This is a genomic window from Pseudovibrio sp. W64 (genome assembly GCF_001623145.1).
Classification (GTDB): Bacteria; Pseudomonadota; Alphaproteobacteria; order Rhizobiales; family Stappiaceae; genus Pseudovibrio.
This window is the reverse complement of record NZ_LMCI01000014.1, coordinates 1-115,343: the sequence shown is the minus strand read 5'-3', so window position 1 is coordinate 115,343 and position 115,343 is coordinate 1. Positions and strand designations below refer to the sequence as shown.

The 115,343-nt window shown below is 51.6% G+C and carries 100 protein-coding genes and 1 tRNA gene (1 of these 101 running past the window's edge); 66 read left to right on the top strand and 35 right to left on the bottom strand.

Annotated elements, in window-relative coordinates:
• Window positions 1-748, bottom strand: the 5' end (the start) of a protein-coding gene (locus PsW64_RS08500) for a bifunctional DedA family/phosphatase PAP2 family protein (protein ID WP_063303333.1). 1,256 nt of this gene lie to the left of the window's left edge; only the first 748 of its 2,004 coding nucleotides appear in the window; it begins with the start codon at window positions 746-748; its stop codon lies beyond the left edge, outside the window.
• A gap of 324 nt (window positions 749-1,072) precedes the next feature.
• Between PsW64_RS08500 and pap the strand changes: the two genes are divergently transcribed.
• Window positions 1,073-2,566 (top strand): polyphosphate:AMP phosphotransferase, encoded by a 1,494-nt coding sequence (pap, locus tag PsW64_RS08495; protein WP_057463258.1) that lies wholly within the window; start codon window positions 1,073-1,075, stop codon window positions 2,564-2,566.
• 40 nt (window positions 2,567-2,606) lie between these two features.
• Here the strand turns inward: pap and PsW64_RS08490 are convergent, their stop codons facing one another.
• Complete coding sequence (locus PsW64_RS08490; RefSeq protein ID WP_063303332.1) at window positions 2,607-3,455, bottom strand: hypothetical protein; 849 nt, start codon at window positions 3,453-3,455, stop codon at window positions 2,607-2,609.
• Between the two features lie 665 nt (window positions 3,456-4,120).
• Window positions 4,121-5,104: an aldo/keto reductase gene (locus PsW64_RS08485; protein ID WP_063303331.1), complete on the bottom strand. Its 984-nt coding sequence runs from the start codon at window positions 5,102-5,104 to the stop codon at window positions 4,121-4,123.
• Window positions 5,105-5,150: 46 nt separating this feature from the next.
• Here PsW64_RS08485 and PsW64_RS08480 point away from each other — a divergent pair, with 46 nt between their 5' ends.
• Entirely contained in the window at window positions 5,151-6,101 is a 951-nt protein-coding gene (locus PsW64_RS08480; protein ID WP_063303371.1) for a LysR family transcriptional regulator, read from the top strand.
• Window positions 6,102-6,111: 10 nt separating this feature from the next.
• On the opposite strand, the gene PsW64_RS08475 is transcribed toward PsW64_RS08480, so the two are convergent.
• The 3 genes from PsW64_RS08475 to amaB all read right to left on the bottom strand — a co-directional run bounded on the left by PsW64_RS08475 (window position 6,112) and on the right by amaB (window position 10,221).
• Window positions 6,112-7,296, bottom strand: coding sequence for an NAD(P)/FAD-dependent oxidoreductase (locus PsW64_RS08475; protein WP_063303330.1), 1,185 nt, complete (start codon window positions 7,294-7,296; stop codon window positions 6,112-6,114).
• A gap of 174 nt (window positions 7,297-7,470) precedes the next feature.
• The gene (locus tag PsW64_RS08470; RefSeq protein ID WP_057463143.1) at window positions 7,471-8,670 is read right to left on the bottom strand and encodes an acyl-CoA dehydrogenase; all 1,200 of its coding nucleotides are present in this window, start codon (window positions 8,668-8,670) and stop codon (window positions 7,471-7,473) included.
• Window positions 8,671-8,682: 12 nt separating this feature from the next.
• The gene (amaB, locus tag PsW64_RS08465) at window positions 8,683-10,221 is read right to left on the bottom strand and encodes an L-piperidine-6-carboxylate dehydrogenase (protein WP_063303329.1); all 1,539 of its coding nucleotides are present in this window, start codon (window positions 10,219-10,221) and stop codon (window positions 8,683-8,685) included.
• 310 nt (window positions 10,222-10,531) lie between these two features.
• Between amaB and PsW64_RS08460 the strand changes: the two genes are divergently transcribed.
• On the top strand, window positions 10,532-11,455 hold the full coding sequence (locus PsW64_RS08460) for a LysR substrate-binding domain-containing protein (RefSeq protein ID WP_063303328.1): 924 nt from the start codon (window positions 10,532-10,534) through the stop codon (window positions 11,453-11,455).
• A gap of 58 nt (window positions 11,456-11,513) precedes the next feature.
• On the opposite strand, the gene PsW64_RS08455 is transcribed toward PsW64_RS08460, so the two are convergent.
• The 3 genes from PsW64_RS08455 to PsW64_RS08445 all read right to left on the bottom strand — a co-directional run bounded on the left by PsW64_RS08455 (window position 11,514) and on the right by PsW64_RS08445 (window position 14,247).
• Window positions 11,514-12,347 (bottom strand): hypothetical protein, encoded by an 834-nt coding sequence (locus tag PsW64_RS08455; protein ID WP_063303327.1) that lies wholly within the window; start codon window positions 12,345-12,347, stop codon window positions 11,514-11,516.
• A gap of 6 nt (window positions 12,348-12,353) precedes the next feature.
• Complete coding sequence (locus PsW64_RS08450) at window positions 12,354-13,223, bottom strand: RDD family protein (RefSeq protein ID WP_063294347.1); 870 nt, start codon at window positions 13,221-13,223, stop codon at window positions 12,354-12,356.
• A gap of 169 nt (window positions 13,224-13,392) precedes the next feature.
• Entirely contained in the window at window positions 13,393-14,247 is an 855-nt protein-coding gene (locus PsW64_RS08445; protein WP_063294346.1) for a GNAT family N-acetyltransferase, read from the bottom strand.
• 238 nt (window positions 14,248-14,485) lie between these two features.
• Between PsW64_RS08445 and mtnA the strand changes: the two genes are divergently transcribed.
• The 11 genes from mtnA (at window position 14,486) to gyrB (ending at window position 27,220) form a co-directional block, all read left to right on the top strand.
• Entirely contained in the window at window positions 14,486-15,592 is a 1,107-nt protein-coding gene (gene mtnA / locus PsW64_RS08440; RefSeq protein ID WP_063303326.1) for an S-methyl-5-thioribose-1-phosphate isomerase, read from the top strand.
• Window positions 15,593-15,682: 90 nt separating this feature from the next.
• Window positions 15,683-16,456: an enoyl-CoA hydratase gene (locus PsW64_RS08435; protein WP_063303325.1), complete on the top strand. Its 774-nt coding sequence runs from the start codon at window positions 15,683-15,685 to the stop codon at window positions 16,454-16,456.
• Window positions 16,457-16,634: 178 nt separating this feature from the next.
• Window positions 16,635-16,901, top strand: coding sequence for a 30S ribosomal protein S20 (rpsT, locus tag PsW64_RS08430; RefSeq protein ID WP_057463136.1), 267 nt, complete (start codon window positions 16,635-16,637; stop codon window positions 16,899-16,901).
• Window positions 16,902-17,580: 679 nt separating this feature from the next.
• On the top strand, window positions 17,581-18,015 hold the full coding sequence (locus PsW64_RS08425) for a rhodanese-like domain-containing protein (protein ID WP_063303324.1): 435 nt from the start codon (window positions 17,581-17,583) through the stop codon (window positions 18,013-18,015).
• A 176-nt stretch (window positions 18,016-18,191) separates the two neighbouring features.
• A complete protein-coding gene (gene dnaA, locus PsW64_RS08420; protein ID WP_057463134.1) occupies window positions 18,192-19,658 on the top strand; it encodes a chromosomal replication initiator protein DnaA in 1,467 nt (488 codons plus the stop codon).
• Window positions 19,659-20,005: 347 nt separating this feature from the next.
• On the top strand, window positions 20,006-21,124 hold the full coding sequence (dnaN, locus tag PsW64_RS08415; protein ID WP_063286480.1) for a DNA polymerase III subunit beta: 1,119 nt from the start codon (window positions 20,006-20,008) through the stop codon (window positions 21,122-21,124).
• Between the two features lie 120 nt (window positions 21,125-21,244).
• Window positions 21,245-22,375, top strand: a complete 1,131-nt coding sequence (gene recF, locus PsW64_RS08410; protein ID WP_063303323.1) for a DNA replication/repair protein RecF — start codon at window positions 21,245-21,247, stop codon at window positions 22,373-22,375.
• A 167-nt stretch (window positions 22,376-22,542) separates the two neighbouring features.
• Window positions 22,543-23,175, top strand: coding sequence for a LysE family translocator (locus tag PsW64_RS08405; RefSeq protein WP_063300364.1), 633 nt, complete (start codon window positions 22,543-22,545; stop codon window positions 23,173-23,175).
• A 13-nt stretch (window positions 23,176-23,188) separates the two neighbouring features.
• Window positions 23,189-23,809, top strand: coding sequence for a LysE family translocator (locus PsW64_RS08400; RefSeq protein WP_063303322.1), 621 nt, complete (start codon window positions 23,189-23,191; stop codon window positions 23,807-23,809).
• A gap of 89 nt (window positions 23,810-23,898) precedes the next feature.
• Entirely contained in the window at window positions 23,899-24,522 is a 624-nt protein-coding gene (locus PsW64_RS08395) for a LysE family translocator (protein ID WP_063303321.1), read from the top strand.
• Window positions 24,523-24,766: 244 nt separating this feature from the next.
• Window positions 24,767-27,220: a DNA topoisomerase (ATP-hydrolyzing) subunit B gene (gene gyrB / locus PsW64_RS08390; RefSeq protein ID WP_063303320.1), complete on the top strand. Its 2,454-nt coding sequence runs from the start codon at window positions 24,767-24,769 to the stop codon at window positions 27,218-27,220.
• A gap of 91 nt (window positions 27,221-27,311) precedes the next feature.
• Here gyrB and PsW64_RS08385 read toward each other — a convergent pair whose 3' ends face one another.
• The 4 genes from PsW64_RS08385 to PsW64_RS08370 form a co-directional block, all read right to left on the bottom strand.
• Window positions 27,312-28,028 carry a GntR family transcriptional regulator gene (locus PsW64_RS08385; protein ID WP_057463128.1) on the bottom strand — a complete coding sequence of 239 codons (717 nt, stop codon included), beginning with the start codon at window positions 28,026-28,028 and terminating at the stop codon, window positions 27,312-27,314.
• Between the two features lie 365 nt (window positions 28,029-28,393).
• Complete coding sequence (locus PsW64_RS08380; RefSeq protein WP_063303319.1) at window positions 28,394-28,831, bottom strand: PaaI family thioesterase; 438 nt, start codon at window positions 28,829-28,831, stop codon at window positions 28,394-28,396.
• Between the two features lie 118 nt (window positions 28,832-28,949).
• Window positions 28,950-29,354 carry a MarR family winged helix-turn-helix transcriptional regulator gene (locus tag PsW64_RS08375; protein WP_057463126.1) on the bottom strand — a complete coding sequence of 135 codons (405 nt, stop codon included), beginning with the start codon at window positions 29,352-29,354 and terminating at the stop codon, window positions 28,950-28,952.
• Between the two features lie 121 nt (window positions 29,355-29,475).
• Entirely contained in the window at window positions 29,476-29,799 is a 324-nt protein-coding gene (locus PsW64_RS08370) for an antibiotic biosynthesis monooxygenase family protein (protein WP_063303318.1), read from the bottom strand.
• A gap of 412 nt (window positions 29,800-30,211) precedes the next feature.
• Here PsW64_RS08370 and PsW64_RS08365 point away from each other — a divergent pair, with 412 nt between their 5' ends.
• The 3 genes from PsW64_RS08365 to PsW64_RS08355 are packed head-to-tail and all read left to right on the top strand — an operon-like array spanning window position 30,212 to window position 33,064.
• Complete coding sequence (locus PsW64_RS08365; protein WP_244277257.1) at window positions 30,212-31,126, top strand: heme/hemin ABC transporter substrate-binding protein; 915 nt, start codon at window positions 30,212-30,214, stop codon at window positions 31,124-31,126.
• A gap of 12 nt (window positions 31,127-31,138) precedes the next feature.
• The gene (locus tag PsW64_RS08360; protein ID WP_063303317.1) at window positions 31,139-32,242 is read left to right on the top strand and encodes a FecCD family ABC transporter permease; all 1,104 of its coding nucleotides are present in this window, start codon (window positions 31,139-31,141) and stop codon (window positions 32,240-32,242) included.
• Between the two features lie 9 nt (window positions 32,243-32,251).
• Window positions 32,252-33,064, top strand: a complete 813-nt coding sequence (locus PsW64_RS08355) for a heme ABC transporter ATP-binding protein (RefSeq protein ID WP_063303316.1) — start codon at window positions 32,252-32,254, stop codon at window positions 33,062-33,064.
• A 92-nt stretch (window positions 33,065-33,156) separates the two neighbouring features.
• Here the strand turns inward: PsW64_RS08355 and PsW64_RS08350 are convergent, their stop codons facing one another.
• On the bottom strand, window positions 33,157-33,372 hold the full coding sequence (locus tag PsW64_RS08350) for a hypothetical protein (RefSeq protein WP_063286297.1): 216 nt from the start codon (window positions 33,370-33,372) through the stop codon (window positions 33,157-33,159).
• Between the two features lie 625 nt (window positions 33,373-33,997).
• Here PsW64_RS08350 and PsW64_RS08345 point away from each other — a divergent pair.
• From PsW64_RS08345 to PsW64_RS08335, 3 genes are all read left to right on the top strand, one after another.
• The gene (locus PsW64_RS08345) at window positions 33,998-37,564 is read left to right on the top strand and encodes a hypothetical protein (RefSeq protein ID WP_063303315.1); all 3,567 of its coding nucleotides are present in this window, start codon (window positions 33,998-34,000) and stop codon (window positions 37,562-37,564) included.
• A gap of 91 nt (window positions 37,565-37,655) precedes the next feature.
• Window positions 37,656-39,410 (top strand): type I secretion system permease/ATPase, encoded by a 1,755-nt coding sequence (locus PsW64_RS08340; RefSeq protein WP_063303314.1) that lies wholly within the window; start codon window positions 37,656-37,658, stop codon window positions 39,408-39,410.
• On the top strand, window positions 39,410-40,723 hold the full coding sequence (locus PsW64_RS08335; RefSeq protein ID WP_063303313.1) for an HlyD family type I secretion periplasmic adaptor subunit: 1,314 nt from the start codon (window positions 39,410-39,412) through the stop codon (window positions 40,721-40,723). Before PsW64_RS08340 ends, PsW64_RS08335 begins: the two co-directional genes overlap by 1 nt.
• Window positions 40,724-40,822: 99 nt before the next feature.
• On the opposite strand, the gene betB is transcribed toward PsW64_RS08335, so the two are convergent.
• The 3 genes from betB to betI are packed head-to-tail and all read right to left on the bottom strand — an operon-like array spanning window position 40,823 to window position 44,622.
• Window positions 40,823-42,286, bottom strand: coding sequence for a betaine-aldehyde dehydrogenase (betB, locus tag PsW64_RS08330; RefSeq protein WP_193757772.1), 1,464 nt, complete (start codon window positions 42,284-42,286; stop codon window positions 40,823-40,825).
• 48 nt (window positions 42,287-42,334) lie between these two features.
• On the bottom strand, window positions 42,335-43,984 hold the full coding sequence (gene betA, locus PsW64_RS08325; RefSeq protein WP_063303311.1) for a choline dehydrogenase: 1,650 nt from the start codon (window positions 43,982-43,984) through the stop codon (window positions 42,335-42,337).
• A 35-nt stretch (window positions 43,985-44,019) separates the two neighbouring features.
• Window positions 44,020-44,622: a transcriptional regulator BetI gene (gene betI / locus PsW64_RS08320; protein ID WP_063286301.1), complete on the bottom strand. Its 603-nt coding sequence runs from the start codon at window positions 44,620-44,622 to the stop codon at window positions 44,020-44,022.
• Window positions 44,623-44,894: 272 nt separating this feature from the next.
• Between betI and PsW64_RS08315 the strand changes: the two genes are divergently transcribed.
• The 5 genes from PsW64_RS08315 to PsW64_RS08295 all read left to right on the top strand — a co-directional run bounded on the left by PsW64_RS08315 (window position 44,895) and on the right by PsW64_RS08295 (window position 50,416).
• The gene (locus tag PsW64_RS08315) at window positions 44,895-45,851 is read left to right on the top strand and encodes a choline ABC transporter substrate-binding protein (RefSeq protein ID WP_063286302.1); all 957 of its coding nucleotides are present in this window, start codon (window positions 44,895-44,897) and stop codon (window positions 45,849-45,851) included.
• Between the two features lie 206 nt (window positions 45,852-46,057).
• A complete protein-coding gene (gene choW, locus PsW64_RS08310; protein WP_057463116.1) occupies window positions 46,058-46,906 on the top strand; it encodes a choline ABC transporter permease subunit in 849 nt (282 codons plus the stop codon).
• Window positions 46,903-47,946, top strand: coding sequence for a choline ABC transporter ATP-binding protein (choV, locus tag PsW64_RS08305; RefSeq protein ID WP_063286303.1), 1,044 nt, complete (start codon window positions 46,903-46,905; stop codon window positions 47,944-47,946). Before choW ends, choV begins: the two co-directional genes overlap by 4 nt.
• 200 nt (window positions 47,947-48,146) lie before the next feature.
• Window positions 48,147-49,295: a DUF898 family protein gene (locus tag PsW64_RS08300; protein WP_063303310.1), complete on the top strand. Its 1,149-nt coding sequence runs from the start codon at window positions 48,147-48,149 to the stop codon at window positions 49,293-49,295.
• A 2-nt stretch (window positions 49,296-49,297) separates the two neighbouring features.
• Complete coding sequence (locus PsW64_RS08295) at window positions 49,298-50,416, top strand: M48 family metallopeptidase (protein WP_063286305.1); 1,119 nt, start codon at window positions 49,298-49,300, stop codon at window positions 50,414-50,416.
• 41 nt (window positions 50,417-50,457) lie between these two features.
• Here PsW64_RS08295 and PsW64_RS08290 read toward each other — a convergent pair whose 3' ends face one another.
• Entirely contained in the window at window positions 50,458-51,420 is a 963-nt protein-coding gene (locus PsW64_RS08290) for a M14 family metallopeptidase (RefSeq protein ID WP_063286306.1), read from the bottom strand.
• A 48-nt stretch (window positions 51,421-51,468) separates the two neighbouring features.
• The gene (locus PsW64_RS08285; RefSeq protein ID WP_063286307.1) at window positions 51,469-52,395 is read right to left on the bottom strand and encodes a LysR family transcriptional regulator; all 927 of its coding nucleotides are present in this window, start codon (window positions 52,393-52,395) and stop codon (window positions 51,469-51,471) included.
• Between the two features lie 198 nt (window positions 52,396-52,593).
• On the opposite strand from PsW64_RS08285, the gene PsW64_RS08280 reads away from it, so the two are divergent.
• The 6 genes from PsW64_RS08280 to PsW64_RS08255 all read left to right on the top strand — a co-directional run bounded on the left by PsW64_RS08280 (window position 52,594) and on the right by PsW64_RS08255 (window position 59,095).
• Window positions 52,594-54,177 carry an ABC transporter substrate-binding protein gene (locus PsW64_RS08280; RefSeq protein WP_063303309.1) on the top strand — a complete coding sequence of 528 codons (1,584 nt, stop codon included), beginning with the start codon at window positions 52,594-52,596 and terminating at the stop codon, window positions 54,175-54,177.
• A 115-nt stretch (window positions 54,178-54,292) separates the two neighbouring features.
• The gene (locus PsW64_RS08275; protein WP_063303308.1) at window positions 54,293-55,270 is read left to right on the top strand and encodes an ABC transporter permease; all 978 of its coding nucleotides are present in this window, start codon (window positions 54,293-54,295) and stop codon (window positions 55,268-55,270) included.
• A 10-nt stretch (window positions 55,271-55,280) separates the two neighbouring features.
• Window positions 55,281-56,201, top strand: coding sequence for an ABC transporter permease (locus PsW64_RS08270; protein ID WP_063303307.1), 921 nt, complete (start codon window positions 55,281-55,283; stop codon window positions 56,199-56,201).
• A 7-nt stretch (window positions 56,202-56,208) separates the two neighbouring features.
• A complete protein-coding gene (locus PsW64_RS08265) occupies window positions 56,209-57,195 on the top strand; it encodes an ABC transporter ATP-binding protein (RefSeq protein ID WP_063303306.1) in 987 nt (328 codons plus the stop codon).
• Window positions 57,192-58,196: an ABC transporter ATP-binding protein gene (locus PsW64_RS08260; protein ID WP_063303305.1), complete on the top strand. Its 1,005-nt coding sequence runs from the start codon at window positions 57,192-57,194 to the stop codon at window positions 58,194-58,196. Before PsW64_RS08265 ends, PsW64_RS08260 begins: the two co-directional genes overlap by 4 nt.
• A gap of 29 nt (window positions 58,197-58,225) precedes the next feature.
• Window positions 58,226-59,095 carry an N-formylglutamate amidohydrolase gene (locus PsW64_RS08255; RefSeq protein ID WP_208980657.1) on the top strand — a complete coding sequence of 290 codons (870 nt, stop codon included), beginning with the start codon at window positions 58,226-58,228 and terminating at the stop codon, window positions 59,093-59,095.
• 65 nt (window positions 59,096-59,160) lie between these two features.
• Here PsW64_RS08255 and PsW64_RS08250 read toward each other — a convergent pair.
• From PsW64_RS08250 to PsW64_RS08230, 5 genes are all read right to left on the bottom strand, one after another.
• Window positions 59,161-59,237: transfer RNA gene (locus PsW64_RS08250), tRNA-Arg, on the bottom strand.
• A 113-nt stretch (window positions 59,238-59,350) separates the two neighbouring features.
• Complete coding sequence (locus PsW64_RS08245) at window positions 59,351-60,523, bottom strand: DUF1513 domain-containing protein (protein ID WP_208980656.1); 1,173 nt, start codon at window positions 60,521-60,523, stop codon at window positions 59,351-59,353.
• Window positions 60,504-61,601: an imelysin family protein gene (locus tag PsW64_RS08240; protein ID WP_063303304.1), complete on the bottom strand. Its 1,098-nt coding sequence runs from the start codon at window positions 61,599-61,601 to the stop codon at window positions 60,504-60,506. Before PsW64_RS08240 ends, PsW64_RS08245 begins: the two co-directional genes overlap by 20 nt.
• The gene (locus tag PsW64_RS08235) at window positions 61,601-63,145 is read right to left on the bottom strand and encodes a di-heme oxidoreductase family protein (RefSeq protein ID WP_082831054.1); all 1,545 of its coding nucleotides are present in this window, start codon (window positions 63,143-63,145) and stop codon (window positions 61,601-61,603) included. The genes PsW64_RS08240 and PsW64_RS08235 overlap by 1 nt, the downstream gene beginning before the upstream one ends.
• Window positions 63,146-63,274: 129 nt before the next feature.
• A complete protein-coding gene (locus PsW64_RS08230) occupies window positions 63,275-64,543 on the bottom strand; it encodes an imelysin family protein (protein ID WP_063294327.1) in 1,269 nt (422 codons plus the stop codon).
• 435 nt (window positions 64,544-64,978) lie between these two features.
• Between PsW64_RS08230 and PsW64_RS08225 the strand changes: the two genes are divergently transcribed.
• Complete coding sequence (locus PsW64_RS08225) at window positions 64,979-66,829, top strand: glycerophosphodiester phosphodiesterase (RefSeq protein ID WP_063303303.1); 1,851 nt, start codon at window positions 64,979-64,981, stop codon at window positions 66,827-66,829.
• 25 nt (window positions 66,830-66,854) lie between these two features.
• A complete protein-coding gene (locus PsW64_RS08220; protein WP_057463102.1) occupies window positions 66,855-67,253 on the top strand; it encodes a hypothetical protein in 399 nt (132 codons plus the stop codon).
• A gap of 38 nt (window positions 67,254-67,291) precedes the next feature.
• Here the strand turns inward: PsW64_RS08220 and PsW64_RS08215 are convergent, their stop codons facing one another.
• The 10 genes from PsW64_RS08215 to mutM all read right to left on the bottom strand — a co-directional run bounded on the left by PsW64_RS08215 (window position 67,292) and on the right by mutM (window position 77,210).
• Window positions 67,292-67,486 carry a hypothetical protein gene (locus PsW64_RS08215; protein ID WP_057463101.1) on the bottom strand — a complete coding sequence of 65 codons (195 nt, stop codon included), beginning with the start codon at window positions 67,484-67,486 and terminating at the stop codon, window positions 67,292-67,294.
• 83 nt (window positions 67,487-67,569) lie between these two features.
• On the bottom strand, window positions 67,570-68,427 hold the full coding sequence (locus PsW64_RS08210; protein ID WP_057463100.1) for a carbohydrate ABC transporter permease: 858 nt from the start codon (window positions 68,425-68,427) through the stop codon (window positions 67,570-67,572).
• Window positions 68,424-69,302 carry a carbohydrate ABC transporter permease gene (locus tag PsW64_RS08205; protein ID WP_063303302.1) on the bottom strand — a complete coding sequence of 293 codons (879 nt, stop codon included), beginning with the start codon at window positions 69,300-69,302 and terminating at the stop codon, window positions 68,424-68,426. The genes PsW64_RS08210 and PsW64_RS08205 overlap by 4 nt, the downstream gene beginning before the upstream one ends.
• A 77-nt stretch (window positions 69,303-69,379) precedes the next feature.
• A complete protein-coding gene (locus tag PsW64_RS08200; protein ID WP_063303301.1) occupies window positions 69,380-70,669 on the bottom strand; it encodes an ABC transporter substrate-binding protein in 1,290 nt (429 codons plus the stop codon).
• Window positions 70,670-70,730: 61 nt separating this feature from the next.
• Entirely contained in the window at window positions 70,731-71,822 is a 1,092-nt protein-coding gene (locus PsW64_RS08195) for an ABC transporter ATP-binding protein (RefSeq protein ID WP_063303300.1), read from the bottom strand.
• On the bottom strand, window positions 71,819-72,601 hold the full coding sequence (locus PsW64_RS08190; RefSeq protein WP_063286329.1) for a DeoR/GlpR family DNA-binding transcription regulator: 783 nt from the start codon (window positions 72,599-72,601) through the stop codon (window positions 71,819-71,821). Before PsW64_RS08190 ends, PsW64_RS08195 begins: the two co-directional genes overlap by 4 nt.
• Window positions 72,602-72,802: 201 nt before the next feature.
• Complete coding sequence (locus PsW64_RS08185; protein WP_057463095.1) at window positions 72,803-73,447, bottom strand: GntR family transcriptional regulator; 645 nt, start codon at window positions 73,445-73,447, stop codon at window positions 72,803-72,805.
• 163 nt (window positions 73,448-73,610) lie between these two features.
• The gene (gndA, locus tag PsW64_RS08180) at window positions 73,611-75,038 is read right to left on the bottom strand and encodes an NADP-dependent phosphogluconate dehydrogenase (protein ID WP_057463094.1); all 1,428 of its coding nucleotides are present in this window, start codon (window positions 75,036-75,038) and stop codon (window positions 73,611-73,613) included.
• A gap of 201 nt (window positions 75,039-75,239) precedes the next feature.
• Window positions 75,240-76,184, bottom strand: coding sequence for an L-lactate dehydrogenase (locus tag PsW64_RS08175; protein ID WP_063303299.1), 945 nt, complete (start codon window positions 76,182-76,184; stop codon window positions 75,240-75,242).
• 123 nt (window positions 76,185-76,307) lie between these two features.
• On the bottom strand, window positions 76,308-77,210 hold the full coding sequence (gene mutM / locus PsW64_RS08170; protein WP_063303298.1) for a bifunctional DNA-formamidopyrimidine glycosylase/DNA-(apurinic or apyrimidinic site) lyase: 903 nt from the start codon (window positions 77,208-77,210) through the stop codon (window positions 76,308-76,310).
• A 108-nt stretch (window positions 77,211-77,318) separates the two neighbouring features.
• Between mutM and ubiE the strand changes: the two genes are divergently transcribed.
• From ubiE to PsW64_RS08155, 3 genes are all read left to right on the top strand, one after another.
• The gene (ubiE, locus tag PsW64_RS08165; RefSeq protein WP_057463091.1) at window positions 77,319-78,122 is read left to right on the top strand and encodes a bifunctional demethylmenaquinone methyltransferase/2-methoxy-6-polyprenyl-1,4-benzoquinol methylase UbiE; all 804 of its coding nucleotides are present in this window, start codon (window positions 77,319-77,321) and stop codon (window positions 78,120-78,122) included.
• A gap of 6 nt (window positions 78,123-78,128) precedes the next feature.
• Window positions 78,129-79,712, top strand: coding sequence for a 2-polyprenylphenol 6-hydroxylase (gene ubiB / locus PsW64_RS08160; RefSeq protein ID WP_057463090.1), 1,584 nt, complete (start codon window positions 78,129-78,131; stop codon window positions 79,710-79,712).
• A 299-nt stretch (window positions 79,713-80,011) separates the two neighbouring features.
• On the top strand, window positions 80,012-80,674 hold the full coding sequence (locus tag PsW64_RS08155) for a TetR/AcrR family transcriptional regulator (protein WP_057463089.1): 663 nt from the start codon (window positions 80,012-80,014) through the stop codon (window positions 80,672-80,674).
• Window positions 80,675-80,682: 8 nt separating this feature from the next.
• Here PsW64_RS08155 and PsW64_RS08150 read toward each other — a convergent pair whose 3' ends face one another.
• Window positions 80,683-81,303: an alpha-ketoglutarate-dependent dioxygenase AlkB family protein gene (locus tag PsW64_RS08150; RefSeq protein WP_063303366.1), complete on the bottom strand. Its 621-nt coding sequence runs from the start codon at window positions 81,301-81,303 to the stop codon at window positions 80,683-80,685.
• 135 nt (window positions 81,304-81,438) lie between these two features.
• Here PsW64_RS08150 and PsW64_RS08145 point away from each other — a divergent pair, with 135 nt between their 5' ends.
• The 30 genes from PsW64_RS08145 to pnp all read left to right on the top strand — a co-directional run bounded on the left by PsW64_RS08145 (window position 81,439) and on the right by pnp (window position 115,191).
• The gene (locus PsW64_RS08145; protein WP_063303297.1) at window positions 81,439-82,932 is read left to right on the top strand and encodes an FMN-binding glutamate synthase family protein; all 1,494 of its coding nucleotides are present in this window, start codon (window positions 81,439-81,441) and stop codon (window positions 82,930-82,932) included.
• A 254-nt stretch (window positions 82,933-83,186) separates the two neighbouring features.
• Window positions 83,187-85,142 (top strand): molecular chaperone DnaK, encoded by a 1,956-nt coding sequence (dnaK, locus tag PsW64_RS08140; protein WP_275078085.1) that lies wholly within the window; start codon window positions 83,187-83,189, stop codon window positions 85,140-85,142.
• Window positions 85,143-85,495: 353 nt separating this feature from the next.
• Complete coding sequence (dnaJ, locus tag PsW64_RS08135) at window positions 85,496-86,623, top strand: molecular chaperone DnaJ (RefSeq protein ID WP_057463086.1); 1,128 nt, start codon at window positions 85,496-85,498, stop codon at window positions 86,621-86,623.
• 66 nt (window positions 86,624-86,689) lie between these two features.
• On the top strand, window positions 86,690-87,295 hold the full coding sequence (locus PsW64_RS08130) for a class I SAM-dependent methyltransferase (RefSeq protein ID WP_208980655.1): 606 nt from the start codon (window positions 86,690-86,692) through the stop codon (window positions 87,293-87,295).
• 159 nt (window positions 87,296-87,454) lie between these two features.
• The gene (locus tag PsW64_RS08125; protein ID WP_063294315.1) at window positions 87,455-88,045 is read left to right on the top strand and encodes an NADPH-dependent FMN reductase; all 591 of its coding nucleotides are present in this window, start codon (window positions 87,455-87,457) and stop codon (window positions 88,043-88,045) included.
• 124 nt (window positions 88,046-88,169) lie between these two features.
• Complete coding sequence (gene hslV, locus PsW64_RS08120) at window positions 88,170-88,718, top strand: ATP-dependent protease subunit HslV (RefSeq protein ID WP_057463084.1); 549 nt, start codon at window positions 88,170-88,172, stop codon at window positions 88,716-88,718.
• A gap of 140 nt (window positions 88,719-88,858) precedes the next feature.
• The gene (locus PsW64_RS08115) at window positions 88,859-89,920 is read left to right on the top strand and encodes a hypothetical protein (RefSeq protein WP_063303296.1); all 1,062 of its coding nucleotides are present in this window, start codon (window positions 88,859-88,861) and stop codon (window positions 89,918-89,920) included.
• Between the two features lie 11 nt (window positions 89,921-89,931).
• The gene (hslU, locus tag PsW64_RS08110) at window positions 89,932-91,236 is read left to right on the top strand and encodes an ATP-dependent protease ATPase subunit HslU (RefSeq protein WP_063286338.1); all 1,305 of its coding nucleotides are present in this window, start codon (window positions 89,932-89,934) and stop codon (window positions 91,234-91,236) included.
• 93 nt (window positions 91,237-91,329) lie between these two features.
• Window positions 91,330-91,824 carry a universal stress protein gene (locus PsW64_RS08105; RefSeq protein ID WP_057463249.1) on the top strand — a complete coding sequence of 165 codons (495 nt, stop codon included), beginning with the start codon at window positions 91,330-91,332 and terminating at the stop codon, window positions 91,822-91,824.
• Window positions 91,825-91,940: 116 nt separating this feature from the next.
• Window positions 91,941-92,501 (top strand): NifU family protein, encoded by a 561-nt coding sequence (locus PsW64_RS08100; protein WP_057463082.1) that lies wholly within the window; start codon window positions 91,941-91,943, stop codon window positions 92,499-92,501.
• A gap of 131 nt (window positions 92,502-92,632) precedes the next feature.
• Window positions 92,633-93,313, top strand: a complete 681-nt coding sequence (gene tsaB / locus PsW64_RS08095; protein WP_063303295.1) for a tRNA (adenosine(37)-N6)-threonylcarbamoyltransferase complex dimerization subunit type 1 TsaB — start codon at window positions 92,633-92,635, stop codon at window positions 93,311-93,313.
• The gene (gene rimI / locus PsW64_RS08090) at window positions 93,310-93,795 is read left to right on the top strand and encodes a ribosomal protein S18-alanine N-acetyltransferase (protein WP_063303294.1); all 486 of its coding nucleotides are present in this window, start codon (window positions 93,310-93,312) and stop codon (window positions 93,793-93,795) included. Before tsaB ends, rimI begins: the two co-directional genes overlap by 4 nt.
• 149 nt (window positions 93,796-93,944) lie before the next feature.
• Complete coding sequence (locus PsW64_RS08085) at window positions 93,945-94,370, top strand: Fur family transcriptional regulator (protein WP_057463079.1); 426 nt, start codon at window positions 93,945-93,947, stop codon at window positions 94,368-94,370.
• A gap of 9 nt (window positions 94,371-94,379) precedes the next feature.
• The gene (locus PsW64_RS08080) at window positions 94,380-95,195 is read left to right on the top strand and encodes a lysophospholipid acyltransferase family protein (RefSeq protein WP_063303293.1); all 816 of its coding nucleotides are present in this window, start codon (window positions 94,380-94,382) and stop codon (window positions 95,193-95,195) included.
• 157 nt (window positions 95,196-95,352) lie between these two features.
• Complete coding sequence (gene miaB / locus PsW64_RS08075) at window positions 95,353-96,765, top strand: tRNA (N6-isopentenyl adenosine(37)-C2)-methylthiotransferase MiaB (RefSeq protein ID WP_063294310.1); 1,413 nt, start codon at window positions 95,353-95,355, stop codon at window positions 96,763-96,765.
• 90 nt (window positions 96,766-96,855) lie between these two features.
• Window positions 96,856-97,920 carry a PhoH family protein gene (locus PsW64_RS08070; protein WP_161831288.1) on the top strand — a complete coding sequence of 355 codons (1,065 nt, stop codon included), beginning with the start codon at window positions 96,856-96,858 and terminating at the stop codon, window positions 97,918-97,920.
• Window positions 97,917-98,423: an rRNA maturation RNase YbeY gene (gene ybeY / locus PsW64_RS08065; RefSeq protein ID WP_057463076.1), complete on the top strand. Its 507-nt coding sequence runs from the start codon at window positions 97,917-97,919 to the stop codon at window positions 98,421-98,423. The genes PsW64_RS08070 and ybeY overlap by 4 nt, the downstream gene beginning before the upstream one ends.
• Before the next feature lie 42 nt (window positions 98,424-98,465).
• Entirely contained in the window at window positions 98,466-99,617 is a 1,152-nt protein-coding gene (locus PsW64_RS08060) for a hemolysin family protein (protein ID WP_082830462.1), read from the top strand.
• Window positions 99,618-99,662: 45 nt separating this feature from the next.
• Entirely contained in the window at window positions 99,663-101,273 is a 1,611-nt protein-coding gene (gene lnt / locus PsW64_RS08055; protein WP_063303292.1) for an apolipoprotein N-acyltransferase, read from the top strand.
• A gap of 240 nt (window positions 101,274-101,513) precedes the next feature.
• Window positions 101,514-101,921: a helix-turn-helix domain-containing protein gene (locus tag PsW64_RS08050; RefSeq protein ID WP_082596806.1), complete on the top strand. Its 408-nt coding sequence runs from the start codon at window positions 101,514-101,516 to the stop codon at window positions 101,919-101,921.
• 148 nt (window positions 101,922-102,069) lie between these two features.
• Window positions 102,070-103,254, top strand: coding sequence for a methionine adenosyltransferase (gene metK / locus PsW64_RS08045; protein ID WP_057463073.1), 1,185 nt, complete (start codon window positions 102,070-102,072; stop codon window positions 103,252-103,254).
• A gap of 66 nt (window positions 103,255-103,320) precedes the next feature.
• A complete protein-coding gene (gene trmB / locus PsW64_RS08040) occupies window positions 103,321-104,022 on the top strand; it encodes a tRNA (guanosine(46)-N7)-methyltransferase TrmB (protein WP_063303291.1) in 702 nt (233 codons plus the stop codon).
• Window positions 104,023-104,265: 243 nt separating this feature from the next.
• Complete coding sequence (rimP, locus tag PsW64_RS08035; protein ID WP_063294306.1) at window positions 104,266-104,856, top strand: ribosome maturation factor RimP; 591 nt, start codon at window positions 104,266-104,268, stop codon at window positions 104,854-104,856.
• 118 nt (window positions 104,857-104,974) lie between these two features.
• Window positions 104,975-106,672 (top strand): transcription termination factor NusA, encoded by a 1,698-nt coding sequence (gene nusA, locus PsW64_RS08030; RefSeq protein ID WP_057463071.1) that lies wholly within the window; start codon window positions 104,975-104,977, stop codon window positions 106,670-106,672.
• A gap of 130 nt (window positions 106,673-106,802) precedes the next feature.
• Window positions 106,803-107,450, top strand: coding sequence for an RNA-binding protein (locus PsW64_RS08025; protein WP_082596804.1), 648 nt, complete (start codon window positions 106,803-106,805; stop codon window positions 107,448-107,450).
• Between the two features lie 7 nt (window positions 107,451-107,457).
• Window positions 107,458-110,478: a translation initiation factor IF-2 gene (gene infB, locus PsW64_RS08020; protein WP_063303290.1), complete on the top strand. Its 3,021-nt coding sequence runs from the start codon at window positions 107,458-107,460 to the stop codon at window positions 110,476-110,478.
• Between the two features lie 107 nt (window positions 110,479-110,585).
• On the top strand, window positions 110,586-111,023 hold the full coding sequence (rbfA, locus tag PsW64_RS08015) for a 30S ribosome-binding factor RbfA (protein ID WP_057463069.1): 438 nt from the start codon (window positions 110,586-110,588) through the stop codon (window positions 111,021-111,023).
• Window positions 111,024-111,121: 98 nt separating this feature from the next.
• Window positions 111,122-112,099, top strand: coding sequence for a tRNA pseudouridine(55) synthase TruB (gene truB / locus PsW64_RS08010; RefSeq protein ID WP_063303289.1), 978 nt, complete (start codon window positions 111,122-111,124; stop codon window positions 112,097-112,099).
• A 309-nt stretch (window positions 112,100-112,408) separates the two neighbouring features.
• The gene (gene rpsO, locus PsW64_RS08005; RefSeq protein WP_057463067.1) at window positions 112,409-112,678 is read left to right on the top strand and encodes a 30S ribosomal protein S15; all 270 of its coding nucleotides are present in this window, start codon (window positions 112,409-112,411) and stop codon (window positions 112,676-112,678) included.
• A gap of 374 nt (window positions 112,679-113,052) precedes the next feature.
• Window positions 113,053-115,191 (top strand): polyribonucleotide nucleotidyltransferase, encoded by a 2,139-nt coding sequence (gene pnp, locus PsW64_RS08000; RefSeq protein WP_063294302.1) that lies wholly within the window; start codon window positions 113,053-113,055, stop codon window positions 115,189-115,191.
• Window positions 115,192-115,343: the final 152 nt, after the last annotated feature.

The following is a 115,343-nucleotide window of genomic DNA, read 5'->3' as shown; positions in this document are numbered from 1 at the left end:
GCATCCCCACACTACGTGGGTTTTCAGGGTCATACGTCCGTGCAACCCATTGGCTGAAGCGATCAGGACGGCGGGCAAACCAATTGACTGTTGCTTGATGAGAACCACCAACGATTGGCAGAATAAACATGATCAGCCAGCGGATCAGGGCCACGGCAATCAAAAGAACCAGCAGCAAGCCACCAAGAATAATCGCCAGACGCGTATTGAACTCGCCAATAGCAAACAGAGCTGATCCTGCCATCACACCCGGTATCAGATGGATCGCGGCCCATGCAAAGGCTGATGTCACGTTGAAGAACGTAAAGCGGCCAAAACTCATGTCCGCCATACCGGCAATTCCGGGTACCACGGACTTCACACCTGGCACAAAACGGCCAATGAAGATGCTCTTACCGCCATGTTTGGCAAAATAGTCTTCACCGCGCTGCAACCAATCAGGATACCTGCTTAATGGCCAGATGGTGCGCACTTTGTCTTTGTAAAAGTAGCCAAACCAGTAGGAAAACGCGTCGCCGGTTACAGCGCCTGCAGTTGTCCATAAAAAGATGCTCAGAAAGGGCAGCTCGCCAAGGCCAATTAGCGTTCCGGCGCCCACAAGAACAACCGTGCTTGGAAACACCAGTCCAATCAGAAAGAGCGCTTCGCCCATTGCGACGATAAAACAGATAAGGCCAGCGAACGCTGGGTTTGCTGCAATGAAATCAACAATGTGGTTGAGGAATGTGGTGACGAAATCGACGTTCACTGAAAAGTCTCTAGCTCTTTCATAAATGACTTAGATCGCTGGGTGACTGCTTGAAATGTATACATAGTGCCAAGGTGACCAAAATAAGGTCTGCATTCTGTTACATTTATATGCAGGCATCTGGCGCTTTGAAAGGGAAATAACAAGCCCTAATCCCTTCAAAAAGCATAATAGTCCCACTAATCAGACCCATACGTTAATTCTGGTGACGAAAAACATCGTTTAGCTCTTTAAGCAATAATACAGAATGGCTATTCTTGGCTGCAAAGCCGAATGAGCAAAAATAACATTTTACGCCATGCCCCAGATGCGAAGGTCACTTGCATGTTTCAGTCTGCAAACATTCCTCAGACAGTTAGCAAAGAGCTGCTTCAAAAAAGACTGCCTGAACTCCGTGAGGAATTGTTGGAAGTTCAGCACAAGCTGAGAGAGAACAAAGCTTTTGCAACGATCATTTTGCTCGCTGGCGTAGACGGCTCGGGTAAAGGCGCGGCGATCTCCCGTTTGTATGAGTGGATGGATACCCGTTATCTGTTCTGCAACGCCTACCATGAAGAGCGCAGCGAGTCTGAAAGCGCCCGGCCAAACTACTGGCGCTACTGGCGTGATCTGCCTGCACGGGGCGAAACCTCCATTGTGTTTGGCTCCTGGTATCAGGAACCACTGCGTGATGCGGTTATGGGTAAGATCGACGACGCAGAGCTGGAGCGCCAGCTGTCAGCCATAAACCGCTTTGAAAAAATGCTGGCTTACGAGAACATTCTCCTTCTCAAGTTCTGGTTCACTCTTCCAAAGGCAGAGCAGCAGGAACGTCTGCATGATATCGAAGCCAAAGGCAAAAAAGGCCGTAACTTCATTGAGGAATGGTCTGGCTCAGAGCACTATCGCGCCGCGCAGACGGCGGGCGAAAAGGCATCCCTGCAAACCAGCACCGGCTATGCCCCTTGGTTTGTAATCCCCTCTCAGGATCCGGATGTTCGCGATCTCGCGCTGGCCGAAACCATCGCGCAGTCCATGAAGAAGAAGCTGGAAAGCGGCAACGGCAATCCGGTTTCAGCTCCGGCTGTGGTCACGACCCTGTCGCAGGCCAACGCCGTGGATGCGATAGACCTGACAGCAACCATTTCCAAAGAAGACTACAAGGCAGAGCTTGAAGAGCTTCAGGACAAGATGGCGTACCTGACAGACCGCAAGCGTTTCAAAAAGTTCGGTCTAATCTCCGTCTTCCAGGGCAACGATGCAGCTGGCAAAGGTGGTTCAATCCGCCGCCTCACCCGCTCCATGGACCCGCGAAACTACAAGGTGCACCCAATTGCAGCCCCTTCCGTGGAAGAAAAGCTGCACCCGTATCTCTGGCGTTTCTGGCGCCGCCTGCCGAAAAAGGGCCACAGCGCCATCTTTGATCGCTCCTGGTACGAGCGGGTTCTTGTTGAGCGCGTCGAAGGCTTCTGTTCTGAGGCCGACTGGATGCGCGCCTACAACGAAATCAACGCCTTCGAAAAAGAGCTGACAGATTCCGGCTTCGTCCTCTGCAAGTTCTGGCTGGCGATCTCGGAAGAAGAGCAACTGCGCCGCTTCAAAGCCCGCGAAGAAACCGCCTACAAGAACTACAAAATCACCGAGGAAGACTGGCGCAATCGCCTCAAATGGAACGAATACGCCATCGCAGCGGGTGACATGGTGGACCGCACCTCCACCCGCTATGCGCCATGGACGCTCATTTCTTCCGAAGACAAGCGCTACGCCCGCATTCAGGTGCTTAGAACCACCGTCAACGCTCTCGAAAAGGCGATGAAGAAGAAGGACAAGGAGAGCTAACTCAGCGTCCTTCGTCTACAACACTCCGCAACAGCTCCTGTCACACTTCGTTTTGTGACAGGACTTCAGCAGAAACCAGATCAACCTCCTGGCCACCTCGCCAGACATTGATCACAGCTTCAATCTTCAACGATTTCTTCACGCCGTCATATTCAGCAACCTGCTGCTGTTGTTCCTCGAAGAATGGTCCATCGAAGTCCATGGAAATGTCCTTCTCCATGTAGGCCTCAATGCGCAGATCATCTGGCCCCGGCTTGCTGATATCAAACCGCATGTCCTGATTGTTGGACATACACATCACCGCATCAGAGAGCAGCGGAAACAGCCCTTGATGGCAAACTGCAAAGATGGTGGCACGTTCCTGTGGCGAGAACTGATCAAAGAAGCTCATGTCTTCAATCGGTTTTGAATCGAACGTAAAAGTGCGCTCCTGCCTGCGGTTAAAGTCCTTTTGAAACTGTATGCCCTGCTGCTCGGGGATCTTGATCCCCTCCATCATGATGTCGTTTTTCAGGTTAGCTTCCACGCGGTCTTCATTAGGACTGCGCACATCAAATTCCAGCTTGAAATCCAAAACGCTGTAGCTGCGATAATGGGAACTGTCATAGACTTTGAAATTGTCCTGATAGTTCGCACCAGCCAGTTCGCGCAGTTGCTCAAAGGCTTTGACCTTGTTTTGGTCCGTCACACTCGGAGAATACAGATCAAACGTCAGTTTCTTCGCTGTTACGCGGTCCGTCCCGCAAAACCAGTCAACAATCTTGTCCCAGAGCCGTGTTGCCGGATTCCCAACATGGTCTCTGTCCGAGGCTCCCTTGATGTTCTCAAGATCCCCCGCTGAGATGTGCGGATTAATTTGCGGTGTGCTCAAAGCAACTGAAGATGACATGTTCCACCCTCCTGAACGCGGTCAACTGGTCATGCAGGGCATTATAAGCCTGACACCAAGATTGTGCAGGAGGTTGCAGAGTTGCGCTGTTCTGAATGGCACTGGAACAACAAAAACATGCACTAAAAGCACCGCATGGCAGCCCATGCAGTGTTGAAGCTAAGGTTCCCAAACTTGGGATGAGCAAGGCGAGCAGGCAGTGCCTGCGCTACTTGTTTAAATATGAGTCTTCGGCAGTGGCTGCTCGCCTCGCCCGGGCTTTCTTGTAATGAACAACGTCGCCTCTTTGCCTGTAAGGCACGATAGCCGGTTTCCCGGAAAGACAATGGCTTATCCAATCAGGTTTCCCTAACCGAACAGTTCCTCCGTCTTTGACAAACGCATCTGCAAAAGCAGGTTTTACTGCCGGTACATTTGCACTTGTCGCCGCGTGATACCCTACAAACTTGGGCCCTTCCCCTCAAACCATGCGGTCACGTTTGAAGTTCGGTTCACCGGACCACCAGAAAGATGCGTTACCTCTTCTGATAGCCCCACCCAACCCACGCCTCACTGACGGACGGTCCGCCAGCAGCCCGTTGCGTGGGCATGTTTCTCAGAGTATGGGAGAAAACTGGGAGGGGAATAAGTTTTAGGGATCACTCGGTTTTGCTCAGAGAGACTGTTTAGGCATTAAGGCCTTTCATGCCCTCAGGCGTGTACCGCTCACCCACAACAGGTATGCGAGCAATCTCAGCGTCCAGCGCAAGCCCCTCTTCAGCGGTCAACTCAATCTCAGGTGCTGCAGCGTTCTCTTCCAGATACTTCAGTCTCTTCGTGCCCGGAATTGGCACGATATCGTTTCCCTTTGCCAGCAACCAGGCAAGGGAGAGCTGTGCAGGTGTGCATTTCTTCTGGTGTGCGGCCGCTGTAATCACTTTCGCGATACCCTCGTTGATGAGTAAGGCCTCTTTGGAAAATCTAGGCAGATTGGCGCGAAAATCGCCCTCTTCAAACTCCGTTTTCGAGTTGAAACTGCCCGTCAAAAAACCTCGTCCCAGCGGGGAATAAGGGACAAATCCAATACCAAGCTCACGACACGCAGGCAGGATTGCGCTTTCGACATCACGGGACCACAGCGAGTATTCTGTCTGTACAGCCGCAATTGGATGAACCGCATGCGCCCGGCGCAGTGTTGTCTCGTTGATCTCACAAAGCCCGATATTGCCGATCTTTCCTTCATCAACCAACCGCGAAAGTTCGCCCATGACATCCTCAACGGGTTGCTCCGGGTTAACACGATGAACGTAGTAAAGATCAATGTAATCAATGCCCAAGCGCTTCAGAGAGCCTTCACAGGCCTGCCGTGCGTATTGCCTGCTGTTATCGATGATCCGCTTGTATTCGCCGGGTTTCCGATTGATGCCGAATTTCGTTGCGATTTTGAGAGGTGCTTTTGTTTCCTTCAAAAAACGGCCAATCAGCTCCTCATTGTGATGAGGGCCATACATGTCTGCCGTGTCAAAGAAATCTATGCCCAGTTCAACGGCTCGCACCATCACACCCAAGGACACACTATCATCGTGTGAACCATAAAACTCACTCATCCCCATGCAGCCCAGACCAAGCGCTGAGACGTTAAGTTTAGATCCAAGTTGGCGAGTTTTCATCAGAAGCTTCCTTGTGTTGCTGCTGAATACTTGCCATGTTTCAAAAATGGAAAATACGAGTAGAAATGGAAAGCTGATTTCCGAATTTGGAAATGAAGTTCTGCGCGACCTTGTATGGGATGACACCAAAGCCTTTCTGGCTGTCGCCAGAACAGGAACACTCAGCGCGGCTGCTCAACACCTACAGATCGGTGTGGCGACGCTGTCGAGAAAGATTGATCGTCTCGAAGAAACGCTGAAAATCCCTTTGTTCGTCAGGCACCAGTCTGGCTATCAGCTCACAGAGGATGGCCGTGAGCTGCTGGCAAAAGCAGAAGCGCTGGAAGCCGCAGCCGCAGCATTTTCTTCCGGCGCAAAGGCTCAGGCAGGCATTTCCGGAAAATTGCGCCTCGCCACAGCAGAAAATCTCGCCACTCACCTGATTTTGCCTGCACTGCCCGAGTTGCGCACCAGCTATCCGGACCTGCACATCGAAATCCTGACCGACGTGAACTCAGTCAACCTGCATCGCCGTGATGCAGACCTCGCCATACGGATGGTGAAACCGGAAAGCGGCAACGTCACACTTCGCCGCTTGGGAACACTCGGCTTCGGCCTTTATGCAAGCAAAGAATATCTGCTCAAGCGGACCGAACTCGAAAAGCCTGAGAGCTATGAGGACGATGACTGCATATCCTGGAGTGAAGCGCAGGCTCACCTTGCCGCAGCACAATGGATTCGACGTGCTTTAAAAGGCCGTGAGCCTGCAGTTTTAACCTCATCACTCGCCACGCAAGTGGTCGCTGCCAAAGCCGGGCTTGGTCTGGCAGTCCTCCCTCACTTCCTTGCAGTAGAAGCTGGGCTTGTATGCGTGGAAGCCAACATCGGCGTTGATCAACAAATCTATCTGGTCATGCACTCTGACCTCGCCCACTCCCCCCGAATGCGCGTCATGGCAGACTTCCTCGCCGACCTGATCATCAAAAACCGAGCCAGATTAAGCGGCCCACCTCAGTAGACCGCTCTTCTTAAACCACATTCCGCTCAATCAGCGGATTGTTTGCGGTCAGGCGCTCAACACCAAGCTCGGAAAGGTCCAGCGTTTCATAGCGGCCTGTTACGATATGTTCAGCAAGACCGCGTCCCACCGCAGGGCTTTGCTGAAGGCCGTGACCGGAGAAGCCCAGCGCGATGTAAAAGTCTTCTATGCCGGGCACCGGACCGGTAAATGCGTTGTGATCAAACAGGTTCACATCATAATGTCCTGCCCACGCCGCACCGGGCTTGATGGCTTCAAATGCAGGAATACGGTTGGCGAGTGTTGGCCAAAGGTGTTCCTCAAAGAAGGAATAATCGACGTCATAGTCAAAGCAATCCGGGTCCTGCTCTTCATCCGGCGCGCTACCGCAGATAAAGCCTGCCCCTTCAGGGCGTACGTACGTGCCATTCGGGTCAATCAGCAACGGCAGACCCGGAACTTCTTCCCGGCATTCAAAGGTGAAGATCATCCGCTTTTTGGAGTGTACGGGCGCTTCAAAACCAGCTTCCATGCAAATCTGAGTACCACCTGACGCGCCTGCAGCATTCACCACAACACCAGCTTCCACCTGTTCTCCGTTGGAGAGCGTCAAAATCCAGCTGCCTCCCATGATCTTTTCAAGGTGAACCACTTGATACGGCTCATAAGGCACGTTCAGGGAGCGCGCTTTGCGGCGGAAAGCCTGCATCAGGCCATAGCCGTCAAACCAGCCTTCGCCGGACAGGCCATGACAGCCAGCAGAAAGATCAGAGACGTTGAGCCACGGAAATTTGGCTTTCAGCGCATCAGCATCCAAAAACCCAATATCGGCACCCATCTTTTGTTGAAGTGCGTGGTTCTCTTCCAAAATGCTGCGCTTGTCTGGCGTTGCGAGAAAAAGATAACCGCCCTCAACCAAGTCAATGCGTGGCTGCTCGCCGTCAACTTCCAGAAGATTGCCAATATCGCGCAGGAAATCGATGCCGTAGAGCGAAATGTCGATGTTCACGGCAGAGGAGAACTGTTGGCGAATAGAAGCGGCAGAAAGCGCCGAAGCGCAATGTTGGTAAGACGGGTCTTTCTCAAAGACCGCAATGCTACCCTTGAAGTCGTCGCGTTGTGCAAGATGGTACGCCACCGATGACCCGATGACAGCCCCCCCAATAATAGCAACATCCACTGAAGCTATCGCCATAGTCACACCTGAATACTGAGAAATGAAAAAGGTAAGAACCGACGCCCGAAACAATTAGGCGGGTATTTGCGAGCGCCGGTCTAAAAGGGAGACGAAACGCCTCCCAAGAGCATCATGCGTAATCTCAAAAAAGGCCTCCCAGCACTTTCACGAGATTACGATGCTGATCAGGGCTTAAAAGAAAGCCTGAAGGCCAGTCTGCGCACGACCCAGAATAAGGGCGTGAACGTCATGTGTACCTTCATAAGTGTTGACGGTCTCAAGGTTTTGAGCATGGCGCATCACCATGAATTCCTCAGAGATGCCGTTACCACCGTGCATGTCACGTGCCTGACGAGCGATGTCCAGCGCTTTGCCACAGTTGTTGCGCTTCACGATGGAAATCATCTCTGGAGCAACGCGGCCTTCGTCAAACAGACGACCAACACGCAGAGAGGCCTGAAGGCCGAGAGTAATCTCAGTCTGCATGTCTGCCAGCTTCTTCTGGAACAGCTGTGTCTGTGCCAGAGGACGGTTGAACTGCTTGCGGTCCATGCCATATTGGCGAGCACGCATCCAGCAATCTTCCGCAGCGCCCAGCGCACCCCAGGAGATGCCGTAGCGAGCGCGGTTCAGACAGCCAAACGGGCCTTTCAGGCCAGAAACGTTTGGCAGCAGAGCGTCTTCACCCACTTCCACGTTGTCCATCACAATTTCACCGGTGATGGAAGCACGCAGAGACAGTTTGCCTTCGATCTTAGGCGCGGAAAGACCTTCCATACCCTTTTCAAGAACGAAACCGCGGATCTGGTTGTCATGCGCTTCAGACTTCGCCCAAACCACAAACACGTCTGCGATTGGAGAGTTGGAAATCCACATCTTGGAACCAGTGATGCGGTATCCGCTCTCGGTCTTCACAGCGCGGGTGCGCATGCCAGCCGGGTCAGACCCTGCATCCGGCTCGGTCAGACCAAAACAGCCAACATATTCACCAGAGGCAAGCTTCGGCAGATACTTCATGCGCTGCTCTTCAGAGCCGTAGGCGTAGATTGGGTACATCACCAGCGAGGACTGCACACTCATCATGGAGCGGTAGCCACTGTCCACACGCTCAACTTCGCGGGCAACGAGGCCGTAAGCCACATAAGACGCACCTGAACCACCATATTGCTCTGGAAGTGTCACGCCAAGCAGGCCCTGCTCGCCCATCTCGTTAAAGATAGAGCGGTCAGTCTTCTCTTCGCGGTAGGCTTCCATCACACGTGGCAGAAGCTTTTCCTGAGCGTAGGCACGCGCGCTTTCCATGATGAGGACTTCGTCTTCATTCAACTGGTCGCGCATGAGGAACGGGTCTTCCCAATTGAAGACGCCTCCGCCGGTTGGATCACTACTCATGCTCAAAATTCCTTATTCAACGTCAAACTTCACACCCTGCGCCAATGGAAGAGCGCCAGAGTAGTTGATGGTATTGGTCGCGCGGCGCATGTATGCCTTCCAGGCATCAGAGCCAGCTTCACGGCCACCACCAGTTTCTTTTTCACCACCAAATGCGCCGCCAATTTCAGCACCGGATGGGCCAATATTGACGTTTGCAATGCCGCAATCAGAGCCAACGACAGAAACGAAGGTTTCAGCTTCACCCATGTCTTTGGTGAAGACGGAAGAAGACAGGCCAGCACCAACACCGTTCTGAATTTCAATCGCTTCATCAAAGTCGCTGTAGCGAACGACGTAGAGGATCGGAGCAAAAGTCTCTTCCAGTACAGGACCAACCTGACCTGGCATTTCAACAACAGCAGGCTGAACGTAATAGGCATCCGGATACTCATCCGCCATCACGCGCTGGCCACCATGCACGGTGCCGCCAGCAGCTTTTGCAGCTTCCAGAGACTTCTGCATGTTGTCATAAGCGTCTTTGTCGATGAGCGGACCGATCAGCGTGCCTTCTTCGGTCGGAATGCCGATCTTCACAGAGGCATATGCCTTGATAAGACGTGGGATCAGCGCATCATAAACGCTGTCATGCGTGATCAGACGGCGCAGAGTAGTACAACGCTGACCACAAGTACCCATTGCAGAGAAGGCCACGCCGCGCAGGGTCAGGTCCAGATCAGCAGATGGGGTCACGATCGCTGCGTTGTTGCCACCCAGCTCAAGAATGGGCTTGCCGAAGCGCTGCGCAACACGTGGACCAACCTGACGACCCATGCGAGTGGAACCGGTTGCGGAGATAACAGGAACGCGCTTGTCGTCGACTAGTGTCTCACCGATTTCACGGCCACCCACGATGACTTCTAGCAAGCCCTTCGGCGCATCATCACCAAACTTGGCAACCGCACGCTCAAACAGCGCAGCACATGCCATTGCTGTCAGAGGAGATTTCTCAGATGGCTTCCAAACAACGGAGTCACCACAAACAAAGGCCAGTGCTGCGTTCCAGGACCAGACCGCGACTGGGAAGTTGAACGCGGAGATCACACCAATAACACCGGATGAGTGCCAGGTTTCCATCATGCGGTGCCCCGGACGCTCGGTCGCGATGGTCAGGCCGTACAGCTGACGGGAAAGTCCAACTGCGAAATCGCAGATATCGATCATTTCCTGAACTTCACCCAGACCTTCAGAGGTGATCTTGCCTGCTTCAAGGCTCACCAGTTTGCCGAGATCATCTTTATAAGTGCGAAGCTCTTCACCCAGCAGGCGAACCAGTTCGCCACGACGAGGGGCTGGCAGCTTGCGCCACTCTTTGAAAGCATCGTGAGCACGACCAATCGCAGCGGAGGTTTCCGCGGCGCTGTCTTCTTTGATCATCGCCAGCGTTTCACCGGAGTTTGGAGAAGTTGCAGCAAGTGTGCCACCTTCCAAAGCAGCGCGGGCAACACCCATACGCTCCATGAGTTCAATTGTTTCTTTTGCGAATTGCGCGGTATCCAGACCTACGGTCATTGAAGCCCCCAAAGAGTGAGAAACAGTCAGTTCGAAATTTGAGCAGAGTTTCTCTTGTCCTGTTCACTGGTAAAAGCTACGTCTTTTCCATTATTCATTCGCATATGGAATGACTGATAATTTCGCTTGGATCTTGCACTAGTGAGAAAACTGCTTAAAATCAGTAGGATAATAATGGGTATCGGCCTATTTGAGATTCTGTTTTAAGAAGGAGATGATGCCAGATAGAACGAAATTTAATCGTGTTGGGTGTGCCTAACCTCGCGATTTCAGGAGTTTCGAGCTGTTCACGGCATCATGAGAGGTCAGGATGAAGCGTGGTTTTATCCCCCCGATAGACTGTTTGATCGCATTCGAAAGCGCAGCGCGGCACGGCAGTTTCACGCGTGCAGCTGAAGAATTGTTCCTGACGCAAGGCGCAGTCAGCAAACAAGTGCGCCTTTTGGAAGGTCGCTTGGGTGTTGAGCTGTTCAAACGGATTCGCCAGCGCATTGTTCTGACGGATGCCGGGCGTATCTACCTGCATGACATCCGTGGCACGCTGGAAAAGATGACCAGCGCGACCCGTCAGGTGATGTCCTTTGCGGGCAGTGAGGATGTGCTCAACGTCGCCGTCCTCCCAACCTTCGGCACCCGTTGGCTCGCCCGCCGCCTCCCCCATTTCCACGAGCGCTACCCGGAAGCCAGCTTCAACCTCTCCGTTCGTCTGCGCCCCTTCGATTTCTCGGTAGAACCGTTTGATGGAGCGATCCATTACGGAGAACCTGTCTGGGCAGGAGCCATCGCAGAGCCGCTGTTTCAGGAAGAAGTCATTCCAGTCGCCTCCAGAGCATTCCGCGACAGACACAGCCTGTGCACGCCGGAAGATCTGATCGACGTTATGCGCCTGCACCAGTCAACACGGCCAGATGCATGGCAAAAATGGTTCTCTCTGGCAGGTGTAGAAACAGATGGCGCCTTTCAGGGCCCGCGTTTCGATCAGTTCACCATGATCTCACAAGCCGCCGCCTCCGGTTTGGGCGTTGCGCTGGTGCCAAAGTTCTTTATTGAGGAAGAGCTCGCCGCAGGCACACTGGTCCGCCTGTTTGATATCAGCCTGAAACTCTCCTCCGCCTACCACTTCGTCTACCCCGAAAACCGCACCCTGCGCCCAGTCGTAAAATCCTTCAAAGCATGGCTCCAGGAAGAAGCCCACGAACAGCAACTGGATCGGGAGACCCTGCTGCCGCAGTAGGGAGTGGCCTAAACCGCCTTTAGATAGATTGTGAGCCGGTTTGTGAGTTATCAGTTTGCTACTGATGTGAAACAGATATGATCTCGGCCAATCCAAATTGAGATAGGTCTTCTCCAGAAATATAATACATCTGATTAGGAGGCGTTTTTCGAACCTGTTCTAAAAGGAAGCTGGGCGTACCCAGAATCTTTAGTTGTGAAATAAACTCTTCAGTTGCGATTTTTCCATAGAAGCTCCCCATTTGGCTATCTAGGCTTGCTGCTGTGCTAGCCTGATGAAAACCAAACCGGGCGTCAGGAGAAACATAGAGTTCTGAAGCTGACAATGCGATCAAAACACAAGCACTTGCGCAGTGAGATTTGACGAGCACTTCAATGCCCTTGTCGTTTATAAAGGCACCAATCCTTTCTGCGCTTGTGATGTCTCCTCCACCACTACGCAACTCTATTGAATGAATTGGGGCTTTTGAGTGGGCCATCTTGAGAGTATCAAATGTCTTAGAGCCAATTTCGCCATAAAGCACAGCACTGCCTTTGTTCTGAACAGAAACAACAACACCTTTCAACTGAGCAGACGCTTGGGCAATTTGTAATGAAGCTTCAAAATTGAAGATAGTGCCCAACGCTGCACCACCTTGTAGAATCAGTAGTATCAGGAGGAAGAGATCATTCAATGAATGAGGTGCTTTAAGATTACCTGATTGATTTATAGAACTGGCAATTACTATTGACGCAGTAATTAAGAAAAAGAAGCAACAGGCTGCGGTTAAGCCCACGTGGCCCCAAAAGACATCGTTAGCGAGATAGCTATAACCTTGTGTCATAAACCACGCTACTACGCCGCTAACAAAAGATGCTAATGCGAAGAGCGTTTTTAGTACTCTATATTTCATAAACGCTTATAGCTGCTCCATAGCGCGCACCATGGTCAAGATTAGGAAAAACAGGCCGATACCGATCACATTGAGAATGTATTGCCCAATTCCGCTGGGGCGATGCCAAGCAGTATATTTTTCTGTATCCCAACTTGTTGTTTTATTTGACTTTAGTCTTTGATAGGAGCCCCACATAGTAAACAGGGCGACTATTGGAATTCCGAGTCCCAACCCTCTGAGTAAAACGTTGAAGTCACGTTTTAAGCCATCCCAAAACCCAAGAAGTTGGCCATCGGTCCGAGTTATTTTTATCCCAAATATAAATTTTCCAAGAGTAGTGCCACTGACGCCGATTAAACTTCCACCCAATACAGAGGCAGCACTTGCGGTAAACATTAAATCTATCAGACGGCCTCCAGGACCATCAAACAATGAGAAGAACTCATCAGCTGCAGCAGGCGCAATAGCGTAAAAAACAAAAGCCAATAGCATGACTAAAACAACGCCGTTAAAGGTCGTGTCAAATAGCCGGGCTGCATATCTTCTCCAAGGTGTAGGCGGGTTCGCAAGCCATCCCTTGGGGGCAGTGCCTACTTCTGATTGTGATGATTCTTCATGAAGGGGTGCATGCAAAGTTGGAAACAGGTTTTCCGACGCTGGGCGAAGTTTTAGAATCTGGTCGGTATTTACTTCTGTATCATCTAAACTTAGGTTCTGCTCAATTGTTGCCGAAGTACCTTCATTATCGAGAATTTGACCAGCAGATGTCCAATCATCGCCATTGGTAGAGCGAACAAGCGTACTCTCCGTTATCAAACCGTTCTGCCGAAGTATGCGAAGATTACGGACATCAAACGGCCCTACTTCATGCTTGCCGTCATGATAATAATACACTGAACCTCTCCCGTGCTTCCTAGTGTAGACTATAGCTATCTGCTAGAAAGTTGGGAAGAACTGCTTGTGTTAAAGAGTGATATCTATTCTAGGTTGTGGATACGTATTTTGATGCAAAATGTGTCGTAAATCGCTTCGTAGTTGTCTTGCCGCTTCTGTCCATCCACTTCTACCCCAGCTCATAACTCGCAAAGCTATAAATCTTGTCGAGGGGGAGGTTGGGGTCCTGGCCCTTATACATTCTGGCGGTAGCGAACACGGGTGATAGGTCGTAGCGCTCTGCCAGTTCCACGGCTTGTTCATTAGGCAAAGGCAGGTCAATGTTGATCATCTGCCCTTTGGCACTGCCAGCAAGGGCGCGGAACAGCAGGTCAGCCCCTTCTGGAGTTTCAGCGGCCATTGGGCCAATGCGATACCCATCACGGGCCGCACGGATAACGCCGTAACCGCGAACAATACCCTCTTCAACCAGATAAAGGCCCCGGCGCATAGGGTTCATGGGCTCCATCCAGCGTTCCAGAAAAGCGGAGCGTTCTGCGGGAAAGTAGTTGCGGTCATATTCTATAATGCTTGGCAAAATGCCCTTGCCAATGATGGAAATCCGCTGATCCATAGGCATGGTGACATCAGACAGACCGCTGTAACGCATATTCTGATGAACGAGCCTGAAGCCGGACTTCGCGTAATTGTCTTGCTCTTCCACCACGCCATCAAGGCCAATCGTCCGCCCTTCCAGCCGTTTCATGGCGGCATTCCATATAACGGCCCCGAGGCCTTGCCTGCGAAACTCTGGATGACAGATGTAAAAGCCGAGAAAGCCATAGGCCTCACCGTATTGAACGGCAGACACCATAGAAACCAGCTGATTGTTTAGATAGCAGCCAAGAAAACCGCCGGGATCCGCCGCATAATAGGATGGTGCATCATCTTCACCCGGATTCCACCCCTCTTGGGCGGCCCAATCCAACATGGTCAGAATGCCATCTTCATCCATAACGCGAATTTCAGTATCCAGCGGAGCCATCGGAAGCCTCTTTCATCAACCCGGCAAAGTTATGTGTAAACTGACGTAAGAGAGTTCAGCGTAGCGCAGTATGGTTAAAGAGGAGATGAAAGGCTTTCATCTAATTGGACTATGCGGAAACTGCGGACTGCAGAACTTTATGAGGAAAAGAAACCGGACGCGATAAAATGCAGATGGAGCCACGGAAAAATCCGATAATCTGACGCACAAACCGCATACATGGGTAGGAGACGTCGCGATGAAGGTTCATGGTAAAGCATACCGTTCCATTTGGCCGCTGGAAGCTGGAAAATCTGTCGGGATCATCGACCAGACGTGCCTCCCTCATCGTTTTGTCGAGGTTGAACTGCGTAATCTGGAAGATGCAGCCGTTTCCATCAAGGATATGTGGGTTCGAGGCGCCCCACTGATTGGCGCAACAGCTGCCTTTGGTGTTGCACTGGAAATGGCGCGAGACCCAAGCGACGCAGCACTAAGCAATGCGTGGCAGGTGCTCCATGCAACCCGCCCGACAGCAATCAATCTGCGCTGGGCGTTGAATGACATGCAAAGCCTGCTCGCAGAGCTGCCATTGGAGCAAAGAGCGGCAGCTGCATGGAAGCGGGCCGTCGAGATTTCTGATGAAGACGTGGCCTGCAACGAATCCATCGGCAAGCACGGCCTTAAGCTGATTGAGGAGATCGCTGCGCAAAAGAGCCCGGGCGAGACCATCAACATTCTGACCCACTGCAATGCGGGCTGGCTGGCAACCGTGGACTGGGGGACAGCCACCTCTCCGATCTATCAGGCCCACAACAAAGGCATCAAGGTCCATGTCTGGGTTGATGAAACTCGCCCACGCAATCAGGGCGCAGGTCTGACCGCATGGGAGCTGGGAGAGCACGGCGTGCCTCATACGTTGCTTGTTGACAATGCAGGTGGCCACCTCATGCAACATGGCATGGTGGATCTTTGCATCGTGGGAACAGACAGAACAACTGCACACGGCGATGTCTGCAACAAAATCGGCACCTACCTCAAAGCGCTGGCAGCCCATGACAACGGCGTCCCATTCTACGTGGCTCTGCCTTCCTCAACCATCGACTGGACCGTCGCTGATGGCCTGAAGGAAATTCCAATTGAAGAGCGCGGCGGCGAAGAGGTCGCGTGGATCTCGGGTGAAAACGCGGAGGGCAAGGTCGAGAAGGTGCGCATTTGCCCACCAGAGACCCCTTTGTCCAACTTCGCGTTTGATGTGACGCCATCAAAGTACGTCACTGCCTTGATCACTGAGCGTGGTGCCTGTGCAGCTAGCAAAGAAGGGCTCGCAGCGCTGTTTCCAGAGCGGGCAAACACAGACGCCTGATAGAACTAAGACAAACGGATACCTTGCCGCTAAGCCATCACTCTTCAATGTTAGGGCAGAAATCCAAGTTGATTTTATTGGGAGGGACATATGTCCTACGAGAATATTCTGGTTGAGACACGCGGCAAGATTGGCCTGATTACGCTAAATCGCCCGAAAGTATTGAATGCATTGAACAGCGACCTGATCGCTGAGCTTGATGAAGCACTGAACGTATTTGATCGTGACCCTGAAATTGGCGCGACAGTCATCACCGGCTCCGAGAAAGCCTTCGCGGCGGGCGCTGACATTAAAGTGATGGCAGAATACGACTATCCGCAGACCTATTTGATGGACTTCATCACCAGCTGGGATCAGATCGCACAAAAGCGTAAACCAATCATCGCGGCGGTCGCAGGCTTCGCGCTGGGCGGCGGATGTGAGCTTGCCATGATGTGTGATTTCATTTTGGCAGCAGAATCTGCGCAATTCGGTCAGCCAGAGATCAAACTTGGCGTTATGCCAGGTGCAGGTGGTACACAGAGATTAACAAGACTTGTTGGCAAGTCAAAAGCAATGGAAATGTGCTTGACAGGCCGTATGATGGATGCATCAGAGGCTGAGCGCGCTGGTCTGGTTTCTCGTGTTATCGCAAATGAAGATTTGCTTGCTGAAGCAATCAAAGCTGCTGAAAAGATTGCAAGTTTCTCGACTCCAATTGTTATGATGACGAAGGAAAGTGTAAACCGTTCTTACGAAGTAACACTTGCTGAAGGCATTCGTTTTGAGCGTCGTTTGTTCCATTCTATGTTTGCAACCAGCGATCAAAAAGAAGGTATGAAGGCATTCATAGAAAAGAGAAAACCTGAATTCGAAGACGGATAAGCCGTTTTTAGGCAGGTCTACACCTTTTTTCGTTGACGAGGCTAAGACTCCCAACTATAAGCGCTCCACAACCAGAGGCGGATTTTGTTCGTCACTGAATTCGTTTGATCGGGGCGGCTTTGGGCGGTCTCGTTCGCGATTTGAAAACAGTTCTTACTGACAGATCAGGACAGAGCCCATGGCCAACACTCCTTCGGCCAAGAAGGCGGCACGTAAAATTGCTCGCCAGACGGCCACTAATAAGGCTCGCCGTAGCCGCGTACGTACATACGTTCGTAAAGTGGAAGAAGCAATTGTCGCGGGTGACCAGACAGCTGCTAACGAAGCATTCAAAGTTGCACAGCCTGAGATCATGCGTGCATCTACTAAAGGCGTTATGCATGCGAACACTGCGTCTCGCAAAGTATCCCGCATGAATGCCCGCATTAAGGCACTCGGCGCCTAATCCAATTTTTTTGGACTAAAAAAGCCCGGTCGTATGGCCGGGCTTTTTTGTTAGCTGGATAAGCTTACCCTAGGATAAAACTGGGGCATTTTCACGGCGGATAGCCTGTGGACTAGTCTCGGAGCCTGTCAAGGAAAATCCTTAAAAAACAATGGATTGGCTCTAGGTTAAAATTGTCACAGTTGAAATGAGCAGATTCTTGGTGAGTCAAGAGATGGCCGGATAAATTTTTTTTATTCGCTTCCCGGGCCCACCATTAACCAAGCGCATATCGAGAAAGTTGTTGAGTTCACTGCTTTTTGCCGAACTTAGCCGTTGACGACATATGAGCTTGACCTTGCGTCACAGAAAGGGCATTTGCGTTTTGTAAACTTTCCGCTATTGCGGGACCAAAATCGGCTGTGTATGGTCAAGAAGAAGTCGGGTTGCTACCCGATCCCAGCATACAAGTTAGAAGAATCGAACCAGGGTCGGGCAAAGCTGGTTAGATGGCGTAAAGTCTAGGCGTTGCATTTTATAGTAATTGCAATTTAGACTACTAGAGTTGTTGCGTCATTTTGCTGCTATTGTTGCTTTTCCTTCTGATTTTTCTTGAATTTCGATTTTGAGTCTTTTTATAGTGGCTTACTCATTTGGGTGAGCAAACGTAATGCGTCTAGGTTAGTAAATGGAAGTATCTATGCATGAGTCCTATGCAGGTGATCGAAGCGTAACGGAAGTTTTCGAGAGCCTTAAAGCTGATGGTTCTGCAATTCTTGTAGATGTAAGAACCAACGCTGAATGGACCTTCGTAGGCATTCCGGATCTTTCCAAATTGGAGAAGGAAGTCATCCTTGCTGAATGGCAGGGTTTCCCATCCAATGGCCCTCATGAGGGCTTTGCGAGTCAACTTTCTGACGCATTGACGCAAAAAGGACTTGACCAAAACGCTGCAATCTTCTTTTTGTGCCGCTCTGGAGTTCGGAGTAAGGCAGCAGCGATCGAGATGACAGCCCTTGGCTATAAAAACTGCTACAACGTGGCAGACGGCTTTGAAGGCGGTCATGATGCTGAAGGTCATCGAGGCTCGGTTTCTGGGTGGAAGGCTCAAGGTCTTCCGTGGAGCCAAGGATAGCTCCCAAGAAATATTAGAATTTAGCAACGGTGTGTGGGCGCCACACCGATGTGATGTTTTTGTCTAATGGCAACGAAATAAAAAAGCGTCTGGTTCAACAAAGCTCGAAATGAGCGCAATAGATTTGATGGTTGAGTATCTGTGGCGGAATACTCAACGGCTGCAAGGAGGCGAGCATGCACGTTCAGGAAGCTCCAGGGCCGGAGCAATGGGATCGCGTTAAGAAACGTCTACGTGTTGAGTTGGGTGAAGATGTATTCTCCAGCTGGTTTGCACGTGTAGACATGGAAGGGCACACCAACGGCACCGTTCGTTTGTCTGTTCCTACGCGGTTTTTGAAGCAATGGATTCAGTCTCATTATTCAGAGCGTCTGATGGGACTTTGGAAAAATGAATGTGATGACATTCATAAGATCGAGCTCACCGTTCGCGGTGCCGTTCGTCCCCGTCCTGCAGCGGCTAAGCCAGCTGCACGCCCAGCACTGGGTGGTAAGACTGATATGCGCCCAATTCAGGTAAATGATCCTGTTGGTCTGCGCGCAACGTCCCCAATGCCATCTATGATGGGCGGTCGAGGTGGTCGTTCCGACCTTTCCTCTAAAGACGTACTCGAAGGGGCATCCCTCGATCCGAAATACGTCTTCGAAAGTTTTGTTGAAGGTGAATCCAACGTTCTGGCTCTTGCAGCAGCAAAGCAAGTTGCAGGCGGCGGTGTCGTAACCTTTAACCCGCTTTACCTCCATGCTTCTGTAGGTCTTGGTAAGACCCACTTGATGCAGGCGATTGCAAATCAGGCCCGTATGGCTGGTCGCCGCGTTCTGTACCTCACTGCAGAGCATTTCATGTACCGCTTCGTTGCCGCGCTTCAGGCGCAATCTGCAATGTCCTTCAAGGAAACTCTACGTTCTATCGATCTTCTTCTGATCGATGACATGCAGTTCCTTCACGGCAAGCAGGTGCAGCAGGAGTTCTGCCACACTCTTAATGCATTGATTGATGGTGCTCGTCAGGTTGTTGTTGCAGCTGACCGCGCTCCGGCTGAATTGGAAAGCCTGGATGATCGCGTTCGCTCCCGCTTGGCAGGTGGTCTGGTCGTAAATATCTCCGAACCAGATTTCCAGCTTCGTCGCGCTATCATTGAAGATCGTATGCGTGCTCAGCAGCGCTCATACCCGAACTTCACTGTGCCGGAGGCCGTTCTGGACTACGTTGCTCGTAACGTAACCTCTTCAGGTCGTGACCTGGAAGGTGCTCTGAACCGTCTCGTTGCGCATAATCAGCTGACAAACTCTCCGGTAACTCTGGAAATGGCTGAAATCACTCTGCGTGATCTCATCCGTGCAGCTGAACCGCGCCGCGTTAAAATCGAAGACATTCAGCGCGTTGTGTCAAAACATTATAACGTCACAAAAGCAGATCTGCTTTCTGCACGCCGGACACGCACCATCGTGCGTCCTCGTCAAATCGCTATGTATCTCGCTAAGATGATGACCCCACGTTCTCTGCCAGAGATCGGTCGTCGCTTCGGCAATCGTGACCACACAACAGTACTTCATGCAGTTCGTAAAATCGAAGAGCTCTCCAAGGCAGATAACGGTCTTGCGCAGGAGCTGGAGCTGCTGAAGCGTATGCTGGACGCCTAGAGTGCATTCCATTTGATTGGCTTCAATCAAATGATCTGAATGAGCTCAAGGAAAGAACTTAGAGCACGATGCGTGAATGCAACGTGCTCTGATAAGCGTCCTCTACACGGAGCCATCTGGACTCCATGCAGGAATTTGGTGATTATTGGGGCGCTGCTTGCAGCGCCCCTCTTGCATTTTGCGAGCTAAACGTGCAGTTTGAACGACCCTGCACGAGGTTAAACTCGGCATAGTGGGCAAGTGCAGACCAAGTGGGCCTCTGTACTGAAACTGGGCAATTTGTATTAGTAATTCGCGGAGTTCGCTGCACCGGCGCGATGCTCCGCCCAGAAGAATGGACGTTTCGCATGAAAGTGACACTTGAGCGGACCGAGCTTTTGAAGTCTCTGACCCACGTACACCGTGTGGTGGAACGGCGGAACACCATTCCGATCCTCTCCAACGTGATGCTGCAGGCTGAAGGTGGCAACCTCAAGCTCAAGGCAACAGATTTGGATCTTGAGGTCGTGGAAAGCATCGCGGCAATGGTCGAAACGCCAGGTGGAACCACAGTGCCAGCTCACATGATCTACGAGATCGTGCGTAAGCTGCCAGATGGTTCTCAGGTTGTTTTGGAAACGTCTGGTGATGACAGCACTATGGAAATTCGCGCCGGGCGCTCCCGCTTCGCGCTGCAAATCCTGCCAGTCACCGACTTCCCTGATCTGACTGCTGGTGAGTTCACTCACAGCTTCACCATGACCGCCGGTGGCATCCGCAAGTTGATCAACAGCACTCAGTTTGCGATCTCTACGGAAGAAACCCGCTACTACCTCAATGGTATCTACATGCACTCTCTGGATATCGGAGAAGGCCTGCGTTTCCGTGCTGTCGCAACGGACGGACACCGCCTCGCTCAGGCTGAGCTTGAGGCGCCGGAAGGCTCCGAGGGTATGCCTGGTATCATCGTACCGCGTAAAACCGTTGGAGAAATTCAGAAGCTGTTGGATGATCCGGAAGTTGAGATCAAAGTTGAGATCTCTGAAACCAAGATCCGTTTCACTATTGGTGATATCATCCTGACCTCAAAACTCATCGACGGCACCTTCCCGGATTATGAGCGCGTCATTCCAAAAGGAAACGACAAGGAACTGCGCGTTGATCGTGATGCCTTCAAGGAGGCAGTTGATCGCGTATCCACCATCGCATCTGATCGTGGCCGGGCAGTCAAAATGTCCCTGAGCGAAGGCAAGATCGTTCTGACGGTCACCAACCCGGACTCTGGTTCTGCGACTGAAGAAGTTGCAGTTGAGTATGACAACGAAGAATTCGAGATCGGCTTCAACTCCAAGTACCTGTTGGATATCGCAGCTCAGTTGGAAGCTGATTCCGCTCTCTTTACGCTTGCAGATTCCGGTTCTCCGACCCTCGTTCGCGATGAAGGTAGTGATGAAGCGCTTTATGTGCTGATGCCAATGCGCGTATAAATGTTTTGCCCTCGGTCCTAAGCCGGGGGCATTTTTTCTTCTGCTACATATTCCCGAAAAATGGCGGCCAATTTTCGGATGAGAATATGCTCAAAATTCATGTAACCAAAGAGAGCCTGAATGCCGGATCCAGTGCCTGTGGCGCTTACTCGCCTCGCGCTAACGGATTTTCGAAACTACAACGCAACAAGCGTTGAGTTGAACAGCCGGATGGTCGCTTTTGTCGGCGATAACGGCGCAGGCAAAACCAATATTCTCGAAGCAATCTCCTTTCTCTCCGCTGGCCGTGGTCTCCGCCGCGCAACCCTTAGCGATATTGCCCGCGCCGATGGATCTGGCGGCTGGGCTGTCAGCGCGATCTTGGATGGAGAATTTGGTGAGACCCGCATCGGTACAGGTTTAACTGCCGGAGAACCGGGACGCCGCGTCCGCATTGACAGCGAAGAAGCTCGTTCTTCCGAAGCTCTCCTGGAATACCTTCGTGTGTTGTGGTTGGTCCCGTCCATGGATGGCCTGTTTACGGGCTCAGCCTCTGATCGACGCAAATTTCTCGATCGTCTGGTCCTCTCCCTCAATCCGTCTCATGGCAGAATGGTCGCAAGCTTTGAAAAAGCATTGCGCCAGCGAAACCGCCTGTTGTCTGAGGGCGGAACGCCCGAATATCTCGATGCCATCGAAGCGCAGGTTGCTGAACTGGGCACCGCTGTCGCTCTGGCTCGTAGTGAAACCGTGAGTTTGCTGGCCAAAACACTGGAAGCACAAAAGCAGCTCGGCCTCCCCTTCCCGTCCGCAGAAATCCACCTGCAAGGCGCGTTTGAAACCGCAACCATCGGCATGAGCGCATCAGATCGGGAAGATTGCTATCGGGATTTGCTGGTGGAAGGCCGCTTTCGCGACCGTGCCGCAGGGCGTACTCTGGATGGTCCGCACCGCTCTGACCTCTACGTGGTCCATAGCGAAAAGCAAATGCCCGCCGCGCAAGCTTCAACTGGAGAGCAAAAAGCGCTGTTGATTGGCTTGGTTCTGGCACATGCAGACCTCACCTCATCGATTTCCGGCATGACCCCGATCCTGCTGCTGGATGAAGTCGCCGCCCATCTGGATCCTGGCCGCCGCGAAGCTCTCTTTACACGGCTGGAAGTTCTGGGTGGTCAGGTTTTCATGACTGGCACCGACGAAAACCTCTTCAAAGACCTGCCAAGTGCCGCACAGATTTTCGAGGTTGCAAACGGCGGTATTACGCTAAGCTAAAAGCGTCATGATTGAGCTGGCTTGAAGGCAAGTCGCTTTTATCTCGCTTGTCAGAGAAATATCCTTGTGATTAGTCTTGGGCGGTATTCTGGAAAAGCAGAGGCAAGCCTTCCGATGAGAATACGCAAACCGCGTTAAGCGCCCTATCTCTGACTTAAGTGATCCCCATGGACTTGCAAATTCTCCTCGTATTTGGGGCAACTCTGTTTGTTGTTGCCATCACACCGGGCCCTGCGATTACGGCACTGGTTTCGCGTACACTCGGTTTTGGGTTGCAAGGTACACTCACATTCGTCTCTGGCATGCTGATTGGCAGCATGTGTCTGTTTATTCTGGCAATCCTGGGCCTCGCAAAACTGGCGAGTACTTATGTACTGGCGTTCACCATCGTTAAATACGCAGGCGCTGCTTACTTGCTGTTTCTGGCTTGGAAGCTCTGGCGTGCCAGTGGTCTCCAGACAGCGCAGGCAACTGAAGGCACCGCCGCCATAACGCAAAACACCAAAAGCAGTGCCAAAACACTTGTCTCCGGCATGCTGATCACGCTTTCCAATCCTAAAGGCTTGCTGTTTTATGCGGCTTTGATGCCAAGCGTGGTGCCTATGGAAACTATCACAACCATTGGCTTGGTTGAGTTGATGTTTGTTACGCTTGCCGTGTTGTCACTGGTCTTTGCAATCTATATTGGTGTGACCGTACGGGCACGAAGCCTCCTGACCTCAGAAAAAGCCGTGTCTCGATTGAATAAGAGCGCGAGTGTTGCAATGTTTGGCACCGCTGCCGCAATCGTGGCGCGATAAGAAGAGCAATAAAATGGAATTGGCAGTTCTTTTGTTTTTTGCAGGAACCTTGTTCGCTGCAGCCATCACACCGGGTCCCGGTATCGCCGCTTTGCTTGCCCGTATTTTCGGACAAGGCATGCGTGGCACACCTATGTTCGTTGTCGGTATGATCTGTGGTGATCTGTTTTGGTTTACGCTCGCAATCATGGGGCTGGCAGCCATCGCGACCAACTACGCGATTATTTTTATGGCGCTCAAATGGGTTGGAGCCGCCTATCTGCTGTACGTCGCTTGGGGGATGTGGAACTCAAAGGGCGTAGCTCCAACGCAAGATGGTGATGCAGCTGTAGAGGCGTCCTCACGTTTTACAGCCTTGCTTGCTGGTCTCTCAATGAACCTGTCCAACCCAAAGGTCGTGATCTTTTATATGGCGCTGATGCCTAACATCGTGCCCATGGATAAGATCAACCTGCTGGCTTATTGGGAACTGGCAGCAACCATGGCCAGTGTGTTGTTCATCGTCTTCGGCATCTATGCCTATTTGGCGGTCTCTGCAAAGAAGCTGATTTCGTCGCAAAAAGCATTCCAGCGCCTGAACAGAAGTTCCAGTGTAGTGATGGTCGGCGTGGCAGCAACCATGGTGACCCGCTGAGCAATCTGCTCTTTGAGACGGCGCTTGCGGAAGACTGCGGCGCCGTAAACTGAAAGTGCTCGTCACCACGAAAGAACCGCTGCAGATTTATGGATGTAACCAGCCTTGCCCTGTTTGGTGGCACGCTTTTCACATTAGCGATCATTCCCGGCCCTGCTGTTTTTGCAATCATTGCCCGGGCTATGAGCTTTGGCAGCAGCGGTGCTGTGCTGTTCTGTTTGGGGCTGTTGAGCGGTGATCTGCTCTGGTTTTCCATGGCTGCACTGGGATTAGCGGCAATTGCCAGCAGTTTTTCTGGAGCCTTCGTGGCTTTGCAGTGGTTAGGTGCTGCGTATCTCACCTATTTAGCCTGGGGCATCTGGAAGAGCGTATATGCAGCTCCTTCCGAGGATGACAGCAACTCAATCCCACCACAATCTTCTGCGAAGACATCCTTGTTTGCTGGGCTATTGTTCAACCTGTCAAACCCCAAGGCAATCATGTTCTACCTCGCGCTGATGCCCAATTTGGTCAGCGTTGAGGAAATGAGCCTGCTGGGCTTTGTTGAACTCGCCGCTGTGCTGTCAGCCACCTTACTGATCATCAACGGTGCCTATTCATTTCTGGCAGTCAAATTTTGCCAGTTCTTGAGGTCGGAAAAGACGATGCACCTGATTAATCGAATGGCTTCTCTGGGACTTCTCGGCATCGCAGTCCTGATGATTACACGGTAGCAATATCACCGATAAGTCGTTTCAATTTTCAGAAAATGCCAGGCACAAAAATGAAAACTTGGGGTGCTAATCGTGCAAGCAAATCCATGGGATGCACGCTAAGGAAATTATCCCCCCTTAAAAATAGTGTTTATGCAATATTTCCCTTGGTTTACGAGCGCTTAAACTCCCAGATTGCTTGAACCATTTGCCCAACCAATTATAACATGAACCCTAATGAAAACCGTTGTGTGAAGTGATTCGAATGAGCGAAACGTCGACCCCTGAAAATGGCGGACCTGAGCAGGAAAATGGCGCAGGTGAATACGGTGCAGATTCCATCAAAGTGCTGAAAGGCCTGGATGCTGTACGTAAACGCCCCGGCATGTATATCGGTGATACCGATGATGGCTCGGGCCTGCACCATATGGTCTATGAGGTTGTCGACAACTCCATCGATGAAGCGCTGGCCGGTCATGCTGATTATGTGACCGTTACGTTGAACGCTGATGGTTCTGTCTCGGTAACCGATAACGGACGCGGTATTCCGGTAGATATTCACTCGGAAGAGGGAATTTCTGCGGCTGAAGTTATTATGACCCAGCTCCACGCTGGTGGTAAGTTTGACAGCAACTCCTACAAGGTATCCGGCGGTCTGCACGGTGTGGGTGTTTCTGTGGTGAACGCACTGTCCACCACATTGGAGCTGCGTGTATTCCGCAATGACAAAGAGCACTTCCTTCGCTTCCATCACGGTGAGGCTGAAGCTCCTTTGAAAGTTGTCGGCGACGCTCCGGGTAAATCTGGTACCGAGGTGACTTTCACCCCGTCTCCTCAAACCTTCACCAAAATCGAATTTGATTACGACACTCTTGAGCACCGCCTGCGCGAGCTGGCCTTCCTCAACTCTGGTGCCCGTATCATCCTGACAGACAATCGTGGTGTTGAGCCTCGCGTTGAAGAGCTCTACTACGAAGGTGGTCTGGAAGCTTTCGTTCGTTATCTGGATCGTGCCAAGCACCCACTCATCGAAGAGCCTGTTACAATGATTGCCGAAAAAGACGGCATCACTGTAGAAGTGGCGATGTGGTGGAACTCCAGTTATCACGAAAACGTTCTGTGCTTCACAAACAACATCCCACAGCGTGATGGTGGTACGCACCTTGCTGGTTTCCGCGCAGCTCTGACACGTCAGTTGACCGGCTACGCAGATTCATCAGGGATCCTGAAGCGTGAGAAAGTAAACCCAACTGGCGAAGATTGCCGCGAAGGTCTGTCCTGCGTGCTTTCTGTGAAAGTGCCGGACCCTAAGTTCTCCTCCCAGACAAAAGACAAGCTGGTTTCTTCAGAAGTCCGTCCGGTGGTTGAGAACCTCGTTGGTGAAGCGCTGTCTACATGGCTGGAAGAAAACCCGGCTCCGGCAAAGTCCATTGTTTCCAAAGTGGTGGAAGCTGCGAGCGCTCGCGAAGCTGCTCGTAAAGCTCGCGAGCTCACACGCCGTAAAGGCGCACTGGATATCGCATCTCTACCCGGTAAGCTGGCCGATTGTCAGGAGCGCGATGCTTCTAAAGCTGAACTCTTCATAGTGGAGGGTGATTCCGCGGGTGGCTCTGCCAAACAGGGCCGTGACAGATCAAATCAGGCTGTGCTGCCGCTGAAGGGTAAGATCCTGAACGTCGAGCGCGCACGTTTTGATAAAATGATCTCCTCGCAGGAAATCGGCACGCTGATCACTGCATTGGGAACAGGTATCGGCAACGAGGAATTCAACCTCGAAAAGCTCCGCTACCATAAGATCATCATCATGACCGATGCGGATGTCGACGGTGCGCACATTCGTACGCTGCTGTTGACCTTCCTCTTCCGTCAGATGCCTGATCTGATTGAGAACGGCTACGTCTATATCGCTCAGCCTCCGCTTTATAAGGTTACGCGCGGCAAGTCCGAGCAGTACCTGAAAGATGAAGCGGCCTTTGAGGAATACCTGATCGGCAGTGGTCTGGATGAGACGTCACTCAGCCTTGCAAGCGGCGAAGTGCGTATGGGCGAAGACCTTCGCAGCGTCGTGAACGAGGCGCGTGAAATCTCCGACGTTCTCAACGGGCTGCATTCCCGCTACAACAAAGCTGTCGTCGAACAGGCTGCAATTGCCGGTGCGCTGAACTCCGACAACCTGCACAACCACGAAAAAGCGCAGGAAGCTGCTGCTTACATCGCACGTCGCCTGGACATTCTGGCTGATGAGTTTGAGCGTGGTTGGGAAGGTGAAGCAACTGAAGAGGGTGATCTCATCTTCAGCCGTATTGTTCGCGGCGTGAAAGAAGTCACCACGATTGATGCTGCCCTACTGGCTTCTGCAGATGCGCGTCGCCTCGACAGCTACTTCAAGCATTTGGATGAGGTCTATCACAAGGCCGCATCCTTGGTGCGCAAAGACAAGTCTGTCGAAATTCGCGGCCCACAAGCCCTTCTGGAGGCTGTTTACGCGCAAGGGCGCCGTGGCATCTCCATGCAGCGTTATAAGGGACTGGGTGAGATGAACCCAGAACAGCTTTGGGAAACCACGCTGGACCCGAATGTACGCTCTTTGCTGCAGGTGAAGATCAAGGAAGCTGACGCAGCTGATGACATCTTTACCAAGCTGATGGGCGATGAAGTTGAGCCGCGCCGCGACTTCATTCAAACCAACGCTCTATCTGTTGCGAACCTCGACGTTTAAGCAACGCACAAGCGTAAGAAACAACAAAAGCCGGATGCTTCTGCACTCCGGCTTTTTTCATGCGCTGCTCCAGCAGAAAGCTGGCGGCGGTCTAAATGGAAAGACTAAGGAAGGTGTGCTCTGACATCCAGCGGTCAAACAGGAAGCTCACATGCCCACGCGCAGCGTTTGCAGCTTCTTCAGGCGTGCCATTGCAATGCGTTTCGATGATCGCAATATGCTTTTCATGAATGTCAGCACCATTGAGTGGAATGTCTCGGTGAGACAGCGTCACACGATGCATATGGAGCGCACAACGTTCCAGAATAGGCTCTAATCCGCGCAAGTTTGCCTGACGGAACAGGGTTGCATGGAAGAGGCGGTCATAAGCGCTGCAAAGAAACACCTCGTTGTCATCGGCTGCCTGGCACATAGCATCTAGAATTTCAAAGAGCCGGTCGCGCGTCTCGCCTGAAATGTTAGAGGCAATCATTCGTCCGGCTTGCTCTTCCAGCTGCATGCGGATTTTGACAATCTCGACAGCTTCAGCGCGGCTGATACCCGCAACGCGAGTGCCTTTGTAATCGTGCCGTACCACCAAACCGGACTGCTGAAGTTTAAGCAAGGCCTCACGTACAGTTCCCTGCGCGCAATCACACGCATCAGCTACCGTCTGTTCGGCAATTGCTTCACCAGGCTTAAGAGCACCAACGATGATCTGTTCTTCCAGATAAAGATAGACAGCGTCACTTTTACGATTGCTGGTGGATGACCAGGGAGAAATTCCAAAGCGAGAAACGAGCGAGCGGTCCGAGATCGAGTGCAGCATGACAGAAAGCGCTTTTTTTTGGATAGAGACGAATCCGAGAGCACATTACACTAAATAGCTTCGGATTTCTCATCACAGGAACACCATAAGCACGTATAGCGTGTAAACTATGTTACGTGCAATTGTAAAATATAGTTCCTTAGGGGTAGGGCGTATTGTTGCGCCCTTCATTGTAACTATTATTTAATCGAATAAAAAGACACAATTTCAAGGCTATAAATTCTAATTAATTGGCAGTTTGAAGAGTTTCAACCAACGGAACAGGAAATATAGCAGACAAAAATAAATTAATTTAGCCAGCTAATTTGTCCACAAAAGAAGGAGCACATAGAGGCGATTATGTGCTCCTATCCAAAACTATGCGATCAGGATTCTGGTTTGATCATCACAGTTCCAGAAGCGTAGGCGTAAATTTTGCCTTCTTCGTCGACGATTTCTCCGGCAGAGATCCCGGTCTGGCGCGTCATGCTGACCACGCGGCCTTCAGCGTAAAGAACCTGTCCTACCTTAATGGGACGTATGTACTTGACGTTGAGTTCTGAGGTGCCGCGGAAATTGAAGGCGTCTTTGAGTTTGGTCTGAACCGCAAGAGAAAGAACGGAATCCAGCGCTGTCGCAGCATAACCGCCATGCACTGTACCGCCCGGATTGAGATGATCATTCGTTGGTATGCATTTAAAACGAACCAGGCCATCCTCAATGCAATCAAGGTCTACATTCATGGTTTCCGCCATTGGCGGACGATTGCCCGCTTTCTGCATGGCTTTCAGGAACTCCAGTCCTGACATCACTTTTACATCCATCTTTTCAATCCGTCCTATTGAAAATCTTTGAGATAAAGGCGTAATCCTGCAAGTGATTGCTGGTGTTCAATCAGATTACGCAATGAAAACAATGCTCAAATGAACTTGAGCGCCCAGCCTAAAGTCGGGTGAGAAGTGCCTTGAGATCGTCCCTCTCACGATCACTCAGCTCCGCAAGAAATCTGGCGTTCGCGTCTTCAGTTAAACTGTCAAGAATTTCAGAAACTTCCTGACCTTGCTTGGTGAGGAAAATATGCTGGGTCCGTCGGTCTTCCGGGCTTGCTTTGCGCTCCAGATACCCGGCGGGGCAAAGCCGGTCCAGCACACCGGTAAGTGTTGCATTGTCCAGTTCGGCAGCCTTGCCCAGTTGAGACGTTGTGCATCCGTCCTGAACAGCAAGGGCTTGCAACACAATGGATTGGACCGGTGTGAGGCCCAGTTCTTCCAGTTGCTTCTTGTAAAACCGCGCACCACTTCTGGCGCTGCGGGAAAGCAGATAAAAAATGCAATTATCTAAGCGCATCACAGACACTCCATAAATTTTGCATACAAATAGTTTGCATACAAAATATAACGGCGCAATTGATACTTTGGACGGGGAGAAAGGAAGCTACAGCAAGTTGCAGCTTCCAGTCAGGAAGGCTTTAAGCGACTTCGCGGGTCTCGGTCAGGATGACTTCAAAGCCTTCAAAGTGTGGGCCGCCCAGATAGAAGTTCATGCGGGTGCCAGCGCCTTTATGAGCAGATGCAAACGCTTCAGACTTCGTCCAGTCGACAAAATTCTCATAGGTATCCCAGGTGGTATGGGATGCATAAAGGGTATGGTCTTCAGCTGTCTCGCCTTTGAGCATACGAAATTCGATGTAGCCGGGAACGGAGCTCAGGTGACGCTCACGATTTTTCCAAACGGTTTCAAACTCTTCTTCTTTGCCCCGCACCACGCGGAAACGGTTCATTGCGATGTACACGCCGGAACTCCTTAGCCAATTAGTACATGAGCCTTTCCAGTCAAAAGCTCAGCAAAGTTTCAGGTCTTCAGAGCCACTCTCAAAACACATACCACAATAGGAATGGGAGGGGTATGCGGAGGCTGGCTAGCGATTTAAACCGCTTGGCTGGCAAAATGGTCTTAACGATGCGCCTTTAAAAGGCTCTCGATCTGCGTATGTAGAAAAATATGAATTTAATAGTCAAGTATTATTTCTTATATTTGCCTGTCTTCCTTCCCAGCTCAATTTAGAGATTGACCCGATATATAAATATGAGTATTTCACTCATGTTATTTTGAAAGATAGCGTTTTACAAACTGGGCGAATTTGGGAAGCCAGAAGCCACTCATGCCCGAAGGAATGAAATACCTCCTCTCAAATGGGTGCTACCATGCGTGTTCTAACCAGAGCCCTCGATTCATTTTCTCTCATGCTTCCTTATGTGGCCGCAGCGCTCCTGAGCTTGTTCTTTGGAATGTTCATCGGTCAGGTCCAGGCTGAGGGCACACAAAATGATCAGCGAATTATCTCAATTGGCTCATCTCTGACAGAAATTGTCTACGCACTGGAAGCTCAGGATCGGTTGGCCGCTGTCGACACCACAAGTCTCTATCCCGAGGAAGCAACAAAGCTTCCCAATGTCGGCTACATGAGAGCTCTCAGTGCAGAAGGTGTGCTCGCAACGAATCCGGATCATATCCTCATGATGGAAGGTTCTGGCCCACCAACGGCGGTTGATGTCCTCAAAGCTGCTTCTATCAAGCTGACGGAAGTGAAAGAGGTTTATTCCCCGGAAGGCATTCTTGAGAAGATTGATGTGGTCGGAACCGCATTGCAGCTTCCAGAGGAAACAAAAGCGCTGAAAGCGAAGGTCAAAGCAGATCTTGATGAGGCAATAGCCTACGCACATCAGCAAGCAAAACCGCTCAAAGTTGTCTTTGTCATCTCTGAAGGAGGCGGAAAACCGCTGGTTGCAGGCCGCGAAACAGGGGCTCATGCCGTGATTGGACTAGCTGGCGCAACCAACGTGTTTGCAAACCTGCGCGGCTACAAACCAGTCTCTAAAGAAGCGTTGATTGCAGCGGCTCCTGATGTTGTGATGATGATGTCTCGTCCGGGCTCAAGCGACCAATCAGAAATTCTCAAAGAACCAGGTTTCAACCTCACCCCTGCAGGCCTAAACGGCAACCTCATCGTCATGGACGGCGTCTATCTCCTCGGCTTCGGCCCTCGCACAGCGCAAGCCCTTCGCGACCTGAGTGATCGCTTTGTGAAAATCGCAGCTAAATCTGACGTAAAATCGTGAGGTCAGGCGGCAATGAGTGAGATGACACTGTCTGAGGCGTTCAAGTCACTAGTAACCCATGCAAAAACAAGCAGAGAAATCTGCCAGCAGTACGCTGTTAAGGCGCTAACCCTGTTGCTTTTGGTGGCCTGCTTCGTGTCGTTGGTCGTGGGGCCAACAGAGGTTTCAGTCTCACACATATTCGGTGCGATTGATTACTGGCTCTTTGGTGATGAAACCGCACTCACGCTCCGAGACAAGGTCATTCTGATGGATATTCGTATGCCAAGAACGGTTCTTGGATGCCTTGTCGGTGCCTCTCTTGCTGCTTCCGGTGCGATGATGCAAGGCTTGTTCCGAAACCCCCTTGCTGATCCGGGTTTGGTGGGAGTTTCATCAGGTGCAGCCCTCGCCGCAGTCTGCGTGATCACTCTGTCTTCCGGTTTGCCTGCATGGATTTTGGATGGCTACTCGGTCTATCTCCTTCCGTGGGGCGCTTTTGTCGGCGGTGCTGCAACAACCGCCCTGCTCTACAAAGTCGCAACCCGTCGAGGTCAAACCTCCATCGCGACCATGCTGCTGGCTGGCATTGCGCTTGGCGCATTATCTGGTGCTGTCACAGGGTTTCTCGTTTTCGGTAGCACAGACGAAGAACTCAGAGACCTGACATTCTGGGGCATGGGCGGACTGGGAAGTTCCACGTGGCCAAGAGTTTGGTCCACACTTCCGTTTGCTCTGGCTGTGCTCGCTTCTCTCCCATTCATCGCAAAAGGTTTGAATGCATTTCTGTTGGGTGAAGCTGAAGCCTTTCATCTGGGGTTCAACACACAGCACCTCAAACGTTTGATTATTATTCTGGTTGCGGGTGCAACCGGAGCCTCTGTTGCGGCGGCTGGTGCAATTGGCTTTGTCGGGATTGTTGTGCCCCACGTCTTGAGACTGCTCATTGGACCAGACCACCGCTTCCTCCTGCCATCCTGTGCATTGCTCGGTGCATCCTTACTGGTTGCCGCTGATGTTGTTGCCAGAACGGTGGTCGCGCCTGCTGAACTGCCAATCGGCATCATCACAGCAATCATTGGCGCACCTGTGTTCCTTTCCATCCTGCTTGGCCGCAAAAACCAAGTCCAATTGTGAGGATCCCAGATGCTTGAGGCAATAAACATCACGGTAAGCGTTGGCACAAAAAAACTTCTCCGAGACATCTACTTCCGCAGTTGTCCGGGAGAACTGACAGTAATCATCGGCCCCAATGGCGCCGGCAAGTCGACGCTTCTCAAATGCCTGACGGGTGATTTGTCGCCACCGGAAGGCGACGTAATGCTGGATGGAACGTCTATCTGGTCAGTCCCCGCAGTCGAGCTTGCAAGCCGCCGCGCGGTATTGCCTCAAAGCTCACAACTGTCTTTCCCGTTCTCAGTTGAAGAGGTTGTTATGCTGGGTCTGGTCTCCGGCAGTCATGGCCTAAGCGCAAAGCAACTACGTCCACGCGTTCTGGAAGCTCTGGATCGTGTCGGCCTCACAGCCTACCTGAACAGGTACTATCAGGAACTGTCTGGCGGTGAAAAACAGCGTGTTCATTTGGCTCGTGTGCTTTGTCAGGTTTGGGAACCAAGACAAAATGACCGTGCCAATTATCTGTTTCTGGATGAGCCGACTGCGAGTTTGGATCTAAAGCACCAGATCGACGTACTGGAGACAGGCCGCAAATACGCGAATGAAGGCGGCGGTGTTATCGCAGTCCTTCATGATATCGATCTGGCCTGCGTCTATGCCGACAAGATCTTTGTGCTGAACCACGGCAATCTGGTTGCCCACGGCACGCCACAGGATGTTGTGACAACTGACCTACTCCGCTCGGTCTACCACCTTGATGACCGAATGCTGGAAACCAAGTGGGGCCATCTGGCAAAGGGCCGGAACCTCGGCAAATCCTGGTCAGAGCTACGTCCGTCCTAAGTACAACATAATCACGCTTTGCGGCCTGCGTTCCTGGATGGGCAACTCAGGCCGTTTGCTGTTCTGACTATACAAAAGCAGAGCAAGCGCCCTTAAAGATCGTCCCGCCGCTTAAGGCGCTCTTTCTCGATCTTCTCTTCTTCTTCACGAATGAGATTAAGCGGGTGGAGGGAAAACTCCCCTTTGATCGGTGCTTTGCGCCTGAGAACTCTGGAGCGGGCAGACCACCTATTTTTCACGGCAAGAAACAAAAGGGCAATGGACGTAAAGCACAGAGCCAAAGCCATGCTGATAGCGATCGTGGCCATAGCTTCCTCCCAGAATGAACTAGTCACCATTCTCATTTTGGGGGCAAATGCCGGTCACTAAAATCAGCAATGTATGCGGGTAGAATTTTAGGGATTGTTTAGGCACTTTGAGTCGGAAGCCTGATAGTGCGTTCAGCACCTGTGATATCCGCATAATTCACAAGAATGTGTAAGTACATATCCTAAAGTAATACAAGCCAAATAAGGCAAATAAGGCACCTTAAACGCCAATAAAATACCAAAGATCTTTCTAAATCAATAGAATCGTTAAGCCGCGGAAATACTGAGAGAAAACAGAATCGTCAGATTCTAAAAACGGTATTCTGTGATGTAAAACATTGAATCGCAGAGATTTTTTTAAATTCGTCTGTAATAAATACTCCATTTTTCTTTCGAAATTTGGCCCCAATTTCCAGAAAAATCAGCCTCGTCGAACGCGGAAGCGATCAGAAGCACTGCAAACAATGCGCTGTTGGAAACGCAAAGATCAAAATTGCAGTCAGATCGCATCAACGTTCGTTTTTAACGAGAGCGGCTCGGTGAGCCTTCCGGACCTTAGCAATTCGGCTTGCTCCTTTAATTTCGGAGTTGTCTGGGACCTCTCAATAAAAACTGAGGGAATACAATGGACTATCGTGGCACATATGACGAATTCCGTGACGCATTGCGGGCTTTCGAATCCGGTTGGGATCGCGAAAGATACAACGACGGCAGAATTCAGGATTGGCAGCTCACTGAATGGGCAGGCGGTCCGGTGCAAGACTTCTTTCCAGAGTATGACAGTTGGGGGGATCTGAACGACGACCAATGGAGTGCGATGTCTTATCGCTCCACCAACTCACTTGGGTTCGTCGGCTACCAGTTCGGTGAAGCTCTGCTTATCGATCTGGGCTACTATGATGATGATGTCTTTTACGGCAACGGCGCATCCACTAACACTTGGGATGGCACCTGGACCGGTAAAAACGGCGTCGACTCACTAGAAGAGTTTATGACTCCTGAAGCACAGGAAGTTGCCATTCAGGAAGCATTTGGCTTCAATCTCCAGATTATCGAAAACGGATTGTCCAACAGCGGCCAGTCACTGGACGACTTTATTGGACAGGACTTTACCTACGAGCAGAACGGTCAGGATGTCAGCGTAACCCTCACACTGACGGGTATTTTGGCTGCTGCCCACTTGCGTGGCGCATACGGTACACTTGCTCTCCTGCAGGGCGGCAACGTTTCTCAGGATGAATACGGCACCTCAATTCTGCAGTATGTTGAGCAGTTTGGCGGCTTTGAAAGCCCAACTGTTGATGAAGCAATCGACTACTTCCAGGATCGCCTGACTGGTGAAGAAGGCCTGAACGGCACTCTGCCAGGTGTTGGTGTTCCAAAAGAAGATGCCGATGTGGTTGTCACATGGTCCTATGGTGAACAGGAAGTCGTCAACGACTTTGATACAGAAGATGGCGTGATCTTCGTTGACTGGATCAGTGCTGACCAGCTTGAAGTAACCGAGACACCAGACGGTGTGCTCTTCTCTATTCCGTCCAATGGCGGGCAGACGCTGCTCCTGGCCGGGGTTGCACTTGCTGACCTGACACTGGCAAACTTCTCCATTCAGGATGCATCAGCAGCTGAATTGATCAGAGACCTTGTTGGCGGAAACACTCAACCTGAAGAACCAACCGATCCTGTTGATCCGGTAGACCCTGTGGATCCGGTTGATCCCGTTGACCCGGTAGATCCTGTCGACCCGGTTGATCCAGGTGATGGTGACGATGGTCATGGTCATCCAGGCGATGGCGATGATGGGCATGGTGGCCATACTGGCGACATGTATATGCTCGGTCTGGACAGTGAGTCTCAGGTCATCGCAGACTTCGATCCATCCTCTGACATGATCCATATTCTGGAAGGTGTGACTGGCGAACAGTTTGAAATCTTCGAGGAAAGCGGTGACGCACTCGGACAAACAGTCCGCATCGTGATCACTGATCAGTTCGGTAACATCATGTCCACCACCATCTTCCAGGGTGTGACACTCTCCGATCTGTCTCTGGCAAACTTCTCTGTCGCAGAACAGTCTGCGTTCAACGAAGTTGTCTCTGCCATTGGCGAGACCGTTGAAGTGCCGGACCCAAGTCAGGGTGGCGGATACGAGCTTGTTTATGACAACGACGGTTCAAACCCACCAACAGTCACCGGCACGACCGATGAAGGTGGTTCCAAGTTCCGCGCTGACGTAAACGCAGACGATATCGTTGGCTTTGATCCTGATAGGGACGAGCTGGACTTCGGCGGAACATCTGTTCACGGCCTCATCGTGACCAAGTCTCCTGCTGGTGAAATTGTTCTCGACAGCCCGTGGAGCTCTTCTGCACAAATTGTGCAGGGCGTCACCTATCAGGATGTCGACATCTCAGACTTCGGAGTGGTCGGCAATGAACACCTCCGTCAAGATCTTGGTGGCGTGGTCTCTTGGGAACAAGGCGTGGGCCCTCGCGAAGACGACACAGTCTACATCCGGTCTCATGAGTACGGCGTACACGAAGTTATCTCTGACTTTGACCCATCATCCATGAAGATCAGCTTCCTGTACTACGGTACACGTGAGCGTCTGAGCGTTGAAGAAACTGACGACGGCCTGCTGATCTCTACTCTGCCAAGTGGTCAGAGCTTCCTGTTCGAAGGCATTTCCCTTGATAATCTGGTCCCAGGTCAGCTGGAATTCCACTTCGATCAGGTCATGGAAGATAACCTTGAAGTTCCATTCGGCTTTGATCAGGATGACGTGACCCTCGTCAGCCGTGAAGACCTGTTGACTCCGGAAGCACCAGCTGGCGACACAACGGATGGCCACCAGACCAGACCGGGTGACTTCGGTCCAACTGATCCGGTTGATCCAGTCGACCCAACTGATCCAGATCCGGACCCAGTTGATCCAGTCGATCCGGTTGATCCTGTTGATCCGGGTACAGGCACTCCGGGTCAGGTTCCTGGTGATGGTGTGGTCGTGTTCACATGGGCTTGGGGTGAAAACAGCGTTATCACCGACTTCAACCCAGCGGATCATAAGATCAGTATTGGTTGGATCAGTTCAGACCAGATCAGCTTCACAGAATCTGAAGACGGTCTTGTGATCTCCCTGCCATCAAATGGTGGACAGACCCTTCTGCTGGAAGGTGTGTTCCTTGAGGATCTGAATGCCGATAACTTCGACATCAAAGATCCATCTACATTGCAGGAAATCCTTGATCTGCTCAGCGGTGAAGGTTCACAGCCACCTGTCGACCCAACTCCGGACCCAGACCCAACCCCAGATCCTGACCCGGTCGACCCTGTAGATCCAGTGGATCCGGTTGACCCAGTTGATCCGGGCGATGGTTCACCTCGTGAGTTCACACTGGATTGGCAGTGGGGCAAGCAGGAAGAAGTTGCAAACTTCAACCCGGAACAGGATACCGTGAACATCGGTTGGATTGGCGGTGACCAGTTCGAAGTGGAACAGACCGACAATGGTGTGTTGTTCACTCTGCCGGGTAACGGTGGTCGGTCACTTCTGCTGGTTGGTATTGTCGTAGCCGATCTGACAGCAAACAGCATCATCGCAAATGATGCGGCTGCTCAGGCCAAGATTGATGACTTACTCGCCAATGCTGAAAATCTGGCAGATGTGGGAACTCAGTCCGAAGCAGAAAATGTGGAGACAACCTACATTCCAGAGGCTCCTGAAGCATCGACCACTGCACAGGAAGCAGCTGCTTCCAATGACAGAGATGATGATGCGGTTGCCGCTCCTGCTCAGGACGCTGAACAGGAAAATGGTCCTCGTGAGACTCAGAATGCTCCTGAACCAGCTCTTGCAGCTGCGGCCAACGGCAATGGAGCAATCGGAGGCGATACCGTTGAGATCAATTGGGATTGGGCATCAGAAGAAGTCATCACAAACTTCGACCCTGCAACCGACACCATTGATTTTGGTAATCTGAATGCATCACAGGTTCAGATCACGGAAGAGAACAACAGTGTTGTGATCGAGGTTTTGGACAATGGTGGCCACACCTACACCTTGAACGGCATTAACGTGGAAGACCTCTCTGCGGAGAACTTCGAAGCTGACGACTTCAACACCATAGTAACTGAAGACGGCGGAGTTGTAGATCAGATGCATTCGATTAATCAGGACGATAGCCTGATCTGATTGATGAGCTAATCAAAAGAACGTCTCCCTCCCGGTGAATACCGGGAGGGAGTTTCTTGCTTTAATTCCCAAAGCAATTGAGAGAAAGCTTATGCCCGACAGCCAAAGACAGAAAGAATCTGTAATCACCAGTGCATTCAGATCTCTAAGGTCCGCACTGGTTGGAATTGGTGGCGTCAGCATGCTGTTGAATATTTTGATGCTGACAGGACCACTCTTTATGCTGCAGGTCTATGACCGTGTGCTGGCAAGTGGATCGGTTCCAACGCTCGTCGTTTTGGCAACTCTTGTTGGTGTCCTTTTTCTTTTCTATGGAATTCTGGAAACACTCCGCAGTCGTGTTTTGTCCCGTCTTGGGCAACGTGTAGATGCCCAGCTCTCTGGTGTTTCCTACGAGATCTCAACGAGCCTACCACTTATTCTCGGCCCCAAAGGTGCAAAGATGCGCCCGGTTCAGGATCTGGATCAGGTGCGCAGTTTCCTTTCAGGCCCAGGCCCTGCCGCCATCTTCGACTTGCCGTGGATGCCACTCTATTTCGGTATCGTGTACCTCTTCCATCCCTATCTTGGCATGATGGCAATCGGTGGTGCGTTGGTCATTTGTGCGCTGGTTGGATTGAATGAACTTACCTCCCGCAGACCTTCGAGTGAGGCTGCAGCTGAAACAAACCGCCGCTCTGCTATTGTTGAAGCCAGTCGTTCCAATGCTGAAGTCATTCAGGCAATGGGCATGATGGAGACGATGAAGAACAGATGGCACAAGGGCAATGATGCCTACTTGGTCAAGCAACGCAAAGCAGGTGACCGAGCTGCCTTTTTCGCAACAGCCGTCAAAACCTTCCGCTTCATTTTGCAGTCCGCCATGCTTGGCATGGGCGCATGGTTGGTCATCCAGCAAGAGGTCACCTCTGGTGTCATGATTGCCTCTTCAATCATGTCTTCCCGTGCTTTAGCTCCCGTTGAGCAAGCTGTTTCCCAATGGAAAGGTTTTCTGGCAGCCCGACAAGGCCTCGCCCGTTTGCGCAAGGTAGTCGAAAATAAAGATGACACCAACAACGTGATGGAACTACCCCTTCCGCATCAGAAGATTGATCTGGACAGTGTGGCATGTGGTCCGGTTGGTATCCGTCAGCCAATCGTGCAAGGCATCTCGTTTAGTCTTGCGGCTGGCGAAGGTCTTGGCGTTATTGGCAAGTCCGGTTCTGGCAAATCAACCTTGTCTCGTTCGATTGTCGGCATCACCAATGCTCTGACAGGATCAATCCGGTTTGATGGCTCAGAGCTTGATCAATGGACGTCGGAGCGCATCGGTGAATTTGTTGGCTTCTTGCCGCAGGACATTCAATTGTTTGATGGCACGGTTGCGGAGAATATTTCCCGGTTCAAGGAAGACGTAAACCCTGATGAGGTCATTGAAGCCGCGAAAATTGCCAGTATCCATGAGTTCATCACAAGCCTGCCGGACGGTTACAACACGATTATTGGTAGTGGTGGTTATGCCTTATCTGGCGGCCAACGTCAGCGCATCGCCCTCGCCCGTGCCATGTATGGTGAGCCTTTCCTCATCGTTCTGGATGAGCCCAACTCCAACCTGGATTCTGAAGGTGAAGCCTGTCTGACCCATGCGATCAAGCTGATGCGGGGCCGAGGAAAGATCGTCATCGTGATTGCCCACCGCCCAAATGCGATAGCAGCGGTTAATAAGGTGCTTGTGCTCAACGATGGCCGACAAGCCGCTTTTGGTCCGCGTGATGAAGTTATGAAGCAACTTGTGACACCGGTTCAAACCCAGCAAGTCCCGCAAAAAGCAGCAATTAAAGCTCCGATCAAACGAGGAGCAGCATAATGTATAATCATTCCGAAAGTGACAAACAGATTAAGGGCAGCATTAGGTTTCATCTGATCTGCGCTGGTCTTCTGGTTGTTATCCTTGTCGGAGGCGCGGGCCTTTGGGGCGGCCTGATGGAAATTCGCGGTGCAATCATCGCTCCCGGTACCATTGTCGTTGAGACCAACACCAAGAATGTGCAGCATATGGAAGGCGGCATTGTCCGCTCCATCATGGTGACTGATGGGGATACCGTTGATGCGGGAGACACCCTGCTCCGCCTTGATGACACGGTGACCCGAGCCAACCTTGCTGTTGTGACCAAACAGCTCGACAACCTCTATTCGCAGGAAGCTCGCTTGATAGCTGAGCGTGATGGAGAGGAAGAAATTCTCTTCCCAACACGAGCCACAGATGACGCACATTCTCAGGTCCTGAATACCATTCAGGAAGGGCAACGTCGGATGATGGTCGCGAAGACTAAGAACCTGCGCGGCCGACAGGACCAGATGCGTGCTCAGATTCAGCAGTATAAGAAGCAGATTGATGGGCTGTCTCAACAAAGAGATGCCAAAGAAATTGAAATCAGCTTGATCGATGGCGAACTGGAAGACCTCAACAAGCTGCTGGCCAAAAGACTGGTTACCGAGTCCCGTGTTACAGCTCTCAAACGCGAGAAAACCAAGCTTCAAGGTGAATATGGTGACTTCATAGCCCAGATTGCCAAGACGGAAGAAGCCATCGCAGAGCGTAACATCCAGATCATGCAGATCGAAGAAGACGTTTTGACAAAGACACTGGAACAGCTTCAGCAAGTCCGGGCAGAGGTTGCCCAGCTTGAAGAAAAGAAGATTGCTGCACAGGACCAGCTGATGCGCATGGAAATCAAATCACCTCAGTCTGGCACGGTGCACGACCTGACCATTCACACCATCGGTGGTGTTATTGCTCCCGGTGAGGTGTTGATGCAAGTTGTGCCACGTGAAGACGTTCTGGTGATTGAAGCGCAGGTGCAGCCAATCGATGTGGATCAGTTGACGCCCAATCAGGAAGCAACGATCCGTCTGCCAAGCTTTGATCAACGCACAACACCTGAGCTGACAGCAGAAGTGAAGACGATCTCACCTGATCTTTTGGAAGACCCCAAAACCGGTCTCAGCTTCTATATGGCAGAGCTGACAATCTCAGAAAATCAGCTGGACAAACTGGGTGGTAAAAATCTGGTGCCGGGTATGCCGGTCGAGGCGTTCATTCAAACAGAAAACCGCACGGTGATCTCATACATCATGAAGCCAATGGTCGATCAGATCGCCCACGCAATGCGTGAGTAGGGACGCTGTGTATCGCCGAAAAATGGAAACCGGTTTTCGGATAAAGATACGCGAACAAATGCCCCTACTCTGCTCATTCACATTGATGGTTGAGGCTGTTTACCAGCCAGCCTCAACATCACCCATCTCTACATAGATGCTCTTAACCTGAGAGTATTGATCCAGCGCCCACTGACCATTCTCACGGCCAATGCCGGAGTTCTTGAAGCCACCGAATGGCATCTCGACCGGGGTCAGGTTGTAGTTGTTGATCCAGCAAGTGCCAGCTTCCAACTGATCAATCACACGGTAGGCACGCTGAATATCTTTCGTGAACACAGCAGCAGCCAAACCAAACTCGGTGTTGTTGGCGCGGCGGATCACATCAGCTTCATCATCAAAGTCCAGCACACACATCACAGGACCAAAGATCTCTTCGCAAGCAATGCGCATGTCGTCTTTGACTTCAGTAAATATGGTTGGCTCAACAAACAGGCCGCGACCAAGGCCAGCCACCTGCGGACGTCCACCACCAGCATAGAGAACCGCTCCTTCGCTCTGGCCAATCGCGATGTAGTCCATCACTTTCTCAAGCTGAGCTTTAGAGACAAGCGGGCCAAGTTGTGTGTCTTCATTCAGCGGATCACCAATAAGGATCTTCTCGGTCCGCTCTTTCAGACGCTTCAGGAACTCATCTTTGATGGAAGAATGCACGAATACGCGTGTGCCGTTGGAGCAAATCTGACCGGTGGAATAGAAGTTAGCATTCATCGCCGCAGCAACGGCATTGTCGATGTCACTGTCTTCAAAGATCACGATCGGAGATTTACCACCCAGCTCAAGGCTCATGTGCTTCAGCTGAGAAGCTGCTTTTTCAGCAACCTTCATACCTGTTGGCACGGAACCTGTCAGGGAAACCTTGGCAATTTCAGGATGCGACACCAAAGAAGCAGCTGCTTCACGGTTTGCCTGCACCACGTTGAACACACCATCCGGCAAGCCAGCTTCACGGAAGATCTCGGCCAGCTTGAGCGCAGAAAGGCAAGTCACTTCAGATGGTTTGAAGATCATCGCATTACCAGCGGCCAGCGCCGGAGCAGCTTTCCATGCAGCAATCTGGATTGGGTAGTTCCAAGCGCCAATGCCAAGGCAAATGCCCAATGGTTCGCGCTTGGTCAAGGCATAAGAGCCACCCAGATCAATGTGTTCGCCATTAGAGGTAGCTGCAACGCTTGCAAAGTATTCCAGCGCTTCAGCACCAGAAGCAGCATCAGCCACCAAAGTTTCCTGCAGCGGCTTACCCGTATCAAGCGTTTCCAGCTCGGAAAGCTCCCGGTTGCGTTCACGCATCAGGTCAGCAGCCTTACGCAGAACGCGGGAGCGCTCAGCAGGTGCCATGGAGCGCCAGATCGCAAAGCCAGTCCGTGCAGATGCAACAGCTTTGGTGATGATTGCCGGTGTCGCGGAGTGAACCCGTGCAATCACTTCCTGTGTTGCTGGATAAAGGCTTAGGATCTCCTCACCCATCGTATCTTCAACGTAAGTGCCGCCAATAAAGTGAGAGCCACCAGGCTGCGCACGCAGGGATGCATTTGTCAGGTTATCTGTTTTCGTCATTTCTTAATCCAACACTTACCGTTGTTCGTTCTGCCAGTTCGGGTGTATCCACGCCTGCTTATCACTGGCAGGAAGCATACCTTTTCCGAGAATATGGTCTGCAGCCTTCTCACCAACCATGATGGAAGGTGCATTGAGGTTTCCGTTTGTAATCTGCGGGAAGATGGAGCTATCCGCAACGCGCAAACCGTCAACACCAATCACACGACATTCGCTGTCAACCACAGTACTTTCGTCATTCGCGTCACCCATCTTACAGGTGCCACACGGATGGAACGCGCTCTCGACATGTTCTTTGATGAAAGCATTCAGTTGATCGTCGCTTTCAACGTCTTTGCCTGGTTGAATTTCCTTGCCGCGGAACGGATCAAACGCCTGCTGAGCAAAAAGCTCACGTGTCAGGCGAATGCACTGGCGGAAATCTTCCCAATCGTCTTCGTGGCTCATGTAGTTGAACAGCACGTTCGGCTTGTCCATTGGGTCCGCAGATTGCAGCGTCACCGCACCGCGAGACTTGGAGCGCATCGGGCCAACATGAACCTGATAGCCATGGCCTTCAGCAGCCGCCTGCCCGTCATAACGAACCGCAAACGGCAAGAAGTGGAACTGAATGTCAGGGTACATTACGCCCGCTTTGGAGCGAATAAAACCGCAGGTCTCAAAGTGGTTGGTGGTGCCCAGGCCAGATTTTGCCAGCTGCCACTGAGCTCCGATCACGCCTTTAGAGAGCAGATTCCAGTGCTTGTAGAGCGTAATCGGCTGAGTACACGCCTGCTGAATATAGAGTTCCAGATGATCCTGAAGGTTCGCACCAACACCCTTGCGATCTGCAATCACATCAATGCCCAGAGCTGACAGAGCAGCTGCATCACCAATGCCGGAATGCATCAGAAGCTTTGGAGAGTTGATGGAAGACGCAGAAACGACAACTTCGCGGGAGCATTTGACCTGATGTACTTGCCCGCCACGTACATACTCAACGCCAACAGCACGTTTGCCTTCCATGAGAATACGATTAACGTGCGCACCAGAGATAATCTCCAGATTTTCGCGGCCTTTGATGGGCCAGAGGTAGGCATTGGAGGCGGACCAGCGACGGCCATTGTGCACCGTCATCTCCATATCGCCAAAGCCTTCCTGACGATAACCGTTGTAGTCGTCAGTTTTGGCGTAACCAGCCTCTTCACCAGCCTGCACAAAGGCATCGTAAAGCGGGCTCCAGCGTGTACCGCGAGAGACGTAGAGCGGGCCGGACTTTCCGCGCCAGTCTCCGTCGATCTCGGTATTCTCAAGGCGCTGGAAGTAAGGCAAAACGTTCTGGTAACCCCAGCCTTTCGCCCCCATTTCCTCCCAGCTGTCAAAGTCGCAGGCATTGCCGCGCACATAGACCATACCGTTGATGGAGGAAGAGCCGCCAATCACCTTACCACGTGGCAAAGCAAGCTTACGCCCATCCAGATGCGGCTCAGGCGCACTCTCATAGCCCCAATCGTAGCGGGACATGTTCATGGGATAGGACAAGGCAGCGGGCATCTGGATAAACGGACCGATATCCGTACCACCAAACTCCAGCAAAACCACCTTGTTTTGGGGATCTTCCGAAAGACGGTTTGCCAGGGCGCATCCAGCAGAGCCGGCGCCTACAATAATGAAATCTGCAGTCATTGTATTCTCTTGGGCTTGAAGCCGTATTCCAGTTATTATTGTGTAGTTTCTGTCGTTTCAAAGCTGTCGAAACATTTCTTCACGTAGTCCTGAACCAGCATTGTTGCCGGTGACCCGTCAGGTCGGTTTGTCGTTAGCACGCATTGCAGCCAGAGCCCGTCAATCATCGCAGCTGTACCTTCTGCCGCTGTAATCGCCGTCTCTCGATCTGTGACGCGGTGGTATTCCGCAGTGAGGTTCGAGATCAGCCGTCGGTGGTAGATCTGAAGCAACCGGCGTGTTCCCGGTTCCGTTCGTGCCACCACATAAAACGCAAACCACGCCGAGATAACGGAGGGCTGAAACTGCTCATCGCTGAAGTTGGTATGGATGATCGCATCGATCCGCTCCATAGGGGTTTTCGTCTTCAGCAAGCGCTTGCGGGATTGCTTGCTCAAGTCCGTCAGCAAAAAGCTTATGGTCGCGTTGAAGACAGCTGCCTTCGAGCCAAAGTAGTGATGTGGCAGGCCCGTCGAAACGCCGGCATTCTTGGCAATATCTGCCATTGTTGTCGCTGCGTACCCCTTTTCATGGATCGCTTTGATCGTTGCCATAATTATCGAGGTTTTGCGTTCCTCTTCCATTCCGACCTTAGGCATTTGTGCCGAACTCACTCCAAGATTATTTTTATTGAACGTTCAATCAATAAAAATAGTTCTTAGAACATTTCGGAGCTTTTGAAAAGTATTGCACTCAGATTTATCGTAATTAATATCTGACGGAGAGGTTGCCTTTAGTCCATCGGGTGTTTATTAGCTTTAGTGAACGAAGGAATTTGAAAATTTAATTGTCGTCTAGGTAGTGTTTAGGACATGTTTTCTGCACAATTCTACGGCTCTATTAAATAAATATCGAAATTGGGGAGATTTACATGAGTGTTGCTAGTGGCCTGATAAAGAAACTTTCTACTTCTGCTTCAGTACTATTACTAATCACTGGGTCAGCTCTCGCCGCAGAAGCGGAAGCCTGTAAAACCGTACGCTTCTCTGACGTGGGCTGGACAGACATCACCGCAACCACCGCCACAGCAACGTCTGTGCTGGACGCGCTCGGTTACGAAACAGACGTAAAAGTACTTTCCGTTCCAGTCACTTATGCGTCTCTCGCAAACAACGATATTGATGTATTCCTTGGCAACTGGATGCCGACAATGGAAGCTGATATTGCGAAATATCGCGAAGCTGGCACCGTTGATACTGTTCAAACCAACCTGACTGGCGCCAAGTATACTTTGGCTGTTCCTAAGTATACCTATGACAAGGGTTTGAAGGACTTTGCGGACATCGCAAAATTCTCTGGAGACCTTGATGGCGAGATCTACGGCATTGAAGCAGGCAACGATGGTAACCGTCTGATCCTCGATATGATCGAGAAAAACGCGTTCGGCCTCAACAAAATCGACCTCGTCGAATCATCTGAAGCTGGCATGCTGTCCCAGGTCGCGCGTAAAACTCGCAAGAACCAGGACATCGTCTTCCTCGGTTGGGCTCCGCACCCAATGAACTCCAATTTTGAGCTGGAGTACCTCACCGGTGGTGACGAGTTCTTCGGTCCAAACTTCGGTGGCGCTGACGTTCTGACCAACACCCGCGCAGGTTACTCTGCTGAGTGTGCGAACATGGGAAAATTCCTTCAGAACCTCACCTTCTCCCTGCAGATGGAGAACGAGATCATGAACGGTATTCTGAACGACGGTGAAGAGCCAACAGACGCAGCAAAAGCATGGATCAAGAAGAACCCTGAGGCTCTTGATAAATGGCTTGCTGGCGTAACTACTTTTGACGGTAAAGACGGTCTTGCTGCTGCAAAGACTGCATTCGGCCTCTAAGGGTCATTACCGAGCATGAATTGAGAGGCGGATGCGATACACTCGCAGTCCGCCTCTTAGCGCATTATTCCAGAACACTCCGGCACCTGGAATAACCATTGCGCACTGGGGCAAGCTGCTTGTCGGTACCAATAATTTTGTATCCTGCCCTACAAATGAAATGACGTTAACGCGTTGACACACAATAACAAAATCTGAGGTTTCCCGTGGAGTGGCTAACAGAGCACAAACTACCCATCGGCAAATGGGCCAAGTGGGGAGTTGACTGGCTCACCGACAATGCAAGTGGCTTTTTCGATGCGATTTCCGTTGCAATCGAATGGCTCATCGACAGTGTACTATGGGTTCTACAAGCCCCTCACCCGCTCGGCATTGTGGTCATTGCCACAGCTTTGGCCTTTGTGGTCAGAAGATCCTTCGTCTTTTCAGCGTTTGTTGCGGTGAGCCTGCTGCTCATCATCAATCAGGGCTATTGGGATGAAACCACAGAAACGCTGGCGCTGATCCTCAGCTCCACCTTTATCTGTATGTTGATTGGTATTCCTGTCGGCGTTTACTCCGCGCATCACCCTAAGTTCTTCTCATGGGTACGGCCTGTGCTGGATTTGATGCAGACAATTCCAACGTTTGTCTACCTGATCCCCGCCCTGATCCTGTTCGGACTGGGTGTCGTTCCAGGTCTGATTTCAACTGTCGTCTTCGCCCTGCCCGCATCCATTCGCCTAACCCAGATTGGTGTTGCCTCCACGCCGCAACATCTGCTGGAAGCTGGTGAAGCTTTTGGCGCGACCTATTGGCAGAAGCTCTTTAAGATTGAGCTGCCATATGCGCTGCCAAACATCATGGCTGGCCTGACGCAAACCATCATGTTGTCACTGTCCATGGTTGTGATCGCCGCCCTTGTTGGTGCGGATGGCCTTGGTGTTCCAACACTTCGTGCGTTGAACACAGTGAACATCGCTAAAGGATTTGAGGTTGGTATTGCAATCGTGCTGATTGCTATTGTGCTTGACCGTTTCTTCAAAAGCTCAGAAGAAAAGGGCAGCAAAAAATGACCAATCCTGTTGTTTCCTTCAAAAACCTTTCCATTGTTTTCGGCGATCAGCCCGACGCTGCCCTGCCCTTAATTGATGCCGGCAAAAGCCGCGCTGAAATTCAGGATCAAACCGGCCAGCTGGTTGGGGTTGCCAACGCGACCTTCGACATCCAGCAGGGCGAACTTCTCGTTCTCATGGGCCTGTCCGGTTCTGGTAAGTCCACCCTGCTCCGCGCCATCAACGGCCTGAACAAGGTTTGCCGCGGCGAAGTGCTCGTTGCTGACGATGGCGAGCAGGTCAACCCAACCACCTGCTCTACCTCGCGCCTGCGCAAACTGCGCCGCGAACGTGTTGCCATGGTATTCCAGCAGTTCGGCCTGCTGCCTTGGCGCACCGTGCGAGACAATGTTGGCTTCGGTCTGGAACTATCTGGCATTCCTAAGACCCAGCGTCTGGAACGTGTCGAAGAACAGTTGGAACTTGTTGGTCTTGGCGGCTGGGGCGACAAATACGTGCATGAGCTTTCCGGCGGCATGCAGCAGCGTGTTGGTCTGGCGCGCGCCTTTGCAACAGATGCTCCAATCTTGCTGATGGATGAGCCGTTCTCTGCGCTCGATCCTCTCATTCGCAGCCGTTTGCAGGATGAGTTGCTGGAGCTGCAGGAAAGACTACACAGAACCATCGTGTTCGTGAGCCATGATCTTGATGAGGCCGCCAAAATCGGCAACCGCATCGCCATCATGGAAGGTGGTCATGTGGTGCAGATCGGCACTCCGCAGGAAATCGTGAAGAAACCAGCGGATGAGTACGTTGAGTCCTTTGTCGCGCACATGAACCCACTCAACGTTCTGCACGCTGAAGACATCATGACTGATCTCTCGCAGATGAGTGCTGATGTGATCGTGAGCGTTGAAGAGATGCCAAAGTGCACAGCAAAGCAGATGATCCGCGAAGTGATTGAGATGAAACGCCACAGCGCTGGTCCAATCGCGGTTTATCGCGGAGACCGCCCGGTCGGTATCATTCGCGAACAGGAAATCATGGACTGCTTCGTTTAGGACGCAGAATATTCATCGATTCTACACAGGCGCATCTGCAAAGATGCGCCTGTTTTTGTTAACCCAAGAAATCCTCAGGCATTCACGGCCTAAGAGTTGCTTTAGAAGAATAGGGCTCACTCAACCCTCGGGTGTTTGCATAATTTGACGAGTGGAATTACAGAGAAAGACGTTTTTATTTAAAAAATTTGGATCGTGCCATGACTATTGAAGTTGCTCAGGAAAATCCGGGTTCACCAAAGCGGAGTTATATTCTCTTTTCTGGTGGTTCGTTCTTCGCGCGGGTTATGAAGTGGGTCACCCTGACGGTTATCACGCTGGGTATCTATCGTTTCTGGGCGATGACTGGACTGCGCAGATCTCTCTGGTCTGCGACCCATTTGGAAGGCGATCATCTTCGCTACCATGGCACGGGCAAAGAACTCTTTATTGGTTTTCTGATTGCTCTGGCGATCCTAATACCGTTCTATGCGCTTGGTTTCGGCCTTCAGTTCATGGGCCTGATTGCAACAATCATTGGCTTTGCCATTATGTTTGTAGTCGGTTTTCTGCTCACGCCCTACGCCTTGTTCCGCCGCCGCCGATACCTGCTGACTCGCACAAGCTGGCGCGGCATTCGCTTCCACATGCAAGGCTCTGCGTGGCGTTATGTGGGCGCATGGCTCTTCTGGACCATCCTGTCAGTCATTACTCTGGGCATTGCTCTACCATGGCGTATGGCAAAGCTGGACAGAATGCTGGCAGAAGTCAGTTATTTTGGAAATCAGCAGTTTAGCTATTCTGCAACTCCAAAAAATTACTTTGATGCGCTGTTGCCAGCTTATGCGCTGGCTGTTGTCTTGTTCATTCCAATTGCGCTGATTGGTCCATCTGTATTTGCGGCTGCAATAATTGCTCCTATGCTCACATTTTTCACGTGGCCTTACATCGCGGCTGATATCTTCCGTCTGCAAGTCAACTCCACAAAGATTGGCGACGCTGGCTTTGAGAGCCATATCGGGGCTTCCAAGTTCTATGGCGCCTACATCATTCATGCTGTGATTGTTGGGGTTGGTGTTGCTATTGTTGGAGCAATCGGCACCTTGCTAACCTTAACTATTGGGGTCCAAATAGAGCCGGAGAGCGGCTTTTTCAGTCTGGCTTTCCTGCCAGTTTTTGCTCTTTATTATGGAGTGCTTCTGTTCGCCAATATGATGGTCCTTCAAGTCATGTTGTTTGAGTGGAAGATGAGCAGTATGGTGGTCATCAACGCCCACAGCGTAAAGGATGCGATTGCTGCTGGTGATTTGGAAAATGCAGTCGGCATGGGGCTTGCTGATACGCTTGATGCAGGGTTTGAAGTGATCTGACCATGAAGTTACTGCTTGGAAACGCTGAGTTTTTTGACGGCACTTCTGCTGCTGTACGCAACTGTCAGATCTGGTTTGACTACGATGAGATGGTCCTGACAGATCTGGCGGGCGATCAGGAATATGCGCGCTGGTTCGCGGCAAAGCTGCTCTGTGATTGGACATCTCAAACCGTCATGGTGGTAGAGCTGAACAAGCCAACAAGCACCGCTTACGTCAAAATCACGAATACAGAGACCGCGCAATCCGTTGAGCGCAAAATTCGTTTGGTAGCAGGCCTTCCAAAGCGCGAAAACACAAAGAAAATCGTGTTTGGCAGCTTGGCATCCATCGCCCTAATCGCGGTCGCTCTGATCTTTTTCCTACCTGTCTTCTCAAAGTACGCGGTTCACAACGTGCCGAAATCGTGGGAAGCAGAGCTTGGCAAGAGCGTTGAAGAAACACTGATCCCGGCCTTGAGTGAAGAGAAAATCTGTAAAGCCTCAACGGGTCAGGCTGCCTTGGAGCAGATGGCAAAGCGCCTCACAAAGGGCATGGACTTGCCGTTTGACCCGGTGATGACAGTGGTTGAAAGCAAAATACCCAACGCTTTCGCCCTTCCCGGCGGCAGGATCACCATTCTCTCCAAAACGTTGGAAGTGGTTGACAGTCCTGACGAACTGGCCGCCGTGCTGGCGCATGAGCTTGGCCATGTCAAACACCGTCACTCCATGCAGCAGCTGATAAACGTGGCGGGCACGGGAATCGTCTTTTCCATGTTCATCGGAGACTTCACCGGCGGCAGTATCGTTGCCAGTGTCGGGGAGTCTATGCTCGACAGCTCTTACTCCAGAGACATGGAGCGTGAAGCCGACCTTTTCGCTGTTCAGATGCTGGAAAACGCAGGCGTAGATTCCACCGGGCTTGCGAGCTTCCTTGAAAAGATCGCAGCAGAGCACAGTGAAGCCAATGCTCTCACACAGGCTCTGGGCTTCCTCTCCAGCCATCCGCCAACACAAGAGCGCGTGGATACGCTGAATGAGCTTGCCGACCCTGAGGCAAAGAAAACGCCCGTTCTCAGTGAATGGCAATGGGAAAGCTTGAAGAATATCTGCTCTGAAACCGCAGAGTTAAGCGCTTAAATTGCATGGCTGGGAACCAAACTCCCAGCCATAAAACGACATTAATCCAACAACCTGCCCAATCGCACGGCAGTCTTCCCAACCAGCAACCGGCGACTTGGCATAATCAGCACGCAGTTGTCATGCGGTGTTGCAACTGGCGTGTCTCCATCCGTCGCAATCACAGTTCCTTTCTCGGCAATCACCTCCATCCCGTGGTAATCATCGCTGAAACGGAAATCTTTATGCTGAACCGTAACAGGTGCCACGATTTCTATTGTTTTTTGCGGAACCAGTGGCGGCTGTTCTGCAAGAAACACCTCACTAAAATCAGAAGGTACACACTCTGTTGCACGTAGGAAGCGAATACACGCCGCAATAGCACGAGGCCCAGCCGCAGCTTCCCAATGTTGCCCTGCCTCCAGCAACAGCGCAGCCTTGGGGCTCATTGCGTCGCCAAAGCCGTCATAATCACGCAGCCGCTTGCCTTCCTCATGGCCGGAATCGCAGATAATCCACTCAGGATCAGCCACTTGCTTGGCTAACGCACGGCCTTTCTCCTGATCCCCAGCCAGCATAAGCGGCGGATTCTTGTGCTGCATGCTATGCAAGTCCAGCAGGTAATCTACGGTATCGACAACAGGACGCACTTCGCGTGCTCGTTCCAGCTCGCGCGTCACTTCTGGGCCATTCAGCGAGCAATTTTGCCAAACGCGGTTGAAATCCTGATCCAGATAACGCGAAGCAGTTGGGTCATTCCGGTCAAACGAGTTGTAAGCCGCCACATTCATAAAAGCGAAGCTCAGCTTGCCGCGCACAGGCCGAACTTCCTGCTTAAACAGCCAGTCCAAAGCAACAGCGCCACACGGCTCATTGCCATGCACCAGCGCAGAAATCATCACATGAGGGCCAGCAGTGCCGGAATCAAATGTGGTGATCCAATCCACTCCGGTATTGCCGACTTTGTAGGGCAGGATATCGGGGAAATCGATTTCGATAGGGTAAGCTGTACTTTCAATAATCATGGCAATGGTCCTTGAAAAGTATAGGTCACACCAGCCAAACAACCATATCTAGGCTGGTGTTGAATATGGGTCCTCAATCTCAAAGGCGCGCGTGAACTCAATGAATTTTCTGGCGATTGGAGTGCTCGGTGTCGTTGCAGGCAATATGAAGGCGTTGAGGTAGGAGATACGCGGCTTAAACGGCAGAAAAACCAGCGTTTCTGGATGGTTTCGCGCCACGGGAAACGGGTTGAGGACGCTGACACCAACACCTGCATGCACCAGCTCACTCACGGAGACGGCGGTAGAAGATTCGGCAACAATATTAGGCCGAATTCCCCGTTCCGCAAACATGCGCTCCAAAATCGCCCGCACGGGAAACCGACGGGTGAGGGCGACGAAGTCCTGCCCGTCAAAGTCCTCGGGCTCAATAAACGCTTTTCTGGCAAGGGGATGATCCCGATGCAAAACCGCATGCGCAATGGCAGAGCGCAGCGGTTCCAGGGTCAATCCAGCGTGTTTGGATAACCCGTCGGTAATCCCCAAATCGGCATGCCCTTCAGCCACATGATTGCGAACATCCGAGGATGTACCAATCTCCAATTCAACCTTCTGCCCCGGATAAGCCTTGATGAAAGCAGCCATCACGCCAAGCAGAAAACGGTGTGAGATTGTTGGCGGCGCAGCAAGGCGCAGCGGCTTGCTGCTGTGCTGAGAAACGAAGGTCTCGTTTTCAATTCCTGCCAGCATCTCAAAAACGGGCTCAAGCTTCTCATTCAGAGCCAAAGCATCAGAGGTTGGCACAAGCCGGCCGCTCTCCCGATTAAACAGCGTTTTGCCGAGACGTTCCTCCAGATGCTTGATCGCGCGGCTCACTGCTGGCTGCGAAATACCAAGGCGAGCAGCAGCGGCAGTTGTTTTGCGAACGCTGATGACAGCGCGTAAAACTTCAAACTCTCGCAGGCTGAGACGGGGGCGTGTAGGGGTATCTGACATAGTTCTATGCGTTTTGATTATAAAATTTTGAATGACAATGTTGAAAACACATACTACGGTTTAAGTCAACCGCGAAGCTCTACCGGTGATTTGCCCGTTTTGGCAGAAGCACACTCATATAAAGAAGCAGCGGCATTGTTACTGGGCGAATGAATTTTAATCGCCAGAGGGAACGAAAATTTTGAGGGGGGAGCAGCAATGATTAAGCTGCACAAATGGCTTGCTGGGACAGCAAGTGCCATGTTGCTTATGGGTGGAATAGCGTCTGCTGAAGACCTGACGATCGGCTTGTCATCAGAACCAAGCGCGATTGACCCGCACTACCACAATCTGGGCCCGAACAATATGATCGCCTATCATATGTTCGACCGCCTTATTCACCAAAACGAAAAACAGCAGCTGCAGCCTGGCCTCGCAACCAGCTGGAAGCCAATTAACGCCACCACATGGGAACTGAAACTGCGTGAGGGCGTGGTGTTCCATGATGGTAATCCGTTTAATGCGGATGATGTGGTGTTCTCATTTGAGCGCGCACCAAATGTGCCAAACTCACCATCCAGCTTTGCCACATACACCAAAGGCAAAACGGTCAAAAAGATTGATGACTACACAGTCCATATAGTGACTGAAAAGCCTTATCCGCTTGTTCCTAATGACATTTCAACCGTCAGCATCATCTCTGTAGAAGCCGGAACGGATGCAACAACCGAGATGTACAACTCCGGCAAGGCAACTGTTGGCTCCGGCCCATACAAATATGCGGAGTACGTGCCAGGTGACCGCATCGTTTTGGAAGCAAACCCTGATTACTGGGGCGCAAAGCCAAAGTGGGACAAGGTAACCTTCAAGCCCATCAAATCCGGCCCATCTCGTGTGGCTGCTTTGTTGGCGGGTGATGTTGATCTGATCAACGGTGTCCCAACAACAGACATTGAAGTGCTAAGCAGCAATGACAAAGTCTCGTTGTGGCAGGGCCCATCCAACCGCGTCATCTACTTGCATCTGGATCATGACCGTGACGACAGCCCGTTCGTGAAAGCCATGGGCGGCGGGGCCATCAAAAACCCGCTGAAGGATCAGCGTGTTCGTGAAGCGATCTCCAAAGCCATCAGCCGTGATCTGATTGTTGAACGTGTGATGGAAGGTGTCGCTGTCAAAGCAGGCCAGCTTCTGCCGGATGGCTTCTTTGGTGTCAGCGAAAACCTGAAGCCGGTTGAGTATGATGCAAAGGGTGCGAAAGAATTGCTTGCAGCTGCCGGTGTTGGTGATGGCTTCGAACTGCGCATCCACGGCCCGAATGACCGTTACATCAACGATGCCAAGATCGTGGAAGCTATCGCACAGATGCTTAACCGCGTTGGCATCAAAACCGATGTGGAGACCATGCCGCGGTCTGTCTACTTCAAGCGCGCATCTCGTGGTGGTCCAAACAACACGCCCGAGTTCTCAATGGTTCTCGTGGGGTGGGGCGCTGGTTCTGGCGAAGCATCCTCACCACTGCGCTCTCTCATCCACACCTACGACAAGAGCCGGGGGTTCGGCTCTTCCAACCGTGGCCGCTACTCCAATGCTGAAGTGGATGCCATGATTGAAGAAGCTCTGGCAACTGTCGATGATGAAAAGCGTCAGGACCTGCTCGCCAAAGCAACCGAGATCGCCATCAACGATCAGGCGATCATTCCGCTGCATTATCAGGTGAATACGTGGGCGACCCGCAAGGGCCTCGAATACCTGCCACGCACGGATGAATACACCCTGTCCTGGGGCGTATCCGCTGAGTAATCGCATGCAAACAAAAGACCGGCATAGCGCTTATGCCGGTCTTTTTCTTTTCTAAGGCCAGCACTCACCTTAATTATTTCAATGGGTTGGCTTTACCTGCGAAAGATTTAAAGACATGTCTGTCTTCGTTCTCAGACGCCTGATGCAAAGTGGCATAGTCATGATTGCTATGTCCGTCATTGTGTTCTTTGGCGTGAATGTGGTGGGGGACCCCATCGATATGCTGGTCGCACCGGATGCGGATCAGGCCGAGATTGAGCGCGTCATCCGCGACTTCGGCCTCGATAAGCCCGTGTGGCAGCAATATACGGTCTTCGTCAGCAACGCCTTCAAAGGAGATCTGGGCACCTCCTTTATCTTTGGTGAGTCAGCGCTCAAACTCATTGTAGAGCGGATGCCTGCCACGCTGGAGCTCGCCTTCATGGCGCTCCTCATGGCGATTGTCATCGGCATTCCACTAGGTCTTTACGCGGGTCTGCGCCCCAACGCCATCTCCTCGCGTCTCATCATGAGTGGCTCAATTTTGGGTTTTTCACTGCCCACATTTTGGGTTGGCATCATGATGATCATGCTCTTTGCCGTGATGCTCGACTGGGTGCCCGCCACAGGGCGTGGAGACACCATCTCGGTGCTCGGCATGCAGGTCTCGTTCCTCACCGCAGATGGCTTCTCTCACATTGTTCTCCCGGCTCTCAATCTCGCGCTCTTAAAAATCTCGCTGGTGATCCGCCTGACACGGGCAGGGGTGAGGGAGGTCATGCATATGGACTTCATCAAGTTCGCCCGCGCCAAAGGCCTGTCCTCCAGCCGTATTGTCATGGTGCACCTGTTCAAGAACATCATGATCCCCGTGGTCACGATCCTCGGCTTGGAGTTTGGTTCACTCATTGCCTTTTCAGTCGTAACGGAAACAATCTTTGCATGGCCCGGCATGGGTAAATTGCTCATTGATGCCATTCAGCAGCTCGATCGCCCGATCATCGTGGCCTACCTGATGATTATCGTGGTGCTCTTCGTCGTCATCAACCTGATTGTTGACATCCTCTATTCCATTTTGGACCCGCGCGTGCGGCTTCAGGATGCGGCGAACTAAGGGGCATCTCATGACCATAGAAACAAGCCTCAAACCACCGCGAAAGCAGCTCTTTTCTGGCGATACTCCTATGAGCCGCTTTCTCTCGGAGTTTGTGGAGAGCAAAGTCGCTGTCGTCGCTGCGCTCCTGCTGTTCACAATCATCATGGCAGCACTGTTCGCCCCATGGATCACCCCGCAAAACCCCTATGACCTGGCACAAGTCAGCGTGCTGGATGCCCGCATGGAGCCGGGAGAGCAAAGCTTTGACGGATACACCTTCTGGCTTGGCACAGATGGGGCAGGGCGCGATCTGTTCTCTGCAATCCTCTACGGCCTGCGCATCTCGCTCTCCGTCGGGGTGACAAGTGGCATCATCGCTCTCATCATCGGCATGTCAGTCGGCCTGATCGCAGCTTATGTTGGAGGTCGCACAGAAACCTTCATCATGCGCATTGTGGACCTGCAGCTCTCCTTCCCAGCGTCTCTGGTTGCTTTGATGTTGCTGGCACTGATGGGCAAAGGCGTCGACAAGATCATCCTCGCCCTCGTGGTAGCGCAATGGGCCTATTACGCCCGAACGGTGAGGGGAACAGCCCTTGTTGAGCGTGGCAAAGAGTACGTGGAAGCTGTCACCTGCCTTGGTCTTAGTCATGCCCGCGTGCTCTTCCTGCACATCATGCCCAACTGCCTGCCGCCACTCATCGTGGTAGGAACGGTTCAGACCGCCCACGCCATTGCGCTGGAAGCAACTCTGTCGTTCCTCGGCGTTGGTCTGCCGCAGACAGAACCATCTCTCGGCCTGCTCATTGCCAATGGCTTTGAGTATGTGATCAGCGGCAAATACTGGATCTCAATCTTCCCCGGCATAGCGCTGCTCATCACCGTGGTTTCAATCAATCTGGTGGGTGATCAGCTGCGTGATGTCCTCAACCCCCGCCTGAGGAAGTGAGGACAATATGAACACGCCAAACACACTCACAGTCAAAAACCTCAAAACCCACTTCTTCACAAAGGCAGGTGTGGTCAAAGCCGTTGATGATGTCAGCTTCTCCGTCAAACCCGGTGAAATCCTGGGCCTCGTTGGTGAAAGCGGTTCCGGCAAAACCGTTACGGGTTTCTCGCTCATCGGTCTGGTGGATGAGCCGGGCAGGGTGGTCGGCGGCTCAATCCTCCTCAATGGGGATGATCTGGCCAGAAAAAACGAAAAGCAGTGGCGCGAGCTAAGGGGCAAGAAGATTGCCATGATCTTTCAGGACCCCATGATGACCCTCAACCCTGTTCTGCGCATCGATACGCAGATGATTGAGGCCATTCAGGCCCACGAGGACATCTCAAAACAAGCCGCACGACAGCGTTGCCGAGAGGCGCTGGTTCGTGTCGGCATCGCTTCTCCGGATGAGCGCCTCGCGTCCTACCCGCACCAGTTCTCAGGCGGCATGCGCCAACGCGTTGCCATTGCCATCGCATTGCTGCACGAGCCGGATCTGATCATCGCAGATGAACCAACAACAGCTCTGGACGTCACCATTCAGGCACAGATCCTCTACGAGGTCCGCAAACTGTGTTCCGAGACCGGCATGTCCCTCATCTGGATCACGCATGATCTGGCTGTCATCAGCGGTTTGGCAGACAGGATCGCCGTTATGTACGCTGGGCGGATTGTGGAGCAGGGCAGCATTGATGAAGTGCTGGACGCACCACTGCACCCCTACACCAAGGGCCTCATTGAATCTGTCCCAAGCCGAAACAAACGCGGCGCCAAACTCTACCAGATCCCCGGCATGACACCCTCTTTGCTCAACTTGCCCGCTGGTTGCGCCTTTTCCAGTCGTTGCTCGGCAAAACAGAGTGATTGTCTGGTCGCCACGCCAGAGATCACGCAGTTAGGAGAGGAAAGGCAAGTCCGTTGCTTCCATCCTGTAAAGCAGGAGGAAATGGCATGACGCTTCTGGAAACTCCGGTCATCGAGCTGCAAGGCGTCTCCAAGCGCTTCACCAAAAAGCTGGACCTTGCTGAGAAAACACTTCGTTTCTTCGGTTCCAGTCTTAAGGAGCAGGTGGTTCACGCGGTCGATGATGTCTCGCTCAGCATTGCACCGGGCGAAGTGGTTGGTCTTGTTGGCGAAAGCGGCTGCGGAAAATCCACGCTGGGCCGCGTCGTGGCAGGCATCCATGAGGCCAGCAACGGCACCGTTCAGTTCCATGGAGACAACGTCAAACAGCTCTCCGGTGCGGATGCTAAAAATGCCCAACTGAAGGTGCAGATGATCTTTCAGGACCCCATGTCCTCTCTCAACCCACGCAAACGGGTGAATGAGATCATCGGGGAAGCACCACGTGTCCATGGGCTCATATCAAAAGCAGAGCTCTCCGACTACGTGGACCAGATGCTGCTGCGTGTGGGGCTCGATCCGGATTTCAAAACCCGTTATCCGCATCAATTCTCCGGCGGACAGCGCCAACGTATCGGCATCGCCCGCGCTTTAGCAGTTAACCCGGAATTTCTTGTCTGTGATGAGTCCATTGCAGCGCTTGATGTGTCCATTCAGGCGCAGGTCATCAATCTTTTCATGGACTTGCGGGCACAACTCGGCCTCACCTATCTGTTCATCAGTCATGACCTTGGCGTGGTGGAGCACCTCTCCGACCGTGTGGTGATCATGTATCTGGGCCGCGTAGTTGAGATCGCGAAAACTGATGAGTTATTTGCCAGACCAAACCACCCCTACACACAGGCCTTACTGCGCGAAGTCCCGCGTATTGATGCCCGCAAGCAGGTGTATGAGCCGATCAAAGGCGAAATCCCGTCACCACTGGCCCCACCAAGCGGATGTCATTTCCATCCGCGCTGTCCATTTGCCACCAAACGGTGCACAGAGCAGCAGCCAACCCTGAGGGAAATTGCTCCCGGTCATGTCTCTGCCTGTCACCTCAATGATGCCTAGTTAAACCAAAAATATTTGAGAGAAACACATTGCCCCAATCCATCGAAAACGTGCTGAACATCCATCGACCCGCAGAACTGACCAACCCGCTGGTGGTGGACTCTCCTCATTCAGGAGAGATCTACCCGGCGGACTTCCGCCCTTGCGTACCCGCCAGCCGCTACAAATGTGCAGAGGACAGATACGTCCACGAACTCTTTGAAAAGGCGGCTGAAACTGGCGGAACCTACCTCGAGGCGCTCTTTCCTCGCATCTACATCGACCCAAACCGCCGCGCAGACAACATTGATCCGGCCACTATCAAAGGCTGGACACGAGCAGCAAAGCCCGATTTCCGCAGTAACCTCGGCAAAGGCCTCATCTGGACGGAAGCCCCGCCTACCAGCGGCCCGCTATATGATCGTGAGTTGAGCGCTGCGGAGATCGAGAACCGCATAGATGCCTATTACACACCCTACTACGACGCACTCACGCGCCTGATGGAACAAGCCCATGCGCGTTTCGGTGTGGCCTATCACCTGGACTGCCACAGCATGCAGGCGGTCTCCACCGTCATGCACGAAACTGGAGCAGGTGAGAAGCGGCCAGACATCACCCTCAGTGATCGGGATGGTACCACCTGCGACCGCGAATACATCTACACCGCTTGGGAGATCCTCACGAGCCTTGGCTATGAGGTGAAGATCAATGATCCCTACAAAGGCGCAGAATTGGTCATCCACACAGGCCGCCCCGCCCAGAACTGGCACTCAATCCAGATCGAAGTCAGCCGCGGCCTCTACATGAGCGAAGTAACACTCGAAAAATACCCAAATTTCACCACTCTCCAACAAGACCTGGGAACCTTCCTGAATCGCCTCTCCGAGTTCACAAAACAAAAAATCCAGCAGCCAGTATAAGTCAGCAAACTTTGCAGAGCAGAAGCTGCGAATGCAACTTGGTAATCGAAATTGTCAGGAAAATATGGTGCACCCGATAGGATTCGAACCTATGGCCTCTGCCTTCGGAGGGCAGCGCTCTATCCAACTGAGCTACGGGTGCCTGTGTCGGGCGTAGGTGCCCTTGAGGTGTTGTAGTCTTTACCCGATCCTAAGCCGCGCTGCAATGCGCCAATTACAACAACCCTCGAAAATGTGGAAAGGCGCGGGGAGAGCCTAACCCTCCCGCAAGATACCCAGTGGTGTCAGGTGGTTATCCCAGCTGACGCCGGCGCTCTGGCTGATAATCTGGGCCACACCATCCTCGGTTCCGCCAAAGCTGATGGCGCCGTTTCCGTCAGTAATAGCAAAGCTTTCCTCGTCCAGCGGAGCCACACCACAGCCATCTGCAACCTGGTGGAAACCGATGAAGGACCGCTGCGCCACATCCCAGTACAGGATTTTACCGCCACGCGGACAGGAGGCTGCAATCACGTCGCCGGAGCGGTTCATCTCCACGCTGCCAACATAGTTCTGCAGGCCCTTGGTAAGCTCCAGTGGCATCTCCAGAGCTGTAGCGGCCTTATCAAGCCCCAGATGCACCATCAGCGGAGGCGTCGCATCCTTCGCACCCTGAAACTGCCCGCCAACCCACACATCACCATTGCCGTCAAAGCTCATGTGGCGCAGGGAAAGCTGGTGCAAGTCAGAGGCAAGGGCCTGCTTGGCAAGCAAATCACCTGTTGCGGTGTCAATGAAAGCCACAGTGGGCTTCATCGTGTCCAGGTTCAGCTTCTCACGCCCCATGTCAGGGTGAGTTTCAATCCCGCCATTGGCAACAACAAGCTGCGAGCCATCGGGTGACATCAGCAAATCATGCGGACCAACACCATAGCTCTCGAACTCGCCGATCCGCTTTGGCTGGTCACCGGAAACATCATAGACGCCGATCACACCGCGCACGTTGGCAAAGTCATTTTCCGGCGCATAGGCCAAACGGCCATCAGGTGAGAACACCCCGTGCCCATAGAAATGACGATTTTCAGGTGACGTGAAAACAACCGGCTCTCGTGCACCTGTCAGGTCTGCAAGCACCGCAAAAGTCTCGGGCCGCCGCGCGAAGGACAGCAGGCGCATAGAGTTGCGGTCAAAGGATATGGCATGCCCGCGATCCGGCAACGCTGTCTGGTACAGCACCTCGCCATCTTCGCTAAACACCGCCAGAGCATAACTGCCCGTTGGTGTACGCAAAGCGCTGGTGAACAGTTGCAGGTCTGCGGCCTCAGTAAAAGGCAGGCCATTGGCAAAAGCCAGAGAACTGCTGGCGCTTAAAGCAACACCAGAGGCAGCAAGGCCAGTTAAAAACTGCCGTCTGCTCAGAGCAAGGGGCTTAGTCGCCATCAAGCGCATTAAAGCCTCCTGCAAGGCCAACATAGCCAGCAAGGTCTTCTGCCATCACCACTTTGATGCCATCGATAATGGTGATGAGATAACGCAGTTGCTCGCGCACCTCTGGCTCTTTGCCAGTGTCCTGAAGTGGTTTTGGCAGGTTAGCAAGCACACGCTGCGCATTGGAAAATTCAAAGTTCAGCGAGCTTTCCACCCAGTCCTGCTCGTCTTCCAGCACCTTTGCGTAGCCACCTGCATTCAAAGCGCCTTGCAAACCCGCAAGGCTGGCTGAAAGGTAAGTGACAGCATTACCGCTGCGGGCAAAGGGAGCTTTCTTTGGATTGGCCTTCTTCTCAGTCTTGCCAAGCACAACAAGCAGATACTGGTCCTTGTCGACAATCAGACCCGTGGTGATGGCATTGAACACCATCTCCGCAGCTTCTTTGTGGGTGTGCACCACACCACCACCTTTGGTTGGTTCCAGAAGCACCTTGGAAAAACCGTCAGGATCAGACCATTCGGCTTCAAGTTCCAATCCGGCACCAACCAGATTGATGCTGATGCTCTCGGCATAATCGCAAAGGTAAACAGCGTCCTTGCCAGAACCAAGCGTCAACGTGCCATCACTGGCGTAAGAGATGCGTTCAAGAGCAGTCAGCCCTTGCAAAGCAACGCTTTTGACAGAAAGGGAAGCGGGGTCGCGAACAGTAGGGTCCTGCTTGGCAACCACCTTATTGATCTGGCGCCGCACCACACCGCGACTGTCCGGCAAAAAGGCGAGGCGCTGAGCAAGGTTGTCCTGCGCCATTGGCCCATAGCGTAAAAAGTCAACGCCAGCGAGTGCAGCAACGGATTTGCTGAAGGCCTCGTTAAAGGCAGTGGTGCTTTCTGTCGTAGAACTGGTGCACAAATCACCAGTCCGTTTCTCAAGATCGGTCAACGCGCTGACAAGCTGTTTGGTCGCCGGGCGAATATACTGCTCTACGCTGGAGCGCGGGAACTGAGCATAGTCAGTGGTATCTGCCGCAAAAGAGGGCGTAGAGACAACAATTGCCGAGGCAATGGCCAGGCTGAGAGTGACAGCACGCTTAAACTGCATCAAAGAGACTCCAGGAACCGGATCAGATTAGCTCGATCCTTAGCAGGCATTTCAACTACACGGGTTTTGGCAGCTTCTGCTTCACCGCCGTGCCACAGCACAGCTTCCAGCAGGCCACGTGCACGTCCATCGTGCAGGAAGAACCTGTGATTATTGACAGTTTCTGTCAGTCCAATACCCCAAAGCGGCGGTGTTTTCCATTCATTTCCGCTGGCAGAACCTGTTGGACGACCATCAGACAAACCTTCGCCCATATCGTGCAACAGCAGGTCTGTATAAGGCCAGATCAGCTGGAACTGATGCTCCGGGTTTTCAGCTGTGCGGCTGGTGACATATTTAGGCGTATGGCAACTTGCACAGCCTGTCTCGTAAAATACCTTTTTACCAGCAAGCACTTGGGTGTCATTCGCATCACGACGCGCTGGCACGGCAAGGTTTTGAGAATAGAACACCACAAGGTCCAGAACTGGGTCTGGCGCTTCTGAAACACCAAGATGCGCCTGCTCGCCATGCGCTTGCTCAAAGCACGTAGTCTGGGCTTCGGTGCAGTCTCCATAATTGCGCAGGTCATACGGTGTCGAAATGCCGATATCGCCTGCAAAAGCACCAGCAGATTGAGATTGCACGGTGGCGTTCAGCGCCTTCCAGCCAAAGCGGCCAACCTGCTTGGTGTCAGGGTCAGCAGGGTTCACCCAGCTTACACGGCCAGAAATGCCATCACCGTCAGCGTCCTCCGGATCAGCCTGAGAGGTGATGTCGGTGTCTGCAATCGCTTCCAGCAGGCCAAGGCCAATCATTGGCGGCGCAACACGAGCCGAAATCAGCGCATGCTCAGACATCGGTCCATAAGCCAGATTCTCAATGGTGTAGGTTGGCTTGCGTAAAGAGGCGGTCTCACCTTCAGAAAGATCAATCTTGACCTCTTCATAGGTGATTTTCATCTCACCTTCTCCGGGAACGCCAGGTACGCCAAAGTTCTGCAGCTGGCCACCATAGGTCGGCTCGGGAAGGAGAGGCACTTCACCGCTCTCAATCAGAGCCCGCTCTTCCGGCGTGGAAGGGGCAACTGAGAGGCGCATGAAGATGGAAACTGGGCGTTCGTCATCAACCGGCGGGCGACCACGCCCTGCTTTCGGGTGACAGCTTTCGCAGGCGCGAGCGTTAAACAGAGGGCCAAGACCATCAGAGGCGCGCGTGGAACTTGGGGTCGACACCCAGAACTTTTGGAACAGGCTCTCACCCAGACGGAAATCCTGATGCTGCTCGAAAGGGAGGTTGGCACTTGGGTAGGTAAAGACAGCGCGATTGAGAGGCTTCCGGGTCGTTGTTTTTCCCGCTTGCATCAACTCAAAATTTTCAGCTTTGGAGAAATCTGTCGGTGCCTTCAAAACCCGGCTGACTTTCGCTTTATCCCCGTCACTGAGATCGGTTCGCTGGTTCAGATCAACAGCAGAAGCGGCGGGAATGAGGAAGCTGGTAAAAGCGGTGGTAGTGGCTATCACTCCTGCACGACGGCGAAGTGTGGCTGGAACCATTCCTGGCATAACGGGTGCCTGTATTTACATAGGCCTTCGCAAAAACGCTAAAACACGCAAATGAACGCACATAACAACGCAAACAAAAGGCGAGGGGGATAAGTCCCGCACGAGGTGTCTCGTGCGGGACTGGATATCTTATTCGAATACTGCAGAAGGGTTGTCGAGGCTGTCGGAGCCTTCGAATGCAATATTTTCCAGCTTCAGCACCTGAACAGCACGCTGAATGGAAGATGTCTGGTCAACCAGGCTATCGATAGCAGCCTGTACCACTGCGTTACCCTCTGTGTTTCCTTCACCAATCATCTGGTCGTAGGATTCAGTGGTTTCAGCGCGGGTTTTCATGGCTGTAAAGGTGCCGAGGGAAGCATTCAGCTTGCCTTCCAGCTCAGTTGAAACAGCGGAATCTGCCTTTGCAAGCAAGTCCTTAAGGGAAGCGCCTTCAACAACAGAACCGTCAACGCGGGTGTATTTACCCTGGAATACGTTGTTGATGCCAACCACGTCGTTGTAGTGGGACATATGGGTGTTGTCAGAGAAGCAATCATGCTCTTCTTCAGGATCGTTCAGCATCAGGCCGAGCTTCATGCGCTCACCAGCCAGTTCACCGTAAGACAGGGAACCCATGCCGGTCAGGATGGTTGCGATGCCTGCAGCTTCGCCTTTGTCAGCCAGCTCTTTACGTGCTGCGCCGTCGGCTTTCCATGCTGCGACCATCTCTTCCAGATCGGTGATAAGCAGCTTCGTTGCAGCCTGAAGGTAGTCTGCACGGCGCTCACAATTGCCACCAGTGCAATTTGCAGTGTCGAAGTCAGAAGCAGGACGGTTGCCAGCACCTTTCCCCGTTCCGTTCAAATCTTGTCCCCACAGCAGGAATTCAATTGCGTGGTAACCGGTTGCAACGTTTGCTTCCACTTCACCAGCTTCCTGAAGCTGTTCAGCAAGCAGCGCAGGGGTGATTTCGGTGGCGTCGATTTCTTCGCCAGCAACAGTCAATTTAGTGTTTGCAATGATGTTCGCTGCGTAAAACGGGTTCTCTTCGGACTCATTGCCGTAAGCACCATCAACGTAGTCGATCAGACCCTCGTCAAGCGGCCAGGCGTTGACCTTGCCTTCCCAGTCATCAACGATCGCGTTACCAAAGCGGTAAACTTCTGTCTGCTGGTATGGGTTACGAGCTGCAATCCATGCGCGGCGTGCGGCCTTCAGGTTGTCTTCAGTTGGCTCTGCGACAAGCGCGTCCACTGCACCCTGAAGGGTCTTCGCAGTTGTCAGAGAGTCTTCAAACGCTGCCTGGGCGATGTCGCCGTAGGTTGCAAGAACGTCAGAAGGAGTTGCAGCGACAGCAACAGTAGAAAGGCTGCCGAGTGCTACAGTGCCGAGCAAAGCGCCACGGATAAAGCTCATTGTAATCCCCTTAAATGTGCAGTGAATTCGCCTCGCGCTGCGAGCGGAAAATCCGGGCTGCACGAATTCAGTTTGCCAAATGTTGTCACGCCCTAAAGCGTGAGAAAACTGCGGCTATTTCATATTCCTGACTATTGTTGTCAAGTTTAAAAACGTGCACTTTCAGTAGTTTAGAGTATTTCTAAATATGAGTTTCAGTTGCAACTTATTGTCATTAAAAGCTTTTCCGCACTTTTGCAGTTGCAAATCATTCGCATAAATAAATGGGATAATATTGGGAAAATACGCGAATCCCCCGCTCAACTGTTACCGTTTGTTTGGCATATCTTGACTTCGCAGCACCTATGCGCTCTTACGGAACCTTCTTCAGGTACATTGCATTTAATTGGCATCAATCAGCCAGTCTGTCTGCACCAACAACGATAAGAACAGGGTATGGCAGCTCGATTAAACACGCTTGCTCAATTGATACTTCGTGGCTGGAAAGCAAACGCATTTCGCTTGCTGCTGGTTCACTATGCCTTTGTTTTTCTCGGTGCAGTTGCAATCACACCTATTGTTGCTGGGATCGGCAACTTCGTTATTGGCCTTTCCGGCAATGCAGTGCTGGCCGATTATGAGATCGCGTCTTTCTTTCTGTCGCCGATTGGGCTGCTCGGTGCGTTCTTCTTTGTCGTCGTCTTCATCGCCATGGCACTGCTTGAGCAGGTCGCTCTGCTCGCGGTGCTGGACAGGCAGGAAAGCGCGTTCCCTGCTGCACGTAATGCTCTGTTCTCAACGCTCAGCATGTTCCCCCGCCTTGGTATGTTTACATGGCGGCTGACACAGCGATTGGTGATGGCAATGATCCCGGGTCTTGTCATTATCGCACTGAGTATACTAATCTTTTTGCAGGAGCATGACTTCAGCTACTACCTCCAGTTTCAACCCGTTGAGTTCTGGATGGCTGCCTTCTTCATCGGAATTGGGGTGGCACTGGTTATCGTTATGCCACTCTATGCCATCCTCGTCTGGGGTTTGTCTTTGCCGCTCGTGGTGCTGAGAGATCATCCTGTTGGCTCCGCCTTTTCGCGGGCCCGGTTCCTCTCGCGTGGCCTCCGTCCTGTCTTTGCAGGTGCCGTCTCGCTGTGGTTACTTCTGGACATCCTCATCCATGCGTTCTTCCTGATCTCGCTGGAACTGATCGGCTCCTACGCCATTTCGTTTGGGGAGAGCTCCCCCGAGACATTGGCAGCGATCCTGGGCAGTCTCGTCGTGCTTCTGTTGGTCGGCAATACACTGATCAGTGGCGTGATGTCTGGCACTATGGCGTTGCTTTTCAAGGCAGCTTTGTTCGTTGCCGATGGAAAGGGGCACACGTTCTCTGAGGTGCCGCATACGCCAAAGCTGGAGAGTAAGTGGGCCAACCCACTGACACCTATGCGCCTTGCCGCTCTCATTGGAGTGGTCGGAACCATCGTGGTGCTGACAGGGACGTATTGGGTCTCAGCCGATCTGCCGCAAAAAGACGTCCTAATCATCGCCCACCGCGGGGCCTCCGCCCACGCGCCGGAAAACACCATAGCAGCACTGGAGCGAGCAATTGAGGACAAAGCCGACTGGATTGAAGTCGATGTTCAGGAAGCCGCAGACGGCTCCGTGGTCATCGCCCACGACAGCGACTTCATGCGCCTCATCAGCAAGCCAGCCAATGTCTGGGACCTGACACTGGAGGAAATCCAGGCTCTCGATGTGGGCGGATGGTTTGGGATGGAGTTTCAGGGTGAACGCGTCCCAACGCTTCGCGAGGCGCTTGAGATTGTGAGGGGGAAGGCAGTTCTCCTCATCGAGCTCAAATATTATCCCCGCAGCCGCAACGAACACCTCGAAAATGAGGTCGCACGCATCATCACGCAGGCTAACATGGAAAACGACATAGCAATCATGTCGTTAGAACGATCAGCCCTCTCAAGAATACGAAAATTAGAACCAAATTGGAACATCGGCCTTCTTACCGCCACATCTATCGGTAATTTCTCCGAACTCAAAGGAAACTTCGTAGCCGTCTCCTCCGCCTCCGCCTCTTTGAACTTCATAAGAAGAACACAAGAGACCGGTAAACAGGTTTTTGTCTGGACGGTTAACAATCCGTCTACCATGTTGCGCTACATCTCCATGGGCGTAGATGGAATTATCACGGATGATCCTGCACTGGCGCGTAACACCCTGGAAGAATATAAAGAAATGAACCAGTTCGAGCGGTTATTACTTCATACTTCTGTCCTGTATAATCTGAGCTTGAACTGACACTTAGACCGTAAGAATCTAGTATATGCCGTATCTTCTAGTAGTGTTTATGGGCGCGTTGCTGACTGCCCTCTCAATGACTAATTCTGCGACTTCCAAGCCGCCAGTATTGCTGCTGGGAGACCGCGACACTGTCAATGCGATCGTTGCCGAGGTTAATCTCCCCGACGACCGCCGCGGCCTCGTGCATGTCATTTTGGAAGATGCTCGCGTCAAAGCAGAGCGCCTGGATAGCCCAATTCTGCCGATTTCTGCCAGTTCTGAACCTCTCGTAGAGCTTCCTGCAGAGAAATTTACACTTGAGCAGCTGGATGTAGAAACGCGCAGTGAACTTGTTGAAGTCCTCGACGAAGACCAAATGTCCGAGTTGCACCGCGCAATAGAAGTGGTTTTGGCGAGCACTGAAACCGTTAGCGTAGATTGATTTAAATACTACACTATCCATCTGAAGTAACAGGCCTATTACTCATCATCTTCGTTATCGTCCGGAATAGCAAGATCCACCGCTCCTCCTACGACACTTGTTCCAACCTTTGCAGTTGTTGTTACTGCAGTTGTAGCAACAGAAACAGCAGCTCCCCCGACTGAAACCACGGCACACCCAGAAATTCCGAGTAATACTGCAAAGATACTGGCTGTTATTGCGGTAAGTTTCATTCATTCCCCTCAAAAAACTGTCGTGAACCTCCTTAAAGGTCACCTATTTCACTTAAATTTGAGGGGTAAGAATTACGATTTCCCTACTTAATCCCTGCGCGCATGAAGCTCTGCACAAATTGTCTCTGAAACAGCAGGAACGCGATCAACAGCGGACCTGATGTCATGAGCGTTGCTGCGTTGATAACGCTCCACTCCACCCCCCCATCAACCGCGGCAAAGATAGAAAGCCCAACAGTGACGGGACGCGTCTCTACCGAGTTGGTGATAATCAGAGGCCAGAGGAAATTGTTCCAGTGGTGACTGACTGAAACAAGCCCGTAAGCGAGGTAGGTCGGAATTGCCAGCGGTACGTAAACCTTCCAAAGCACCAATAAAGGCCCGGCACCCTCAACGCGTGCGGCTTCATCTAACTCTCGCGGAATAGTCTTAAATGTCTGTCGCAGAAGAAAAATTCCGAACCCAGACGCCATATAAGGCAAGCCAATTGCTACGATGGTGTCTATCAGGCCAAGGTTTCGGATCATCTTGTAATTCTCGACAATCAGGATATCCGGCATCACAAGCAGCTGTAAAAGCACCAGAGTGAACAGGATATTTGAGCCGGGGAACTCGAAGCGTGCAAAGGCATAGGCCGCAAGGGTGCCCAAGACAAACTGCGCTATCAGAATGATCGTCACCAGCATGGTCGTGTTCAGGAAGTACTGAGCAAATGGAGCTGCTGACCAGGCTTTGGTGAAGTTCTCCAAAGTGAGCGGTGCAAACAACTCGAAATTGGCTTCATAAGCTGCTGGATGGAATGCAGTCCAGATCGCATAGAGCAGAGGCAGGGCCCATAAGATCGCCAGTGTCCATGCTCCGAACGTGTTGAGAGCACGATCAAAATCGAACTGGCGTGGACGTGTCGCTTCAACAGTGTTGGAAAGAGATAAGTCGCTCATCTGTAGTGCACCCGACGATCCATGAAGAAGAATTGGCCGATCGCAATGATCGAAAGAAGCGCCAGCATCACGACAGTCAGCGTGGCGGCATAAGAGGTTTGCCAGTACTTGAAGGCGACCTCATAAATATAAAAGAGCAGCAAAGACGAAGCGTTATCTGGCCCTCCGCCTGTCATGGTGAAGATGTGATCCACCAGGCGGAAAGAATTGATAACAGCGTTGATAGATACGAACAAAGTTGTTGGCATAAGCAAAGGCCATGTGATTTTCCAGAAGAAGGTCCAACGGCTCGCCCCTTCAATATCAGCAGCTTCTTTGTAGGAGGGTGGAATGGCTTGTAGTGCTGCCAGATAGAAGATCATGAAGAACCCGGCTTCTTTCCAGATGGTCACGACCATCATGCAAATCAGCACTGTTTCCTGCTGGCCCAGCCATGAGTTCTCGGGAAGCCCGAAGACACCCATGCGGATCTGGTCGATCAACCCAAAGCCCGGCGTATAAAAGAATAGCCAGATATTTGCGACCGCGATCAAAGGCAACACAGTCGGTGCAAAGAACGACATGCGCACAAGACTACGTCCCTTAAGCTTGTCATTCACCCAGATGGCCATCAGCAGAGAGATGCCGATAGAAGCTGGAATGGTTGCCATCGCATACCAAAGGTTATTGACCAGTACTTTCCAGAAGGTTGGATCCGCTATCAACTCCTCATAGTTCTGCAGTCCAATGAACTTGGCTGGCCTGCGCCCACGCGGAGTGGAGAAGAAACTATTGATGATAGTGGTGATGGCCGGGAAGTGGGTAAACGCGAACAACATCACCATTGCTGGAGTGAGCAACAGCCACGCGTAAATCCACTGCATACGTCTGGTCATCGGGCAACCTCTTGGAAAATGCTGGAGCGAGGCACAGAACGGCTGCACCTCGCTGGGTCATGTGAAATCAATGTGGCTTAGCGGTACTCAGAAAGAATACGATCCGCTTCTGCTTGGGCACTTTTCAGGGCTTCTTCCGGTGTTTTCTTACCGGTGATTGCAGCATGCAGGGCGTCGTTGAAGACACGGGTCACGCGCTGGTTCTGGAACGTGGAGAGTTCTGCAACGGCGTGCTTCAGCTGCTCACGAGCAACGAGTGCTGGCGGGAAGTCAGCTGCATAAGCCTTCATCTCATCAGTTTCCCAAGCTGCTGGAGACGGCGCAACGTAGCCAGTCGCCATAGACCACTTTGCAGCCTGCTTTGGAGCAGTGATCCATTTCACGAAGTCTACAGATGCCTTTTTCTGCTCATCGCTGGAATCTTTGAAGATGTAGAAGTTACCACCACCGGTCGGTGCGCCGCGACGCTTGTTTGCCGGCAACATAGCAACGCCGAAATCGAACGGAGCGTTGTTGCGCACGTTGGTCAGGTTACCAGTCGAGGTCCACATCATAGCGGTATTGCCTTCAAAGAAGGCCTTTGGAGTAGCACCCCACTCGATGATGCCTGGAGCCATCACGCCATGCTTGCCAGAAAGGTCGACAAGGTACTGCAGAGCTTCAACAACCTTTGGATCTTCGAAGTTCGTTTTGTTACCTTCGGCATTCGCCAAAATTGCGTCATTCTCGGTGGTCAGGCCTTGAAACAGCCAGTATGGGAAACCAGAGGAAGGAATGCGCACGCCCCACTGGGTGACGTTGCCGGAAGCGTCTTTCTTGATCAGCTTCTGGCCCATGGAAACCATTTCTTCCCATGTTGCAGGTGCTTTTTCAGGATCCAGACCTGCCGCTTTAAAGGCTTCCTTGTTCCAGTAGAGAACTGGTGTCGAGCGCTGGAACGGAATACCGTAAGTCTTCCCACCAGTTTGGGAGTTTTCCATGAAGGCAGGATAGAAGCTATTCAACCACGTCTTGTCTTCGTCAGAGTTTGCCACATCATCAAACGCAATGATCACGTCTTCATCGATCAGAGTGAACATGTCGACTGACAGAATTACAGAGAGCTGCGGAGGGTTGCCGCCACGCGCTGCGGTCAGAGCTTTGGATACAGTATCCTGATAAGAACCGGCATAAACAGCATCGATATTCACGTCAGGATGAGCCGCCGCATATTCTGCTGTCAGTTCTTCAATTGTTGTCGCGGCTGTACCGCCAACAGCCACAGGAAAATAGAATTGCAGATCAACCGCATGAGCGCTGATCGCAGTACCAAGGGATAGAGCAGCAACAGAAGCTGCCAGACCTAAAGACTTGAAAATGGATTTCATAGGTTTATATCCTCAAATTGCCCTAGTAATTGGGGCACTCCAATGCGCTGATGCGCGTTTTTCAAGCCGGCTCGAATTGCACCTCGACCGGCTTGAATTCTTCCCGGCGCTTGCCGGTATCTCTCTGAAAGCTTGCAGGAATTTTATCATCCCAGGCCAGGCCAATGCTCTGCCCCGGGCTCAATTCGGTGCTGCCTTTCACGCGAACAAGCAGCTTTTCACCGCCAACAGAACAATTAGCCAGCGTATCTGCCCCCATGTATTCAAGGCTTATCACCTGGGCCGGAACACCGTTTTCACCAGTTAATCTGATGTCCTCCGGGCGCAGGCCCAGTAAACATCCTTTTGGTGCATCAGGCAGCAGGGATTGAGCTGTGACAGGGGTGACAGAACGAACCTTGTCCAGCTCCACAATGTTCATCGGCGGAGTACCAATGAAGCGTGCTGTAAACACGCTGGCAGGGCGCTCATAGATTACTTTTGGCGTTGCAACCTGCTCAACCTCACCTTTGTTCATCAGCACCACCTGATCGGCCATGGTGATGGCTTCTGTCTGGTCATGGGTCACATAAACCATTGTCAGCCCAAGCTGCTGCTGTAGTGCTCTCAACTCTACGCGCATCTCCTGACGAAGCTTGGCATCAAGGTTAGAGAGAGGCTCATCCATAAGGCAAACAGGCTTTTGTGAAACGATGGCGCGACCTAGAGCAACCCGCTGCTGCTGCCCTCCAGAGAGCTGGGATGGCTTCCGGTCCAACAACTGAGAAATCCCGAGAAGATCAGCTGCAGTCTTCAGCCGCTCATCCCGCTCTGCTCTGCCTACTTTGCGTACTTTGAGCCCAAACAGAATGTTTTCAGCCACAGAGATATGCGGAAAGAGCGCATAGTTTTGAAACACCATAGAGATGTCGCGCTGGGCGGGGGAATGATAAGTCACATCTCTCCCGCCTATTGTAATTTGCCCGGAAGTCGCTTCTTCCAACCCGGCAATCAAGCGCAACGTCGTGGATTTGCCGCATCCACTTGGCCCCAATAAGACCGTAAAACTTCCACCATCCACGGACAGGTTGACATTGTCGACTGCCGTTGAGTCTCCCCAGGACTTGGTCAGGTTTGAGAGTTCTAGACGAGCTGGATGGTTCAGGTTGCTCATAGAGTAGGCTCCTGTTTGCAGATTACGAGCTCTGCAGATGACTTCTCAATTATTGAAAGGATTGAAGCTGGCGGAGTTTCTTCGCAAAAGATCTTCGAAACATCAGTCAGAAAGCCAGCGCGAACATGGGCGAGGCGACCGAACTTGGAATGGTCCAGAACAAGAAATGATTGACGACAGTTCGCCAAAATGGCCTGACGGGCAGTGGCTTCATCCTCGTTGAAGTCGAGGAGGGTGCCATCGCTATCCACGCCAGCAACACCAAAGATGCCGACGTCAAACTTGTAGTTTTTGAAGAAACCTTCCGCGCTTGAACCAAGAACGTCTAGGTCGCCATGACGCAATCGGCCTCCTGCAATCGTAACTTCGCTGGAAGTGTTCCGTAGTGCTGCAATGGCAACGTTCATGTTGTTCGTGAAGATCTTCAACCCCTCATGGGTATCAAGTGCTTCTGCAACAATCTCGGGCGTCGTGCCGATGGAAAAAGCAAGTGTTGCACCATCGTCGATGTACTCCGCAACAGAGTTCCCAATCGCGTTCTTTGCTTCAAAATTGAGGATCTTTCGGGCTTTGTAGGTGATGTTGCCCCGGTTTGCCGGAACCTCGACGCCACCATGAACCCGTCTCAAAAGCCCCAGTTCGCTCAAGCGGTTTATGTCTCGACGGATCGTCTGGGTGGTAACCGCAAACTGCTCCGACAACGAGTCTACGCTCGCGAAACCATTGGACCGCACGAGAGAGATGATCTCTGATTGTCTTGTACTGAGCGCTGTTTCCATCACAAAAGTCTGCTTCAATCTGCAAATATGCTGTTCATATGAACGTCTACTATGTTCATATGAAACTTATGTGATATCTCAGACTAATAAAAGTGAAGCTTGTTTTGGCTGGTTTTCTAGATACTTATACCGACTCGCTTAAACAAAAAAACCCACCCTGTTAGCAGAACGCGCCCCAAACTATCCAGATTTTGATAAGACTCAGGTGAGTTGAGTGAAGAATTTTAAGCGAGCCTTATGGGCTTCTGCGATGTGGTGACGTGCAGCTTTGTCTGCACGGTCACAATCCCGCTTGGAAATTGCATCCACAATCTCAGCATGTTCTTCAATCGCTAGACGACGACGGTCATCATCCGTCAGGGTCGTGCCCGCGAGCAGCAGCAAAGATAGGCGCATATGATCAATTTGCTCAACCAGATAGCGGTTGTGGGAAGCGAGATAGAAGCGGCGATGGAACTCACGGTTTGTCTTGATCAGACGCTCTGCATCCGCAAGGTTCTGCATGTCGGACTCGACCATTTCCTGCAGAATTTCGATCTCAGCGCTTGAGGCGTGCTGCGCAGCAAGACGACCAGCAGTTCCTTCCAGAACTTCGCGCAGATAGTACAGTTCGCTGATCTGGTTATGGTCCAGACTAGGAATGACCATGCCGCGGTTTGGTTCATGAACAGCAAGCCCTTGCGCCTCAAGGCGCTTCAGGCCTTCCCGGATAGGTGTGCGGCTGACACCGAATTTCTCTGCCAGTTCAGCTTCTCTCAAGCGACTGCCGGGTTTCAGCTCACGGCTCTCAATCGCTTTAATGAGACGGCGGTAAATCTCAGCTCCATTGGGTGAATTGGCAGTCACATCTTATTCCCGGGATTAGTAAAGGCTTAGTTTGTAGCTTCTACATGCCAGCCTTCTTAAAGACGGGCAGGGCCACATAGGGGTCCTGCCAGTTTCTGTATCAAATTTCAATCAGGCATAGCACAGCCTAGTTAATAACTAGCATGCCTAAGTTGTATCTGGCTTACGCGCCACCAGCAGGCCAAGGGCCATGGAAGCCGGAACCTTCTTTGTCCGTACGTTCAAAGCCATGCTGACCGAAGAAGTCCCGCTGACCTTGAATCACATAGGCAGCAGTCCGCTTCTGACGGATCATGTCAAACGAACCAAGCGCTGCTGAAAGAGCAGGCGTAGGCACGCCGTTGGTGATGCTCAAGCTCAGCATATCGCGCAGACCAGGAACAGCATCTTTCATACGTTCAGCAATAGCAGGAGCCAGGTAGAGAGATTTCAGGTCAGGATTTTGGTCATATGCCTGCGCAATCTCATCCAGGAAGCGTGAGCGGATAATACAGCCCTGACGCCAGATGCGGGCAATGTCACCCATTGGCAGATCCCAGCCGTTTTCCTTGCCACCAGCAGCCAGCACAGCAAAACCTTCAGCGTAGGCTGCAATTTTACCGGCAATCAGAGCACGTTCACAGGCATCAATGCCTTCCTGCTTGAGTTCCCAAGTCAGCACTGCATCAGACTGCGGGTAGAGTTCTGCAACTTCCTGACGGAGTGCGCGACTTGCAGACATGCAACGCGCTGCAACAGCTGCATCAATACCAGTTGCCGGAACGCCAAGCAGATGCGCTTCGACAGCGGACCAGCGACCAGTGCCTTTTTGACCAGCAGTATCCAGAATAACATCCAGAATTGGCTTGCCGCTCTCTTCATCAATCACACCCATAACGTTTGCGGTGATCTCAATGAGGTAAGACGCCAGCGGGCCTTCATTCCACTTGGAGAAGATCTCGGCTTGTTCCTGAATGCTCAGGTGAAGGGTCTCGGTGAGCACTTCGTGCACTTCAGCAATCATCTGCATGTCAGCGTATTCAATGCCGTTGTGCAAAGTCTTCACAAAGTGGCCAGCGCCTTCAGGGCCCATCAAAGCAACACAAGGTTCGTCATTGTGCTTTGCTGAGATCGCTTTCAGGATAGGCTCGATACGCCCATAAGCGGCTTCAGAAGCACCAACCATGATGGATGGGCCAAAGCGAGCGCCTTCCGCACCGCCAGAAACGCCCATACCAACAAAGGTGAATGGCGTGTCGGCCAATTCTTTGTAGCGGCGATTACTGTCGTGGAAGTCGCTGTTGCCTGCGTCAATCAGAATGTCACCGTCTTTCAGGTGGTCTTTCAGAACAGAAATCTGCTGATCAACTGGCTCGCCTGCCGGAACCATCAAAATGATAGGACGAGGGGCTTTGATGTTCGCTACCAGCTCTTCTGTGCTGTAGCAGGGAATAAACATGTCTTTGAGGTGTCCAGCCTTCTCCATGAAAGCTTGGGTTCCCTCTGCAGTACGGTTGAACACCGCTACTTTATAGCCATTGTCTGCGATATTAAGAGCCAGATTGGCTCCCATGACGCCTAGTCCAACAAGGCCGATATCCGCCTGTGTCATCAATACTCTCCGCGCTGCAAGTGGTGCACAGACGCGCGCAACAAACCTAATCCAATAGCTAACTTGGCGATTGTATGCGCTTGTGCATCAGAAACTAGGTCTGTGGCATAGGTGAAAAACAGGTTTTTGCCAAGGTGAGAATAAGAAAATTCCGCAAAAGCCTAATAAAACTGCCGAAATAGAGCTTTTGCGGGATCAGCACTATTTCAGGTGCTTGGAAAGCACTTCTTTTGCCGCTGTTTCCAACGCCACTGCGGACGCTTGCAGCTGGCTGCGTTCCAACTCATCCATACTAGGGAAGAGGGTAGCTTCAATACCATCAGCACCCAGCACTCGCGGCACTGAAAGGGCCGTGTCCCTCACGCCAACGATCTCTTCATTGACGATGGAAAGGCTGATGACAGCATGTTCATTTGTCACAATAGCCTTCACAATGCGGGAGAGCCCTGCGCCAATGCCATAGTTGGTTGCACCCTTGCCTTCGATGATCGAATAGGCAGCGTAACGAACACCATGGTCAATACGGTCACGAACATCTTGAGTGATTGGCTTGTTGATCTGCTCGGCAAAGGTAAACAACGGCGTGTTGCCTGCCTTTGCGCCAGACCAGACAAGCACTTCACTGTCACCGTGCTCACCAAGCACATCTGCATGTACAGAGGTTGGCGTGATGCCCAGATGTTTACCCAATAAAGTACGGAACCGTGCAGTATCCAGAATTGTACCTGAGCCGATAACGCGATTGCGCGGCAGACCAGAAATTTCGGTCGCAACCTGGGTCATGATATCAACCGGATTGGTTGCGATGATCAGGATCGCATTTGGTGTATATTTCAGCACCTCAGGAATGACTTTTGCAAACACACCAGCATTGCGTGCCAACAGCTCAATCCGGGTTTCACCCGGTTGCTGGTTGACACCAGCCGCAATCACGACGACTGCTGCATCCTTCAAGTCACTGTAATCACCACCAATAACGCTCATCGGCCGCGCAAACGGGGTTGCGTGAAGAATGTCTTCCGCCTGGGCAATAGCGAGTTTCGGATTGTAATCGACGAGCACAATTTCGTTGCCCACACCGTTCATGGCCATGGCGTAGGCTGCAGTACTTCCAACAGCGCCAACACCAACTACACCGATTTTCATAGGGCCATCCTTTTCTCGCCGTCTACAGGGCATCCTGCTGGCTTTTATAATATTATGCCTGTCTCCTAGACAGTTGCTCTAGGGAATGCAATTCCCTCAAGCGTGACATATCAGCTCGCATGCTTACTTCTGGCATTTCGGACAGAAGAATGTTGAGCGCCCATTCTGGACCTTCCGCTCAATGACGCCAGCACACTTGGGAGTTCGGCAAGCCTCCCCCTCGCGATCATAGACAGAGAAGTTGTGCTGGAAGTATCCGAGAGAACCATCCGCTTGCCGGTGATCCTTCAGGGAAGATCCGCCGGATTTTATCGCTTCCTGCAAGACTTCCCGAATGTGTTTGGAAAGCTCGTCGGCTTTTTTAAGCGGCTTACCGGATTTGCCTGCAAGTGTGGATGCGCTGTTGAAAGGACTTACCCCCGTTCTCCAGAGTGCTTCACACACATAAATGTTACCCAGTCCTGCGACGAACTTCTGATTGAGCAAAGCTGCTTTAAGAGAGGTTTTCCGGTTCTCAAACAGCTTGGCGAGGTAGGCTCCATCCAGCTCATTGCCAAGTGGTTCGATCCCCATATCGACAAACATCGGGTGTGTCGCCAGCTCGCTGCGAGGAATGAGCACCATAAATCCAAAGCGCCGCGGATCATTATATATGATCTTTACGATCGTCTCCTGATCAGCTGGACGAACATGGAAAATCACATGGTCATGCTGAGGGTGTTTGCCTTTTGCATGATACATTTCAACGGTTTGTATTGGTTCTCGATCATCAGTTTCGATCCAGCGGAACGAACCCGACATGCCAAGGTGCATCACCAAAACATCACCGCTGTCCAGATCAAGCAATAGATATTTCGCGCGGCGGCTGAAGGAAACAACTCTGCGATTTTCCAGGCGATCTACGAAATCATCGCCAAAAGGAAAACGAAGATCAGGTCGGCGTTGTTCAACTCTGCAAATTGTTGCATTGTCAAAAAAAGGTGCTAGTCCACGACGGACTGTTTCAACCTCCGGTAATTCAGGCATAAGATATCCGTTGGTACAGTGGTTTGCTGCTGGGCAAAGATTACGTTCAACAATAGCGCTTTGTAACAAGCTGTACTATGTTCGCCCGCGAAATGGAGTGATTTGATTATGGCGCGTGAGTTCTCAACCCCTGAGCAGGCATCCGTAACAGACCCGACTGAAATGGCAACTAGCTTCGGGTTTCGCACAGTTCGCGAAGGTGAAAAGCAGGATCTGGTGGATGATGTTTTCCACAAAGTGGCGTCTCGCTATGACCTGATGAACGACCTCATGTCTGGTGGAATGCATCGTCTCTGGAAAGATGCGATGGTGTCCAGCATGAACCCACCAAAGAATGGCGCCCGTGAATGGCGACATCTGGACGTGGCTGGTGGGACTGGAGACATCGCAACCCGCGTTGTTGAGCGTTCTAACCGGACAATCAAATCAACCGTCTGCGATATCAACGGATCGATGCTGGGTGTTGGCAAAGACCGTGCGAGCGCTGCTGGCCTTTCAGAAAACATCGAGTTCATTCAGGGGAACGCAGAAGAGCTGCCTTTCCCGGACAAGCACTTCGATGCCTACACCATCGCATTCGGTATCCGTAACGTCCCACAAATCGAAAAAGCACTGCAAGAGGCTCACCGTGTACTTAAACGCGGCGGTCGCTTCATGTGCCTTGAGTTCTCTCAGGTAGACGTGCCAGCACTTGATAAGGTCTATGATCTGTTTTCCTTCCACGCCATTCCAAAAATCGGACAGGCGGTGACAGGTGACGGAGACCCATACAGCTATCTTGTAGAATCTATCCGCAAGTTTCCAAATCAGGAACGTTTTGCGCAGATGATACGTGATGCAGGTTTTGAGCGTGTCACCTATCGAAACTACACCGGCGGTATCGCTGCACTTCACTCCGGCTGGAAAATCTAACCAGTTATGATCGCAAATATTGTGCCATTTATGCGTCTGGTTTTCGCGGGTTATGTTATGGCCCGCGAAGGTGTGTTCGGACTCGTTTCTCTGCCAGATCTCCCTCCCGGACCGCGCTTGGCTATTGGCGTCGCACGTATGCTTGAGCGTCGTGGCATTGAGAAAAAAGATGCTGCAGCACGCCTGACAGATGCGCTGAACCGCCTTGGTCCCTCCTACATTAAGTTGGGGCAGTTTCTTGCGACACGCCCGGATGTGGTTGGTAAGGAAGCGGCAAAGGAACTATCTGCACTTCAGGACAATGTTCCGCCATTTCTGACGCAGTACGCACGCAAAACAGTCGAAGAACAGCTCGGCAAAACAGTCGAAGATCACTTTGAAGAGTTTGGTGAACCAGTCGCCGCTGCGTCGATTGCACAAGTACACCCTGCGTACTTCCGAAACCGCGATGGCGAACTGGAAAAAGTAGCTGTTAAAGTGCTGCGCCCCGGTGTCGAGCGCGGGTTTAAGCGCGACTTGAAGAGCTTTTACCTTGCAGCGCGGCTTGCTGAACGCTTCAGTCCGGCAAGCCGCCGCCTTCGTCCGCTTATGATGGTTGAGACCTATGAGCACGCTGTCATTTTGGAAATGGACCTGCGTATGGAAGCCGCAGCTCTTTCTGAAATGGGTGAAAACAGCAAGGACGACAAAGATTTTCGCGTTCCCAGTGTGGACTGGCCCCGCACCTCTCGTTCCGTACTCACCATGGAATGGATTGACGGTGTAAAGCTTTCCAATCTGGAAGGTATCGAAGAAGCTGGCCATGACCTGGCTGAACTAGGCAATAAAGTGATCCAGACTTTCTTGCGCCATGCCGTACGTGACGGTTTTTTCCACGCGGACATGCATCAGGGCAATCTCTTCATTGAACCGGATGGAACTCTGGTAGCAGTCGATTTAGGGATCACAGGGCGTTTGGGGCTGTCTGAGCGCCGCTTCCTGGCAGAAATTCTCTATGGCTTCATAACTCGCAATTACCTGCGAGTTGCCGAAGTTCATTTTGAAGCTGGGTATGTGCCTGCAGATCAGGACGTGAATATATTCGCGCAAGCAATTCGGGCGATTGGTGAGCCGATCCATGGGCATGATGCCAGTGAAATCTCAATGGCGCGTTTGCTGACACAGTTGTTTGAAGTGACTGAGATGTTCAACATGCACACTCAGCCTCAGTTGATCTTGCTACAGAAAAACATGGTTCTGGCAGAAGGTGTCGCCCGCTCGCTGAACCCGCATCTGGATATGTGGAACACGGCTGATCCTGTTGTAACCGGTTGGATTCAGAGAAACCTTGGCCCTATGGGACGCATCACAGACCTAGCAACAGGCGTGACTGTTTTGGGTCGTCTGGCAAGTGATTTGCCGATTATTGCTGACCGTGCGAGCAAGTTTTCCAATCAACTGGAGTCGATGGCAAACAACGGCCTGAGATTCGATGAGGCAACCGCAGATGCGATTGGCAGATCGGAAGCGAAGCATAGCCGGTCTGGACGTGTCGCACTTTGGGTCATTGCAATCGCTCTTTCAGCAATTGCTTACGGCATCCACCTCTAAGACATTCTGAGTTGAAACTATGAAAAGCGGGAGTTGTTACGCTCCCGTTTTTTATTGGTTAGCCGGCTATATGTGAAAAATCTAGAAATAATTGGATCATACTAAGTTACTGCATAAATTTATCTAAGTTTTATATAGTCATTGCAATTGATGATATGAATTGTAGGCGGGTTGTTGCTCAATAAAACGTGCTAAAAGCAAGATAGCTTAAGAGAAGTATTTGAGATTTCTAAGGGTCTACTCAAAACCTTTAGAGAGTTCTCAAAACAATTGTAAACTATCTTCCTGGAGGTGCCGCTGTGCCAGACAGTTCTGAACTGGGGACCCGTGAACGGTTACTTGATGCCGCAGAACGCTTGCTCGCTGAACATGGTCTTGCGGAAACTTCTGTAAGAATGATCACCGAAAAAGCCGATGCCAATGTTGCTGCAGTCAACTATCACTTTGGCAGCAAAGATGATCTCGTCAGGGCAGTCTTTATGCGCCGCCTTCGCGAAATTGACGATATGCGCATGCAGCGTCTGGATGCGCTGGAAGTTGGCGGGCGCGAACCCGATCTAGAAGAGATAACCCGAGCATTTATGGAGCCCTTGATTGTACAAGGGATCTCAAGAGACACCGGAAAGCTGGTGCCGTTTGTTGTTCTCATTCGTCAGGTCTTCTCTGATCCAGAGTCCGGCCAGAAGATCATGCACTCATGGGAGCCGCCGAGGATTATCCTTCGCATCACAAAGGCTCTGGCAAAAGCCACGAAGAGTGACATCCCAACAGGACCTCGTGCTCAGTTGTTGATGATGCTCATGCACAGCGCAACGTTAGAGGCGCTTTACGTTGTGACCGGAGCTTCCAAAGGCCCTTACGATGAAGAAATGGATCAGGACGAGATAGTCGAAGGCACTATTCGTTTCGTGTCCAGCGGCATTCGTGCCTTCTTTATGGCTGGTGCGCTCGAAGAGGCCTGATGCTCTAGCTAAAATGGCGAGATGCGGCGGAGAGTCAGATTTAATCTGCCTCCGTCCTTAAGGAGGCTTGAGCTCCCACCCTGGATACGGTCAATGCCGTGGTAGCACAGTCGCGCTTCTCCTCCGAGTACAACAACGTCTCCTGAATTAAGCTTGAGTGATTGCGTCGGGCCCCCGCGCTTCACACCGCCGAGCCGGAAAATTGCTGTGTCTCCGAGACTGACCGAAACAACAGGGGCTTCAAACGTTTTTTCATCACTGTCTTGATGCATGCCCATTTTTGCTGTTGCAGCATAATAATTCACGAGGCAGGCTTCTGGCGCTGCCGGGCAGTTGCCAACCTTGTTCCAAAGAGCCTGCAGGACCTCAGGGATAACAGGCCAGGGCTGACCGGTCTCCGGATGTTGAGACTGGTAGCGATAACCACTCCTGTCAGATACCCAACCCAATGTTCCAAGATTGGTCATCCGAACAGAAAATGGCTTTCCTGTTCGTGGCATCACGGGAGTGAACAATGGAGCTTCTTTGACGAGATATCTGAGCGTATCGACAAGTTCCTTCTGCTCCTCAGAAGAGAAGTATCCGGGCAGGTACTTGAAATCTTTAGGAAAGTCATCGCTTATTTGCATCTCAAGACCTCTTCTAATCTGGACATATTTGCTGAAAAGACCGCTTACAAAAACGGAAAATTTGGAGAGATTTGCCGAAAGTGAATTTAACCCATAATCTTCAAAATAGCGGCTCCCAGTTAAGGAGATCCACAAATGCACCTTCTTCCTACGTTACTTTCGACTGTACTAAATATTTTTGCAGCGTTTGTTTCACTCCTGATCTTGATCGCACTTATTACCGCTATCGTTCTTTATGTTGTTGATCGACGCCAACACAAAGATGCCATTCGGCATAACTTCCCTGTCGTGGGTCGATTCCGAGCGCTCTTCTCGCATTTAGGTGAGTTTTTCCGTCAGTACTTCTTCGCTATGGATCGGGAGGAAATGCCGTTCAACCGGGCAGAGCGAACCTGGGTGGATCATGCTTCCAAGGCAGAAGGTAATACAATGGCGTTCGGGTCCACAAAAAACCTCAACTTACCCGGAACGGCACTGTTCGTGAATGCCCCCTTCGCAAAATTGGAGAAGGAAATCGATGAGCCTGAGCCGCTTCTCATCGGTCCTTACGTCGAAAATCCTTATGTGCCTCCCAGTTACTTTAACATCTCTGGCATGAGTTACGGCGCCATTTCCCGACCTGCGGTCCTCGCTCTTTCACGAGGTGCGAAGATGGCAAAGTGCTGGATGAATACTGGAGAAGGTGGCTTATCTCCGTACCATTTAGAAGGTGGTGCTGACATCGTCTTTCAAATGGGGACAGCAAAAAATGGTTGCCGGAATGATGACTCCACGCTCAATGAAAACAAGCTGAAAAAAATAACGGACAACGCTCAGGTCAAAATGGTCGAGATCAAACTCGCTCAAGGCGCCAAACCTGGAAAAGGTGGTCTCTTGCCTGGTGGAAAGGTGACACCTGAGATCGCAGAAATTCGTGGGCTCAAAGTCGGGCAACCATCTCACGCTCCAAATCGTCATCCTGAGATCAGCAATACGGGTGAGCTCTTAGACTTCATCAGCCGCGTCCGCAGCATTGCCAAGAAGCCTGTAGGTTTCAAGACAGTGATCGGCTCAAGCGCCTGGGTGGAAGAGCTTTGTCGTGAAATTAACCACCGTGGGATCGAACATGCACCGGACTTTATCACTATAGATTCAGCAGATGGTGGTACGGGTGCAGCGCCAATGCCTCTCATGGACAACGTAGGTCTAAGGATCTCTGAGGCACTTCCAATTGTCGATCATGTCTTGCGAAAGCATGATCTGCGTGACCGTATCCGTATCATTGTTTCTGGAAAGCGAATTATCCCGTCCGCCGTTGCCCTAGTGTTGTGTTCAGGGGCTGATTTTGTAGTAACTGCTAGGGGCTTCATGTTCGCACTGGGCTGTATCCAAGCAATGCGGTGTAACAAAAATACCTGTCCGACAGGTATCACCACTCATAATAAAGCACTTCAGACTGGTCTTGACCCAACAGAAAAAAGCCACCGAGTCGCTGCTTATTGTCATAGCGTGCGGATGGAGGTTGATATGATTGCTCATGCATGTGGGGTCGATGCTGCAAGGCAGCTTTCACGAGAGCACGTGCGCATCGTCCAGGAAAGTGGACACTCCGTCTCTCTTGAAGAGCTCTATCCACAAACACCCTCTTAGAAATGAGGGTTACGCAGAAAACCGGGATGCAATGGAGGTGTTTTCTGTGGTTTTCCAAAGAAAAGTTCAATTTCTTAACTCAGAAAATGGCTTCGGGTAGATCTTGTGTCGATATATCGGGTCCTGTCCCTTGCAGGGGCAGGGGACCCCTCTTATATAGCCAATTGAAGTTTTCTTGCGTGTTTGCGACAACTCACGCAAGTGCAATGTATTGGGGACCGGTCGGATGCTGATCCGACATTATCCGAAGGCCTTTGGGGTTCGGGCGGTCTGCCGAAAGGAGAGTTAAAAACATGGCAAAGGTCATCGGTATCGACCTCGGCACGACAAATTCGTGCGTATCTGTAATGGACGGCAAGGACGCCAAAGTAATCGAGAACGCAGAAGGTGCGCGTACTACCCCTTCTATGGTTGCGTTTTCTGACGATGGTGAGAAGCTTGTAGGTCAGCCAGCGAAACGCCAGGCTGTTACCAACCCAACAGACACCCTGTTTGCTGTTAAGCGTCTCATTGGTCGTCGTTTTGATGATCCAACAGTCGCAAAAGACAAAAAGCTGGTTCCATACGAAATTGTTGAAGCTGACAACGGCGACGCATGGGTAGAGGCTGAAGGTGAAAAGTACTCCCCATCTCAGGTTTCCGCTTTCATTCTGCAAAAGATGAAAGAAACCGCTGAGAGCTTCTTGGGTGAGACTGTTACTCAGGCTGTTATCACGGTACCTGCATACTTCAACGATGCTCAGCGTCAGGCAACTAAAGATGCTGGTAAGATCGCTGGTCTTGAAGTTCTGCGTATCATCAACGAACCAACCGCTGCTGCTCTTGCATACGGCATGGACAAGAACGACGGTAAAACCATTGCGGTTTACGATCTTGGCGGCGGTACCTTCGACGTTTCCGTACTGGAAATCGGCGATGGCGTATTTGAAGTGAAGTCCACCAACGGTGACACCTTCCTCGGTGGTGAAGACTTTGACATGCGTCTGGTTGACTACCTTGCGAGTGAGTTCAAAAAAGAGCAGGGCATCGATCTTAAGAACGACAAGCTCGCATTGCAGCGCTTGAAAGAAGCAGCTGAAAAAGCAAAAATCGAGCTGTCCTCCGCATCCCAGACCGAAATCAACCTGCCGTTCATCACAGCAGATGCTTCTGGTCCTAAGCACCTTACCCTTAAACTGACCCGCGCTAAGTTTGAGCAACTCGTTGACGATCTGGTTCAGCGTACTGTTGCTCCAATGAAAGCGGCTCTTAAAGACGCAGGCCTTGCAGCTGGTGAACTCGATGAGGTTGTTCTCGTCGGTGGCATGACTCGCATGCCTAAGGTTCAGGAAATTGTTAAGCAGTTCTTCGGCAAAGAACCTCATAAGGGCGTAAACCCTGATGAAGTTGTTGCAATGGGTGCGGCAATTCAGGCTGGCGTTCTGCAGGGTGATGTTAAAGACGTTCTGCTTCTCGACGTTACTCCTCTGTCCCTCGGCATCGAAACTCTTGGTGGCGTGTTTACACGTCTGATCGACCGCAACACCACAATCCCAACCAAGAAGGGCCAGGTGTTCTCTACAGCAGAAGACAATCAGACTGCTGTGACCATCCGCGTCTTCCAGGGCGAGCGTGAAATGGCTGCGGACAACAAGATCCTCGGTCAGTTCGATCTGGTTGGCATCCCACCAGCACCTCGCGGCGTCCCACAGGTTGAAGTAGCCTTTGATATTGATGCCAACGGTATCGTGAACGTGTCTGCAACCGATAAAGGCACAGGTAAAGAGCAGCAGATCCGTATTCAGGCATCTGGTGGTCTGTCCGACGCTGACATCGAGCAGATGGTGAAAGACGCAGAATCTCACGCTGAAGATGATAAGAAGCGTAAGGATCTGGTTGAAGCCAAAAACCAGGGTGAAGCACTTCACCATTCAACAGAGAAATCCGTCAAAGAGTACGGCGATAAGGTTTCAGACGAAGACAAGTCTGCAATTGAAGGCGCTTTGGCTGCATTGAAAGTGTCTCTGGAAGGTGAAGATCTGGAAGATATCACTGCGAAAACCCAGTCTCTTGCAGAAGTTTCCATGAAACTTGGCGAAGCTATGTACAAGGACGCTCAGGCAGAGGAAGCCGGAGAGGGTGCTGAAGACGATGGTGAGCCAAAGCCAGTTGACGATGTGGTTGACGCAGACTTCGAAGAAGTTCGCGACGACGACAAAAAGTCCAGCTAACTAATACTTTTACCTCGCAAGCTCCTATGGGCTTGCGAGGTAAACTTTATTCAAGTATTTCCCGACTGTATGGAAGATTTTAGTCGAAGAGAACCTTTTGGGTGCAATTGCATTTGAGAGAGCTGCTTCCTACATATGGGTAGTTGGTAATGTGTGCGCTGCGCTTAAAGCTGCACCTCAATCACCGACTGAACAGTAAACAGTTTTGTTTTGAAGATGAGTGCAGTTCACGAGTGAGTTCGTTGCGAAGCAAGAATTAAACTCGACTGCCCACAGTGACCTCAGACTGAGCTGATGTTCTCCTGAGGCTTCAAAACGCAAATAGACATCACGTCTTTGGAGCTTATTTCATAATGTCTAAACGCGACTACTATGAGGTGCTGGGGGTAGCACGGGAGGTCGACGAAAAGGCACTTAAGAGCGCTTATCGCAAACTCGCGATGAAATTCCATCCTGACCGAAACCCTGGTAATGATGAAGCGGAAGCAAACTTTAAGGAAGTAAGCGAAGCTTACGAAACCCTGAAAGACCCGCAAAAGCGCGCTGCCTACGATCGATTTGGCCATGCAGCCTTTGAAAACGGCGGCTTTGGTGGTGGCGGCGGAGCAGGTCCGGGCGACTTTGCTTCCTCCATGGCAGACATCTTCGATGAGTTCTTTGGTGGCGGTGGTGGACGTCGTGGTTCTGGTCGTGAACGCGGCGCAGATCTGCGCTACAACTTGGAAGTCTCTCTTGAAGAAGCTTACGAAGGTAAGTCTGTCGAGATCGAGGTTCCAACCTCAGTAACATGTGAGCCGTGCAGTGGCTCCGGCGCAAAGTCCGGAACCCGTCCGTCCACCTGTCCAACCTGTGGCGGTGCTGGGCGTGTCAGAGCGGCTCAGGGCTTCTTCACCATGGAACGTACCTGTCCGACCTGTCAGGGTCGTGGTGAGATCATTACAGATCCATGTGACAGCTGTGGCGGTACTGGCCGGACAACGAAAGAGCGCACGCTCTCCGTGAATATTCCGTCAGGCATCGAAGATGGCACGCGTATTCGCTTGTCAGGCGAAGGTGAAGCCGGTGCTCGCGGTGGTCCCGCAGGCGATCTTTACATCTTCCTGTCCATTCGTCCGCATGAGTTCTTCCAGCGTGACGGTGCTGATATCTTCTGCCGCGTGCCAATTTCAATGACAACTGCTGCTCTGGGTGGTCAGTTCGAAGTTCCGGCATTGGATGGCAATACAGCGCGCGTGAAAGTTCCTGAGAGCACTCAGACCGGAAAGCAGTTCAGACTGCGCGGTAAAGGTATGCCGATTATGCGGTCTAGCCAGAAGGGCGACATGTATATTCAAGTTGCCGTGGAGACACCAGCAAATCTTACGAAGAGGCAGAAAGAGCTTCTTTCAGAATTTGAAGGTGAATCCTCTGGAGAAAATCATCCGGAATCTACTGGCTTTTTTGCAAAGGCAAAAGATTTTTTGGAGAATTTCAAGGCATAGCTCTTTAAATTGCCACCAATCAGTAATATCTCAGTAGTACCCTTTGTTGATGCTACGGAGAGTTGAATGTTTCACGAAACGAGGTCACGGGCAGAAAATGCCTTGAACAAATTTCGTGAGCCTTCCAAATTTCTTCGGGCGTGGGTGGAAGCACCACTCACGACCGGAGCGGTCGCCCCGTCAGGCCCTGTTCTCGCCCAGAGAATGGCAGAATTCGTTCCCGTTGAGTCAAATAATCCGGTTTTAGAGTTGGGACCTGGCACAGGCCCGGTCACAAAAGCTATTCTTGAAGCAGGTATCTCTAAAGACCGTCTTACCTGCTTGGAGTACAGCACAGACTTCTGCGAGCATCTCAGTGACAAGTTTGAAGGATTGAACGTGGTTCAAGGTGACGCTTACAACATGCGTCCCAGCCTTGAGCATATCGCGCCAAACTCACTGTGTGCTGTGGTTTCGAGCTTGCCACTTGTGTCCAGACCGATGGAGTTTCGCTTAAAGTGCATTCGTGATGCCTTCGCTCTTATGAGGCCCGGTGCTCCCTTCATCCAATTCTCTTATTCCTTCGCGTCTCCGGTAACACTGAAATCCAAAATGTTCAGCTGGTCGAAAACCGGATGGATCGTGAAGAATATTCCGCCAGCTCGTGTCTGGATTTTCCGAAAGCCCTTTTGATTTCTCAAAGGCAGGCGTTTAGCGGTCAATCACCTAAAAACACGCATCTTCCATAAACCTTACGCTTGGGTAGTATAGGGTACTCTTCGTGCCGACTTTACCAGAGATCATGCAGCTCTTGAACGAGAGGTTGCAGAGCCATGTCGTGAGGATAGCCCTATGAAGCCAAAGATACTCGTTTTTTCAGGTTCAACCCGCAAAGGGTCCTACAATAAAATGCTGGCAGAGCTGATGGCAAAACACCTGACGATCGCCAATGCAGAAGTAACTACAATCAGCCTTGCCGACTATCCTCTGCCTATTTACGATGGTGACCTGGAAGATGATACGGGTATCCCTGAAAATGCATTCAAGCTCAGAAAGCTCATTGAGACCCATCATGGGATCTTCATAGCCAGCCCGGAATACAACTCCTCAATCACCCCATTGCTGAAGAATACACTGGACTGGATCAGTCGCATCCAGTTGCCAGAGGAAGAACCGCTTCAGCTCTTCCACAAGTCGATCTATGCTGTCGGCGGGGCTTCTCCCGGTGCGCATGGCTCTTTGAGAGGCCTCATGCACCTGAGAACGATCATGGAAGTGTCTTTAGGATGCCTTGTCCTGCCAGAAATGGTCTCTATTAATTTTGCGGGCAAGTCCTTTGATGAAAATGGCGACCTCACAAAAGACCACCAGATCAAGCGATTGCATAAGCTTGTTGACCGCTTCGTCAGTGAGGCAAGTCACGTAAAGCTACAGGATAACTGAGTTTTTTTGGCTTGCCGCATTGGCAATGCGGCAAGGACTACATACATAATACCGCAGACACAAATTTGAAATTGAGTTGCGCGGGAGATTGCTCCGTTGCCGATAGAACTCTGGAGAAAAATGAATGAGTGAACCTGAACAGTGGCACGGCACAACCATCTTGACCGTGCGCAAGGGCGGCAAAGTCGTAATTGCTGGAGATGGTCAGGTGTCTCTTGGATCAACGGTCATTAAAGGCACTGCACGTAAGGTCCGCCCACTGGCAGGCGGTAAGGTTATTGCTGGCTTTGCAGGCGCGACTGCTGATGCGTTCACGCTGTTTGAGCGCCTTGAAGCCAAGCTCGAACAATATCCCGACCAGTTGATGCGTGCATGCGTTGAGATGGCAAAAGACTGGCGTACAGACCGCTACCTTCGCCGTCTGGAAGCCATGATGCTGGTTGCCGACAAAAAGCACTCTCTGGTGCTGACAGGTACCGGCGACGTGCTTGAGCCGGAAAATGGTGTGATGGGCATCGGTTCCGGTGGCAACTTCGCGCTGTCCGCAGCGCGTGCGCTGGTTGATATGGACCTGACCGCAGAAGAGGTTTGCCGCAAGTCCATGACAATCGCAGCAGACATCTGCGTCTACACAAACAGCAATGTTACCGTCGAAGTGCTCGACGAAGAGTAACTGTAACGACAAGATACGACTGGAGATCAATAATTTTCGATCTCCAGTTCTGCGTTCAAGATACTTTTAGATCAGCTTAATTTGCTAAGCCAAGGATACTTGAAGCTTTTATTGTTCCATTTGGATTTGACGAGGAACTGATGATATCAAGAACATCTCTTACCGGAGCCATCTCCGCAGGAATTATCAGCGCAGATCAAGCTGATAAGCTCGTCTCCTATTTGTCTCTTCAAGCAGAAAATATTCAGAACCAACAAGCATCTGAAAACCTCCACGACCCGGAAGAAGTTCGGTTTACACGTGGCTTTCATGACATTTTCATTAGCCTCGGTATTCTAATTCTTTTTGCTGGCTACGGTATTGGGTTTGGGGACTCGCTCACTCAAGGCGGTCTTCCTACAGCTGCTGTTGCTGGCGCTGCTGCCATCATCACATGGGTGCTGGCCGAGTGGTTTACCAAGATCAAGAAGCTCGCGCTTCCTTCAATTTTACTGACAGGATTGTTTGGAGGTTCAATTGCGCTTGTTGGATTTGGCCTGTTCACACCTGATGTTCTGAACAACGACTCCGAAGCCATTCAGGTCATTCTGAGTTCCATCTTCGCTTTAGTGGGCGCTTCGTTGTTTTACTGGCGCTTTAAGGTGCCAATAACACTGACCGTCATTGTTGCGGGGATCATGGGCTTGATCGTAGGCGCATTGACGCTGGTAACTGACACAAAAATTCTTGAGTATCTGTCCTGGGTTTCGCTGGTCTGCGGTCTGTTTGCATTCGGTTGCGCGATGTATTTTGACACCAAAGACACCAAGCGGGAAACACTCAACACAGACAAGGCCTTTTGGCTTCACCTGCTTGCTGCCCCGCTTATCGTTCATTCCATCTTGAGCGGAGTGTACTTTGAACAGCAGACAGAAGCTTATGCCTTGGTCTCCATTGCTGTTGTCCTGGCATTTGGTGCGGTCGCTCTCATCATTGACCGTCGTGCAATGCTGGTGGCAGCGCTGAGTTACCTAGGCTTCGCATTAGCCTATTTGCTGGAGTCTGCCGACTTTTCTGCATCGCAGCTAACTGCTATCTCCCTTGTATTACTTGGGAGTTTTGTTTTGCTACTCGGTTCAGGCTGGAACGTGGCGCGACGGATCGTTATGCGCCCTCTTGCAGGAACCACACTCACTACATATCTGCCACCTATCCGGAACTAGAAAGTAAGAAAATGACAAATTTCTCTCCTCGGGAAATCGTTAGTGAACTTGATCGCTACATCATCGGCCAGCATGACGCGAAACGCGCAGTGGCAATTGCACTGCGCAACAGATGGCGTCGTCAGCAGTTGGATGAAGAGCTGCGCGAAGAAGTTCAGCCAAAGAACATTCTCATGATTGGCCCAACCGGTGTTGGTAAAACTGAGATCTCTCGTCGTCTTGCTAAGCTTGCGAATGCTCCTTTCACAAAAGTTGAAGCAACCAAGTTTACTGAGGTGGGGTACGTTGGTCGTGATGTAGAGCAGATCGTTCGTGATCTGGTCGAATCCAGTATCGCCCTTGTACGTGAGCAAAGCCGCAAAGAAGTAGAAGCAAAAGCACATGTTCTTGCTGAAGAGCGTGTTCTGGATGCATTGGTCGGCAACAATGCAAGCCCGGCCACTCGTGATACATTCCGCAAGAAGCTGCGTGAAGGCGACCTCGACGACAAAGAAATTGAAGTTGAAGTGCGTGCCAACCCACAGATGCCAAGCTTCGATATTCCTGGCATGCCAGGGGGCAGCGTCGGTGTCATGAATATCTCTGACATGCTGGGTAAGGCATTTGGCGGTCAGACCAAGCCGAAGCGCACAAACGTCAAAGATAGCCACAAGCTGCTTCTGGCAGAGGAGTCCGACAAGCTTCTTGATGAAGAGAAGGTTGTTCAAGAGGCAATTGAGCTGGTTGAAAACTCCGGTATCGTTTTCCTCGATGAGATCGACAAAATCTGCGGGAAAGATGGCCGTAATGGTGGCGATGTTTCCCGTGAAGGCGTTCAGCGTGACTTGCTGCCACTGATCGAGGGTACTGTTGTTTCAACAAAGCACGGCCCAGTGAAAACAGACCACATTCTGTTCATCGCATCTGGTGCATTCCACGTGTCAAAACCATCAGACCTTCTGCCGGAACTTCAGGGCCGTCTTCCGATCCGTGTTGAGCTGAAAGCGCTGACGAAAGAAGATTTTGTCAAGATCCTGACAGAAACTGAAGCCAGCCTGATCAAGCAATATGTTGCATTGATGGCGACGGAAAGCGTGAGCATCGAATTTACCGAGGACGCAATCGACGAGATTGCGACAGTTGCTGTTGATTTGAATGCAACGGTCGAAAACATTGGGGCTCGCCGCTTGCAGACTGTGATGGAGCGTGTACTGGATGAGATTTCCTTCGTCGCACCAGACAAGTCTGGTGAGCAAGTCACAATTGATGCAGCCTACGTGAAGTCGAATGTGAGCGAACTGGCCAAGAATGTCGATTTGTCTCAGTTCATCCTCTAACTGACGAAAAAATCAGTCGGAAAAAGAAAACCTAACGGAATGTGGCAAGGAAAAATACTTGCCGCATACCACCTCAAGTGGCAGCATGCCGACATGGTAGCTATTCGCAAAAGTAATGAAGAAGGTCACGACCGAAAGTTTCTGGTTGTCGTCGATGACACTCCAGAATGTGGTCGAGCCATCGTTTATGCCTCAAAGCGTGCGGCCCGTACCGGCGGTGTCGTTCTCTTACTCTTTGTCATTGCACCCGGAAACTTCCAGCATTGGCTAGGGGTTGAGGATATTATGCGTCAGGAAGCGCGTGATAATGCAGACACCATTTTGGCTAAAGCTGCCGAAAAGGTGAGAGCTGCTGCACGGACAGAGCCAGAGTTGGTTGTGCGTGAAGGTCACCAGTCAGATGAGATCATTGACCTGATTGAAGAAGATGCAGACATTGCGATTCTTGTATTGGCAGCAGGAACCAGCAAAGAAGGTCCAGGGCCTCTTGTTTCATCCATTGCGGGCAAATCGGCAGGAACATTCCCGATTCCGACGACCATCGTACCAGGTAATTTGGACGATGATGCACTAGATGCTCTTGCCTGATCAGGTTTACCTATCATATAGAACTTGAAAACAGTCATTGCTGAAGCGTTAAGTAGTGTAAACTGTGCTGCGACTGCTTGCGAAAGCTCTTTGGCATAAAAATCGGAAACAAAACTATGTTCATTCAGACCGAAGCGACACCAAATCCGGCAACTCTCAAGTTTTTGCCTGGCCGCGTAGTCTTGTCGGAAGGCACACGCGATTTTCGCTCGGCAGGAGAAGCCACAATATCGCCGCTGGCGGAGAAGCTTTTTACTATTCCAGGCGTTGTTGGCATCTTCTTTGGTCATGACTTTATCACCGTAACCAAGGATGAGACTGATTGGCAGCATATGCGCCCGGCTATTCTTGGTGCGATCATGGAAAATTTCATGGCCAACACCCCGATCCTGAAAGGTGAGGAAGCTGGTGATGGGGATACAGGAGAAGAGTTCTTCGACGCAGAAGACGAAGAAACCGTAACCATGATCAAAGAGCTCCTCGAGACCCGCGTACGCCCTGCAGTTGCTCAAGATGGTGGTGACATAACATTCAGGGGATATCGTGAGGGTATCGTTTATTTGAGCATGCGCGGCGCCTGTGCAGGTTGCCCATCCTCAACAGCGACACTGAGCCATGGCATTCAGAACCTGATGCGGCATTTCATCCCAGAAGTTCAAGAAGTTAGACAGATGTAGTTTCTGCTAATGTAAATCTTCTGAAACAGGGCAGCACCAGCTGCCCTGTTTGCTGCAAGGCCAAAAAATACTCCGGGTGTTAAACGAATTGGTTGCTCGACAACCAGCTGCCCTAACGATAAGCCGAACTTATGAAGTTGCTTGCTATTGATACCGCACTAAGTACCTGTGCTGCCGCCGTTTTAACCGATGAAGGCGGTACGCCGGATATTGTCTCCCAATGCGAAGATCTCGGACGAGGTCATGCCGAACGCATTATGGGCATGGTTGCGAGTGTCATGACGGACTCCTCGACAACGTTTAACTCACTGGACCGCATTGTTGTAAATGTTGGTCCGGGTAGTTTTACAGGTCTGCGTGTCGGTCTTTCCATTGCGCGTGGGTTTGGTCTCGTTCTCGAAAAGCCTGTTGTTTCGGTCACAACATTGGCTGCAATCGCACACGAGTCTTTGGACGCTGCTCCCGTCAGAAAACCAATTTTGGTGGTTCTCGATGCGCGTCGTAATGAAGTCTACTGCCAAAAGTTTGATGAAACTGGCGCTCCGATTGGAGAGGCCCGCGTTTCAACCGTTAAGGACCTGGCACACAGTCTCGATGCTGAGACCATTCTGGCAGGCTCTGCTGCGCAGGCTGTCGCCAATGCTGCAGGCATAGATAAATCTCGCGTTTGCAATGATGCCGCTGCTGCATCGATTGACTACATCGCAAAGCTCGGTAAAGGTGCAAAGCGTCAGGATAAAGCTCCGATGCCACTCTACCTTCGGGCTCCTGATGCTATTCCGGGTGAGAAAGGAAAGGTTCGTCGTCAATGAAGTCCTGGTGGACATCAGAAAAGCCGCCGGTTATCGAGCGTGCTGAGAAAGACGACCTGCCTAAACTGGCGAAACTTCATGCCGAGTGCTTCAAGCTGAATTGGGGTACAGCAGAACTTGCCGCAATCTTTGAGCAAAAAGGCGTTTTCTTCCTGTCTGCCCGCACATCTGGTGTGACTGGAAAAGCCGATCTGGGCTTTGTCGTGATCCGTTCGATTGCAGGTGAGGCCGAAGTTTTGACTATTGCAGTCTCCCCGAAGCATCAAAAAAAGGGGATAGGGCGGAAACTTATGGAAGCCGCCATCTTCCAGCTTTACTCTGATCGTACCGAAGCACTGTTCTTGGAAGTGGATGACACGAACAGCTCCGCATTGAGGCTTTATAAAAACTTGGGCTTCAAGCAGGTTGGAGAAAGAAAAGCGTATTATGCGGCTAGCGAAGGCAGTGGAACAGCGCTTGTTATGCGTTGCGATCTCGTTTAAGCGACACTACGCATGTGAGATGAGGCTTTTAGCTCACGCTCAAACCGCGTAACAGTGAAACTGGTTCTTTTCTCTCACAGTTTTGAGGGCTAGGATACCAACGCAGACTGGAACTGTGGTGCCTGTGTGATTTTGAGGAATTGGGGCAAATGACGGCAGAAGAAAAAATGACGCTGATTGAAATGTGTGCTCATAAGGGTATGCGGATGACAGAACAGCGCCGCGTGATTGCTGATGTAATTCAGTCTGCTGAAGACCACCCAGATGTGGAAGAGCTTTACAGAAGAGCCTCCAAGATCGATCCGAAGATCTCTATCTCAACTGTTTACCGCACAGTGAAGCTTTTCGAAGACTCCGGTATCATTGAACGTCACGATTTCCGCGATGGCCGCTCCAGATACGAAACCGTTTCTGACGAACACCACGATCACCTGATTGATTTGCGCACGGGCGACGTGATTGAGTTCCGCAGTGAAGAAATCGAAAAAATGCAGGAAGAAGTCGCGCGTAAGCTGGGCTTCAAACTGGTTGATCATCGCCTGGAGCTCTACGGTATTCCGTTAGACGAAAAATAGGGGCCGTGCATGGCAACTGTCAGAGCAATTTGCATACTTGCCGCACTAACACTCTTAACGCTAACCCTCGTTCCCCCTCAGTGGGTCGCAATGAAGTTAGGTTGGCCCATTCAGCGGCAAATCCCTCTGCTCTGGCATAAAATCGCGTCTCGTCTGATTGGACTGCGCATCCAGCAGCATGGGGAAATGGCGTTGGAACGCCCTCTTCTTGTAGCGTCCAATCATTGCTCCTGGCTGGATATTGTCGTTATCGGATGCACCAAGCCACTGAGCTTTATCGCTAAGTCTGAAGTTGCTGGATGGCCGATATTTGGTCAGTTTGCTAAGCTTCAACGGACAGTCTTTGTCAATCGACAGCGCAGAACTGATACCGGTCGTGTCGCTAAAGAAGTCGCTAAGCGCATGGCTCAAGGCGATGCGATGGTGTTGTTTGCCGAAGGCACATCCAGCAATGGCAATGAAGTACTGCCATTCAGATCTGCACTGGTTGGTGCCGTTCATCACGCAATGAATGTCGGTGAAAAAGATGTTGCTTATGTGCAGCCACTCTCAATTGCCTATACGCGCCTGCAAGGCATGCCAATGGGACGTTTCTGGCGCGCTCATGTTGCCTGGTACGGCGATATGGAACTCGCTGGCCATCTCTGGTCTGTCATCAAAGAAGGCGGATTAGATGTTGATTTGACATGGGGAACTCCCGTTCCTATCGAAAAAGCAACTAATCGCAAACGCTTAACGCGCGATTTGGAAGAGCAGGTCAGAGGGATGACCATAGAAGCATTGCAGGGAAATGGTCCCAAACAAGAAGAGCGGGCTCAAACCTGATCAAGACAAGGCTTCTCTTTCGGCGTAAAACAGAGTAAAGCTCTCCAAAATTTTGAAAATGACGAGCTGGCGTTGCTGATGAAACAGGCAGGTGCGCTCGAATTGCTGGGCATTAGAAAAAGAAGATACTCCGGCAGCAGATCCACTTGAGGATTTAATGGATAACCTAGTAGAAAACGAAAACCAGAGCCAATCCGAAAACACTGCGGAGGCGCTCGACAAAACCGAAGCGACCCGTAAGGTTTTCATCAAGACCTATGGCTGTCAGATGAACGTCTACGACTCCGATCGTATGAACGACGCGCTGAGCAACGATGGTTACGTTAAAACAGAAAATCCGGATGATGCGGATCTGGTTATCCTGAACACCTGCCACATTCGCGAGAAGGCGGCAGAAAAGGTCTACTCTGAACTTGGCCGAATCCGTAAGTTGAAAGAAGCGAAAGCTAAAGACGGCAAGCAGATGATGGTGTCTGTCGCTGGCTGTGTCGCTCAGGCTGAAGGTGCGGAGATTTCCCGCCGAGCGCCTATTGTTGACCTTGTTGTTGGCCCGCAGTCTTACCACCGCCTTCCAGAGCTGTTGAACCGTGCATCGAACGGATCAAAGGTCGTTGAGACAGAGTTTGATATTCAGGAAAAATTCAAGCACCTCGCGACACCTTCCAAGGAAGCAGTACGCAAGCGTGGTGTCACAGCATTTGTGACCGTTCAGGAAGGCTGCGATAAGTTCTGTACCTTCTGTGTGGTGCCTTACACTCGCGGTGCTGAAGTCTCCCGTAAGGTAGAGCAGATTGTCATGGAAACCGAGCGCTTGGCAGCTGCTGGTGTCCGTGAAGTGACCTTGCTCGGCCAGAACGTCAACGCATGGCACGGTGAAGGTCCAGATGGCCGTGAATGGGGCCTTGGTGAACTTCTGTTCCGCTTGGCAAAGATCGACGGCATTGAACGCCTGCGCTACACCACGTCCCATCCAAGGGATATGGAAGACAGCCTGATTGCAGCTCATCGCGATCTTGATATTCTAATGCCTTATCTGCATTTGCCAGTTCAGTCTGGATCTGATGCGATCCTGAAGGCAATGAACCGCAAACACACCCGTGATGACTACTTCCGTCTGATCGACCGCATTCGCGAAGCGCGTGATGATATCGCACTCTCCGGCGACTTTATCGTTGGTTTCCCGGGTGAGACTGATCAGGATCACAAAGACACTCTGGATCTAATCCGCCGGGTCACCTATGGTTCTGCATTCTCCTTCAAATACAGCCCGCGTCCGGGTACTCCGGGAGCAACACTGGAAGAGCAGATCGACGAGCAGGTGAAGTCCGAGCGTCTGGCAGAATTGCAAGATCTGCTCAGCACCCAGCAAAAAGACTTCAATGCGTCATTGATTGGCAAAACAATTGATGTACTGTTTGAGAAGGAAGGCCGCAGAGAAGGTCAACTTGCAGGTCGTTCACCTTGGCTCCAGCCAGTTCATGTAAATGCGCCGTTGGACCTGTATGGTGAAATCAGATCAGTAGAAATTGTCGCTGCCAGCGCAAATAGTCTGGAAGGTCGCCTTGTTTAGGTGCATGATGCTCCCAGATTCTCGCGTAAAAGCGAACGGAGGCATTATTTGAAGGGCAGAGCCCAGACAACGTCCGCTTCAAGGACGGCCATGCGCCCCATTGCGGCATCAGATATGATGCATGTGGTATTGGCATTCGAAGACAATAGGCTTGTGAGCGATCTGTTCGGTCAGTTCGACCAGAACCTTGCGCTGATTGAACAGCGGTTGGGTGTTGAGGCAGTTGCACACGGCAATCAGGTCACCATTCGCGGCAATAAAACGTCAACAGAGCAGGCTAAGCTTGCTCTGGAGTCACTTTATACGCGTCTTCAGGGTGGTCACGACATCACACCTGGTGATGTTGATGGCGCAATCCGTCTGGCAGAAGTTGCTGAAGCGCAGCTCTCTTTGCCAACGATGGAGCCCAAGTCTCGTATGGCATTTGCGCAGATTGCCACGCGCCGCAAAACACTGGTCGCCAGAACAGCCGCTCAGGATGCTTACGTCCGGGCAATGGACCGTTCTGACCTTACCTTTGGCGTTGGTCCAGCTGGTACAGGTAAAACCTTCCTTGCGGTTGCTTACGCTGCTGCATTGTTGGAGCGTGGCGAGATTGATCGTATGATCCTGTCTCGTCCAGCTGTTGAAGCTGGCGAACGCCTCGGCTTCTTGCCGGGCGATATGAAGGATAAGGTCGACCCGTATCTGCGCCCGCTTTACGATGGCCTCAACGAGATGATGGCACCGGAAAAGCTGGAACGCGGCTTGGAAAGTGGTATGATTGAAGTCGCACCCCTCGCATTCATGCGTGGTCGTACGCTCTCCAACGCTATCGTTATTCTCGATGAAGCCCAGAATACGACGACGATGCAGATGAAGATGTTCCTGACGCGCTTGGGTGAAAACTCCAAGATGATCGTGACAGGAGATCCGAGTCAGGTCGACTTGCCTCCGGGCCAGATGTCCGGTTTACGTGAAGCTTTGAAAATTCTGAGTGGCGTCGAAGGTATCTCTCGCGTGGACTTCACAGAGAGCGATGTTGTTCGTCATGAGCTGGTGGCACGTATCGTAGGCGCTTACGACAATGATAGCCGTCGCCGGTTGGAAGCCAAAGAACGCAGGCAAGCTGAAGAGACTGCCAAGGCAAATGAAGAGCAAGGCTCCCAGGAATGAACACAGCTTGCCCGGTACACATTGACCTGCTGATTGAAGCAGGCGATTGGGAGAGTGAAGAACTATTGGAAGCGATTGCTGAAAAAGCAATCGCCGCCGCTTTTGAAACAAGTGAGCTGAGTGTAATAGAAAACACAGAAGTTTCTCTTGTCTTCACCGATGATGCCCATATTCAGGAACTGAATAAGATGTGGCGCGAGAAGGACAAGCCAACGAACGTCTTGTCTTTTCCGGGAGACGATAGCGAAGAGCCGCCATTCGGCCCGCTATTAGGTGATATTATTATTGCAAAAGAGACGGTAAAGCGCGAAGCTGTAGAGCTTGAAATTCCATTTGAACACCATCTGATTCATCTTATTGTTCATGGAACCCTTCATCTTTTTGGATATGATCACCAGATAGATGAGGAAGCGGAAGAAATGGAAGCGGAAGAACGCCTGATTTTGGCGAGCCTACAAATCCCCGATCCATACAAAGATGCGCCATTATCGGCAGATAAATAACCCCTGGTATTCACGGTGAGTACAGGGAACAACGAGAGAGAGATGAGCCCGGAACCTCGAAGTACAGAAGGTGCAAGCACCTCCGCTCAGGCCGAAACTGCAGAGCCTGCAAGTAGTACCGGCACAGCTGTTGCCGAAGATACCTCTGAGCCACAAGCGATGAAGCCTGGTGTCCTGACCAGGCTGAAATCAAAACTGAACCCGTTTAGAGGTTTCCGAAGAAGCGCGGCTGTTTCATTGCGCGAAGATTTGGAAGATGAACTCGCCCGCGATAGTGAAGGTGCTGATGCTGCTTTCACGAAGGAAGAGCGCGAGTTGCTGACAAACATCCTCCAAATGCGTGAATCTCGAGTTGAAGATGTCATGATCCCACGGGCCGATATTGAGGCCGTGGAAGATACAACGACAATCGGCCAGGTGATGGCCTTGTTCAGGGCGTCCGGCCATTCTCGTATGCCTGTTTATCACGACAATCTGGATGATCCACGAGGCATGGTCCACATCAAGGACTTGATGTCCTACTTCGTCGAGTTGGCTGTAAAAGCCAAAAAGACCGATGTGCCTTTGACCTTGGTGAAACCAGAAAAGAACTCCTCCGAGAAATCGACAGAAGAAAAGTCGCTGCTCGATTTGTCTTGTGTTGATCTCTCAACACCGTTGAACGCGACAGGCCTGATCCGGCCTCTGCACTTTGTGCCTCCATCCATGTCTTCCTCTGACCTGATGAAGAAGATGCAGGTAACCCGTGTGCAGATGGCGCTTGTGATCGATGAATACGGTGGAACCGACGGCCTCGTGTCACTTGAGGACATTGTTGAGACAGTGGTCGGCGACATTGAAGATGAGCATGATAAGGACGAAGAAGAACTTATCATGAATGTTAGCCCGGGTGTTTGGGTAGTTGACCCTCGAATTGATCTGGAAGACCTTCAGAAAGAGCTCGGAGCGGATTTCAAGCTCGTCGAAGAGCAGACGGAAGAAGTGGACACGCTTGGTGGTCTGCTGTTCTCTATTCTGGACAGAGTTCCGGTTCGCGGTGAGTTGATCATAGATAAGACCTTGCCAGCTTTCGAGTTCGAAGTAATTGATGCTGACTTGCGCCGCATCAAGCGCCTTCGTATTTCCAAGCGCCGGGTTGATCAGCGCGCGGCAGTTCAGAGAATACGCCCACGCAGGCCGGAAGCTGCAGAATAAGCAGTACAAAATTGAATTTTTACCTATGACATTCGGGAGTGGGGAATGGTCTCTGCCATTGATAAGTCTCGAACTCTGATAAGCAGTCTTCGGGAATTATCAGGGTGGAGACGTGGACTTCTTGCTTTTGCAGGGGGAATAGCATCTGCCTTTGCGTTCCCTCCCTACGGTGCCTTTCCCATCCTTTGGGTGACGCTGCCACTACTGATCCTTCTTCTTGATGGGGCAAGGGATCAAACCGCAGCTCGACGTAAAACCCGTTTTTTTGCGTTCTTTCGTGTTTCCTGGGCGTTTTTCTTCGGGTTCTTCCTGATCGGATTGTTCTGGATTGCCGAAGCGTTTCTCGTCGACGCTAAGAGCTACGCTTGGATGATCCCTTTCGCGCTGGTCATACTGCCCGGTGGTCTTGCATTGATCCCGTCATTGGTGCTGAGCGGGGCTTCCTTATTCTGGACGCATGGGGTCTCTCGTATTCTGCTTTTTGTGGTTGCTTTGGCTCTTTCCAACTGGCTGCGTGGACACATACTCACAGGCTTTCCATGGAATGTGTGGGGCTATGCTTTTGCCGAAAACCTGACGCTGATGCAAAGCTTCTCTGCCTTGGGAATTTACGGTGTCGGTTTTCTTGTGTTGTTCCTGTTTTCGATGCCTGTTGTGCTGATTGACCAGAGGCGTAAGGCTGCTGCTGCCTATATCTCCGCGTGTGTGCTGGTATGGGCCGGCGTGGTTGCATACGGAACGAATAGGTTGCAGGCTCCTCAACAGACGGTTGAAGGGCTTCAGGTGCTGGTAATACAACCCAATGTACCTCAAGCGGACAAGTGGAAGCCCGAGAACAGACAAAGACTTCTACCGCTCTATCTTCAGCAAACACAGCAGGCGCTTTCCGAGCTGAAACTGGATACCGAGACCCTCATCTTCTGGCCTGAATCAGCTTTTCCATTCCTGCTGGATGAGGAACCAGGGGCTCTAGAGGCTATCGGAGCCACGCTTCCCCAAAATACTATGTTGATTACAGGTGGTATTCGCCGCGAACTGTCCGAGAACGGGAAGCTCTTTTTTAACAGTACTTTTGTTGTGTCGGACGAAGGTGCACTCATAGATATCTATGACAAAGTGCGGCTGGTTCCGTTCGGGGAATATTTGCCAAAGCGCTGGCTTCTACAATCCATTGGTGTGGAGCGTCTCGTTCCGGCTCCAGCAGATTTTACTGCAGGGACGCGGCACAAAAAAATAGATTTAAAAAATTCACTTAGTTTCCAGCCCCTGATTTGTTATGAGGCAATCTTCCCGCAAACTGTTCTGCCTGTATCTGAGCGACCTAACTTGCTCGTAAATCTAACGAATGACGGATGGTTTGGCGAAACAGCAGGTCCATACCAACATTTGGCACAGGCAAGAGTTAGAGCAGTTGAACAAGGCGTGCCGTTGGTGCGAGCTGCAAATACTGGTATTTCCAGTCTAGTAGATTCCAATGGTAGAATACTCGCAGAAGTTGTTCTAAATAAAAAAGGTAGTTTCAATAGTGAATTGCCTAAAATACTAAGACCCACGCCTTACGTGAGGGTGGGTGATTCAATTTTTTGGGGAATTATTCTAGTAGTTGTTAGTCTCCTATTGGTGATGGAGAAATTATTACCTACCCGTAGAGATTGACGAATGCACGCAAATGTCGTCATCTAATACACGTAAAGGTTTTCGTCTGGATCGTCAGATTTGGCCTCAAAAAAACCTTATGGGCCTGCCACCGATGCCTCTGTCAGAGGTTGTTTTGGCAATAGTCGAAATGCAGGTTTGATGAATTGCGTTCTTGCGAGAGTTGCTGAAATGCGCTCTCGTTTAAATAAAAACCCACGGTAAGGCACCGTAAAAAACCAAAGAAGAGGGCCTTTGATAATGCCCAGCAAAAAAGCACCAAACCCTATCGATATTCATGTCGGCAGCCGTGTACGTTTGCGCCGCATGATGCTTGGCATGAGTCAGGAAAAACTTGGCGAAAGCCTTGGTATTACATTCCAGCAAATCCAGAAGTATGAAAAAGGGACCAACCGGATTGGTGCAAGCCGCTTGCAGCACATTGCGACCATTCTGAAAGTGCCTGTCGCCTTTTTCTTCGAAGATGCTCCGGGAACCCCGGATGAGACGCCTGGTGTTGGTGATAATCCACAAACCACATACGTCGTCGACTTTTTGTCATCTTCTGATGGTTTAGCTCTCAATAAGGCTTTCGTTCGCATAGAAAACCCGAAAGTTCGCAAAAAGGTTGTAGAGCTCGTCAAGAGTCTTGCTGGGGATGAAGATTAAGTTTGTGATCCGTAAAATTTCGCAATTCTCCGGCAATTTTGATCTAAATCTCTTGACGTAATCGACATTCCTTGTTTGATGTAACACCAGAAGCGACGGATATGCCGTCGCTTCAATTATATTTTTCTTCCCAGAAGGACGTTTGCCAATGGCTCGTCAGAACTACGTGTTCACGTCGGAATCGGTTTCAGAAGGCCATCCCGACAAAGTCTGCGATCGCGTTTCAGATACGATCGTAGACGCATTTCTAAAGGAAATGCCAGAAGCCCGTGTAGCGTGTGAAACGCTTGCAACAACAAATAAGCTTGTTATTGCAGGTGAGACCCGCGGCCCGGCCTCTCTCACAAAAGAATATTTGGCTCACATTGCTCGCCTTGCTGTAAAGGATATCGGGTATGAGCAAGCCGGCTTTAATTGGAAAGACCTGGATGTTCAGGTTCTTTTGCATGGCCAGTCCGCTGATATTGCTCAGGGCGTAGACGCTGCTGACAATAAGGACGAAGGCGCCGGCGATCAGGGCATTATGTTTGGTTACGCATGTCGCGAAACTGAAGAGCTGATGCCTGCTCCAATCTTATACTCCCATAAGATCCTGCGTTTGCTGGCAGATGCTCGCAAATCTGGCAACGAGCCGATGCTTGGTCCAGATGCGAAAAGCCAGGTTTCCATTCGCTATGAGGATGGTAAGCCGGTAGAGGCAACATCCATCGTGCTGTCCACTCAGCATCTGGATGAAACCATGACCTCTGACGATGTGCGTGCTGTAGTCGAACCTTACATCCGCGCAGCATTGCCGGGTGACTGGGTGACCAGCAACACTATCTGGCACATCAACCCAACCGGCAAGTTCGTTATCGGTGGTCCTGATGGCGATTGTGGTCTCACAGGTCGTAAGATCATCGTGGATACATACGGCGGCGCAGCTCCACACGGTGGCGGTGCGTTCTCGGGTAAAGATCCAACCAAGGTTGACCGCTCTGCCGCATATGCTGCTCGCTATCTCGCGAAAAACGTTGTGGCGGCTGATTTAGCAGACAAGTGCACCATTCAGCTGGCTTATGCGATTGGTATCGCTGAACCGCAATCTGTCTTCGTCAACCTGCATGGTACGGGCCGTGTTGAAGGCGAGCGCGTTGAAGCTGCAATCCGTGAAGTCATGAGCTTGACCCCACGCGGCATTCGCGAGCACCTCAATTTGAACAAGCCAATCTACGCACGTACAGCAGCCTACGGCCACTTTGGCCGCGAAGCTGAAGGTGATGGTGGTTTCTCTTGGGAGAAAATCGACCTTGTCCATAACCTACGTGATGCTGTAGAGAAAGCCTACGCTTAACCTCTAACGCTAGAGAATGAACAGCTGGCCGGGGCAACCTCTGGCCAGCTTGTGTTTATGAGAACGATGGTAGATCACTACAAAGGCTCTTTTTTCGGCCGCCGCGTCGGAAAACCAGCAAGTCCGCGACAATCGCAGTTGCTTCAGGATGTTATGCCACAAGTGGCGTTGGACCTGACACAAACACCTCCAGAAAATCTGGCAGAGTTATTCCCCGTCCCAGTAAAGAGCGTTTGTCTTGAAATTGGCTTTGGGGGATCTGAGCACCTAATTCATCGCGCCAGAGAAAATCCTGAAATCGGTTTTATTGGGTGTGAGCCATTTAGCTCTGGCATTATCAAGGCTGTCTCCAGCATTGAAGAACATGGTCTCAAGAATATCCGCTTGTTTGATGATGACGCGGGTAAGTTGCTCGACTGGCTTCCGGCTGCATCATTGGATATGGCTTATCAGCTTTACCCCGATCCATGGCCAAAGAAGAAGCACTGGAAGCGTCGCTTTGTGAACCAGATCAATCTGACGCGCATTGCACGTGCTCTGAAGCCGGGCTGTGAATATCGATTTGCCAGCGATATCGACACCTATGTGGATTGGACGCTGTCCCATTGTCGCAGGCACCCGGCTTTTGAGTGGAGCGCCGAATGTGCTTCTGACTGGCGCATGCCATGGAACAATTGGCCAGGTACGCGGTACGAACGCAAGGCGCACCGTGAAGGTAGAATTGGCCGTTACCTGACATTTTTACGGGTTCAAGAGACGAAAACCTAAAGGGGACTCGCTTTTGTCTGCGTTCATCTTTGATTTTCTGTTGCATACAGTGGTCAAATGACTATATTGCAGAGCAAGAGTTCTCTATCGGCTCAGTTAAGAGCATTGAGGAGTGGGCCCCGAAAGGACCCGCTCTTTTTTATTAGCTAAGTCGGTAGTGATGCCTGACTGTCGAAATTCAGGTATCCGAAATAACTGCCAAAGACACTAAGCATGTCTTTGCATTAAGACGATAGGTACCAAGTGGACGAAACCGATCCCCGGATTATAAAGGAAAAGGGCCTAGAAGCCCGCGTAGCTGAAATTGTCGAGCCGGTCGTTGCTGATCTGGGCTATCGGCTGGTGCGCATCCGTGTAAACGGAAACAATGGCTGCACCCTTCAAATCATGGCAGAGCGCCCGGACGGGACGATGGCTGTTGAAGATTGTGAAGAAATCAGCCACGCAGTTTCCCCGGCGCTGGATGTGGACGATCCAATCTCTGGTGCCTACCATCTCGAAATTTCATCTCCAGGTATTGACCGCCCGCTCGTTCGCGCAGGCGACTTCGAGCGCTGGGTCGGACATGTTGCGAAAATCGAAATGTCTGTGCCGCAAGCTGGGCGTAAGAGATATCGTGGACACATCATCGGTGTGGAAGATGGATGCGCGCTTATCAGAATGACCGATGTACAGGAAGGTCAGGATGAGGCAGCTCGTCTTCCGTTGGATGAGATTGGGTCAGCCGTATTGGTTTTGACTGATGAACTGGTCGATGCGGCATTGAAAGCCGATAAAGCCGCAAAAGCAGCCCGTGGGGAGCCTACGGACGACGACAGTTACCTCAATCACTGATTAGCTGTTCTTGTTGCGCAATGGGTTATGGGCGGTTCCGGTTTTAAAGAGCCACCCTTTTGTTTTGATGTTCCTGCTGGTGTGAAGGAAGGCAGGGCGTGGAAGGAGTTGACGAGGAATGGCTATCAGCGCAAACCGTTTGGAGCTGCTGCAGATCGCTGAAGCGGTCGCCCGCGAAAAGTCGATCGACCGTAGCATTGTGATTGCTGCTCTTGAGGATGCAATCCAAAAAGCCGCTCGCTCCCGTTATGGCACCGAGACTGAAGTTCGTGCCGAGATTAATCCGAAAACCGGTGAAATCCGCCTTCAGCGTTTGCTGCAGGTTGTTGATGTTGTCGAGAACATCTCAACTGAAATTGCTCTGGTTGATGCGCAGGAGCGCAACCCGGATGCAACAGTCGGCGATTTCATGGCAGATCCATTGCCGCCGCTCGACTTTGGACGTATCGCTGCTCAGTCCGCTAAGCAGGTCATCGTTCAGAAGGTCCGCGAAGCTGAGCGTGATCAGCAGTACGATGAGTTTAAAGACCGTATTGGTGAAGTCCTCAACGCTGTTGTCAAGCGCGTTGAATATGGCAATGTTGTTGTCGACACCGGTAAGGGTGAAGCAATCGTTCGTCGTGACGAACTGATCCCGCGCGAAATCTTCCGCAATGGTGATCGTATTCGTGCGCTGATCTTTGATGTGCGCCGCGAACAGCGTGGTCCACAGGTCTTCCTGTCTCGTACACACCCTCAGTTCATGGCAAAACTGTTCGCGCAGGAAGTGCCGGAAATCTATGACGGCGTTATCGAGATCAAGGCTGTTGCCCGTGATCCAGGCTCCCGCGCTAAGATCGCAGTCCTGTCTAATGACAGTTCTATCGATCCGGTTGGCGCGTGTGTTGGTATGCGTGGTTCCCGTGTTCAGGCTGTCGTTGGTGAGCTTCAGGGCGAAAAAATCGACATCATTCCTTGGAATGATGATGCGGCAACCTTCATTGTAAATGCACTTCAGCCTGCTGAAGTTGCTAAGGTTGTTCTCGACGAAGACTCCGAGCGTATCGAAGTTGTTGTTCCTAACGACCAGCTGTCTCTGGCAATTGGTCGCCGCGGCCAGAACGTACGTCTTGCTTCTCAGCTCACCGGCTGGGGCATCGACATTATGACGGAAGCGGAAGAGTCCGAGCGTCGCCAGAAGGAATTCCAGGTTCGTTCCGATCTCTTCCAGAATACCTTGAATGTTGACGAGATGGTTTCTCAGCTTCTCGCATCAGAAGGCTTTACTTCTGTAGAAGAAGTCGCGTACGTTGACCTCGACGAAATCTCGTCCATTGAAGGCTTCGACGAAGAAACAGCCGACGAAATCCAAGCTCGTGCACGTGAGTACCTGGAAGAGCAGGAAGCGAAACTCGCAGAAGAGCGTCGTCAGCTTGGTGTTTCCGATGAGCTGGTTCAGGTCCCAGGTCTTACATCCGCAATGCTTGTTGCATTGGGTAAAGACGAAATCAAAACCATGGAAGACCTCGCAGGCTGTGCAGCTGACGACCTTGTTGGCTGGACGGAACGCAAGGATAAAGAAACCATTCGCGTGGAAGGTACTCTGAGCAGTTTCGATCTGTCTCGTGCTGATGCGGAAGCTGTCGTGATGTCAGCGCGTGTTGCTGCTGGATGGATCTCTGCGGAAGACCTTGTGGAAGTCTCTGAAGAAGAGCTGGAAGTCGAAGAAGAAGACTTCGAAGGCGAAACATTTGAAGAGACTGTGGTTGACGCCGACGAGGAATTGGCGCAAGAGAGCGGTGCAGAAGACGCAAAAGGCGAGCAGTCCTCTGAATAATCTGTAGCCGCTTGACTGCAGAAAAAAGTTTTATACGGGGGTGTGTTGAAGTTGCAGCAAAAGGCTGCGGGTTTCTACATCCCCGTAACTGAATGAAAAATAACAACAATAGTAGGGTTGGGAATACGAAGTGCCGAGAAAAAATGAGCCGACAGAACGAACCTGCGCGGTCACGCGTGAAGTTCTACCGGTGACAGACCTTCTCAGATTCGTTATGGCTCCTGACAAAACTGTTGTAGTTGATGTGAAAGGCACCCTCCCGGGACGTGGGGTTTGGGTGTCGGCAAAGAAGTCTGTTTTGCAGGAAGCGATAAAAAGGCGCGCTTTCTCGAGAGGCTTTAAGGAGCAGGTAAACGCTGAAGACGGTTTGGCCGACCACACCGACAAACTGCTGGAGCAGGCAGCTCTGGGCGCACTGTCCATGAGCCGAAAAGCTGGCAACCTACATGTTGGCTTTTCGAAAGTCGAGGCAGCTCTCAAAAAGGAGAGTGTTCTTGCTCTGGTGCACGCCACTGAAGCCTCTGAAGATGGTGTGCGTAAGTTGGCGGCCCTAGCCGCTTCTAGATTTGGCAAGGTGGATCGTCTCAGCGTGATCCGCCTGTTTAACTCGGAACAGATGAGTACGCATCTGGATCGGGATAACGTTATACATGCTGTACTGCTGGCCGGCGAGGCAGGCAGAAACTTCGTGAAGCACGCGCAACGCCTTGCGCAATTCCGGGAAGTTTCTGTCATGGCTGACGACGACGGTACAAAGGGTGCAGTGGCGCAGGACTGAAGGCAATATGAGCGATACCAAAGACAACCACGACAATCCCACCGGCGGGGAAAAGAAAACGCTGGGCCTCAAACGCGGAGGCAGTGTTGAGAAGGGCACTGTTAAGCAGAGCTTCTCCCACGGCCGCTCCAAGGCAGTCGTCGTGGAAAAGAAGAAGCGCCGTGTAGTTGTGCCGGGCCAAGAAGGCTCCGCGGCACCTGCACCTGCTGCAGCTTCCTCTTCAACTCCTGCAGCCTCCCAGTCACGCCCGGAAAAGCGTCAGGGACAGCAGCAAGAGCGCGGTCCTCAGCAAGCTCGCCGTGGTGCGGGTGATGCTCAGAAGCGCGGTGAAGGCGGCGGTCGCGGTGGCAACCGTAACAACAATAACAACCAGCGTGGCGGTCAGCGTCGCGGTGGTGGTGGCGGTCAGGGCGGTGGTGCCGTTCTGAAAACCTTGACTAAGGGTGAAGCAGACGCACGTCTCGCAGCACTTAAAATGGCTAAGGTTCGCGAAGTCGAAGATGCTAAACGCCGCGCTGAAGAAGCAAAGCGTCAGGAAATCTTGGCTGCACAGCGCGCTGTAGAAGCAGAAAAACAACGTGTAGAAGACGAAGCTCGCGCTAAGCGTGAAGCTGAAGAGGCTGCTGTACGTGCTAAGGCCGAAGCTGAAGCGAAAGCGAAGCGTGAAGCTGAAGCGGCTGCAAAAGCTGCTGAAGCTCCAAAGCCGGCACAGCGCGAAGAGCGTCCGGCACGTTCTGGTGATCGCCCTCAGCGCAGTGGCGATCGTGGCCCTCGTCCAGCAGGTGATCGTGGTCCTCGCCCAGCAGGTGATCGTGGTCCACGCCCGGCAGGTGACCGTGGTCCTCGTCCAGGTGGTGACCGTGGTCCACGCCCGGCAGGTGACCGTGGTCCACGCCCAGCAGGTGATCGTGGTCCTCGTCCAGGTGGTGATCGTGGTGGTCGTCCACCAATGCGTGATGGCAAGCCGCCAAACCTGAATGGTCCTCGTCCAGGTGGCGGGCGTCCAGGTGGAATTTCTGCAGCTCCGGCAGAAAGCATGGAAACTGGTAAGGAAGTGAGCAAAAAGGCTCTAAAGCCTGCGCTACGTCCTAAAAAGCCTGTTGTGGCTGCTAAGCCAACACCTAAAGGCAACGATGACCGCCGTAAGTCAAAACTAACGATTACCCGCGCCACTGGTGGTGATGAAAGTCGTAATCGTTCACTGGCATCCATGCGCCGTCGTCGTGAGAAAGAAAAACGTAAGGGTCAAAAGGTTGTTCGTGAGAAGGTAGCGCGTGAAGTTGTGCTTCCGGAAGTGATCACCATTCAGGACCTTGCTCAGCGTATGTCTGAACGTGCTGTTGACGTCATCAAGCTGCTGATGAAGCAGGGCCAGATGATGAAAATCAACGACGTGATCGATGCTGATTCCGCTGAACTGATCGCCGCAGAGATGGGTCACACCGTAAAACGTGTGTCTGAAGCTGACGTGGAAGAAGGTCTCTTCACCGTTGAAGACAACGACACTGATCTGTCCAACCGTCCACCGGTTGTTACAATCATGGGTCACGTTGATCATGGTAAGACGTCCCTTCTCGATGCGCTCCGCAAGGAAAACGTTGCTTCCGGTGAAGCTGGCGGCATTACACAGCATATCGGTGCATACCAGGTCGAGCAGAATGGCCAGAAGGTCACCTTCATCGATACCCCTGGTCACGCAGCGTTTACTCAGATGCGTGCTCGTGGTGCTAAGTCCACTGATGTTGTGATCCTCGTGGTTGCTGCTGATGATGGTGTGATGCCACAAACCAAAGAAGCTATTGTTCACGCAAAAGCTGCTGGCGTTCCGCTCATCATCGCGATCAACAAAATGGATAAGCCAGGTGCTGACCCTTCCCGCGTTCGCAACGACCTTCTTCGTGAAGATCTGGTTGTAGAAACCATGGGTGGTGACGTTATCGATGTTGAAGTCTCTGCTAAAGAAGGCACTAACCTTGATAAGCTGATCGAAATGATCCTGCTGCAGGCTGAGGTTCTTGAGCTGAAAGCTAACCCTAACCGTGCCGCTGAAGGTACCGTTATCGAAGCTAAGCTTGACGTAGGTCGCGGTCCAGTTGCTACCGTTCTGGTTCAGAAGGGTACACTCCGGGTTGGTGATGTTGTCATTGCTGGTTCCGAATGGGGTCGTGTTCGTGCGATGCTTGATGAGAATGGCAAGCCAGTTAAGGAAGCTGGTCCTTCCAAACCGGTTGAAGTTCTTGGCTTCCAGGCGACACCATCCGCTGGTGACATGGTTGCAGTTGTAGAAAACGAAGGCCGTGCTCGCGAGATTTCCGAATATCGTCACCGCCAGAAGCGCGACAAGATGGCAGCACGTATTGCTGGGTCTCGTGGTTCTCTGGAAGCGATGATGAAGGGCTTGCAGGAAGAAGGCAAAAAAGAATTCCCGCTCATCATCAAATCCGATGTGCAGGGTTCCGCCGAAGCAATCCAGGGTGCGCTTGAAGAACTTGGCAACGACGAAGTCGGCGCACGTGTTGTGGCAGCTTCCGTTGGTGGTATCACCGAGAGCGACATCACTCTGGCGATTGCGTCCAAAGCACCAATCATGGCGTTCAACGTTCGTGCAAACAAACAGGCTCAGGAAGCTGCACGTCGCGAAGGCGTCGAAATCCGCTACTACAGCGTGATTTACGACCTCATCGACGATGTGAAGTCCACTATGTCTGGCATGCTTGCTCCAGAACGTCGCGAAACCTTCCTCGGTTACGCAGACATCAAAGAAATCTTCAACATCACCAAAATCGGTCGTGTTGCAGGTTGTCTGGTCACCGAAGGTGTCGTTCAGCGTGGCGCACAGGTTCGCTTGCTGCGTGACAACGTCGTCATCCACGAAGGTGAGCTGGGTACACTTAAGCGCTTCAAAGACGAAGTCAAAGAAGTTGAATCCGGTGTTGAATGCGGCATGAACTTCACAAACTACAAGGATATGCGCGTCGGTGATGTCATCGAGTGCTTCCAGGTAGAAGAGATCGCTCGCTCCCTCTAACAGAGTGAAGAGCTAAACGAGCGAAATGAACATTCAGCAGCGCCGGCGCGGATTTATCCCCGTCGGCGCTCTGTTGTTCCAAACTCAAAGCAAATTGAGAGATAAAAATGGCAAAAGCACGCGATGAATTTGCAGGTCAGCCGTCTCAGCGCCAGTTGCGTGTAGGTGAGATTGTCCGCAAAGAACTGTCAGACATTTTGACACGTGGTCGGATCACCGATCCTGACCTTGACGGTGTTATTATCACGGTCCCGGAAGTACGTATGTCGCCTGATCTAAGATGGGCTGACGTTCTCGTCATGCCTATGGGCGGTCGCGATATCGACGTTGTCCTCACCGCACTTAAACGCAATGCAAAGTACCTTCGTGGGCAGGTCGCTCGACGCGTCACAATGAAATACACTTGTGATCTACGTTTTGTAGCCGATACGCGTTTTGACGACGATGATCTAATCACTCGACTACTGCATGAGCCTAGCATCCGTAAGGACTTTGCTGATGGCGGCATCGATGACGATGATGATCAAGGTGATAACCGCGACTAAGCTTTACAGAGCATATTGCCAAAGAAGAAGTCGTGGGTTTCAGACCAGAGTACGCGCTCAGAAGCGCAACGCATGCAAAGAATTAAGAGCTGAGAAGTATGGCGCGCAAACAGCAGCGACGTAGACCCCGTTTCCCTGTAAACGGATGGCTTGTGTTGGATAAACCTCTAAACCTGACCTCTAATGATGCATTGGGGCAGCTGAAGAGGATTTTTCATCCTGAAAAAGTCGGACACGCAGGAACGCTTGATCCGCTTGCGACTGGCTGTCTGCCTATCGCTTTTGGTGAGGCCACCAAAACAGTTCCATACATCATGGATGGACGCAAGGTTTACCGCTTTGAGGTGACCTGGGGCACGCAAACCACCTCTGATGATGCTGAAGGCGAACCGGTCAAGACCTCCGACGTCCGTCCGACACAAGATGAGATCCTGGCGGTTCTGCCTGAGTTCCGTGGCGCCATTGAGCAGGTTCCGCCAATTTTCTCCGCAATCAAAGTTGACGGAAACCGCGCTTATGACCTTGCCCGGGAAGGCGAAGACGTAAAGCTGGATGCACGTACGATTGTGGTGCATCGCTTGGATCTGGTCGAGTGTCCAGATGTAAACCGTGCGGTTTTTGAAGCTGAATGCGGCAAGGGAACCTATGTTCGCTCATTGGCCCGTGACCTTGGTGAACGCCTTGGTACATGTGGCTATGTCACCGATCTGCGCCGGTTGCTGGTAGGACCATTCGGTGAAGAACAGATGGTTACTCTGGATGAACTTCGTGCTGCTAAAGAAACTATGGCGGTAGAAGTTGAAGAAGGGGAAGAGCCACCTGTTCTCGACCCTCACGAAAATTCAGAACTGATCGGACACATCAAGCCAGTTGAAGTCGCACTCCACCAGTTTGCAGAGGTGCCAATCACCTCTGATGCTGCGGCGAAGGTAAAGCGTGGTAATCCTGTTTTACTACGTGGCGCAAATGCACCGATAGGCCCCGAGGAAATCTATGTGGTTTCTGGAGGCAAGCTGATTGCTTTTGGTGAAGTCTCAAAAGGTCAGTTCAAGCCAAAGCGAGTTTTCAATCTCTGATGCCTTTCTGAAAGTGGAGCGCCACACGTGAATGTAAATCATCGCGTGGGACGATCGCTGAAAGGCAAACTGTTCTACTGGGATTTATGGCTGCAAGCCTCTCAAGATTCTTCTGGTTTTTTGAGAGTTTTTCAGTCATAGTCCCGCCGCTGGGAAGCTACTGCTTGCCCGGTTATTATGTGTTGGCCTGACCCTGCTAGACGACATCTTGGCACGGCCCGAGCTCAGCACATAGCTCTGTAAAAGAGCGCATGCCTTCTGGGCATTTAATAAGAGGCAGTATGACTGCCATTAGATAAGGAAAAATCGATGTCGATTACGCCTGAAAAAAAAGCTGAACTGATCAAAGAATTTGCGATCAAAGAAGGTGACACTGGCTCTCCGGAAGTACAGGTTGCTATCCTTACGCACCGCATTACAGTTCTGACTGACCACTTCAAGGGTCATAAGAAAGACAACCACTCACGTCGTGGTCTTCTTAAAATGGTTGCACTTCGTCGTAAGCTCCTTGACTACGTTAAGGGTAAAGACGTTGCTCGTTACCAGTCCCTGATCGAGCGTCTGGGCATTCGTCGCTAAGACGAAGAATTCAAAGCGCGGCAGCGAAAGCTCGCCGCGTTTTCCTTACCCTCTCCTATTTCCAAGGTATTTCGGGAAATTGCGAGAGGTATATTCTGGATCAGATCGTTCTCTTCCAGAATGAACGCAGGCGAATGAAGACCTGGCAGGATTGCCAGAAGCTTACAGCGTATCTCCCAAAAGTGGAGGCCGGTTTTTGGTCAAAGGTACGCACAATCAAACAAAAGCTTCTCGCTGTCTTGCCTGCAATCGTTCGACCTGAAAAGGCATCGCGCCCTTGGTACTCAAGGAGTTGGTGCGCGCATTGCCGGCAAATGACAGCCTCAAGTTTGATGACGACCATCAGGCACTGAGGCGAACGTTAGGATAAAGATATGTTTGATATACATCGCGTGGAAGTAGATTGGGGCGGACGTCCGCTCATCCTTGAAACCGGCAAGGTTGCCCGTCAGGCAGACGGCGCAGTCATCGCAACATACGGCGAGACAAAAGTTCTCGCGACAGTCGTGTCCGCGAAGACCGCAAAGCCAGGTCAGGATTTCTTCCCACTTACCGTAAATTATCAGGAAAAGGCATACGCTGCTGGCCGCATTCCAGGTGGCTTCTTCAAGCGCGAAGGCCGTCCTTCCGAGCACGAGACCCTGACATCCCGTCTGATTGACCGTCCGATCCGTCCGTTGTTCGTAGATGGTTACAAGAACGAAACTCAGGTTGTTCTTACTGTTCTGTCTCATGATCTTGAGAACGCTCCAGACATTCTGGCAATGGTTGGCGCGTCCGCAGCGCTCACCATCTCCGGCGTTCCATTCATGGGCCCAATCGGTGGCGCTCGTGTTGGTTACATCAACGGCGAATACGTTCTGAACCCAACAGTTGACCAGATGGAAGAAACCGATCTGGACCTGATTGTTGCAGGTACGAATGACGCTGTTCTGATGGTTGAGTCCGAAGCTCAGGAACTGACCGAAGAAGTAATGCTCGGCGCTGTGATGTTCGGTCACAAAGGCTTCCAGCCAGTGATCGACGCTATCATCCAGCTGGCTGAAAAAGCTGCTAAAGAGCCACGTGAACTGAACCTGCCAGATCATTCTGAGCTGTTCGGTAAAGTTCAGGAACTGGCCGCTGAAGAGCTCGGCGCTGCTTACTCCATCACTGTTAAAACAGAGCGTAAAAACGCTGTTGATGCTGTAAAGGCGAAAGTTGTTGAAGCTCTTGTAACTGGTGAAGAAGGCGCTCCTGACGCGACTGTCATCTCCGACCTGTTCAAGAAAGCTGAAGCTGCAATCGTTCGTGGCCGTATCCTGGATACTGGTTCCCGTATCGATGGCCGTGACCTTTCCACTGTTCGCTCTATCGTTTCTGAAGTTGGCATGCTGCCACGTGCACACGGTTCTGCCCTGTTCACACGCGGTGAAACTCAGGCAATGGTTGTTGCAACACTGGGTACTGGTGAAGACGAGCAGTTCGTTGACAAGCTCGAAGGCACCACCAAATCTGCATTCATGCTGCACTACAACTTCCCTCCATACTCTGTAGGTGAAGCTGGTCGCATGGGTTCCCCAGGACGTCGTGAAATCGGTCACGGTAAACTGGCATGGCGCGCTGTTAACCCAATGCTGCCTGCACACCATGATTTCCCATACACCCTGCGTGTTGTTTCTGAAATCACTGAGTCCAATGGTTCTTCCTCCATGGCTTCCGTTTGTGGCGCATCCTTGTCCCTGATGGACGCTGGTGTTCCTCTGAAGGCTCCTGTGGCTGGTATCGCAATGGGTCTCATCAAGGAAGGCGAGCGCTTCGCAGTTCTCTCCGATATCCTTGGCGACGAAGATCATCTCGGCGATATGGACTTTAAAGTTGCTGGTTCTGCAAACGGCATCACTGCATTGCAGATGGACATCAAGATCGACGGTATCACCGAAGAGATCATGAAAGTCGCTCTGGAGCAGGCTAAAGGCGGTCGCGTTCACATCCTTGATGAGATGGCAAATGCAATCACCGAAGCTCGTTCTGAGCTGGGTGAGCATGCTCCACGCATCGAAGTGATCAAGATCCCAGTAGACAAGATCCGTGAAGTGATCGGTTCTGGCGGTAAAGTTATCCGCGAGATCGTTGAAAAGACCGGCGCGAAAGTGAACATCGAAGACGACGGCACCGTTAAGGTGGCTTCTTCTGACGGTAAAGCGATCAAAGCTGCTCTCAACTGGATCAACTCCATCGCTGCTGAGCCAGAAGTTGGCGTAATCTACGAAGGCACAGTTGTTAAGACTGTTGACTTCGGCGCATTCGTAAACTTCTTCGGCGCACGCGACGGTCTGGTTCACATCTCCCAGCTGGCTCCACGCAAAGTTGCGAAAGTAACTGACGTGATCAAAGAAGGCGACAAAGTCTTCGTTAAGCTGATGGGCTTTGATGAGCGCGGTAAAGTTCGCCTTTCCATGAAAGTTGTTGATCAGGAAACTGGCAAGGAAATTCCTCGCGAAGAAGCTGCACCAGCTCCTGCAAAAGACTAAGCTTTTTTGGTGCGCGTTCCGTTTGATTGGCTTTAATCAAACGACAAGAATTCGCTCTGATTGAATACAAAAAAGGCCGGTTCAGAAATGGACCGGCTTTATACATTGAGAGGCGGGAACATCGTGTAGTATGTTCCCGCCTCTTTCTCATT

Bases quoted from the DNA above. Each gene is read 5' to 3' on its own strand.
- PsW64_RS08130 (WP_208980655.1), top strand. From the start codon at position 86,690: ATGTTTCACGAAACGAGGTCACGGGCAGAAAATGCCTTGAACAAATTT.
- pap (WP_057463258.1), top strand. From the start codon at position 1,073: ATGTTTCAGTCTGCAAACATTCCTCAGACAGTTAGCAAAGAGCTGCTT.
- PsW64_RS08260 (WP_063303305.1), top strand. From the start codon at position 57,192: ATGACGCTTCTGGAAACTCCGGTCATCGAGCTGCAAGGCGTCTCCAAG.
- PsW64_RS08460 (WP_063303328.1), top strand. From the start codon at position 10,532: ATGAAGCGTGGTTTTATCCCCCCGATAGACTGTTTGATCGCATTCGAA.
- PsW64_RS08470 (WP_057463143.1), bottom strand. From the start codon at position 8,670: ATGAGTAGTGATCCAACCGGCGGAGGCGTCTTCAATTGGGAAGACCCG.
- PsW64_RS08480 (WP_063303371.1), top strand. From the start codon at position 5,151: ATGGAAAATACGAGTAGAAATGGAAAGCTGATTTCCGAATTTGGAAAT.
- PsW64_RS08295 (WP_063286305.1), top strand. From the start codon at position 49,298: ATGAAGTTACTGCTTGGAAACGCTGAGTTTTTTGACGGCACTTCTGCT.
- PsW64_RS08225 (WP_063303303.1), top strand. From the start codon at position 64,979: ATGGCAGCTCGATTAAACACGCTTGCTCAATTGATACTTCGTGGCTGG.
- PsW64_RS08085 (WP_057463079.1), top strand. From the start codon at position 93,945: ATGACGGCAGAAGAAAAAATGACGCTGATTGAAATGTGTGCTCATAAG.
- PsW64_RS08435 (WP_063303325.1), top strand. From the start codon at position 15,683: ATGTCCTACGAGAATATTCTGGTTGAGACACGCGGCAAGATTGGCCTG.
- PsW64_RS08380 (WP_063303319.1), bottom strand. From the start codon at position 28,831: ATGGATGTAAAAGTGATGTCAGGACTGGAGTTCCTGAAAGCCATGCAG.
- PsW64_RS08385 (WP_057463128.1), bottom strand. From the start codon at position 28,028: ATGCTGCACTCGATCTCGGACCGCTCGCTCGTTTCTCGCTTTGGAATT.
- PsW64_RS08395 (WP_063303321.1), top strand. From the start codon at position 23,899: ATGGATGTAACCAGCCTTGCCCTGTTTGGTGGCACGCTTTTCACATTA.
- choV (WP_063286303.1), top strand. From the start codon at position 46,903: ATGACCAATCCTGTTGTTTCCTTCAAAAACCTTTCCATTGTTTTCGGC.
- PsW64_RS08245 (WP_208980656.1), bottom strand. From the start codon at position 60,523: ATGCGCTTGATGGCGACTAAGCCCCTTGCTCTGAGCAGACGGCAGTTT.
- PsW64_RS08445 (WP_063294346.1), bottom strand. From the start codon at position 14,247: ATGGCTCCGCTGGATACTGAAATTCGCGTTATGGATGAAGATGGCATT.
- PsW64_RS08150 (WP_063303366.1), bottom strand. From the start codon at position 81,303: ATGCAAATAAGCGATGACTTTCCTAAAGATTTCAAGTACCTGCCCGGA.
- PsW64_RS08060 (WP_082830462.1), top strand. From the start codon at position 98,466: ATGAGCCCGGAACCTCGAAGTACAGAAGGTGCAAGCACCTCCGCTCAG.
- amaB (WP_063303329.1), bottom strand. From the start codon at position 10,221: ATGACCGTAGGTCTGGATACCGCGCAATTCGCAAAAGAAACAATTGAA.
- PsW64_RS08475 (WP_063303330.1), bottom strand. From the start codon at position 7,296: ATGGCGATAGCTTCAGTGGATGTTGCTATTATTGGGGGGGCTGTCATC.
- PsW64_RS08335 (WP_063303313.1), top strand. From the start codon at position 39,410: ATGTATAATCATTCCGAAAGTGACAAACAGATTAAGGGCAGCATTAGG.
- rbfA (WP_057463069.1), top strand. From the start codon at position 110,586: ATGGCAAAAGCACGCGATGAATTTGCAGGTCAGCCGTCTCAGCGCCAG.
- PsW64_RS08265 (WP_063303306.1), top strand. From the start codon at position 56,209: ATGAACACGCCAAACACACTCACAGTCAAAAACCTCAAAACCCACTTC.
- PsW64_RS08355 (WP_063303316.1), top strand. From the start codon at position 32,252: ATGCTTGAGGCAATAAACATCACGGTAAGCGTTGGCACAAAAAAACTT.
- mtnA (WP_063303326.1), top strand. From the start codon at position 14,486: ATGAAGGTTCATGGTAAAGCATACCGTTCCATTTGGCCGCTGGAAGCT.
- PsW64_RS08190 (WP_063286329.1), bottom strand. From the start codon at position 72,601: ATGGAAACAGCGCTCAGTACAAGACAATCAGAGATCATCTCTCTCGTG.
- infB (WP_063303290.1), top strand. From the start codon at position 107,458: ATGAGCGATACCAAAGACAACCACGACAATCCCACCGGCGGGGAAAAG.
- PsW64_RS08300 (WP_063303310.1), top strand. From the start codon at position 48,147: ATGACTATTGAAGTTGCTCAGGAAAATCCGGGTTCACCAAAGCGGAGT.
- PsW64_RS08425 (WP_063303324.1), top strand. From the start codon at position 17,581: ATGCATGAGTCCTATGCAGGTGATCGAAGCGTAACGGAAGTTTTCGAG.
- PsW64_RS08105 (WP_057463249.1), top strand. From the start codon at position 91,330: ATGGTAGCTATTCGCAAAAGTAATGAAGAAGGTCACGACCGAAAGTTT.
- PsW64_RS08360 (WP_063303317.1), top strand. From the start codon at position 31,139: ATGAGTGAGATGACACTGTCTGAGGCGTTCAAGTCACTAGTAACCCAT.
- PsW64_RS08070 (WP_161831288.1), top strand. From the start codon at position 96,856: ATGCGCCCCATTGCGGCATCAGATATGATGCATGTGGTATTGGCATTC.
- PsW64_RS08240 (WP_063303304.1), bottom strand. From the start codon at position 61,601: ATGCAGTTTAAGCGTGCTGTCACTCTCAGCCTGGCCATTGCCTCGGCA.
- mutM (WP_063303298.1), bottom strand. From the start codon at position 77,210: ATGCCTGAATTACCGGAGGTTGAAACAGTCCGTCGTGGACTAGCACCT.
- PsW64_RS08050 (WP_082596806.1), top strand. From the start codon at position 101,514: ATGCCCAGCAAAAAAGCACCAAACCCTATCGATATTCATGTCGGCAGC.
- PsW64_RS08125 (WP_063294315.1), top strand. From the start codon at position 87,455: ATGAAGCCAAAGATACTCGTTTTTTCAGGTTCAACCCGCAAAGGGTCC.
- PsW64_RS08235 (WP_082831054.1), bottom strand. From the start codon at position 63,145: ATGCCAGGAATGGTTCCAGCCACACTTCGCCGTCGTGCAGGAGTGATA.
- PsW64_RS08280 (WP_063303309.1), top strand. From the start codon at position 52,594: ATGATTAAGCTGCACAAATGGCTTGCTGGGACAGCAAGTGCCATGTTG.
- metK (WP_057463073.1), top strand. From the start codon at position 102,070: ATGGCTCGTCAGAACTACGTGTTCACGTCGGAATCGGTTTCAGAAGGC.
- PsW64_RS08285 (WP_063286307.1), bottom strand. From the start codon at position 52,395: ATGTCAGATACCCCTACACGCCCCCGTCTCAGCCTGCGAGAGTTTGAA.
- PsW64_RS08345 (WP_063303315.1), top strand. From the start codon at position 33,998: ATGGACTATCGTGGCACATATGACGAATTCCGTGACGCATTGCGGGCT.
- tsaB (WP_063303295.1), top strand. From the start codon at position 92,633: ATGAAGTTGCTTGCTATTGATACCGCACTAAGTACCTGTGCTGCCGCC.
- gndA (WP_057463094.1), bottom strand. From the start codon at position 75,038: ATGACACAGGCGGATATCGGCCTTGTTGGACTAGGCGTCATGGGAGCC.
- PsW64_RS08220 (WP_057463102.1), top strand. From the start codon at position 66,855: ATGCCGTATCTTCTAGTAGTGTTTATGGGCGCGTTGCTGACTGCCCTC.
- PsW64_RS08455 (WP_063303327.1), bottom strand. From the start codon at position 12,347: ATGAAATATAGAGTACTAAAAACGCTCTTCGCATTAGCATCTTTTGTT.
- truB (WP_063303289.1), top strand. From the start codon at position 111,122: ATGGCGCGCAAACAGCAGCGACGTAGACCCCGTTTCCCTGTAAACGGA.
- PsW64_RS08315 (WP_063286302.1), top strand. From the start codon at position 44,895: ATGAGTGTTGCTAGTGGCCTGATAAAGAAACTTTCTACTTCTGCTTCA.
- miaB (WP_063294310.1), top strand. From the start codon at position 95,353: ATGGATAACCTAGTAGAAAACGAAAACCAGAGCCAATCCGAAAACACT.
- pnp (WP_063294302.1), top strand. From the start codon at position 113,053: ATGTTTGATATACATCGCGTGGAAGTAGATTGGGGCGGACGTCCGCTC.
- dnaA (WP_057463134.1), top strand. From the start codon at position 18,192: ATGCACGTTCAGGAAGCTCCAGGGCCGGAGCAATGGGATCGCGTTAAG.
- PsW64_RS08270 (WP_063303307.1), top strand. From the start codon at position 55,281: ATGACCATAGAAACAAGCCTCAAACCACCGCGAAAGCAGCTCTTTTCT.
- PsW64_RS08365 (WP_244277257.1), top strand. From the start codon at position 30,212: ATGCGTGTTCTAACCAGAGCCCTCGATTCATTTTCTCTCATGCTTCCT.
- rpsO (WP_057463067.1), top strand. From the start codon at position 112,409: ATGTCGATTACGCCTGAAAAAAAAGCTGAACTGATCAAAGAATTTGCG.
- PsW64_RS08195 (WP_063303300.1), bottom strand. From the start codon at position 71,822: ATGAGCAACCTGAACCATCCAGCTCGTCTAGAACTCTCAAACCTGACC.
- PsW64_RS08175 (WP_063303299.1), bottom strand. From the start codon at position 76,184: ATGAAAATCGGTGTAGTTGGTGTTGGCGCTGTTGGAAGTACTGCAGCC.
- PsW64_RS08275 (WP_063303308.1), top strand. From the start codon at position 54,293: ATGTCTGTCTTCGTTCTCAGACGCCTGATGCAAAGTGGCATAGTCATG.
- PsW64_RS08200 (WP_063303301.1), bottom strand. From the start codon at position 70,669: ATGAAATCCATTTTCAAGTCTTTAGGTCTGGCAGCTTCTGTTGCTGCT.
- PsW64_RS08210 (WP_057463100.1), bottom strand. From the start codon at position 68,427: ATGAGCGACTTATCTCTTTCCAACACTGTTGAAGCGACACGTCCACGC.
- hslU (WP_063286338.1), top strand. From the start codon at position 89,932: ATGACAAATTTCTCTCCTCGGGAAATCGTTAGTGAACTTGATCGCTAC.
- betI (WP_063286301.1), bottom strand. From the start codon at position 44,622: ATGCCTAAGGTCGGAATGGAAGAGGAACGCAAAACCTCGATAATTATG.
- ubiE (WP_057463091.1), top strand. From the start codon at position 77,319: ATGGCGCGTGAGTTCTCAACCCCTGAGCAGGCATCCGTAACAGACCCG.
- rimI (WP_063303294.1), top strand. From the start codon at position 93,310: ATGAAGTCCTGGTGGACATCAGAAAAGCCGCCGGTTATCGAGCGTGCT.
- PsW64_RS08485 (WP_063303331.1), bottom strand. From the start codon at position 5,104: ATGAAAACTCGCCAACTTGGATCTAAACTTAACGTCTCAGCGCTTGGT.
- PsW64_RS08115 (WP_063303296.1), top strand. From the start codon at position 88,859: ATGATATCAAGAACATCTCTTACCGGAGCCATCTCCGCAGGAATTATC.
- PsW64_RS08100 (WP_057463082.1), top strand. From the start codon at position 91,941: ATGTTCATTCAGACCGAAGCGACACCAAATCCGGCAACTCTCAAGTTT.
- dnaN (WP_063286480.1), top strand. From the start codon at position 20,006: ATGAAAGTGACACTTGAGCGGACCGAGCTTTTGAAGTCTCTGACCCAC.
- lnt (WP_063303292.1), top strand. From the start codon at position 99,663: ATGGTCTCTGCCATTGATAAGTCTCGAACTCTGATAAGCAGTCTTCGG.
- PsW64_RS08205 (WP_063303302.1), bottom strand. From the start codon at position 69,302: ATGACCAGACGTATGCAGTGGATTTACGCGTGGCTGTTGCTCACTCCA.
- PsW64_RS08290 (WP_063286306.1), bottom strand. From the start codon at position 51,420: ATGATTATTGAAAGTACAGCTTACCCTATCGAAATCGATTTCCCCGAT.
- recF (WP_063303323.1), top strand. From the start codon at position 21,245: ATGCCGGATCCAGTGCCTGTGGCGCTTACTCGCCTCGCGCTAACGGAT.
- PsW64_RS08340 (WP_063303314.1), top strand. From the start codon at position 37,656: ATGCCCGACAGCCAAAGACAGAAAGAATCTGTAATCACCAGTGCATTC.
- nusA (WP_057463071.1), top strand. From the start codon at position 104,975: ATGGCTATCAGCGCAAACCGTTTGGAGCTGCTGCAGATCGCTGAAGCG.
- PsW64_RS08350 (WP_063286297.1), bottom strand. From the start codon at position 33,372: ATGGCCACGATCGCTATCAGCATGGCTTTGGCTCTGTGCTTTACGTCC.
- hslV (WP_057463084.1), top strand. From the start codon at position 88,170: ATGAGTGAACCTGAACAGTGGCACGGCACAACCATCTTGACCGTGCGC.
- gyrB (WP_063303320.1), top strand. From the start codon at position 24,767: ATGAGCGAAACGTCGACCCCTGAAAATGGCGGACCTGAGCAGGAAAAT.
- ubiB (WP_057463090.1), top strand. From the start codon at position 78,129: ATGATCGCAAATATTGTGCCATTTATGCGTCTGGTTTTCGCGGGTTAT.
- PsW64_RS08400 (WP_063303322.1), top strand. From the start codon at position 23,189: ATGGAATTGGCAGTTCTTTTGTTTTTTGCAGGAACCTTGTTCGCTGCA.
- PsW64_RS08405 (WP_063300364.1), top strand. From the start codon at position 22,543: ATGGACTTGCAAATTCTCCTCGTATTTGGGGCAACTCTGTTTGTTGTT.
- trmB (WP_063303291.1), top strand. From the start codon at position 103,321: ATGGTAGATCACTACAAAGGCTCTTTTTTCGGCCGCCGCGTCGGAAAA.
- dnaJ (WP_057463086.1), top strand. From the start codon at position 85,496: ATGTCTAAACGCGACTACTATGAGGTGCTGGGGGTAGCACGGGAGGTC.
- ybeY (WP_057463076.1), top strand. From the start codon at position 97,917: ATGAACACAGCTTGCCCGGTACACATTGACCTGCTGATTGAAGCAGGC.
- PsW64_RS08145 (WP_063303297.1), top strand. From the start codon at position 81,439: ATGCACCTTCTTCCTACGTTACTTTCGACTGTACTAAATATTTTTGCA.
- PsW64_RS08215 (WP_057463101.1), bottom strand. From the start codon at position 67,486: ATGAAACTTACCGCAATAACAGCCAGTATCTTTGCAGTATTACTCGGA.
- PsW64_RS08490 (WP_063303332.1), bottom strand. From the start codon at position 3,455: ATGTCATCTTCAGTTGCTTTGAGCACACCGCAAATTAATCCGCACATC.
- betA (WP_063303311.1), bottom strand. From the start codon at position 43,984: ATGACTGCAGATTTCATTATTGTAGGCGCCGGCTCTGCTGGATGCGCC.
- PsW64_RS08230 (WP_063294327.1), bottom strand. From the start codon at position 64,543: ATGAGCTTTATCCGTGGCGCTTTGCTCGGCACTGTAGCACTCGGCAGC.
- rpsT (WP_057463136.1), top strand. From the start codon at position 16,635: ATGGCCAACACTCCTTCGGCCAAGAAGGCGGCACGTAAAATTGCTCGC.
- PsW64_RS08375 (WP_057463126.1), bottom strand. From the start codon at position 29,354: ATGCGCTTAGATAATTGCATTTTTTATCTGCTTTCCCGCAGCGCCAGA.
- PsW64_RS08080 (WP_063303293.1), top strand. From the start codon at position 94,380: ATGGCAACTGTCAGAGCAATTTGCATACTTGCCGCACTAACACTCTTA.